Genomic DNA, 112,904 nt, shown 5'->3' on the forward strand with positions numbered 1-112,904 from the left:
GTTGACGTTGCCTCGCAGGAGGGCCTGCTCGGCGGCGAGTCGGACGGCTTCGCGGTGCACGTCGTCGAACGCCGCGGCCACCTGGCCGATCTCGTCGCGGGTGTGCACACCGACCGACTCCACGGACGTGTCCACGTCCTGCGGGTCGGACTCGGACAGCTGCTTGACGAGCTCGGGCAGCCGGTCCTGGGCGACGCGCGTCGCGGTGTCCTGCAGACGGCGCAGCGAGCGGATCATCGAGCGGGCCATGACGAAGGCGCCGACGAGGGAGACACCGAGGACGAGGAGGATCAGGGCACCGTTGATGATGGCGTCCTGCTGGGCCTCGTTCTTCAGCTCACGGGCCTTCTGCTCCATCTCCTCGAGCAGGGTCAGCTCGATGACCTTCATGGCCTGGAGCTTGGTGCCGTCGGCGTCGTACCAGTCGAGCCAGGAGCGGTTCTTCTCCCGGAGGAACGCGTCCTGGCTGGCCAGCACGCGGCGGGAGTAGCCGTCGGCCGTGGAGATCTCGGAGTTGCTGTCGCCCAGACCCGCGAGGAGCTCCTCGGTGCGGCCCTGGTAGACGAGTCCGAAGGTCGTCTTCGCCTGCTGCTCGCCCTTCTGGGCGGAGAGGGCGTACAGCCGGTCGTTCTCCCTCAGCTCACCCTGGCGCTCATTGGTGTCGGGGAGCGAGGCGGCGATGATCGCGCGCTGGATGGAGGCGTACTCCTTGGCGGCGGAGAACGCGGCCAGGGCACGGGTACGCTTGATCATCTCCGGGTTGGAGGTGGCCTGCGCCATGTCCTGGGAGAGCGAGAGCAGCGAGACGATGACCGCGTTGTACTCACTGACGGTCTGCTGGGCGCCGTTGACGTACGCCCTGGTGCGGATCGTCTCGATGTTGGTGAGCTGGCGGCCGATCTGCAGGACGTTGTTACGGATCGACCTGAGCGTGTCGTCCTTCTCGCCCGTGCTGTCGACCTTGTCGGTCGCCGCGGCGAAGGCCTTGGCGGCGGTGTCGGTCTGCTGCCGGACCACGTCGACACTGCTGGTGGTCTTGCCCTTGGAGAGGGAGAGCGGACCCGCGGAGAGGTCGCGCTCCTCCTGGAGCATGGCGGCCAGGTTGGTGGCCTGTCGCGTCATCGTCGTCAGCAGCTGCATGTGCTCCAGCTGCGCGATGTCGTTGAGCGAGTCGTTGATACGGAAACCACCGAGCGTGGTGGCGGCGACGACCGGCAGGGTCAGCAGCGACACGAGTCGCGTGCTGATGCGCCAGTTCTGCATGGCGAGACGAGAACCGGGCCCGTTGGGGGCCTTCGGTATCGCCTCGTCCTGCTCAGCCGGTCCGGCAGGCGCGGCGGGTACGGCTTTCGCCTTGACCCTGGCCTTCACGGACTTCCCACGGCCCTTCGCCTTCACCGCGGCGGCGGTGTCGGGGCCTGCGCCTTCGACAGCCGGCCCGCGGTTCTGGGCGTGCTGGGGCGAGGAGCCACGGTCGGTCCCGCCGCGCGGCTCCTGCTCCGCCGCAGCGCTGCCATCCCTCTTGAATCGTCCCTGCACTAGCGTCGCAACCTCTGGACCAGGCGTCCCGCCGGGCGACCGGTGGGACGGTGTCGAGTCGTGGGGCACTTGCCGCCCCATGGTGGTCGTCGGTGACCGGCGCGTCTTCCTCTCCTTGCCACCGCGTTCGGCGCGGTGTCGCGCCACCTGCGCGCCGGCTCATTCCCGCGGCGGTCCCGCGAATTCCAGCACAGTGGCGGATCTCCAACAAGGTGCGAGCGCCGCCCCGGAGAGTTGGTTACGGCTTGTGACAGATGGGCTACGCGATGTGCGACTGCATTCGGTAGAAACCGGACTTACGTCATCCAAACAACGCGGCTGTCAAGGTGTCCCAGTCGAGATGATCAGGAGCGGAATGCAGCATTCAGTGGCGCAATGTCCGTTTCGGGGGGTGGAGTTGGCTGTCCAATTTGCCAGTAATGTCAGGTCAAGGGTGAGCAAACTCACATAGCCGTGGCCATTACTTCCCGGTTCGCCGGGGGATTCAGATGTTTAGCCTTGCCCCTTAAAGGGTTGGCGCCAGGGTTGGTGCATGCGACAGCCGACACTCACAGATCGAACCGAGGACCCCGAACTCCGATGAAGACGACGACGATGTTCCGCAACATAGCCAACCCCCGCCGCACGACCCTCGCGCACCTCAAGGACGCCGAGGACCTGCAGGCGGCACCGGCCACCCCGGAGCACGCCGTCGAGCTGCCGACGCAGACCGCGAACCCGCGCCGCACCGTCCTGATGAACGTGCCGGTCGCCGCCGCCGCGGAGTAGCCACCCCGCAAAGGAACGTGAAGCGCCGCTGCCCGCCGCGTTAGCCTGGGGTCCGCAGACTCCAGCCAGCGGAAATACAGAGGGGCAGACGCAACAGGTGCGCATCGCCAGGTTCTCGATCGACGGCAACGTCGCGTTCGGCGCGGTCGAGGGCGACGGCGCCCCCGGCGACGACTCCACGCTCGTGCTCGACATCATCAAGGGCATCCCCTTCGCGGACTTCGAGCTCTCGGGTACGAAGGTCCCGATGAGCAAGGTCCGGCTGCTGCCGCCCGTGCTCCCGAACAAGGTCGTGGCCATCGGCCGCAACTACGCGGAGCACGCGGCGGAGCTCGGCAACGCCATCTTTGACGATCAAGGCCGTCCGGACGCCCCGATCACCTTCTTCAAGCCGTCCACCTCGGTGGTCGGCCCGGGCGACCCGATCACGTACCCCTCCTTCTCCCAGGACCTCCACCACGAGGCCGAGCTCGCCGTGGTGATCGGCCGTATGTGCCGTGAGGTCCCCAAGGAGCGCGTCAAGGACGTCATCCTCGGCTACACCTGCGCCAACGACGTCACCGCGCGCGACGTCCAGCAGCGGGAGAAGCAGTGGGCCCGGGCCAAGGGCTTCGACAGCGCCTGCCCCCTCGGCCCCTGGATCGAGACCGACCTGGACCCGAGCGACCTGACCATCCAGTGCACGGTCAACGGCGAACAGCGCCAGCTCGGCCGCACCAGCGACATGGTCCGCTCCATCGAGGACCTGGTCGTCCACATCTCCGAGGCGATGACCCTGCTGCCCGGCGACGTCATCCTCACGGGGACCCCGGCCGGAGTCGGCCCCCTCAACGTCGGCGACGAGGTCGCCGTCACCATCGAAGGCATCGGCACTCTCACCAACAAGGTGATCAAGCGTGGTTAACGGACCTGTCCGCGTACGTTTCTGTCCCTCCCCGACCGGCAACCCCCACGTGGGCCTGGTCCGGACCGCACTCTTCAACTGGGCGTTCGCCCGCCACCACGGCGGTACGTTCGTCTTCCGCATCGAGGACACCGACGCGGCCCGTGACTCCGAGGAGTCCTACGACCAGCTGCTCGCCTCGCTGCGCTGGCTCGGCTTCACCTGGGACGAGGGCCCCGAGGTCGGCGGCCCGCACGCCCCGTACCGCCAGTCCGAGCGCATGGACATCTACGCGGACGTCGCGAAGAAGCTGCTCGACGGCGGCTACGCGTACCACTGCTACTGCTCCACCGAGGAGCTCGACGCCCGCCGCGCCGCCGCCCGCGCCGCCGGCAAGCCCTCCGGGTACGACGGCCACTGCCGCGAGCTCACCCCCGTGCAGGTCGAGGCGTACCAGGGCGAGCACCGCCCGGCGATCGTCCGCTTCCGGATGCCCGACGAGCCGATCACCTTCACCGACCTCGTCCGCGGCGAGCTGACCTTCACCCCGGAGAACGTGCCGGACTTCGGCATCGTCCGGGCCAACGGCGCCCCCCTGTACACGCTGGTCAACCCGGTCGACGACGCGCTGATGGAGATCACGCACGTCCTGCGCGGCGAGGACCTGCTGTCCTCGACCCCCCGCCAGATCGCCCTCTACGCCGCGCTGATCGAACTGGGCGTCGCCAAGAGCACCCCCGCCTTCGGCCACCTGCCGTACGTGATGGGCGAGGGCAACAAGAAGCTCTCCAAGCGCGACCCCGAGGCCTCGCTCAACCTGTACCGCGAGCGCGGATTCCTCCCCGAGGGCCTGCTGAACTACCTCTCGCTCCTCGGCTGGTCCTTCTCCAAGGACCAGGACGTCTTCTCCATCGAGGAGATGGTGTCCAAGTTCGACATCGACGGCGTCAACGCCAACCCGGCCCGCTTCGACCTGAAGAAGGCCGAGTCGATCAACGGCGACCACATCCGCCTGCTGGACCCGAAGGCCTTCGCGGACGCCTGCGCCCCGTGGCTGCAGGCCCCGCACGCCAACTGGGCCCCCGAGGACTTCGACGCCGAGGCCTGGGCCCGGATCGCCCCGCACGCCCAGACCCGGGTGACCGTCCTGTCGGACATCACGGCCAACGTCGACTTCCTGTTCCTGAAGGAGCCGGTGGAGGACCAGGCCTCGTGGGACAAGGCGATGAAGGGCGAGCCGGCCGCGCTGCTCACCACCGCGCGCGCCAACCTGGAGTCGGCGGACTGGGCCGACCCCGAGTCCCTCAAGCAGGCCGTCCTGACCGCAGGTGAGGCCCACGGCCTCAAGCTCGGCAAGGCCCAGGCCCCCGTCCGCGTGGCCGTGACCGGCCGCACGGTGGGCCTGCCGCTCTTCGAGTCCCTGGAGATCCTGGGCAAGGAGCGCTCGCTGGCCCGTATCGACGCGGCGCTGGCCAGGCTCGCCGCCTAGCCGCTCCCGTACGAGGACCAGGCCCGCACCCCGGGGCAGTTGCCGGGGGTGCGGGCCTGAGGTCTGTCCGGGCGGTGCGCAGGATCAGCCCTCCGTGAGGATGGTCCGGGCCGCGGCGACCTTCTTCGTGTGAAGCTCGCGCAGCTCCTGGAGGACCTTGGCATCCTCCGTGATCCTCGACCGCTGGATTTCCGATTCCGCGAAGAACCACTGGTTCAGCAGATCGGTTCGCGCCTTGCAGGTCACGTCTGCCTGCGCCGTCGCCTTTTCCTCGGCCGTCACCGGACCGTCCTGGAATTTCTCCACGGCCGGCGGTTCCATCGGCGACGCGTACGAGTAGCCCTTCTCCTTCATGCAGTCGGACCATTTCTGGAACACCGCCTGCACCTCGGGGCGGGCGAGGGATTCCTCATAACTCTGGCTCGATATCTGGCGAGCCGTCTGGACCGCCTGCGGGTGCTCGTAATCCTTGCGGAAATCCAGAATCGACTGGCCCAGGCAGCCCTCTTCCGGGATCGCCTTTCCCTCGTATTCGAGCGGCCCCGTCCTCCCCTCGGACCCCCGCCTGCCGTACAGCACGGATATCTGTTCCTTGCTGAGTTCTCCGGCCTGCGCCGGGGGCTGCGAGGGCGGGAGGCGGTAACCGGGGGCGAGGGCGGAGTCCTGCTCCGACAGGCCGTACCGGCGGTCGACCCCGGGGGCCGCGGCGCCGCGCTCGGGCGGCCGGTACCCGAGCGAGTAGCCCGCCATGCAGCGCTTCGCCAGCACGTGCTCGGCGGCCTCGATCGTGGCGTACTCGTCGGCGGTGTAGCTGTACGCGGCCATGGGCAGCCGGAAGGTGTAGCCCGGGGGCGCGGTGGAGGGCCGTGCGGCCCCGGGCCGCTCGGTGCCGGTGCCCGCAGGCCCCGCCGCGTCCTCCCGCGGCGCTCCCTGTGCCGAGCATCCGGCCAGAACGAACGCGGCGAGCACGGCAGTTGCCACTCGTCTCATCGTCATGCTTTCCGTGCGGGCCCCGCGCGCGGCCGCGGACGGCCGGCGCGCGGGGCTGTGGTGCGCTGCGGGAATGACGACGCGCGTCAGTTGAACATGTAGCAGTTCGAGCCCGTACGGGAACCGAAGCCGAGGGAGGCGTTCTGGTTGTACGTCTTGTTCAGCTTGTAGACGTTGGTGAGGGACGCGACCGCGTCACAGGCACCGGCGAAGCCGCTGTTGTAGAAGACGGTGGCCTTCTGCATGCTGCCGTTGTAGAAGGAGGCGGCGTTGTTCTTGACGGGCTGGCCGTATCCGGCCTTGCCCGACTCCAGGTACGTGTAGCCGTTCAGGTTGGATATCTCGCCCTCCCAGCCGCTCGTGCCGGTGAAGCTGATCCGCGAGCCGGTGAGGTTGGAGTTGTAGTAGAAGGTGCCACAGTTGGCGTGGTAGCTGTTGCACCAGATGTCATATCCACTGGCGGCCTGGGCGGGGGCCACGTTGACCGCGAGAGCGGCAACGGCGGGAAGTGCAACTGCCATGGCGCGGTGAATGGTGCGCATGAAAATGCTCCCTAAAGCGAAGACCGGTGGGGGGCGGCACCGGAGTGTATGCGGACGGCTCCCCCGAAGGTCAAGAGGAATAAAAATGGAGCATTTAATTCCATTTCCTGTGTCCGCGAGACACGGTCCACAGGGGTTTCGCATACTGGGGACATGGCCATCCGAGCGGTTCTCTGGGACATCGACGACACCCTCTTCGACTACACGGGGGCCGACGCCGCCGGCCTGGCGCGACAGGTGGAAGTCACGGGCCTGGCGGGCCGGTACGGGACCCCCGCGCAGGCGCTCGCGCTGTGGCGGGAGATCACCGACCGGCACTGGGCGCGCTTCGCGGCCGGCGAGGGGACCTTCCAGGGGCAGCGGCAGGAGCGGGTGCGCGAGTTCCTGGAGGAGCCCGGGATGACCGCGGACGAGGCCGACGCCTGGTTCGACCAGTACGTGGAGCACTACAAGGCCGCCTGGACCGTCTTCCCCGACGTGGTGCCCGCCCTCGACGCCCTCGCGGCCGACTACCGGCACGGGGTGCTCTCGAACTCCTCCACCGCCAACCAGGACCCGAAGCTCCGCGACCTCGGGCTGCGCGACCGCTTCGAGGTGCTGGTCTGCGCCGTCGAGCTCGGGGTCAGCAAGCCCGAGGCGGGGGCCTTCCTCGCCGCGTGCGAGGCGCTCGGGCTGCCGCCCGGCGACGTGGCGTACGTGGGGGACCAGCCGGAGATCGACGCACGGGGAGCGCGTGACGCCGGGCTGACGGCCGTCTGGATCGACCGCGACGGTGGCCGGGGCCCCGGGCCCGACGGCGCCCACCGCATCGAGGGCCTTGACCAGCTCCCGCAGCTGCTGGCACGGGATACCCGTTTTGGAGCACGGTCAGGCATCCGGTAATGTTCTTTCTGCGCCGCCGGAGCGGGCCGAAAGGCCGGACGGAGGCGCCACTCGAAAGAAAATCCCCCCAAGGGCTTGACTTTCGGTGGGGTATAGTGTAATTGGCAACACGAGGGTTTCTGGTTCCCTTATTCTAGGTTCGAGTCCTGGTACCCCAGCGCAGTGCAGCAGTAACGCAGTGCTTTGCCCCCGTTGTGTAGCGGCCTAGCACGCCGCCCTCTCAAGGCGGTAGCGCCGGTTCGAATCCGGTCGGGGGTACAGATCCTTCCCGCAAGATCTCTATTTGGGTAGCTCCCGGACGTCTTGATGCAGGATCGCTAGGGCCCCCGTTGTGTAGCGGCCTAGCACGCCGCCCTCTCAAGGCGGTAGCGCCGGTTCGAATCCGGTCGGGGGTACAGGTCTGTCTGGTATAGACCACATTGGGCTATGGTGTAATTGGCAACACGAAGGTTTCTGGTTCCTTTGTTCTAGGTTCGAGTCCTGGTAGCCCAGCGCAGTACAAGCAAGCCCCCGTTGTGTAGCGGCCTAGCACGCCGCCCTCTCAAGGCGGTAGCGCCGGTTCGAATCCGGTCGGGGGTACGCATCGAAGAGGCCCTCCGCGTTCGTCGCGGAGGGCCTCTTCGCTTTGCTCCGGCCGGGCCGGCGCAGGCATAAGTACGGGCCCGGAGGCGCGTGTTCGGACGTGTGCGGCGTCGAACGCGCCCCCGGGCCCGGGGGTGAACGGATGGGGTCGGGGCGTCAGCCGGAGCGGCGCAGTGCCTCCGTGAGCCGTGCGGCCGCGTCGATGACGGCCTGTGCGTGCATCCGGCCCGGGTGGCGGGTCAGCCGCTCGATCGGTCCGGAGACCGAGACCGAGGCCACCACGCGGTTCGACGGCCCGCGCACCGGCGCCGAGACGGAGGCCACACCGGGCTCCCGCTCGCCGATCGACTGCGCCCAGCCGCGACGCCGTACGCCCGAGAGCGCCGTCGCCGTGAAGCGCGCGCCCTGAAGACCGCGGTGGAGCCGCTCGGGCTCCTCCCAGGCCATCAGGATCTGCGCGGCCGAACCGGCCTTCATCGGGAGCGTCGAGCCCACCGGGACGGTGTCCCGAAGACCCGAGAGCCGCTCCGCGGCCGCCACGCAGATGCGCATGTCTCCCTGACGGCGGTAGAGCTGCGCGCTCTCTCCCGTCACGTCACGGAGGTGGGTGAGTACCGGTCCCGCCGTGGCCAGCAGGCGGTCCTCGCCGGCCGCGGCGGCGAGCTCCGCCAGCCGCGGTCCGAGGATGAACCGGCCCTGCATGTCCCTCGCCACCATCCGGTGGTGTTCCAGTGCCACGGCAAGGCGATGTGCCGTGGGTCGTGCGAGCCCTGTCGCCGCGACCAGCCCGGCGAGGGTGGCCGGACCGGACTCCAGTGCGCTCAATACCAGAGCTGCCTTGTCGAGAACGCCGACGCCGCTAGAGTTGTCCATGAAACGATATTCGCGTCTCACACTGTGAAACGCAAGTTCAATTTTTCCAAGAACCAGCGAGTCTGTATGTGCGGGTCCACGAACCACTGGGTCCGAGCCGTCGTCCGGGACGTGGGGTACGGACGGCACGGCGCACGAGATCTCTATGAAGCGCCGGCACAACCGGCCGGCCGGAGGGAAAGCGATGGGTAGGACACTCGCGGAGAAGGTCTGGGACGACCATGTCGTCCGGCGCGCCGAAGGCGAGCCCGACCTCCTCTTCATCGATCTGCACCTGCTGCACGAGGTGACCAGCCCGCAGGCCTTCGAAGGACTGCGCCAGGCCGGCCGCAAGGTCCGACGCCTCGACCTCACCATCGCGACCGAGGACCACAACACCCCCACCCTCGACATCGACAAGCCGATCGCCGACCCGGTCTCCCGCGCCCAGCTGGAGACGCTGCGGGCGAACTGCGCCGAGTTCGGCGTGCGCCTGCACTCGCTGGGTGACGTCGAGCAGGGCGTCGTCCACGTCGTGGGACCGCAGCTGGGACTGACCCAGCCCGGCACCACCGTGGTCTGCGGCGACTCGCACACCTCCACGCACGGCGCCTTCGGCGCGCTGGCCTTCGGCATCGGCACGAGCCAGGTCGAGCACGTGCTGGCCACCCAGACGCTGCCGCTGGCCCGCCCGAAGACGATGGCGATCACGGTCACCGGCGCGCTCGCCGAGGGCGTCACCGCGAAGGACCTGATCCTGGCGATCATCGCCAGGATCGGCACCGGCGGAGGCCAGGGCTACATCCTGGAGTACCGGGGCGAGGCCATCGAGAAGCTGTCGATGGAAGCCCGCATGACCATCTGCAACATGTCGATCGAGGCCGGCGCCCGCGCGGGCATGATCGCCCCCGACCGGACCACCTTCGACTACCTCCAGGGCCGCGACCACGCCCCCACGGGCAAGGACTGGGACGCGGCGGTCGAGTACTGGAAGACCCTGCGCACGGACGACGACGCGGTCTTCGACGCGGAGGTCGTCATCGACGGCACCGCGCTGTCCCCCTTCGTCACCTGGGGCACCAACCCGGGCCAGGGCGCGCCGCTGTCGGCGAACGTCCCCGACCCGGCTTCGTACGAGGACGCTTCGGAGCGCCTGGCCGCCGAAAAGGCCCTGGAGTACATGGGGTTGACCGCCGGACAGCCGCTGCGGGACATCAAGGTCGACACCGTCTTCGTAGGTTCCTGCACCAACGGCCGCATCGAGGACCTGCGCGCCGTCGCCAGCATCGTCGAGGGCCGCAAAGTCGCCGACGGCGTACGGATGCTGGTCGTCCCGGGCTCGGTCCGGGTCGCCCTGCAGGCCGTGGAAGAGGGTCTGGACAAGGTCTTCAAGGAGGCCGGCGCCGAGTGGCGGCACGCGGGCTGTTCGATGTGCCTGGGCATGAACCCCGACCAACTGGCGCCCGGTGAGCGCTCCGCGTCCACCTCCAACCGCAACTTCGAGGGCCGGCAGGGCAAGGGCGGGCGTACCCACCTGGTCTCCCCGCAGGTGGCCGCCGCCACCGCGGTGCTGGGCCACCTGGCCTCGCCCGCCGACCTGTCCGCCGCCGACGCGACCGCCGGAGTCTGAACCATGGAAGCCTTCACCACCCACACCGGCCGGGCCGTCCCGCTGCGCCGCAGCAACGTCGACACCGACCAGATCATCCCGGCCCACTGGCTGAAGAAGATCACCCGCGACGGGTTCGAGGACGGGCTCTTCGAGGCCTGGCGCAAGGACCCGGAGTTCGTCACGAACCGCCCGGAGCGCGCCGGCGCGACCGTACTGGTCGCCGGCCCCGACTTCGGTACGGGTTCCTCCCGCGAGCACGCCGTCTGGGCCCTGCAGAACTTCGGCTTCAAGACGGTCATCTCCTCCCGCTTCGCCGACATCTTCCGCGGGAACTCCCTGAAGAACGGTCTGCTGACCGTCGTCCTGCCGCAGGAGACCGTCGAGCGGCTGTGGAAGCTGACGGAGGCCGACCCGACCGCCGAGATCACGGTCGACCTGGTCGACCGCCAGGTGCGAGCGGAGGGCGTCGTCGCGGAGTTCGAACTCGACGACAACGCCCGCTGGCGTCTGCTGGAGGGCCTGGACGACATCTCGCTCACCCTTCAGAACGAAGCGGACATCGCCGCCTACGAAAGCGCCCGGCCCACCTTCAAGCCGCGCACGATTCAGGTCTGATTCCTGCCTGATCAGCGCTTATTCGCCTTCGGGTGATCACATCGACAACACCGTGCCCCCCGCCCTCCGGCGGGGGGCACAGCCGTTTGTTGAGGCCCCGTGAGGCGACAACTCGCCCCAGATGGCACAATCTGTGCATGGAACGCGACAGTCAACTCGAGCTCTACGAACTCGTCGCGGACCGGTTGAAAGAAGCACACACACGGGTGCGCTCACTGCAAGTCCCGGAGGGCGTAAGGATGGCGCTGTCCCGGAAGCTGTTGGTCGTCACGGCCGCGGCGAAGCATGATCTCGCCGATGCGGCAAGGCGCCTGGACAGGTTGATGAAGGACCTCGACGAGGGTCGATTCCCTGAAGGCGACTGATGCGAAGGAACTCCGTAACGGCCTACAGCGTTGCGGCACTAGGGTGATTAGCCCGTTTCGTGTTTGATTTGCGGTATATATCCGCCTAACGTGCGAAATAAGCTTGAACACATTCGTTCTGGCGAAGTCTCCGAAGGGGAAGACGTGAACAAGGCGCAGCTCGTAGAAGCGATTGCCGACAAGCTGGGCGGCCGCCAGCAGGCCGCGGACGCTGTCGACGCGGTACTGGACGCGATCGTCCGCGCTACCGTCGCGGGCGACCGGGTCTCGGTCACGGGCTTCGGCTCGTTCGAGAAGGTCGACCGTCCGGCCCGTTACGCCCGCAACCCGCAGACGGGTGAGCGCGTCCGGGTCAAGAAGACCTCTGTGCCCCGCTTCCGTGCCGGTCAGGGCTTCAAAGACCTGGTCAGCGGCACCAAGAAGCTCCCCAAGGGCGGCGAGGTGTCCGTGAAGAAGGCGCCCAAGGGCAGCCTCACGGGTGGTGCCTCCGCGACGGTCAAGAAGGCCGCGGCGAAGAAGGCCACCACCGCCAAGAAGGCCGCGGCGAAGACCACGGTCGCGAAGAAGGTCGTGGCGAAGAAGGCCACCGCGACCGCCAAGAAGGCGGCGGTGAAGAGCACCGCCACGGCGAAGAAGGCCACCGCGGCCGCGAAGAAGACCACCGCCGCGGCGAAGAAGACCACGGCCGCCGCGAAGAAGACCACCGCCGCGGCGAAGAAGACCGCGCCGGCGGCCAAGAAGGTCACCGCAGCGACGAAGGCGCCCGCCAAGAAGACGGCGACGCGCAAGGCCACCGCGAAGAAGACCACCGCCCGCAAGAAGTAGGGGCACGCGTCACACAGGCCGGGCCGGCTTTCCCCGTGCGGGGGAGCCGGCCCGCGGTGCGTCCGGCACCCCGGCGCCCGCCTCGGGGCACGGGCGGCCGTCGCTTCAGAACGTCTGCAGCGTCACGAGGGTGATGCGCAGGCTCGCGCCCGCGCCGTCCGTCTCGATCCGGACCCGCTGCCCGGGCCGCAGCAGCCGCAGGCCGCCCGCGTCGAAGGCCGGGGCCTCGAAGGGCACCGGAGTGCCGTCGTCCAGCAGCACGCTGCCGCTGCGGGTCTGGGAGTCGTACGTGTACGCGGTCGCCTGCATACGGGCACTGTATCGGGCGGTGTGGCGCCCCACGCCGAGGGTGAGCGCGGTGCGCAGATCGGCCGCCGTGTCCACGTCCCGGCGCACGCTGTCGACGTCCGCCAAGGCGATTTCCACCGCCCCCGAAGCCGAATGCCTGGCCCGTGACGGACCCCCGAAGGAGGGGGCCAATTCCACGTCCGGCGCAGCGGAAAGCAGGGTCGTCCCGATTCCGGCCGCATCCGCCAGAAATGCCCGTGGAAATACCGAGGCATTTTCGAGCACGCGTTGCAATTCCGGGGGCCGGAGCGCCGGCAGATCGGCGTTCAGCGCCGCCAGCGGGGCGCCCGGGCGCCCCGACCGCACCGCCCGCGCCCCGTGGTCCAGGGCCGCGTTGAGCCCGGCCGCCGGGGCGTCCGCGACGATCCGTGCCCCGAGCCGCGCCAGTTCCGCACCGGCGGTCGCGTCGTCCGTGACGACCACCACATCGGCGACCGCCGTGCAGGCCAGGGCCCCGGCGACGGTGTCCTGGGCGAAGGCCAGGGCGAGGCCCGGACGAGAGGCGCCCACCGCCCGTGCGAGACGGCTCTTCGCCACCGCCAGTGGCTTCAGCGGGACCACCAGACTCCAGACGGCGTTCGTGACGGGTCCCTTCCCTCCGGTGCGCTCCGGCAACGTCCTTCGGCCACGGTCAGGTCATGGCCGGGTCATGTGTCGGCCCATTGTCGCCTCCGCCCGGGCAACCCGGGAGTCCGCCGGGGTGAGCGGGGCGTACGGTGTTCTCGACAGAGACCGGGCGTGGGGTGACACTTGTCCGGCCGACGAGGTGCCCAAGCCGCGCACCGGTCCTAGAGGAAGGTGTCCAAGTGTCCCGCCGCAGAATCGGCTTCTGGTACCGCCTGGCGGCGGTCATCGCAAAACCGCCGCTGGTAGTGCTCTTCAAGCGGGACTGGCGGGGAATGGAGCACATTCCGGCCGAGGGCGGTTTTATCACCGCCGTCAATCACAACTCGTATCTGGACCCGCTCTCGTACGCGCACTTCCAGTACAACACCGGCCGGGTGCCGCGACTGCTCGCCAAGGCCGCCCTCTTCAAGGTCCCCGTGGTCGGGGCCATCCTGCGCGGCAGCGGACAGATCCCCGTCTACCGGGAGTCCACCAACGCCCTGGACGCGTTCCGGGCCGCCGTGGACGCCATCGAGCGGGGCGAATGCGTGGCCTTCTACCCGGAGGGCACCCTCACCCGCGACCCCGACATGTGGCCGATGGCCGGCAAGACCGGCGCCGCCCGCGTGGCGCTGATCACCAGGGCGCCCGTCATCCCCGTGGCCCAGTGGGGCGCGAACCTCGCGATGCCGCCCTACGCCAAGGAGAACAAGGTCCGGCTCTTCCCGCGCAAGACCCTCCAGGTGCTCGCCGGACCGCCGGTGGACCTCTCCGCCTTCTACGACCGGGAACCCACCCCGGACGTCCTCCGGGAGGTCACCGAGGTCATCATGGCCGCCATCACCGCGCTGCTGGAGGAGGTGCGCGGCGAGACCGCGCCCGAGCAGCCGTACGACCATCGCAACGCCAGGGCGGAACAGCGGCGCAAGGCCGCAGGGGAGGGCAACAAGTGACACGTCCCGTGAAGGCGACCGTCTTCGGAACAGGCTCCTGGGGCACGGCCTTCGCCATCGTCCTCGCCGACGCCGGCTGCGAGGTGACGCTGTGGGGCCGCCGCCAGGAGGTGGTCGACGCCATCAACACCGGCAGGACCAACCCGGACTACTTCCCCGGCGTCGAACTCCCCGCGAACCTCCGGGCCACCACCGACCCGGCCGAGGCCGCGGCCGGTGCGGACTTCACCGTCCTCGCCGTCCCCTCCCAGACGCTCCGCGAGAACCTCGCCGCGTGGGCCCCCCTGCTGGCCCCCGACACCGTGCTCGTCTCCCTGATGAAGGGCATCGAACTCGGCACCGCGAAGCGGATGAGCGAGGTCATCGAGGAGGTGGCCAAGGTCCCCGCCGAGCGCATCGCCGTGGTCACCGGCCCCAACCTGGCCGCCGAGATCGCCGCCCGCCAGCCCGCCGCCTCCGTCGTCGCCTGCGTGGACGAGAGCGTGGCCCGGCGCCTCCAGGCCGCCTGCCACACCGCGTACTTCCGCCCGTACACGAGCACCGACGTCACCGGCTGCGAGCTCGGCGGCGCCGTCAAGAACGTCATCGGCCTCGCCGTCGGCATCGCGGACGGCATGGGCCTGGGCGACAACACCAAGGGCTCGCTCATCACCCGCGGACTCGCCGAAGCGACCCGCCTGGGCGTGGCGATGGGCGCCGACCCGCTCACCTTCTCCGGCCTCGCGGGCCTCGGCGACCTGGTCGCCACCTGCTCCTCGCCGCTCTCCCGGAACCACACCTTCGGCACCAACCTCGGCCGCGGGATGACCCTGGAGGAGACCATCGCGGTCACCAGGCAGACCGCCGAGGGCGTCAAGTCCTGCCAGTCGGTGGCCGATCTGGCGGCCCGCCACGGGGTGGACATGCCGATCACCGAGACGGTCGTGGACATCGTCCACCACGGCAAGCCGACCCTCGTGGCCCTGAAGGAGCTGATGGGCCGCAGTGCCAAACCGGAACGTCGCTAACTCCTTTCCGGACGCTTGAGCGGGTACTCTCATGCCGATATGAGCAGCGAGAACCTCCCCCAGACCCCTGAGCAGCAGGGCCGCAAGCCCCGCGTGGCCGTCGTGTTCGGCGGCCGCAGCTCGGAACACGCCATCTCGGTCGTCACGGCCGGCGCCGTGCTGCGCTCCATCGACCGCTCCAAGTACGAGGTGCTGCCCATCGGCATCACCACGGACGGCCGATGGGCGCTGACCGCCGACGAGCCCGAGCGGATGGCCATCGCCGACCGCACGCTCCCGAGCGTCGAGGACCTTGCGGAGTCCGAGGACGGCACGGTCGTGCTCTCGGTCGACCCCGCCAGCCGCCAGGTCGTCTACACCGAACCGGGCGCCGTCCCCAAGGCCCTGGGCGAGGTCGACGTCGTCTTCCCCGTGCTGCACGGCCCGTACGGCGAGGACGGCACCCTCCAGGGCCTCCTGGAGCTCTCCGGCATCCCGTACGTCGGCTCCGGCGTCCTCGCCTCGGCCGTCGGCCAGGACAAGGACTACATGAAGCGGGTGTTCACCTCCTTCGGGCTGAGCGTCGGCCCGTACGTGACCATCCGCCCCCGCGAGTGGGAGACCGACCGGGACGCCGCCACGGGCAAGATCCTTGACTTCGCCGCCGAGCACGGCTGGCCGCTGTTCGTCAAGCCCGCCCGGGCCGGCTCCTCCATCGGCATCACCAAGGTGGACGACGCAGCCGGCCTGGACGCCGCGGTCAAGGAGGCCCGGCGCCACGACCCGAAGATCATCGTGGAGGCGCTCCTGCGCGGCCGCGAGATCGAGTGCGGGGTCCTGGAGTTCGAGGACGGGCCGCGCGCGAGCGTCCCCGCCGAGATCCCGCCGGTGTCCAGCCACGACTTCTACGACTTCGAGGCGAAGTACATCGACTCCGCCTCCGGGATCGTGCCCGCCCCGCTCACCCCGGAGCAGACCGCCGAGGTGCAGCGGCTCGCGATCGAGGCCTTCGAGGCCGCGTCCTGCGAGGGCCTGGTGCGCGCCGACTTCTTCCTCACCGAGGACGGCACCTTCGTCATCAACGAGATCAACACGATGCCGGGCTTCACGCCGATCTCCATGTACCCGCTGATGTGGCAGAAGACGGGCATCGAGTACCCGGAGCTGGTGGACAGCCTGATCCAGGCGGCCCTGCGCCGCTCCACCGGCCTGCGCTGACAGTCGTCCGAAAAGCCGACCGCCCGCCGACCGCCTTCGCAGGCGGACGGCGGGCGGCGGTGTGCTCGGTACCCGGTGCGCGGTACGCCGAGCGCGGTGGTCAGTAGGAGGCGATGCCCTCGGGCACGGTCGCGGTGATCGCCGTGGACAGGCCGACGAGCATGCCCGCATCCGTGGCATGCTCCTTGTCGACCCGGACCTCGGTGTAGGCCAGCCGCAGCCCGGTGGTGAACCGGAACCCCCCGCCCGATCCGCCGTCGATCTTCTCCAGCAGCCAGGCCACGCCGTTCACGTGGACGCCCTCCTGCTTCGGATCGAGCATCTTGGGGGGTTTGGGGATACCGCACCGCAGTACGATCGCCGAACCGCCCCACGCGGCGGTCAGGTCGGACTCCGGTTCGGTCCTGGTCCGCGCCAGGCCGGCCACCGTCTCCGGGAGCTCCTTGTGCAGTGCCGCACAGAGTCCCGCGACGGCGGCGGGCGGCGTGGGCGGTGGGTCCACCCGGGCTTCGTCGGATCCGCCCGGGGTGCACGCCGCGGCGGCCAGGACGGCCATCGAGGCGGGCAGGGCGGACAGGGCGCGGACACGCAGGGGCCGGTGGTGGAGGGACATCACCGGCCAAGAGTAGACGGGGGCTACAGATGGACCACCGGGCAGGTCAAGGTGCGGGTGATCCCCTCCACCTGCTGGACCTTGGCGACCACCATGCGGCCGAGATCGTCCACGGTGTCGGCCTGGGCGCGCACGATCACGTCGTACGGGCCCGTCACGTCTTCGGCCTGGATCACCCCCGGGATCTGGCCGATGGACTCGGCGACGAACGACGCCTTGCCCACTTCGGTCTGGATAAGGATGTACGCCTGTACCACGGAACCTCCAGGGCGGCCACGAGGATCATTTCCCCTAACCTTCGGGTGGGCCCCACACGATTGAACGGGCCGGGGGAAGAAGGGACGCCACGGTACCGCGTCGCCGTGCGCCACGGGGAGACCCGCGGGCCCGGCGCCACGCACAGCGGGGCGTACGGAGAGCAGAAGTTGACGTATCTGTTGACGGTACCCAGAGCTGAGACGGCTCGCGACCGCAAGCGGACTGGGCAAGAAGGGGCACAGCGATGAAGGGCACTGTCGGCGAGCTGGGGGAGTTCGGGCTGATCAGGGAGCTCACCTCACGGCTCACCACCACCCCGGCGGTCCGGCTCGGACCGGGCGACGACGCCGCGGTGGTGTCCGCCCCCGACCGGCGGGTCGTGGCGAGCACCGACATCCTGCTGGAGGGCCGGCACTTCCGGCGCGACTGGTCCACGGCCTACGACGTCGGCCGCAAGGCCGCCGCGCAGAACCTCGCCGACATCGCCGCCATGGGCGCGGTGCCGACCGCGCTGCTGCTCGGCCTCGTCGTCCCCGCCGAACTGCCGGTCACCTGGCCCACCGAGCTGATGGACGGGATCCGCGACGAGTGCCAGGTCGCCGGCGCGGCCGTGGTCGGCGGGGACGTCGTCCGCGGGGACGTCATCACCGTCGCCATCACCGCCCTCGGCGACCTGCGCAACCACGAGCCCGTCCTGCGCTCCGGCGCCCAGCCCGGCGACGTCGTCGCCGTCACCGGCTGGCTCGGCTGGTCCGCGGCCGGCTTCGCCGTGCTCTCGCGCGGCTTCCGCTCCCCGCGGGCCTTCGTCGAGGCGCACCGGCGCCCCGAGCCGCCGTACCACGCGGGCCCCGCGGCCGCCGGACTCGGCGCCACCGCCATGACGGACGTCAGCGACGGCCTGATCGCCGACCTCGGGCACATCGCCGAGGCCAGCAAGGTGCGGATCGACCTGCGCTCGGCGGCCGTCGACATCCCGACCCAGATGCACGACATCGGGCAGGCCGTCGGCGTGGACCCGCTGCAGTGGGTGCTCACCGGGGGAGAGGACCACGCGATCGTGGCGACCTTCCCGCCCGACGTGAAGCTCCCCGCCCGCTGGAAGGTCATCGGCGAGGTGCTCAACCGCTCCGCCCTGCCCCAGGTGACCGTCGACGGCGCGCCCTGGACCAGCACCGGCGGCTGGGACCACTTCGGGGCCGACCCGGCCGCCCAGGACGGCGCGCTGTGAGCACCGCCCCGCCGCTGTGCCTGACCGTCGCCGGATCCGACTCCGGCGGCGGCGCGGGCATCCAGGCCGACCTCAAGACCATGCTGGCCCTCGGGGTGCACGGCATGAGCGTGGTGACCGCCGTGACGGCGCAGAACTCGCTCGGGGTACGCGGGGTCTGGGAACTGCCCGCCGAGGCCGTCACGGCCCAGTACCGGGCCGTCGTGGACGACATCGGGGTCCGGGCCGTGAAGACCGGCATGCTCTCCTCCGCCGTCCTGGTGGAGACGGTGGCCGCGCTGCTGGCGGACACCCGGGCCCCGGCCGTCGTGGACCCCGTCGGGGTCTCCAAGCACGGGGACGCGCTGCTCGCCGCCTCGGCACTGGACGCCGTACGCAAGGAGCTGCTGCCGCGGGCCGCGGTGGCCACCCCCAACCTGGACGAGGTGGCCCAGCTGACGGGTGTGGTGGTGGAGACCGAGGACGACATGCGGCGCGCCGCCGACGCGGTCCTCGGGTACGGGCCGCGGTGGGCGCTGATCAAGGGCGGACACCTCGCGGCGCACGGCGACCGCGCCGTGGACCTGCTGAGCGACGGCAGCGAGGAGCTGTGGCTGCGGGCCCCGCGCCACGACAACCGGCACACCCACGGCACCGGCTGCACCCTCGCGAGCGCGATCGCCGCGGGCCTGGCCCGGGGACTGACCGTCCCGGAGGCCGTCACGGCCGCCAAGGAGTACGTCACGGGCGCCATCGCCGCCGGCTTCGCGCTCGGCGGGGGCATCGGCCCGGTGGATCACGCCTGGCAGTGGCGCTGACCCCACTGGGGCGGCCCGGCCGGCTCTCCGGCCGGGCACCCGGTCCCGCCCCCGGCCCGGCCCCCGGACAAGGCAAAAGGCCGGTTCACCAGAGGTGAACCGGCCTTTTTGGCAACCGGAAAGGGCTGCGCTACGACGGGAGGCGTCAGCGCGAGACCTTGCCGGCCTTGATGCACGAGGTGCAGGCGTTGAGGCGCTTCGGCGTCCCATTGACCACGGCACGAACGCGCTGGATGTTCGGGTTCCAGCGACGCGAGGTGCGGCGGTGCGAGTGGGAGATGTTGTTGCCGAAGCTCGGCCCCTTGGCGCAAACGTCGCAGTTGGCAGCCACAGGTCACTCCAAGACTTCAGATGCAATTACAGTGAAACCGGCGCACCGGATTCAGAGGTCTGAAGTGGTTTGCCGGGGGAATGGCCCGACTCTCGCCGGGCAACCGGAGCAGCATACAACGACTGCGTCCGTCCAAGAAAACTACCATGACCGCCGCTGCCCCCGCCCCGCGGTCCCGATGCCCGGGCGGCCCTTCGTTACCCTGCGGTGAACCCTGGCCCGCACAAGGAGGAACGCCCGGTGGCGCACGAGCCTCAGCCGCAGCCCCTCGACGAGCTCGACGCCGCAGCGGTGCGTACCTGGAGCTCGCTGGCCCTGGCCGCACTGGGCCGCGCCCGCGAGGACATCGACGCGATCAACGTCTACCCGGTCGCCGACGCCGACACGGGCACCAACCTCTACCTCACCGCCGAATCGGCCGACCGAGGCCTGACCGAGGCCTTCCCCGAGGTGACCGACGGCACAGCCCGGACCTCCCTGGCCGAGGCCGTGCGAGCCTGGGCGCACGGAGCCCTGGTCGGAGCCCGCGGGAACTCCGGGACGATCCTGGCGCAGCTGCTGCGGGGAGTGGCCGACGTACTCGGCGACGAGCCCGCCGCCCGGGCGGAACAGGCCGGACAGGGCCCCGGCGGGCTGCTCGCCCGCGCCCTGACCCGGGCCGCGGAGGAGGCGTACGCCGCTGTCGCGCACCCGGTGGAGGGCACCATGCTCACCGTCGCCGGCGCCGCCGCCCGGGCCGGCGAGGCCGCCGGAGCCGCCGCCGGGACCGCGGCCGAGGTGGCCCGCGCCGCCTACGACGGGGCCCGCGCCGCCCTCGCCGACACCCCCGGGCAGCTCGCCGCGCTGGGCCGGGCCGGAGTGGTCGACGCCGGGGGCTGCGGGCTGGTCGTCGTCTTCGGCGCCCTGTGGCAGGCACTGTCCGGCCAGGAACCGGCCGCCGAACCGGTACGCGGCCGCGCGGTGCCCGTACCCCAGTCGCCGGACCCCTGCGCGCAGGAGGAGGACGGGCCCGCGTACGAGGTGATCTACCTGCTGGAGGCCTCCGAGGCGGCCGTCGGCGAACTGCGCGGACGCCTCGACGGGCTCGGCGACTCACTGGTCGTGGTCGGCGGCGACGGCCTGTGGAACGTCCACGTCCACGTCGACGACCCCGGCGCGGCCGTGGAGGCCGGAATCGTGGCCGGACGCCCCTACCGGATACGGATCACCCACTTCGGGGACGAGCGCCGCCGGGCCCGGGGCGAGCGCGCCCAGCGGGCCGTGGTCGCCGTCGTCCCCGGCGAAGGACTGGCCGGGCTGTGCGGGGAGGCGGGAGCGACCACCGTGCTCGTCCGCCCCGGGGAGCCGCCGGCCGTCGCCGAGCTGCTCGACGCCGTCCGCCGCGCACACGCCCGCGAGGTGGTGCTGCTGCCGGGCGGCGCCGAACTGCGCGCCGCCGCGGCCGCGGCGGCCGAACAGGCCCGCGCCGAGGGCGTACGCGTGGCCGTGATCCCCACCCGCTCCCCGGTCCAGGGCCTGGCCGCCCTCGCCGTGCACGACCCCGAGGGCAGCTTCGACGAGGACGTGGTCGCCATGACGGCGGCGGCCGGTGCCACCCGGTACGGGGAACTGGCCGTCGCCGAACGGCAGTCCTTCACCTCGGCCGGCATCTGCCAGGCCGGCGACGTGCTCGGCCTCATCGACGGGGACGTCGCGGTGATCGGTTCCGGCCTGGCCGAGACCGCCGAGGCCGTCCTGGACCGGATGCTGGGCTCCGGCGGCGAACTCGTCACCCTGGTCCTGGGACCCGACGTACCGGACGGCGTCGCCGAGCGCCTGGAGGCCCACGTCCAGCAGGGCCACCTCGCCGTGGACACCGTCACCTACCGGGGCGGCCGGTACTCGGCGCCGCTCCTCGTCGGGGTGGAATAGCGGGCTTGTCAGCGCCATGGTGTGCAATGGAACACGTGCCCGCGCTCGACGAAGACCTCAAGAAGACGCTCGGTCCCGCCACCGCCAAGGTGCTGGCCGAGCAGCTCGGCCTGCACACGGCCCTGGACCTGCTCCACCACTACCCCCGGCGGTACGCCGAGCGCGGTGAGCTGACCTCGCTGGCCGAGCTCGCCGACCAGATCGACGAGCACGTGACCGTCGTCGCGCAGGTCGCCGACGCCCGGATCCTGACCTTCAACGGGGGGCGCGGCAAGCGTCTGGAGGTGACCATCACCGACGGCAGCGGCCGTCTCCAGCTGGTCTTCTTCGGCGCCGGCGTCCACAAGCCGCACAAGGACCTGCTGCCCGGCAGCCGCGCGATGTTCGCCGGCAAGGTCTCCAGGTTCAACCACAAGCTCCAGCTCGCGCACCCGGCCTACGAGCCGCTCGGCGCGGAGGCCTCCGACCGGGACGCCGCGGCCGCCTTCGCCAACCAGCTCATCCCGATCTACCCGGCCTGCGCCAAGCTGGAGTCCTGGAAGATCGCCAAGTGCGTGGACGCGGTGCTGCCCGGCGCCCAGGAGGCCGTGGATCCGCTGCCGCCCGCCCTGCGCGAGGGCCGCGGGCTGGTCCCGCTCACCGAGGCCCTGCTGAAGATCCACCGCCCGGGCACCAAGGCCGACATCGAGGACGCCCGCCAGCGCCTGAAGTGGGACGAGGCCTTCGTCCTGCAGGTCGCCCTGGCCCGCCGCCGGCACGCCGACTCCCAGCTCCCGGCCGCCCCGCGCCGCGCCGTCCCCGGCGGCCTGCTCGACTCCTTCGACGCGAAACTGCCCTTCACCCTCACCCAGGGCCAGCAGACCGTCTCGAAGGAGATCTTCGACGACCTGGCCACCGAACACCCCATGCACCGCCTCCTCCAGGGAGAGGTCGGCTCGGGCAAGACCATGGTCGCGCTGCGGGCGATGCTCGCCGTCGTGGACAGCGGCGGGCAGGCGGCCATGCTCGCGCCCACCGAGGTGCTCGCCCAGCAGCACCACCGCTCCATCACCGAGATGATGGGCGAACTGGCCGAAGGGGGCATGCTCGGCGGGTCCGACCGGGGCACCAAGGTCGTGCTGCTCACCGGCTCCATGGGGATGCCCGCGCGCCGCCAGGCCCTGCTCGACCTGGTCACCGGCGAGGCCGGGATCGTGATCGGCACGCACGCGCTGATCGAGGACAAGGTGCAGTTCCACGACCTCGGCCTGGTCGTCGTGGACGAGCAGCACCGCTTCGGGGTGGAGCAGCGCGACGCGCTGCGGTCCAAGGGGAAGCAGCCCCCGCACCTGCTGGTGATGACGGCGACCCCGATCCCGCGCACGGTCGCCATGACCGTCTTCGGCGACCTGGAGACCTCCGTCCTCGACCAGCTGCCGGCCGGGCGCTCCCCGATCGCGACGCACGTGGTGCCCTCGAAGGACAAGCCGCACTTCCTCGCGCGGGCCTGGGAACGGGTCCGCGAGGAGGTGGAGAAGGGCCACCAGGCGTATGTGGTCTGCCCCCGCATCGGGGACGGGGAGGACGAACCCAAGAAGAAGGCGGCCGAGGACGACGGCGACAAGAGGCCGCCGCTCGCCGTCGTGGAGATCGCCGAACAGCTCGCGCGCGGACCGCTGGCGGGACTGGCCGTCGAGGTGCTGCACGGCCGGATGGACCCCGCCGACAAGGACGACGTCATGCGCCGCTTCGCCGCCGGCGAGGTCAAGGTGCTGGTCGCCACCACCGTCATCGAGGTCGGCGTGAACGTCCCCAACTCCACGGTCATGGTGATCATGGACGCGGACCGGTTCGGCGTCTCCCAGCTCCACCAGCTGCGCGGCCGGGTCGGCCGGGGCTCCGCGCCCGGACTGTGCCTGCTGGTCAGCGAGATGCACGAGGCCAGCCCCGCCCGGGCCCGGCTGGCCGCCGTCGCCGCCACCCTCGACGGCTTCGAACTCTCCCGGATCGACCTGGAACAGCGCCGCGAGGGCGATGTGCTCGGCCAGGCCCAGTCCGGAGTCCGCTCCTCGCTGCGCATGCTCGCCGTCATCGAGGACGAGGAGGTCATCGCCCAGGCGCGGGAGGAGGCCACCCGCGTCGTCGCCGAGGACCCGGCGCTGGAGCGGCTGCCGGGCCTGCGGACGGCGCTGGACGCCCTGCTCGACACCGAGCGCGAGCAGTACCTGGAGAAGGGCTGAGCGGCACGACCTATGGTGGGAGTGCCGTGGCAGCGCCCCGGCACCCACCGACCGCCGTACCGAAGGACCCCAGATGACCCGCGTGATCGCCGGCAGCGCCGGCGGGCGACGGCTGGCCGTGCCCCCCGGCACCGGCACCCGGCCGACCTCGGACCGGATGCGCGAAGGCCTCTTCTCGACCTGGGAGTCGCTGCACGGCGTCGAAGGGGCCCGGGTGCTCGACCTGTACGGCGGCTCCGGCGCCGTCGGCCTGGAATCCCTTTCCCGGGGCGCGTCCCACACCCTGCTCGTCGAGGCCGACGCCAAGGCCGCCAAGGCGATCCGGGACAACATCCGCACCCTGGGCCTGCCCGGCGCGGAGTTCCGCGCGGGCAAGGCCGAGCAGATCGTGGCGGCCCGGGCCGCGGGGGACCCGTACGACATCGTCTTCCTGGACCCGCCGTACGCCGTGGACAGCGCGGAACTGCGCGAGATCCTCCTCACACTCCGGTCCAACGGCTGGATCACCGGCGATGCGCTCGTCACCGTGGAACGCAGCACCAGGAGCGGTGCCTTCCCGTGGCCCGAGGGCTTCGAGCCGCTCCGGTCGCGCAAGTACGGCGAGGGCACCCTTTGGTACGGCCGCGCCGACTTCACCAGCGAAGACTCATGAACGAGGGAGTTCAGTTGCGCCGCGCCGTCTGTCCGGGGTCCTTCGACCCCATCCACAACGGACACCTCGACGTCATCGGACGCGCCTCCAGGCTGTACGACGTCGTGTACGTCGCCGTGGGGATCAACGACTCGAAGCAGGGCCTGTTCACGGTCGAGGAGCGGATCGAGCTGATCCGCGAGGCGACGGCCGAGTACGGCAACATCCAGGTCGAGGCCTTCCGCGGACTGCTCGTCGACTTCTGCAAGCAGCGGGACATCCCGGCCATCGTCAAGGGCCTGCGCGCGGTCAGCGACTTCGACTACGAGCTCCAGATGGCCCAGATGAACATGGGCCTGGCGGGAGTCGACACGCTGTTCGTCCCGACCATCCCCACCTACAGCTTCCTGTCCTCCTCGCTGGTCAAGGAGGTCGCGGCCTGGGGCGGCGACGTGGCCCACCTGCTGCCGGCGCACGTCCACGCGGCGCTCCTGGAGCGGCTGCGCACGCGCTGACCGTCTGAGAGGGCGTCAGGCGGTGTCGGGGGCCCGCCCGGTGGCCGTACAGTCGTCCCGTCCGTCTCAGGAACCGCCTGAGGCCGAGAGAGTGCGAGCCCCCATGGACGTGCAGAAGAAGCTCGACGAGATCGTCGCGGCCGTCGGCGGCGCCCGGTCCATGCCCATGTCGGCCTCCTGCGTGATCAACCGCGCCGAGCTGCTGGAGCAGCTCGAAGAGGTGCGCCAGGCGCTGCCCGGCTCCCTCGCGCAGGCTCAGGAGCTCATCGGAGGCCGGGAGCAGGTGGTCGAGGAAGCCCGCCGGGAGGCGGAGCGGATCATCGACGCGGCCCACAACCAGCGCGGTTCGCTGATCTCCGACACCGAGATCGCGCGGCGCTCCCAGGCCGAGGCGGACCGGATCCTCGAGGAGGCCCGCCGGGAGGCCGAGGAGATCCGGGCCGAGGCCGACGACTACGTCGACAGCAAGCTCGCGAACTTCGAGGTCGTGCTGACCAAGACCATCGGCTCGGTGGACCGGGGCCGGGAGAAGCTCCTGGGCCGCGGCCCGGGACTGGACGAGCACGGCTATGCGGACATGGACGCACCCGAGCGCAGCCACGACCCCGAGACCCAGCGGCAGCAGGCGGACGCCTACGTCGACACCAAGCTGGCGACCTTCGAGGCGGTGCTCTCCAAGACCCTGGAGGCCGTGGGCCGCGGCCGCCAGAAGCTCCTGGGCCGGGTCCCGACGGACGACCTGGGCGTGCACATGGCCGCCCAGGACGCGGCGGGCGGACAGCAGTCCCGCTCGGCGAGCGACTCGGACTTCCTGGCGGGCCTTGCGGACCCGGAGCCGCCGCACGTGCAGGCACCGATCCCGGCGCAGGCGGAGCCCGTGTACGACACGTACGGCTACCAGCAGCCCGCCCAGCCCGCCGCCCAGCAGCAGGACGCCTACTCCTACCAGGACCCGTACGGCGGCTACCAGCAGCAGGACCCGTACTCCACCGCGGGCGGCGGCTCCACCGGGGCAGCCTACGCCGCGCACTACGACGCGCAGCAGCCCGACCCCTATGCCGCGTACCAGCCGCAGGCCCAGGCCCAGCAGCCCTCGCTCGACGAGACCAGCCTCTTCGACACGAGCATGATCAACCTGGACCAGCTGCGCCAGTACGAACAGGGGCGCTAGGCCGTCACTTCCGGATCTTGCCGGGCCCGCGGCGTCCAAGATCCGAAAGAGACGACCTGGCACCGGATTGGGCGCTGGGCGCCGCTGCGGGTATCCTGGCTGTTCGGTCGCGCGTATGCACCGCGATCCATGCTGCCCTAGTGCGGCGGAATCTTTGATCTTCAGCGATCTGTGAAAGCAGGAACGGCCCTGAATACCCGCCTCGACCACCGCAACCCCCTCGTGTTCGACACGCACGAGCTGGGCCGGCGTCCTGGTGCCATGCAGCGGCTGTCCCGTGAGATCGCGGCACCGGCGGACTTCGGTCTCGCCGGCGTGATCGGAGTGCCGGAAGGCGCCCCGGTGAAGCTCAGCCTCCGCCTGGAGTCGGTCATGGAAGGGGTGCTTGTCACAGGCACCGCCCGTGCATCGGCCGTAGGGGAGTGCGTAAGGTGTCTGGAGTCCGTCGAGCGCGAGCTCAAGGCGGACTTCCAGGAGATGTTCTCGTACCCTGACGCCGACGACCGGAGCCGCTCCCACGCGGAACCGGCCGACGACGCCGAGGACGACGAGGACACGCTCTTCCTCGAGGACGGTTTGTTCGACCTCGAACCCGTGCTGCGGGATGTGGTGGTGCTCGCACTGCCCATGCAGCCGGTGTGCCGGGAGGACTGTCTCGGACTGTGCCCCGATTGCGGGCTCAGCCTGAACGACGACCCGGACCACCACCATGACGCCGTCGACATCCGTTGGGCGGCATTGCAAGGACTCGTCGTGACCGATCAGGACGGCGAGAAGGACAACATGAGCGGCACTGCCTCTGACGGAGTTCAGGGCGCCGCCGAGAAGCAGGAGAAGTAGCCGTGGCTGTTCCGAAGCGGAAGATGTCGCGCAGCAACACGCGCCACCGCCGGTCGCAGTGGAAGGCTGCGGTCCCCACCCTGGTTTCGTGCGAGCGTTGCCAGGAGCCGAAGCTCCAGCACATTGCGTGCCCGAGCTGCGGCACCTACAACAAGCGCCAGGTCCTCGAGGTCTGAGCGGCTGGTGAGAGGCGCAATGTCTGAGCTGTCCAACGCTGAGAAGCAGGCAGACAGTAACAACGCGGCCTCGTCCCACACGCTTCTGGAAGGGCGGCTCGGGTATCAACTCGAGTCCGCCCTTCTGGTGCGTGCGCTGACCCACCGCTCGTACGCGTACGAGAACGGCGGTCTGCCCACCAACGAACGCCTGGAGTTCCTCGGGGACTCCGTGCTGGGCCTGGTGGTCACGGACACGCTGTACACGACCCACCCGGACCTCCCCGAAGGCCAGCTGGCCAAGCTTCGGGCCGCGGTGGTCAACTCGCGCGCGCTGGCGGAGGTCGGACGCGGCCTCGAACTCGGCTCCTTCATCCGGCTCGGCCGGGGTGAAGAGGGCACGGGAGGCCGGGACAAGGCCTCCATCCTCGCCGACACCCTGGAAGCGGTGATCGGCGCGGTCTACCTCGATCAGGGCCTCGACGCGGCCTCGGAGCTGGTCCACCGGCTCTTCGACCCGCTCATCGAGAAGTCCTCGAACCTCGGGGCCGGCCTGGACTGGAAGACCAGTCTCCAGGAACTCACGGCGGCCGAAGGCCTTGGCGTGCCCGAGTACCTGGTCTCCGAGACCGGTCCGGACCACGAGAAGACCTTCACTGCTGCCGCTCGCGTCGGTGGTGTCTCGTACGGCACCGGCACCGGCCGCAGCAAGAAGGAAGCGGAACAGCAGGCCGCGGAGTCCGCATGGCGCGGAATCCGTGCCGCCGCGGACGAGCGGACCGCGGCCGCGGCAGCCGCCGCGACCGCCGGTCCGGCCGGGGTTCCGGCTTCGGCCGGGACCGAGAACGGCGGGGTGCCGACGCCCGCCGACTCGGCGCCGGACGCCTGACCCTTCCTTCGGGACGTACCCGCCCGCCCCTGCCTCGCAGGGGCGGGCGGTTGTCGTTTCCGGCGGCCGGTACGCTCGCCACGAGCGTCAGATCCACTCCCACCGGAGGTGCCCCGTGCCCGAGTTGCCCGAAGTCGAAGTCGTGCGGCGGGGGCTGGAGCGCTGGGTGGCGGGGCGGACCGTCGAGGCCGTCGAGGTCCTGCATCCGCGGGCCGTCCGGCGCCATCCGGGCGGCGGGGCCGACTTCGCGGCGCGGCTGCGCGGGGAGACCATCGGGGTGGCGCAGCGGCGCGGGAAGTACCTGTGGCTGCCGCTGGCGGGCCGTGACCTGTCCGTGCTCGGGCATCTCGGGATGAGCGGGCAGCTGCTGGTGCAGCCGCAGGACGCCCCCGACGAGAAGCACCTGCGGATCCGGGTGCGCTTCACGGATTCCGACAGCGGCTCCGCCGCGGGCGCCGCCGGGACGGAGCTGCGCTTCGTGGACCAGCGGACCTTCGGCGGCCTCTCGCTGCACGAGGTCGCCGCCGACAGCACCGACGGGCTGCCGGACGTGATCGCGCACATCGCGCGGGACCCCCTGGACCCGCTGTTCGACGAGGGTGCCTACCACCTCGCGCTGCGCGCCAGGCGGACCACCATCAAGCGGGCGCTGCTGGACCAGTCCCTGATCAGTGGGGTCGGCAACATCTACGCGGACGAGGCGCTGTGGCGCGCCAAGCTGCACTACGAGCGCCCGACCGCCCAGCTCACGCGCCCGCGGAGCGCGGAACTCCTCGGCCATGTCCGGGACGTCATGAACGCCGCCCTCGCGGTCGGCGGCACCAGCTTCGACAGCCTGTACGTGAACGTGAACGGGGAGTCGGGCTACTTCGACCGGTCGCTCGACGCCTACGGGCGCGAGGACGAACCCTGCCGGCGCTGCGGCACGCCGATCCGGCGCCGGCCGTGGATGAACCGGTCGAGCTACTTCTGCCCTCGCTGTCAGCGGCTGCCGCGCGTGGCGTCGTAGGACTCCCGGGCGCCCAGTACCGCCGGCATGTTCCCCTCCAGGCAGTGGATGAGCGCGAGCAGCCGGTCCGCGACCTCGACGCCGAGCGGGGTCAGTTCGTAGTCGACGCGCGGCGGGTTCGTGGGCTGCGCCTCGCGGTGGACGATGCCGTCGCGCTCCAGCGCGTGCAGCGTCTGGGAGAGCATTTTCTCGCTCACGCCCTCGACCCGGCGGCGCAGCTCGTTGAAGCGGCACGAGCCTTCGCGCAGGGCGCCCACGGTGAGGCTGCCCCAGCGGCCGGTGACGTGTTCGAGGGTTTCCCGGGACGGGCAGGCACGCGCGAAGACGTCGAACGGTTGTGCAGTCTCCAGGGCTTCGGTACAGGCGGGGGTCTCCATACAGGACAGCGTACTCCCCGGCAGCGCTAACCCGAGGGTTGCGCTTTCTAAAAGTTAGTGATTCTCTTTCTCTCGTCGCACCACGCCCTGTGCCGCGACGAGAGTTTTCCCGAGGGAGAGATCAGCCTTGTCCGCAATCACGCACACCCCCGTCGTCTCGATCGCCTACCACTCCGGCTACGGCCACACCGCCGTCGTCGCCGAGGCGGTCCGCAGCGGCGCCGTGGGTGCCGGGGCGACCGTCCACCTCATCAAGGTCGACGAGATCGACGACGCCCAGTGGGAGCTGCTCGACGCCTCCGACGCGATCGTCTTCGGGTCCCCGACGTACATGGGCACCGCCTCCGGCGCCTTCCACGTCTTCGCCGAGGCCTCCTCGAAGCGCTGGTTCGGCGACACCTGGCAGGACAAGGTCGCGGCCGGCTTCACGAACTCCGCGTCCAAGAGCGGCGACAAGCTGCACACCCTGCAGTTCTTCCAGATCCTGGCCGCGCAGCACGGCATGAGCTGGGTCAACCTGGGCCTGAAGCCGGGCTGGAACTCCAGCACGGCCTCCGAGAACGACCTGAACCGACTCGGCTTCTTCGCCGGCGCCGCCGCCCAGACCAACTCCGACGAGGGCGCGGACGCGGTCCACAAGGCCGACATCGCGACCGCCGAGCACCTGGGCCGCCGCGTCACCGAGCAGACCCGCATCGTCATCGCGGGCCGCGCGGCCCTGGCCGCCGCCGAGGTCTGAGCCCTCGCGGGCTCGGCTCAGAAGCCGAAGTCCTGGGTCCACCAGGGGCCGCCGGCCGCGAGGTGGACGCCGACGCCCAGGGTGCGGAACTCACAGTTGAGGATGTTCGCCTTGTGGTCCGGGCTGTTCATCCAGGCCTTCATCACGGCCTCGGCGTCACCCTGGCCGCGGGCTATGTTCTCGCCGCCGAGGCCCGAGATGCCGGCCTTGGTGGCGCGGTCCCAGGGGGTGTTGCCCTCGGGGTCCTCGTGGCCGAAGAAGCCGCGGGTGGCCATGTCCAGGCTGAAGGCCCCGGCCAGCGCCGCGAGCGGCGGATTGGCCCGGACCGGGCCGCACCCGGCCAGCGCGCGCTCCTGGTTCACCAGCTCGACGACGGCGGCCTCCTCCGCGGAGTGGCTGTCCAGGGCCGGGCGGGGCGCGGGGGTGGCCGACTCGGAGGGTGCCGGCGCCGGGGTCCGGCTCTTGGCGGGTGCCGGGGCCTGGCTCTTGGCGGGCGCCGGGGCGGCGGGCGCGGCGGGCGTGGCCGGGCTCGTGCGCGGGGCCTTGGCGGGCGGGGCCTGCGTAGCCGACCGGGAGGGGGCGGCGCTCGGCGCGGCGCTCGGCTCGGCGGACTGCGGGGCGGACGGCGAGGGCGAGGCGCTCGGGGAGCCGCTCGGCGTGGGGCTCGCGGATGCGGACGCCGACGGGGAGGCCGGGACCGAGGGCTTCGGGGACGCGCTGCCCGCGCCGGTGCCGGCGGAGGCGCGGCCCGACAGGTTCGCGAGGCCGTTCTGCTGCTGCAGAGCCGTGTCGGGGCCGGTCGAGGCCTCGGCCCTGGCCTGCGGGGTGGGAGTGCCCGTACCGCTGACACCCACATAGGGGAAGGAGCCGCCGACCGGCACCATGCCGGTGGTGACGGCCGCGGTGCCGAGGGCGACGGCCACCGAGACGCCCAGCAGGCCGGTGCGCAGGGCGGTGCCGCGCTTGCCGCCGCTGTGCGGCTGGGCGGGGAGTCGGTGACGGCCCATCGGAGCGCCTTCCTTGCCGGGTCAAGATCATCCCTTACCCACCCAAATGGGTGAGTTCATTGCTGCGCGACTGTACGCCATGGGGCCAGGGGGCGATGTGTCCCGAAAGTGCCCGCCCGGTTAGCGTTCACGCATGAATGAAGATGTCCGTCTGACCGCCTGGGTGCGCGGCCGTGTGCAGGGAGTGGGCTTCCGCTGGTTCACCAGGGAGAACGCCCTGGAGATCGGCGGGGTCGTCGGCTTCGCGCTCAACCTCGACGACGGGCGAGTGCAGGTGGTCGCCGAAGGTCAACGTGAGAATTGCCACCGGCTGCTCGACTGGCTGCGCTCCTCCGACACGCCCGGCCGGGTGGACGGGGTGACAGAGATCTGGGGCACACCGCGCGGTGGCTACGACGGATTCGGGATGCGGTGACCGATCGGCTGATCATGCACTCATCACATCTCTGATCGCCCGCACACGGCCGGAACTGCGCTTTCGTCGTCGACGCGTTGCCGACGGGAGCGATCCGTGGAAGGCTCGAAGATGAGGATGATCTCCACACCCCTTGCGGGGACCGGGGTGCCCGCCGATACGGGGCGTGATCGTGTTGACCGTCAAACTTTTTGGTGAGACGCTGGAAGCCCCGCGCACCTGAGCTGTTTGGCAGTGTTGGCAGTAGCAAGCGCAGTGACTGTCAGTCGCTGTCGGACATCCGCGGGTGCGATTCCCTCACGACCCACACCGCTTCGGTCGGTCACTCAGTGTGGAGGACCATCCATCATGGCAAAGGCGCTTCTCGGTTACGTCGGCGGTTCCGACCCGCGACTCCTCGCCGAGATGCGACGGCTTCAGCAGCGCGTCCAGGACCTCGAGTCCGAGCTCGTACGGATTCAGTCCGAAAATGACGCGCTGAACGCGGCCGCCGCTCAGCACGACGGAGACTCGCTGCTCGGCAGCATCGACATCGACGTACCCCAGGCGGAGCCTGCGCTCACCTGACCCGCGCTTCACTCGTCGCTCGACTCCAGCCCCGCATGATCTGCAAGGGACGCTCCGGCGTCCCTTCATTCTTTCCGTCTCCCTCTCCTCCCGTACTTTCCCGACCGCCGCGCCCAGGACCACAGGGCCAGGTGGGGGGCCTGATGCTATTGGCGTCAGTTGTGCCCAGCACCTTGATGGGTGAAACCGGACGCGAAAGGTAGAGTCCGGCGGCGTGCACCTCAAGTCCCTGACCCTGCGTGGCTTCAAGTCCTTCGCGTCCGCCACCACCCTGCGCTTCGAGCCCGGAATCACCTGTGTCGTGGGCCCGAACGGCTCCGGCAAGTCCAATGTGGTGGACGCGCTGTCCTGGGTCATGGGTGAACAAGGGGCCAAGTCCCTGCGCGGCGGGAAGATGGAAGACGTCATTTTCGCCGGGACCACCGGACGTCCGCCGCTCGGCCGGGCGGAGGTGTCCCTGACGATCGACAACTCCGACGGCGCGCTGCCCATCGACTACGCCGAAGTCACCATCACCCGCATCATGTTCCGCGGCGGCAGCAGCGAGTACCAGATCAACGGTGACACCTGCCGCCTGCTCGACATCCAGGAACTGCTCTCCGACTCCGGCATCGGCCGCGAGATGCACGTCATCGTCGGACAGGGCCAGCTGGACTCCGTACTGCACGCCGATCCCATGGGCCGCCGCGCCTTCATCGAGGAGGCGGCCGGCGTGCTCAAGCACCGCAAGCGCAAGGAGAAGGCGCTGCGGAAGCTGGACGCGATGCAGGCCAACCTCGCGCGCGTCCAGGACCTCGGTGACGAGCTGCGGCGCCAGCTCAAACCCCTGGGCCGGCAGGCGGCGGTCGCCCGGCGAGCGGCCGTGATCCAGGCCGACCTGCGTGACGCGCGGCTGCGGCTGCTCGCCGACGACCTGGTCGTACTGCGGCGCGCCCTCGACGCGGAGATCGCGGACGAGGCGGCGCTCAAGGAGCGCAAGGAGGCCGCCGAGGCCCAGCTCGCGGGCGCGGTGCGGCGCGAGGCGGAGCTGGAGGAGGCGGTACGGGAGCTCGCCCCGCGGCTGCAGCGGGCGCACCGGACCTGGTACGAGCTGTCGCAGCTCGCCGAACGGATCCGGGGCACCGCCTCCTTGGCGGACGCGCGGGTCAAGAGCGCCTCCGCCCCGGCCGAGGAGGAGCGGCGCGGCCGCGATCCCGAGGAGCTGGAACGGGAGGCCGCGCGGATCCGCGAGCAGGAGGCGGAACTGACGGCGGCTCTGGAGGCGGCCTCGCGGGCGCTGGAGGACACGGCCGAGCACCGGGCGGAGCTGGAGCGGGCGCTGGCGGAGGAGGAACGCCGGCTGCGGGACGCCGCGAGGGCCATCGCCGACCGGCGCGAGGGACTGGCCCGGCTGACCGGGCGGCTCGGCGCGGCCCGCTCCCGCGCCGGAGCGGCCCAGGCCGAGATCGACCGGCTCGTCGCGGCGCGGGACGCGGCGCAGTCCCGGGCCGCCGCCGCGCAGGAGGAGTACGAGACGCTGGCCGAGGAGGTCGGCGGGCTCGACGAACCGTCGGCCGAGACGGACCACGAGAGCGCGCGGGAAGGGCTCGCGCGGGCGGAGTCGGAACTGTCCGCCGCCCGTGAGGACCTGTCCGGGGCGGAGCGCTCGCGGGCGGCCGTCTCGGCACGCCGGGACGCGCTGGCGCTGGGGCTGCGGCGCAAGGACGGTACGGGTGCGCTGCTCGCGGCGCGGGAGCGGCTGGCGGGGCTGCTGGGACCGGCGGCGCAGCGGCTGTCGGTGACCCCCGGCTACGAGGTCGCCGTGGCCGCCGCACTGGGCTCGGCCGCGGACGCGCTGGCGGTGGCTTCCCCGGGCGCGGCGGCCGAGGCGATCCGCCACCTCCGTGAGGCGGACGCGGGCCGCGCCACCCTGCTGATCGCCCCGGAGGCACCCGCCCTCCCGGTCCAGTCCTCGGCCGGACCCTCGGACGCGGCCCGAGCCGGATCCGGGCGTACCGGTTCCGGGGGAGCCGGATCCGGGGGAGCCGTCCCCCACCCGGCCCCGTCCCGGGACGGGGATCTGCCCACCCCGGTACCCGCACCGCACCTGTTGGCGGGCGCGGGCGCGGGCGCGGGCACGTCGGCCGCGGCCCCGGCTCCGGAGCCGCTCGCGGGCGGCGGGCGTGCGGGCGGGCCCGTACCGGCCGCCGGGCTGGTCGGCGGCGACGCGGAGGTACGGCGGGCCGTGGAGTGGGTGCTGCGGGACCACCTCGTGGTGGGGAGCCTCGACGAGGCCGAGGCGCTGGTCGCCGGGCGGCCCGACGCGGTGGCCGTGACCCTCGACGGCGATGTGCTCGGGGCGCACCTCGCCCACGGCGGCTCCGCCGGGGCGCCCAGCCTCATCGAGGTGCAGGCGGCCGTCGACGAGGCCACGGGCGAGCTGGCCCGGCTGGACGCGCGGTGCGAGGAGCTCGCCGGGGCCCGGGCGGCCGCCGAGACGCGCCGGAAGGACGCGGCCGCCCTGGTCGAGGAGCTCGCCGAGCGGCGGCGCGCCGCGGAAGCGGCCCGGGCCGGGGTCGCCCAGCAGCTCGGCCGGCTCGCCGGGCAGGCGAAGGGCGCCGCGGGCGAGGCCGAACGCAGCGCCACGGCCGCGGCCCGGGCCCAGGACTCCCTGGAGCAGGCGCTGGCCGAGGTCGAGGAGTGCGCGGAGCGGCTCGCGACCGCCGAGGAGATGCCGGTGGACGAGGAGCCGGACGGCTCCCGGCGGGACCGGCTCGCGGCCGACGGGGCCAACGCCCGGCAGACCGAGATGGAGGCCCGGCTGCAGCTGCGGACGCTCGAGGAGCGGGTCAAGGGGCTGGCCGGCCGGGCGGATTCGCTCGACCGGGCGGCCCGGGCGGAACGCGAGGCCCGGATCCGAGCCGAGCGGCGCCGGGCCCGGCTGCGCCACGAGGCGGAGGTGGCCCGGGCGGTCGCCGACGGGTCCCGGCAGCTCCTCGCGCACGTGGAGGTGTCGCTCGGCAGGGCCGATGAGGAGCGGGTGGCGGCCGAACGGGCGAAGGGCCTCGCCGAGCGGGAGCTCGGCGAGGCGCGCAACCGCGGCCGGGAGCTGAAGGGAGAGCTGGACAAGCTCACCGACTCGGTCCACCGCGGCGAGGTGCTCGGGGCCGAGCAGCGGCTGCGCGTCGAGGCACTGGAGACCAAGTCGCTGGAGGAGTTCGGCATGGCGGCCGCCGCCCTGGTCGCGGAGTACGGCCCCGACCAGCCGGTGCCCCCGTCCCCGGCCGCCGAGGGAGAGGTCCTGCCGGAGGACCCGCAGGACCCGCGCAACCGGCCAGGCCCCTTCGTCCGGGCCCAGCAGGAGAAGCGGCTCAAGGCCGCCGAGCGCGCCTACCAGCAGCTCGGCAAGGTCAATCCGCTCGCGCTGGAGGAGTTCGCGGCGCTGGAGGAGCGTCACCAGTTCCTCAGTGAGCAGCTGGAGGATCTGCGTAAGACGAGGGCCGACCTCCTTCAAGTCGTGAAGGAAGTGGACCAGCGCGTCGAGCAGGTCTTCACCGAGGCCTACCGGGATACGGCCCGGGAGTTCGAGGGGGTGTTCTCGCGCCTGTTCCCGGGCGGCGAGGGCCGGCTGATCCTCACCGACCCCGACAACATGCTCACCACCGGCGTCGATGTGGAGGCACGTCCGCCGGGCAAGAAGGTCAAGCGGCTGTCGCTGCTCTCCGGCGGTGAGCGCTCGCTGACCGCCGTGGCCATGCTGGTGTCCATCTTCAAGGCGCGTCCCAGCCCGTTCTACGTGATGGACGAGGTCGAGGCCGCGCTCGACGACACCAACCTGCAGCGGCTGATCCGGATCATGGAGGAGCTCCAGGAGAGCTCGCAGCTGATCGTCATCACGCACCAGAAGCGGACGATGGAGGTCGCGGACGCGCTCTACGGCGTCTCGATGCAGGGGGACGGGGTCTCCAAGGTCATCAGCCAGCGGCTGCGTTGAGACCCACACTTTCAAGAAGTGAATTCAGTGGCGGCAATCTCCCGGACATGTGAACTTCACGCCAAGTATTGACTTCAGAAGCTGAACGCATAGGCTCACTCCGCTGTCTCCCGGCTTCGAGTGGTGCCCGATCTTGAACTGTGCGCCACTGTGAGGACGGACAAAAACCCCACGGAGCACACCTTGACCAGCAGCACATCGCGGGCCTCGGCGCCGGGCGGCGGATCCTCGCCCCAGCCCGAGCATCTCGGCCACGTCATCTTCATCGCCGCGGCCGCGGCCATGGGCGGCTTCCTCTTCGGGTACGACAGTTCCGTCATCAACGGCGCCGTCGTCGCCATCCGCGACCGCTTCGACGTCGGCTCCGCAGCGCTCGCCCAGGTGATCGCCGCGGCGCTCATCGGCTGCGCCATCGGCGCCGCCACCGCGGGCCGCCTCGCCGACCGGATCGGCCGTATCCGCTGCATGCAGATCGCGTCCGTCCTGTTCACCGCGAGCGCCATCGGTTCGGCCCTCCCGTTCGCCCTCTGGGACCTCGCCATGTGGCGGGTGATCGGCGGCTTCGGCATCGGCATGGCCTCCGTCATCGGCCCCGCCTACATCGCCGAGGTCTCCCCGCCCGCCTACCGCGGCCGGCTCGCCTCCTTCCAGCAGGCGGCCATCGTCATCGGCATCGCCGTCTCGCAGCTGGTCAACTGGGCGATCCTCAACCTCGCGGGCGGTGACCAGCGCGGTGAGATCGGCGGACTCGAGGCCTGGCAGTGGATGCTCGGCGTGATGGTCGTGCCGGCCGTGCTCTACGGCCTGCTGTCCTTCGTCATCCCGGAGTCCCCGCGCTTCCTCGTATCGGTCGGCCGCACGGAGAAGGCCAAGGAGGTCCTGCGCGAGGTCGAGGGCTCCGGCATCGACGCCGACGCCCGCATCCGCGAGATCGACCACTCCATGCGCTCCGAGGTGAAGTCCACCTTCAAGGACCTGCTCGGCGGCCGCTTCGGATTCCTGCCCATCGTCTGGGTCGGCATCGGCCTCTCCGTCTTCCAGCAGCTGGTCGGCATCAACGTGATCTTCTACTACAGCTCCTCGCTGTGGCAGTCGGTCGGCATCGACGCGAGCTCCTCGTTCCTGTACTCGTTCGAGACCTCGGTCGTGAACATCATCGGTACGGTCATCGCGATGATCTTCGTGGACCGGCTCGGCCGTAAGCCCCTCGCCCTCATCGGCTCCGTGGGCATGGCACTGTCGCTGGGGACGGCGGCCTGGGCGTTCTCCTACAAGTCCGGGGTCGGCGACGACATCACGCTGCCGCACGCGCAGGGCATCACCGCCCTGGTCGCGGCCAACCTCTTCGTCCTCTTCTTCGCCCTCTCCTGGGGCGTGGTGGTCTGGGTGCTGCTGGGCGAGATGTTCCCCGGCCGCATCCGCGCCGCCGCCCTCGGTGTGGCCGCCGCCGCCCAGTGGATCGCCAACTGGGTCATCACCGTCACGTTCCCGTCCCTCTCCGACTGGAACCTCTCGGGCGCCTACATGATCTACACGTTCTTCGCCCTGCTCTCGATCCCCTTCATCCTCAAATGGGTGCCGGAGACCAAGGGCAAGGCGCTGGAGGAGATGGGGTAACCACCCCCGCCAACGCCCCCTCTCCTCGATACTGCCCCGGCTCAGTCCTTGAGCCGGGGCAGTACCTGTTCGCAGAGCAGGTGCAGGCTCCGCCAGCCCTCGTCCAGCGGCATCCCGCCGCACAGCGGGTGCAGGACCAGGTTCCCCGCCTCGCCCGCGGCCCGGCCGTACGCGACCGCCTCGTCCGGGGTGAGGACCCGGTACACGCCCTCCGCGCGCAGCTCCGCCACCGAGCGCGCGGCCGACCGCACGGCGCTGCGGATGTCCTTCGACTGCCAGGACGCGTACGTGCCCGCCTCGTGCAGGAAGCGCTCGCCGTGCTCCGCCCAGACCCTGTCCGGGTCCTCCGCGATGTGCAGCAGCGGTGTCTCGGCCGCCGGCATCATGCAGAAGCCCTCGGTGCCGTACTCCGCCAGCCGTGCGGTGTAGTACGCCTCCAGCTCCGGCAGGTGCGCGCTGGGGAAGAAGGGCAGCCCCAGCCGGGCGGCCCGCCGGGCCGCGGCCTCGGAGCTGCCGCCGACCAGCAGCAGCGGGTGCGGCCGGGTGAACGGCGTCGGGGTGACCCGTACCGTGCGCCCGCGGAACTCGAAGGGCTCGCCGGTCCAGGCCTTCAGAAGGGTCTCCAGCAGCTCGTCCTGGAGCCGGCCGCGCCGGCCCCACTCCACGCCGTGCTGCTCGTACTCCTCGGGCCGGTAGCCGATGCCCGCGACCGTCACCAGGCGGCCGCCGCTCAGCAGGTCGAGGACGGCGATGTCCTCGGCGACCTTCAGGGGGTCGTACAGCGGGCCGATGATCGCCGAGACGGTGACCGCGATCCGGCGGGTCGCGCCGAAGACCGCGCCCGCGAAGGCGAAGGGGGAGGGCAGCCAGTTGTTGTCGGTGCCGTGGTGCTCCTCGGTCTGGACGGTGTCGATCCCGCGGTCGTCCGCGTACCGGGCCATCTCCAGCGCCGCCCGGTAGCGGGCGGAGAGGGTCTCGGGGGTGCCGTCGGGATCGACGAGATTGAACCGGGCCACGGTGATGGGCATGGAGGAGTCCCCCTTCGCCGGATGTGGGTGGGCGGGCGAAGGGGGACGTTAGCTGACGTGGCGTCAGTTGGACAGGGATCCGGCGGGCTCGCGCTCCCCGGCCGCAGCCGGTTCCGCCGGCGCCGTGCGCGGCAGTACGGCGTACAGCGCGGCGGAGGTGAGGATGCCCGCCGCCCAGCCCAGGCCGTTCTCGCCGATCCAGGTGGAGGCGAGCGGTCCGGCGAACCAGTCCACCCTGGTGAACAGCAGGCCCACGACCAGGGCCAGGCCCCACGCGGTCATCGCCTGCCAGGCGAAGCCGCCCCTGTACCAGTAGGCGCTGGTCCGCGTGGTGTCCAGCAGCGCGGGGCCGTCGTAGGCCGTGCGGCGCAGCATGTCCACGCCGAAGACACCGATCCACGCGGAGAACGCCACGGCCAGCAGGGTCAGGAACGAGATGAACGACCCGAAGAAGCTGGTGGCGACCACCATCAGCAGGAACCCGAAGACCAGGCTGATGACCGCGTTGACGCTGACGGCCGCGGCGCGCGGGACCTTGATGCCCAGGGTCTGCGCGGTGAACCCGGCCGAGTACATGGACATCGAGTTGATCAGCAGCATGCCGACGAGCGCGATGAGCAGGTACGGGACCGCGATCCAGGTCGGGAGCAGCTCGCCGATGAAGGACACCGGGTCCTGGGCCGTGGCCAGGTCCGGGGTGCCGACGGCCATGACCGCGCCCATCAGGACCATCGGGAGCACGACCACCCCGGCGCCGCCGATCGTCGCGCCGACCATGCCCTTGGAGGAGGCGGTGCGCGGCAGGTAGCGGGTGAAGTCGGGGCCCGAGGGCACCCAGCTGATTCCGCCGGCCGCGATCGTGCCGATGCCGGCGATCATCATCGCGCTGGAGCCGGCCGGCTTGCCGAAGACGGCGGACCAGTCGGTGGTGAAGAGCAGGTATCCGAGGACGAGCACGCTGAACGCGCCGAAGAGGTACGTCGACCAGGTGGAGCAGACGCGCAGTGCGTTGATGCCGAGACCCGAGACCACGAAGGTGCAGCCCACGAAGAACAGCAGGGTGACGACGATGAGCGGGGTGCTGCTGCGGACCCCGAACAGCAGGTCGAGCACGGTCAGTACGGCGTAGGCGCCGCTGACCGCGTTGATGGTCTCCCAGCCCCAGCGGGCCACCCAGATCAGGGCGCCCGGGAAGAGGTTGCCGCGCTGCCCGAACACCGCCCGCGAGAGGGCCATGCCGGGGGCGCCGCCGCGCTTGCCCGCGATGGATATCAGGCCGACGATCCCGTACGAGAGGACCGGCGCGGCGACCGCGACGACGAGCACCTGCCAGATGTTGAGCTTGTTGAAGATCACCAGCCCCGCACCCATGGTCAGCAGCAGCACGCTGATGTTGGCGGCGACCCAGGTGGGGACGAGGTCGCGGACCCGGCCGCCGCGCTCGCTGTCCGGGACGGGTTCCAGACCGCGGGTCTCGATCGCGGTTTCGGCTGCGCCGTCGGCGGGCTCGGCAGGCATGCGAATGCTCCGTTGGGGAGGTTATGAGGGGAAGTCGTTCATCATCGTGGATTTACAGCTAAAACCACAATCGGCGGCTTACGTCCCGGTCCGCACGCCCGGGTTCCCGGCTCCGGGGCGGCCGTGTCCGATACTGGTGGGGTTATGGACATCCTCATCCTTGCTGTAGTCATCGCCCTGGTCGCGGTCGGTGTGATCAGCGGGCTCGTGGTCAGCAGCCGCAAGAAGAAGCAGCTGCCGCCGCCGGCACCGCCGAGCACGCCGACCATCACTGCTCCGCCTGCCGAACCGCAGGTGGGGGAGGACGCCGTAGAGACGGCGGAAGAGCCGCGCCGCACGATCGAGGAGGTCGGGCTCCCGGAGGCCGCGGCTCCCGCCCCGGCGCCGGTGGCCGAACCCGTGCCCGCGGCCCCGGCCGCGCCCGAGATCGAGGTTCCCGAGCCCACCGCCGGACGCCTGGTCCGGCTGCGCGCCCGCCTGGCGCGGTCGCAGAACTCCCTCGGCAAGGGGCTGCTCACGCTGCTCTCCCGGGAGCACCTCGACGAGGACACCTGGGAGGAGATCGAGGAGACCCTCCTCGTCGCCGACGTCGGTGTCGTACCGACCCAGGAGCTCGTGGACCGGCTCCGCGAGCGGGTCAAGGTGCTCGGCACCCGGACCCCGGCGGACCTGCGCGCCCTGCTCAAGGAGGAGCTGCTGACCCTGGTCGGCACCGACTTCGACCGCGTCGTCAAGACGGAGAGCGGCGAGGACACGCCCGGCGTGATCATGGTCGTCGGTGTCAACGGCACCGGCAAGACCACCACCACCGGCAAGCTGGCCCGCGTGCTCGTCGCCGACGGCCGCAGCGTGGTGCTCGGCGCGGCCGACACCTTCCGCGCCGCCGCCGCCGACCAGCTCCAGACCTGGGGCGAGCGCGTCGGCGCCCGCACCGTGCGCGGCCCGGAGGGCGGCGACCCGGCCTCGATCGCCTACGACGCGGTCAAGGAGGGCATCGCCGAGGGCGCCGACGTGGTGCTCATCGACACCGCGGGCCGCCTGCACACCAAGACCGGCCTCATGGACGAGCTGGGCAAGGTCAAGCGCGTCGTGGAGAAGCACGGTCCGCTGGACGAGATCCTGCTGGTCCTGGACGCCACCACCGGGCAGAACGGCCTGACCCAGGCACGTGTCTTCGCCGAGGTCGTGGACATCACCGGCATCGTGCTCACCAAGCTCGACGGCACCGCCAAGGGCGGCATCGTCGTCGCCGTCCAGCGCGAACTGGGCGTACCGGTCAAGCTCATCGGCCTCGGTGAGGGGCCGGACGACCTGGCGCCCTTCGAGCCGGAGGCGTTCGTCGACGCCCTGATCGGCGACTGACCGCGTCCCGTACGGACACCTGTGCCCCCGCGTTCCGCCGGAACGCGGGGGCACCGTCATGTGCGCGGCCGGAACGCGGCTACCGCCGGAAGCGGTGACAGATGTACGCGAGGGTCCCCAGCAGCAGCCTGGCCTGCGGCGGTCCGTCGGCGGAGTCGAGCGCGGGCGGCCGCAGCCAGCCGGCCTGGCCGAGCCCGCCGCGGTCGGAGGGCGGGGCCGTCACGAAGGCGCCGTGTCCCAGGGCCCGCAGGTCGAGGTCGGCGTCGTCCCAGCCCATCCGGTACAGCAGCTGCGGCAGTTCGGCCGCCGCCCCCGGGGCCACGAAGAACTGCGCCCGGCCGCCGGCGGTGGCGATGACCGGGCCGAGCGGCAGGCCCATCCGCTCCAGCCGTACCAGCGCACGCCGCCCGGCCTCCTCGGAGACCTCGATGACGTCGAACGCGCGGCCCACGGGGAGCAGTACGGCGGCGCCCGGGTACTCGCTCCAGGTCTCGGTGACCTCGTCCAGGGTGGCCCCGGCCGGGACCGTGGGGGCGAAGGCCAGGGGGTGCGCCCCGGGTGCGGGGCACGCGGCGTCCCCGCAGGAGCAGTCGCGGGCGGGCGCCGCGGCGCGGGCGCCGGGCACCACGTCCCAGCCCCACAGCCCGGTGTACTCCGCCACCGCCGTGCACTCCGAGGTCCGCCCGCGGCGCCGGGTGCCGGAGCGGAACTCCTTGGTGCCGCGGCTGCCGCCGATCGTGAAGCCCATGCCCATGCCCCCTCCAACGGGTCGGACGTGCCGGTGGTTACGAAGCCGGTGCGACGACCTCGGCGGGACCTCTGCCGGCGGCCCCGCCGCGGGGTGTCCTCCGGTGTCGCCCGGCGCACTCCTCGCCGCGCGCGCCCCGAGCGCACTCCAGTCCAACCGATCCGCTTTCACCTCGGTGTCAAGTGAATCGCGCCTGGCCGTTGGCTAGTTCATTCGAAGGGGTGGCGAATGGTGGCGTTTCTGGAATCGACCTCGCCGCAGGGGTGATCGTAGGATTACTTTCGGTACACGAAACCGAAGGCGGCCCATCCGTGGGTATGCCGGTGGCAATATGTGAAGGACTCGTGAAGGTCCATGGCGGCGCCCGGCGCCCCGGCCAAGGTTTCGTGTGGAAGATGCTGAGCGGATGGGGGCGTTCCAGTGAGCGGCAACGGCGCAAGCGGAACGATCGATGATGCTGCTGCGCGCAACGAACAGCTGACCTCGTGGTTCGTCCGCAGCGGCTGGTCCAAGGGTGAACTCGCCCGGCAGGTCAACCGCCGGGCGCGCCAGATGGGCGCGCACCACATCAGCACGGACACCTCCCGGGTGCGCCGCTGGCTCGACGGCGAGCAGCCCCGCGAACCCGTCCCGCGCATCCTGTCCGAGCTGTTCTCCGAGCGCTTCGGGTCCGTCGTCGCCATCGAGCAGCTCGGCCTGCGCACCGCCCACCAGACCCCCTCCGTCTCCGGGGTCGACCTGCCCTGGGCCGGCCCGCAGACCGTCGAACTGCTCGGCGAGTTCTCCCGCAGCGACCTGATGCTGGCGCGCCGCGGCTTCCTCGGGACCTCGCTCGCCCTCTCCGCGGGCCCCGCCCTCATCGAGCCCATGCAGCGCTGGCTCGTCCCGGTACCGGCCGCCGACCCGGGACCGCGCGGGGCGGGGCCGACGGGGGCCCTCGGCGGCCACCGCCCGCCCCGCCTCTCCGAACCGGAACTCGACCTCCTCGACGCCACCACCGTCATGTTCCGCCAGTGGGACGCCCAGTGCGGCGGCGGACTGCGCCGCAAGGCCGTGGTGGGCCAGCTCCACGAGGTCACCGACCTGCTCCAGGAGAACCATCCGGCGCCGGTCATGAAGCGGCTCTTCAAGGTCGCCGCCGAACTGGCCGAACTGGCCGGCTGGATGAGCTACGACATCGGCCTGCACCCCACCGCGCAGAAGTACTTCGTGCTCGCGCTGCACGCCGCCAAGGAGGGCGGGGACAAGCCGCTCGGCTCGTACATCCTCTCCAGCATGAGCCGTCAGATGATCCACCTGGGCCGCCCCGAGGACGCCCTGGAACTCATCCACCTCGCGCAGTACGGCAGCCGCGACTGCGCCGGCCCGCGCACCCAGGCCATGCTGTATGCGATGGAGGCCCGCGCGTACGCAAACATGGGCCAGCCCAGCCGCTGCAAGCGGGCCGTGCGGATGGCCGAGGACACCTTCTCCGACGTGGGCTTCGCGGGCGAGCCCGAACCCGACTGGATCCGCTTCTTCTCCGAGGCCGAGCTGAACGGCGAGAACTCCCACTCGTACCGGGACCTGGCCTACGTCGCCGGGCGCAGCCCCATGTACGCCTCCCTCGCCGAGCCCGTCATGGAACGGGCCGTCGAGCTCTTCGAGAAGGACGAGGAGCACCAACGCTCCTACGCCCTCAACCTCATCGGCATGGCCACCGTCCACCTGCTCCAGCGCGAGCCCGAGCAGGCCGCGGCCCTCGTCGACCGAGCCCTCGACGTGGCGGGAAAGGTGCGGTCCGAACGGGTGAACACCCGCCTGCGCAAGACCGTCGACACCGCCGCCCGTGAGTACGGCGACGTCGCCGAGGTGCTCCGGCTCACCGACCACCTCGCCTCCCGGCTCCCCGAGGCCGCGGAGGCCGTCTGACGGCCCACGCGGCCGCCCCCAAGGCCCCGGCCGCGGCAGTCACCCCGTGAAGCCCGATCAGGCTCCCCCAGCCAGGACATCCGGGTACTGCCGCGGCCGGCTTTTGTGATCCACCTGTTCATTGACGCGTAACACGCCCGCCCTCTTCGTCACGGGCGCGAAACACCGAGCGGCGCCGCCGGAAACCGGCCTGCGCGAATCTCGGGGTCATTAACCGGCCAGCCTCCCCAGCCCGGCCGGACACCCCCTTTTACGCCGCTCAGGTTTTCACGATCGCCCGCACGCGAACGTACCGACGACGAGGAGACGCCGATGGCATCAGCCATCACGACCCTCGCGGCAGACGCCCCGACGCTGTCTGCCGCGAACACCGGGTTCATGCTCATCTGCTCCGCCCTGGTCATGCTGATGACCCCGGGGCTCGCCTTCTTCTACGGAGGCATGGTCCGCGTCAAGAGCAGCCTCAACATGCTGATGATGAGCTTCATCAGCCTCGGGATCGTCACGATCCTGTGGGTCCTCTACGGCTTCAGCCTCGCCTTCGGCACCGACTCCGGCTCCCTCATCGGCTGGAACTCCGACTACGTCGGCCTCAGCGGCATCGGGATCACCGAGCTGTGGGACGGCTACACCATCCCGGTCTACGTCTTCGCCGTCTTCCAGCTGATGTTCGCCGTCATCACCCCCGCCCTGATCAGCGGTGCGCTGGCCGACCGCGTGAAATTCGGCGCCTGGGTCCTGTTCACCGCCCTGTGGGTCACCGTCGTCTACTTCCCCGTCGCCCACTGGGTCTGGGGCGCCGGCGGCTGGCTCTTCGAGCTCGGCGTCATCGACTTCGCGGGCGGCACCGCCGTCCACATCAACGCCGGCGCCGCCGCCCTCGGCGTGATCCTGGTCATCGGCAAGCGCGTGGGCTTCAAGAAGGACCCGATGCGCCCGCACAGCCTCCCCCTCGTGATGCTCGGCGCCGGCCTCCTGTGGTTCGGCTGGTTCGGCTTCAACGCGGGCTCCTGGCTCGGCAACGACGACGGCGTCGGCGCGGTCATGTTCGTCAACACCCAGGTCGCCACCGCCGCCGCCATGCTCGCCTGGCTCGCCTACGAGAAGCTGCGCCACGGCTCCTTCACCACCCTGGGCGCCGCCTCCGGCGCGGTCGCCGGCCTCGTCGCCATCACCCCCTCGGGCGGTGCGGTCAGCCCGCTGGGCGCGATCGCCATCGGTGTCATCGCCGGTCTGCTCTGCGCCATGGCCGTCGGACTGAAGTACAAGTTCGGATACGACGACTCCCTCGACGTCATCGGCGTCCACCTCGTCGGCGGTGTGGTCGGCTCCCTGCTCGTCGGCCTCTTCGCCACCGGCGGGGTCCAGTCCGACGTGGCCGGCCTCTTCTACGGCGGCGGTCTGGAACAGCTCGGCAAGCAGGCCATCGGAGTCTTCGCCGTCCTCGCCTACTCTCTGGTGGCATCGGCGCTCCTCGCCTTCCTCCTCGACAAGACGATCGGGATGCGGGTGTCCGAGGACGACGAGGTCGCCGGCATCGACCAGGTCGAGCACGCCGAGACGGCCTACGACTTCAGCGGAGCCGGCGGCGGAGCCGCCTCGCGGACCACCGCCGCACCCGCCCCCTCCGCCGCGAGCAAGAAGGTTGACGCATGAAGCTGATCACCGCGATCGTCAAGCCGCACAAGCTGGACGAGATCAAGGAAGCCCTCCAGGCCTTCGGAGTGCAGGGACTGACCGTCACCGAGGCCAGCGGCTACGGCCGCCAGCGCGGCCACACCGAGGTCTACCGCGGTGCGGAGTACCAGGTCGACCTCGTCCCCAAGATCCGCATCGAGGTGCTGGTCGACGACTCCGATGCCGAGGAACTGATCCGGGTGATCGTGAGCGCGGCGGCCACCGGAAAGATCGGTGACGGCAAGGTGTGGAGCGTCCCCGTGGACTCGGTCGTACGGGTCCGCACCGGCGAGCGCGGCGCTGACGCGCTCTAGGTGACGGGAGCTCCCGGGTGACGAGCGTCGAAGAGAACACGGACCACACGGCCGACTCGGGACCCAGCGGATACGCCGCGGCCCGGCTGCGACTCCTCCAGGAGGAGTCGCAGTCCGGGCCTTCGCGCCGTTCCGCCCTGGCCGGGCTGACCGACGAATGGCTGAACGCCCTGTTCACGACCGCCGTACGGGAGACGGGCGTCCGCGGTGCCACGCTGGTGGCCGTCGGCGGCTACGGGCGCGCCGAACTCTCCCCGCGCAGCGACCTCGACCTGCTGCTGCTGCACGACGGCAAGGCCGAGCCACGGGCGCTGGGCGCCTTGGCCGACCGCGTCTGGTACCCGGTCTGGGACCTCGGCCTCGCCCTCGACCACTCGGTACGGACCCCCGGCGAGGCCCGCCGGACCGCCGCCGAGGACCTCAAGGTGCACCTCGGCCTGCTGGACGCCCGCACCGTCGCCGGTGACGCAGGACTCCTGGCCGGCCTGCGGACCTCCGTACTGGCCGACTGGCGCAACCAGGCGGCCAGAAGGCTCCCGGAACTGCACTCCCTGTGCCGCGAGCGGGCCGAGCGGGCCGGGGAACTGCGCTTCCTGCTCGAACCCGACCTCAAGGAGGCGCGCGGGGGCCTGCGCGACGCCACCGCGCTGCGGGCGGTCGCCGCGTCCTGGCTGGCCGACGCCCCGCGCGAGGGCCTCGCCGAGGCCCGGCGGCGGCTCCTGGACGCCCGGGACGCCCTGCACCTGGTCACCGGCCGGGCCACCGACCGGCTCTCCCTCCAGGAACAGGACCAGGTCGCGGCCCAGCTCGGCCTCCTCGACGCGGACGCACTGCTGCGCGAGGTGTACGAGGCCGCCCGCGTCGTCTCCTACGCCGGCGACGTGACCTGGCGGGAGGTCGGGCGCGTCCTGCGGGCGCGCGCCGCCCGGCCCAGGCTGCGCGGACTGCTCGGCGCCCGCGGGGACCGGGCGGCCGCGCGGGCGCCCCTGGCCGAAGGCGTGGTGGAGTCCGACGGCGAGGCCGTCCTGGCCCTGGCCGCCCGCCCCGACCGCGATCCCGTACTCGCCCTGCGGTTCGCCGCGGCCGCCGCGCAGGCGGGCCTGCCCGTCTCCCTGCACGCCGTACGCAGGCTCGCGGCGCAGGGGAAACCGCTCCCGGTGCCCTGGCCGGCCGAGGCCCGCGAGCAACTGCTGACCCTGCTGGGGGCGGGGGAGCCGACGGTCGCCGTGTGGGAGGCCCTGGAGGCGGAGGGCCTGATCACCCGGCTGCTCCCGGACTGGGAGCGGGTGCGCTGCCGCCCCCAGCGCAACCCCGTCCACACCTGGACGGTGGACCGGCACCTGATCGAGACGGCGGTGCGGGCCTCCGCCCTCACCCGCCGGGTCGGCCGCCCCGACCTGCTGCTGATGGCCGCGCTCCTGCACGACATCGGCAAGGGCTGGCCGGGAGACCACTCGGTGGCCGGCGAGACCATCGCCCGTGACGTCGCGGCCCGCGTCGGCTTCGACCCCCACGACGTCGCCGTGCTCGGGTCGCTCGTCCGGCACCACCTGCTGCTGATCGACACCGCCACCCGGCGCGACCTGGACGATCCGGCCACGGTCCGCGCCGTCGCCGAAGCCGTGGGCTCGGTGGGCACGCTGGAGATACTGCACGCCCTGACCGAGGCGGACGCCCTGGCCACCGGGCCGGCGGCGTGGAGCGCGTGGCGGGGATCGCTCGTGGCGGACCTCGTCGCACGGGTCGCCGCCCTGTTGCGCGGCACGGCCCCGGCGGCCGGGGAACCGGAGATCCCGAGCACCGAACAGGAACGCCTGGCGGTCGAGGCCCTGCGCACCGGGGAACCGGTCCTGGCGCTCCAGGCCCGCCAGGAGGACGACGCGGTCGGCGTGGACCTCGTCGTCGCCGTCCCCGACCAGCCGGGGGTCCTCCCGGCGGCGGCCGGGGTCCTGGCCCTGCACCGGCTCACCGTACGGGCGGCCGACCTGCGCTCCATGGAACTCCCCGACCGCCTCGGCGAGGTCCTGGTGCTGCGCTGGCGGGTGGCGGCGGAGTACGGCGCGCTGCCGCAGGCCGCCCGGCTGCGCACCGACCTGGTCCGCGCCCTGGACGGCTCGCTGGACGTCCCGGCGAAGCTGGCCGACCGCGAGGCGGCCTATCCGCGCCGGCGCGGGGTGGTCCCGCCGCCGCCCAGGGTCACGGTGGTCCCGGACGTGTCGTCCCTGGCCACGGTCCTGGAGGTGCGCGCGCCGGACGCGGTGGGCCTGCTGCACCGGATCGGCCGGGCGCTGGAGTCCCGGGGCGTCCGGGTCCGCAGCGCGCACGTCTCCACACTGGGCGCGAACGCGGTGGACACGCTGTACGTGACCACCCCCGAGGGCAAACCCCTCGACCCGGCGGAGGCGGCATCCCTGGCCGGCCTGGTGGCTGCCGCCCTGTCGTAGTGCGGGGGACCGCTGCGCGGAGCGGTCCCCTACCCGCCCTTCCGCCGTTCCCCGGGGTTCCGCCCCGGGGAACGGCCCTCAAACGCCGGGCGGGCCGGATTTGCGCAGCGAATTCCAGCCCCGCCGGCGTTTGAGGCGCGGGGGCGGGGGCGGAGCACCCGTCTTGAAGCCGCACGCGGGTAGGGCCGGGTGAAATCCAGCCTCCCCGGCGATTGAGGGGCGGGGTCCGGGGCGGAACCCCGGTGAAAGACGACCGCCGGGCCGGACGGGCGGCCGGGCCGGATACCCTGGGGGACGACCACAACGCCCCCGACCCGAGGAATCGCGACCACCGTGTTCGATACGCTCTCCGACCGCTTGGCGAATACCTTCAAGGGCCTGCGCGGCAAAGGCCGGCTGTCCGAGGCTGACATCGACGTGGCGGCCCGGGAAATCCGTATCGCGCTCCTCGAGGCCGACGTCGCCCTGCCCGTCGTCCGTTCCTTCATCGCGAACGTCAAGGAACGCGCGCGCGGTGAAGAGGTCAGCAAGGCCCTGAACCCGGGCCAGCAGGTCCTGAAGATCGTCAACGACGAGCTCGTCACCATCCTCGGCGGCGAGACCCGGCGGCTGCGCTTCGCCAAGACCGCCCCCACCGTGATCATGCTGGCCGGTCTCCAGGGTGCCGGTAAGACCACCCTCGCCGGAAAGCTCGGCCTCTGGCTGAAGGGCCAGGGCCACGCCCCGCTGCTGGTCGCCTGCGACCTCCAGCGCCCCAACGCCGTCAACCAGCTCAGCGTCGTCGCCGAGCGTGCCGGCGTGGCCGTGTACGCGCCCCAGCCCGGCAACGGCGTCGGCGACCCGGTCCAGGTGGCGAAGGACTCGGTCGAGTACGCGCGGACCAAGCAGTACGACATCGTCATCGTCGACACCGCCGGCCGCCTCGGCATCGACGCCGAGCTGATGCAGCAGGCCGCGGACATCCGCGACGCCGTCAGCCCCGACGAGATCCTCTTCGTCGTCGACGCCATGATCGGCCAGGACGCGGTCAACACCGCCGAGGCCTTCCGCGACGGCGTCGGCTTCGACGGCGTCGTGCTCTCCAAGCTCGACGGCGACGCCCGCGGCGGTGCCGCGCTCTCCATCGCGCACGTCACCGGCAAGCAGATCATGTTCGCCTCGAACGGCGAGAAGCTCGACGAGTTCGACGCGTTCCACCCCGACCGCATGGCGGGCCGGATCCTCGACATGGGTGACATGCTCACCCTCATCGAGCAGGCCGAGAAGACCTTCTCGCAGGCCGAGGCCGAGAAGATGGCGGCCAAGCTCGCCAAGGGCCCCAAGGAGTTCACGCTCGACGACTTCCTGGCCCAGATGGAGCAGGTCCGCAAGATGGGCTCCATCTCCAAGCTGCTCGGCATGCTGCCCGGCATGGGTCAGATCAAGGACCAGATCAACAACATCGACGAGCGTGACGTCGACCGCACTGCCGCGATCATCAAGTCGATGACCCCGGCCGAGCGCCAGGACCCGACGATCATCAACGGCTCGCGCCGTGCCCGTATCGCCAAGGGTTCCGGCACCGAGGTCAGCGCCGTCAAGTCGCTGGTCGAGCGGTTCTTCGACGCCCGCAAGATGATGTCCCGCATGGCCCAGGGCGGCGGCATGCCGGGCATGCCCGGCATGCCCGGGATGGGTGGCGGCCCCGGCCGGCAGAAGAAGCAGGTCAAGCAGGCCAAGGGCAAGCGCAAGAGCGGCAACCCGATGAAGCGCAGGGAAGAGGAGGCCGCAGCCGCGGCCCGCCGGGAGCAGGGCCCGCAGGCGGTCGACCCCGCGGCCGCCGGCAACCCCTTCGGCCTTCCGGCGGGCGGCCAGGGCGGCGGGGACTTCGACCTTCCGGACGAGTTCAAGAAGTTCATGAAGTAACACCCGCGCAGGTGGGTGAGGAGGGCCCCGGCCGTGTTCGCACGGTCGGGGCCCTGCTGTTCTCCGCTCGGGCGATGGCCTGGTTTATCCCTTATGGTCGGCCGGGAGGATGGCAGAAGGAGACGCCCCGTGCCCAGCCCCACCCCCGTACCTCCCCGTGCCAGGGCCGACACGCCCTGGCGCTCGGAAGGCGCCCCGCCCAGTCCTCCACCGAAGAAGAAGGGGCTGCCCGGCGGCTGGCGGGGGCTGATCCTCGCGGCCCTCATCGTCTATCTCGTGGCCAACCTCGTGCTGTCCTTCTTCAACGAGGGGGACGAGCCGACGATCTCGTACACCGAGTTCAGCAAGCAGGTCGCCGCGGGCAATGTCTCGAAGATCTACTCCAAGGGCGACGCCATCCAGGGCGAGCTCAAAGCGAAGCAGCCGCTGCCCGACGGGGACAAGGGCGACTACACCACGTTCGTCACCCAGCGCCCGGCCTTCGCCGACGACGCCCTGTGGGCCGAGCTCACCAAGCAGAACGTGATCGTCACGGCCTCCCCGGTCGTCGTACAGCGCAGCTTCCTCGCCAACCTGCTGATCTCCCTCGCGCCGATGCTGCTGCTGGTCCTCCTGTGGGTGGTCATCGCCCGCCGGATGGGATCCGGAGTGGGCGGCATGGGCGCGCTGGGCCGCAAGACCCCGCCCAGACCGGTCGAGCTGGAGACGGGCGGCCGCCGCACCACCTTCGAGGACGTGGCGGGCATCGACGAGGTCGAGGGGGAGCTCAACGACGTCGTCGACTTCCTCAAGAATCCGCAGGCGTACCGGGAGATGGGCGCCCGGATGCCCGGCGGGGTCCTGCTCTCCGGACCGCCCGGCACCGGAAAGACCCTGCTGGCGCGCGCGGTCGCGGGCGAGGCCGGGGTGCCCTTCTTCTCCGCCTCCGCCTCCGAGTTCATCGAGATGATCGTCGGGGTCGGCGCCTCCCGGGTGCGCGAACTGTTCACCGAGGCGCGCAAGGTGGCCCCCGCCATCATCTTCATCGACGAGATCGACACCATCGGGCGGGCCCGCGGCGGCGGCAGCGCCATGGGCGGCCACGACGAACGCGAACAGACCCTCAACCAGATCCTCACCGAGATGGACGGCTTCTCCGGATCGGAGGGCGTGATCGTCCTCGCGGCCACCAACCGCGCGGACGTGCTGGACCCGGCCCTCACCCGCCCCGGCCGCTTCGACCGCATGGTGGTCGTCTCCCCGCCCGACCGGGCCGGCCGCGAGGCCATCCTGCGCATCCACACCAGGGACATCCCGCTCGCCGAGGGCGTCGACCTGGCGCACGTGGCCCGCACCACCCCCGGGATGACCGGAGCGGACCTGGCCAATCTGGCCAACGAGGCCGCACTGCTGGCCGTCAAGCGCCGGCAGACGCAGGTGACCCGGGCGGACCTGTCGGACGCCCTGGAGAAGGTCCAGCTCGGCGCGGAGAGGCCACTGGTCATGCCGGAGGAGGAGCGCCGCCGCACCGCCTACCACGAGAGCGGCCACGCCCTGCTGGGCATGCTCCAGCCGGGCGCCGACCCGGTCCGCAAGATCACGATCGTGCCCCGCGGCCGCGCGCTGGGCGTCACCCTCTCGACTCCGGACGCGGACCGGTACGCCTACACCGAGCCGTACCTGCGCGGCCGCATCATCGGCGCGCTCGGCGGCATGGCGGCCGAGCACGTCGTCTACGACGTGGTCACCACCGGCGCCGAGAACGACCTGGAGCAGGTGACCGGCATCGTCCGCGGCATGGTCGGCCGCTGGGGAATGAGCGAGCGGATCGGCCGGCTCACCGCGATCCCCTCCGACGGGCAGAGCCCCTACGGACTCTCCGCCGCCCCCGCCACCCTCGACGCGGTCGACCACGAGATGCGGCGGATCGTGGACGAGTGCTACGCGGAGGCCTGTCGTCTGCTGCGCGATCACCGGTCGCAGCTGGACGCCCTGGCGGAGGCCCTCCTCGCCGTCGAGACCCTGGACGAACCGGCCGCCTACGCCGCCGCCGGCATCGCGCGGCTGACGAAGGGGCACGGCACCGACTGAGGAGCGGCCGTCAGTCCACCCGGGCGATCACGTACCGGAAGATGTTCGGCAGCCACACGGCGCCGTCGGATCGCTCGAACGGGTGAAGCGCCTCGGCCAGCTCCTTCTCCGCCAGCACGTGATCGGCCGCGCCGTCGGTGGAGTCGGTGCCGTCGTAGAGTCCGGTCGACAGCAGTCCGCGCACAGCGCTGTCCACGTCCGCGTACCCGAACGGGCAGAACACCCGCCCGGAGCCGTCCGGCCGCAGCCCGGCCCGCTCCACCAGCGCGTCCAGGTCCCGCGGCGCGGGCCCGCCGCCGAGGACCGAGGGCACCGTGCAGCGCTCCGCGGGCCCCCAGTCGGCCAGCACGACCGCCCCGCCGCGGCGCACCGCCGGCAGGGCCGCGGCCAGGACCGCGGGGTCCGGGGAGAAGGCGAGCAGGGCGTCGTACGGGCGGGGCGGGGCCGGCGGGGCCGCCAGGACTTCCAGCAGCCGCTCGCGGGCCAGTGCCCGCCGGGCCGGATCCGCCTCCACGCCCGTGGCCGCGGCTCCCCGCCCGGCCGCCAGCAGCAGCGGCAGCCCGGCTCCGCAGCCCAGGTCGAGCAGCCGGTCGCCCGGCCCGACCTCCAGCCGGTCGTAGACCGCCTCGTACAGCGGTACGAGCATCCGTTCCTGGATCTCCGCCCAGTCCCGGGCGACGAGCGTCGCCGTCGGCGTCGGTGTCATCGAAAGAGCGCTCCTGATTCCGTGTCGCCCCCTTGCCCCCGTTGCCAGAGAACTCCCCATTGGCCCCGGCGTCCAGAGGAGTGCGGCACCCGATTCACGCATCGTGTGCCGGGCGCCGTACGATTCGCGGCATGGCAAAGGCACCCGTTCTCACCCCGCAGGCGGAGGATTTCCCCCGCTGGTACCAGGATCTGATCAACAAGGCCGAGCTGGCCGACAACGGTCCGGTCCGAGGCACCATGGTCATCCGACCGTACGGCTACGGCCTGTGGGAGCGGATGCAGCAGGAGATGGACGCGCGCATCAAGGACGCGGGCGCCCAGAACGCGTACTTCCCGCTGTTCATCCCGCAGTCGTACCTGACGAAGGAAGCCGAGCACGTCGAGGGCTTCGCCCCCGAGCTCGCGGTCGTCACGCACGGCGGCGGCAAGGAGCTGGAGGAGCCGGTCGTCGTCCGGCCCACGTCCGAGACGATCATCAACGACTACTTCTCCAAGTGGGTCCAGAGCTACCGCGACCTGCCCCTGCTGATCAACCAGTGGGCGAACGTGGTCCGCTGGGAGATGCGCCCGCGCGTGTTCCTCCGTACGAGCGAGTTCCTCTGGCAGGAGGGCCACACCGCCCACGCCACCTACGAGGACGCCCGCGACTACGCGGCCCGCATCCACACGGACGTCTACGGCGACTTCATGACGAACGTGCTCGGCATCGACGTCGTGCTCGGCCGCAAGACCGCCAAGGAGCGCTTCGCCGGCGCCATCAACACCCTCACCCTCGAGGGCATGATGGGCGACGGCAAGGCTCTGCAGCTGGGAACGAGCCACGAGCTCGGCACCAACTTCGCCAAGGCCTTCAACACGCAGTACCTGTCGAAGGAAGGCAAGCAGGAGCTCGTCTGGCAGACCTCGTGGGGCGTCTCGACCCGCATGGTCGGCGGCCTGATCATGTCGCACGGCGACGACAACGGCCTGCGCGTTCCGCCGCGCCTCGCGCACGTCCAGGTCGTCGTCATGGCGATCAAGGGCGACGAGGCCGTCACCAAGGTCCGTGAGCTCGGTGCGCAGCTGAAGGCCTCCGGCATCCGCGTCCACGTCGACGACCGCGTCGACACCCCCTTCGGCCGCCGCGCCGTGGACTGGGAGCTCAAGGGCGTACCGGTCCGCATCGAGATCGGCCCCCGCGACCTGGAGGCCGGCACCGCGATGCTCGCCCGCCGGATCCCGGGCGGGAAGACCCCCGTGCAGATCGACGCCCTCGCCGACCTGCTGCCCAAGGTGCTGGACGAGGACCAGGCGCAGCTGCTGCGCGAGTCCCGCGAGCGCCGCCTGGCCCGCACGTCCGACGTCGCGACCATCGGGGAGGCCGCCGAGGCCGCCGTCGCCGGTGGCTGGGCGCGGATCCCGTGGGCGGACCTCGGTCCGGAGGGCGAGGCGAAGCTGGCCGAGCAGGCCGTCTCCGTGCGCTGCCTGATCGCCGAGGACGGGTCGGTCCCGGAGGCGGACGACGCCCCCGGTACCCTCGCGATCGTCGCGCGCTCGTACTGACCGGGCCGACCGGCTCCTCGGCCCCGGCGTGCGGCTCGTGCCGTGCGCCGGGGCCGGTTCATTTCGGTCGACCGGCAGGATCTGGTCGACGTTACGTACCGACTCCTCCTGAGATCGGCGCACCCGTCCTCGTCGGGACGCATCAGACTGAACTGACTGGTACGTGCAAAAAATTTGGAATGGCCCGGAATCGGAACACCCGGGCACTCCGGCTCGTTGTCACGACGTGAGCACGACACCACCTGTTCTCGCCGCAGAGCTGGCGCAGGCGTGGGCCGATATTCAGCGGTACCACCCCGAGCTGCCTGACCTTGCCGCGCCCGAGTCCCTGATCGGAGAGTCCTCGTCCGCCTGCGGCGCCGAGCTCTCCTTCGAGCGACTGCTGCACGAGGCAGTCCACGGCATCGCCGCCGCCCGCGGTGTCCGTGACACCTCGCGCGCCGGCCGCTACCACAACCGCAGATTCCTCGCGATCGCCGAGGAGATGGGGCTCGACCACTCCGAGGAGCCGCACGCGAGCAGCGGCTTCTCGCTGGTCACGCTCAATCCGGAGGCGAAGCGGCGCTACCGCCCCACCATGGAGCGGCTGCAGCGCGCGCTGAAGGCGCACACGGCCGCCACGGCGGCCGACACCAAGCGCAGCTTCCGCGGGCCGGCCGCCCGGCACGGCTCCTCCGGCGGCGGCGTGCGCGTCAAGGCCGTCTGCGACTGCGGGCGCAACGTCCGGGTGGTCCCCTCCGTGCTGGCCCAGGCGCCGATCGTGTGCGGAGGCTGCATGAAGCCCTTCCGCATCCCCGACGTGGCCATCGCGGCGGCCTCCTGACCGCGCTTCCCGCCGCCGGGGCCACCGCCCCACGGCGAACCGGGCGTCCCGGCGGGCAGCGTTCCTGCCCGCCCGGCTGAGCGCGCCGCAGGCGTATGGCACAATGGCTAGCTGTACTCGACAGTCGCATAGGACCCCTCTCTCCTCCGGCTGACGCGTCCATCGGGCACCCGAGTACCGCAACCCCACGTGGCATCTCATGTGCCCAACCACGTCAAGTTCAGGAGACACCACTCCAGTGGCAGTCAAGATCAAGCTCAAGCGCCTCGGCAAGATTCGCCAGCCGCACTACCGCATCGTCGTCGCCGACGCCCGCACCCGCCGGGACGGTCGCGCGATCGAAGAGATCGGTATCTACCACCCGACCTACAACCCGTCGCGCATCGAGGTCAACGCCGAGCGTGCGCAGTACTGGCTGTCCGTCGGCGCCCAGCCCACCGAGGCTGTGCTCGCCATCCTGAAGCTGACCGGTGACTGGCAGGCCCACAAGGGTCTCCCCGCCCCCGCGCCGCTCCTGCAGCCGGCGACGAAGGAGAGCAAGCGTCGCTCCTTCGACGAGTTCGCCAAGGCCCTCGAGGGCATCGGCGAGGGCAAGGGCGAGGCCATCACGCAGAAGGCGAAGAAGGCCGACAAGAAGGCGGACGAGGCTGAGGCCGCCGCCGAGTCGACCGAGGCCTGAGCATGCTCGAGGAGGCTCTTGAGCACCTCGTAAAGGGCATTGTGGACAACCCCGACGAAGTGCAGGTCGCCTCGCGCAACCTGCGCCGCGGGCAGGTGCTCGAGGTCCGGGTTCACCCCGACGACCTCGGCAAGGTGATCGGCCGCAACGGCCGCACCGCACGTGCTCTGCGTACCGTCGTGGGCGCCATCGGCGGCCGGGGGATCCGCGTCGACCTCGTCGACGTGGACCAGGTCCGCTGAGCAGTTGATTCACCGGCACGGGCCGGGGAGGGCGTTCGTCGCCCGCCCCGGCCCGTGTCGTTTCTGCCCCCGGGGCAGGAGCGACCATTGATGTGAGCAACCACGCCGCAGTAAGGGAAGAGCACAGTGGAGTTGGTAGTCGCGCGGATCGGCCGCGCCCACGGCATCAAGGGTGAGGTCACCGTCGAGGTGCGCACCGACGAACCGGAACTGCGGCTGAGTCCCGGCGCCGTGCTCAAGACGGAGCCCGCGACGGCGGGACCGCTGACGATCGAGACCGGCCGCGTGCACAGCGGGCGGCTGATGCTCCGCTTCGCGGGCGTCAAGGACCGCACCGGAGCCGAGTCGCTGCGCAACATCCTCCTGATCGCCGAGGTGGACCCCGACGAGCTGCCGGAGGAGGAGGACGAGTACTACGACCACCAGCTGATGGACCTGGACGTGGTGCTGGCGGACGGCACCGAGATCGGCCGGATCACCGAGATCTCCCACCTGCCCTCGCAGGACCTCTTCATCGTCGAGCGGCCGGACGGCTCCGAGGTGATGATCCCCTTCGTGGAGGAGATCGTCACCGAGATCGACCTGGAGGAGCAGCGCTGCGTCATCGACCCGCCGCCCGGGCTGATCGACGAGCGTGACGCCGTCGTCGTCTCGACCCGGGACGCGGACGCCGCGGACGCCACGGATTCCGGGGACGACGCCTGATGCGGCTCGACGTCGTCACGATCTTCCCCGAGTACCTGGAACCGCTGAACGTCTCCCTCGTCGGCAAGGCGCGCGCCCGCGGGCAGCTCGACGTACACGTCCACGACCTGCGGGAGTGGACGTACGACCGGCACAACACGGTGGACGACACCCCGTACGGCGGCGGTCCCGGCATGGTCATGAAGACCGAGCCGTGGGGCGAGGCCCTGGACTCCGCGCTGGCCGACGGTTACGAGGCCGGCGCGCGCGGCCCGGTCCTGGTCGTCCCCACTCCCAGTGGCCGCCCGTTCACCCAGGAACTGGCCGTCGAACTCTCCGAACGGCCCTGGCTGATCTTCACACCGGCCCGCTACGAGGGCATCGACCGCCGCGTCATGGACGAGTACGCCACGCGCATGCCGGTGTACGAGGTCTCCATCGGCGACTACGTCCTGGCGGGCGGCGAGGCCGCCGTACTGGTGGTCACCGAGGCCGTGGCCCGGCTGCTGCCCGGGGTGCTCGGCAACGCCGAATCGCACCGCGACGACTCCTTCGCGCCGGGCGAGATGGCCAACCTGCTGGAGGGGCCCGTCTTCACCAAGCCCCCGGTGTGGCGCGGCCGGGACATCCCCGAGGTGCTGCTCAGCGGGCACCACGGGAAGATCGCCCGGTGGCGCCGGGACGAGGCCTTCCGCCGGACCGCGCAGAACCGCCCCGACCTGATCGAGCGCTGCGAGGCCGCCGGCTTCGACAAGAAGGACCGGGAGATCCTCTCGATCCTGGGCTGGCAGCCGTCCGCCGACGGCCGATTTTGGCGCAGGGCCCGGGCCGTGGAAGAATAGGCGGCTGCTGTGTGCTCGCGGGCGCCCCTGCCACAGGGGGACCGTCGTCCGCCGGGTTCCGCAGCTCCCGAATTCTCTACGGAAACCCGCACTGGCGACCTGTGGCGTCATGCGAAGAAAGCAGACGAAGAACATGTCTCACCTGCTCGACGGCGTCAACGCCGCCACGCTCCGCTCGGACGTCCCGGCCTTCCGCCCGGGTGACACGATCAACGTGCACGTCCGCGTGATCGAGGGCAACCGCTCCCGTATCCAGCAGTTCAAGGGCGTAGTCATCCGCCGCCAGGGTGCCGGTGTCTCCGAGACCTTCACCGTGCGCAAGGTCTCCTTCAGCGTCGGCGTGGAGCGTACCTTCCCGGTCCACTCCCCGATCTTCGAGAAGATCGAGCTCGTCACCCGCGGTGACGTTCGCCGCGCCAAGCTGTACTACCTCCGTGAGCTCCGCGGCAAGGCCGCGAAGATCAAGGAGAAGCGCGACCGCTGAGGTCACTCCCGGAGTCCGGAGGCGGCCGGATAGGCTCGGCCCCGATGGACACCGAAGCACCTCACACGCAGCGCGGCCACTCTTCCCCCGTCGAGGGGGACGAGAGGCCGCGTTTTGCGTTCTCCCGAACCGGTCGGACGGCCGGCGGGCGGCCCCTGACCTGGCGCCGCGCCGGAGTGCTCGGTGTGATCTGCACCGTCTTCCTGCTGCTCTTCAGCAATTTCGTGGTCCAGCCCTTCCTGATCCCGAGCCGCTCCATGGAGCCGACGCTCCGGGTCGGGGACCGGTTGCTGGTCAACAAGCTGGCGTACCGCTTCGGCGAACAGCCGCGCCGCGGGGACGTGGTGGTCTTCGACGGGACGGGCTCCTTCGTACGGGAGCGCCCCGACGGCAATCCGGTCGCCGCCGTGCTGCACGGCGCGGCCTCGGCACTGGGGCTGGCCGAGCCGTCCGACACCGACTTCGTGAAACGGGTCGTGGGGGTCGGCGGCGACGACGTGGTGTGCTGCGACGCCGCAGGGCGGGTGGCGGTCAACGGCGTGCCGCTGGAGGAGCCGTACCTCCATCCCGGAGACGCGCCCTCGGCGGTGCCCTTCCGGATCGTCGTACCGATTGGGACCCTCTGGGTCATGGGTGATCATCGCTCCCAGTCCCGGGACTCCCGGGATCACCTGGGGGAACCGGGCGGGGGGATGGTGCCGGTGGAGAACGTGATCGGGCGGGCCGACTGGATCGGCTGGCCGCTCTCGCGCTGGGACGACGTCGGGGGTGGCCATGGGTAGCCGAGGGCGGAAGAAGGGCGGACGGGACTGGGACTTCGAGCCCGAACCCGAGCCGGAGCCCACCCCGGCTCCGCTGGTGGTGGGCGGCCGGGTGGAGGGCGGCCGGGCCGAACGGCGCCGGACGGCCCGCAAGGTGCGCCGGCGCCGCCGCACGCGCCGGGCCGGCGAGGTGCCGCTGCTGGTGGTCGTGGCGCTGTGCATCGCCCTGCTCCTGAAGACCTTCCTGGTGCAGGCCTTCTTCATTCCGTCGGGCTCGATGGAGCAGACGATCCGGATCGGCGACCGGGTCCTCGTGGACAAGCTGACGCCGTGGTTCGGCTCCGAGATCAAGCGCGGCGACGTCGTCGTGTTCAAGGACCCCGGTGGCTGGCTCAAGGGCGAGGCGGCCCGTCCGCCCAAGGACCCGATCGTGGTCAAGCAGATCAAGCAGGCACTGACCTTCATCGGCCTGCTGCCCTCGGCCGACGAGAAGGACCTGATCAAGCGGGTCATCGGCGTCGGCGGGGACACCGTCAAGTGCTGTGACAGCCAGGGCCGGGTCACCGTCAACGGATCGCCCCTCGATGAGCCGTACGTGAACCCGGGCAACACCCCTTCGGACATCCCGTTCGAGATCCAGGTGCCGGAGGGCCGGCTCTTCGTGATGGGTGATCACCGCGCGAACTCCTCCGACTCCCGATTCCACCTGGACGAGGGCTTTCAGGGCACCATCCCCGAAAGCGGGGTGGTCGGGGAGGCCGTCATGATCGCCTGGCCCTACGGGCACTGGGCCAAGCTGGAGCAGCCTGCGACCTTCCGGATGGTGCCCGATCAGGCGCGGCGCGAGGGACGCGGCCGGCGACGGCGCCGTCGGGGCACGCCGTTCGCATAGTGTGTCCTCGGTCTCCCGCGCCTTAGGGAACTCCCGCTCGTTAAGGGAGGGGAGGGCCCGTGCCGCATTCGGCGCGGGCGGCAATCGCGAGTGAGGAGTGGATGTGGGGGACGTGGCGGTAGGCGCACGGTCCGGACGCGACGAAGGCGAGGAGCGGCCGGACGACGCCGTCGGGCGCGAGACCGAGGAGGACGGCGATGCCAAGGAGCACGCGCACCGTTCCTTCTGGAAGGAGCTCCCGCTCCTCATCGGCATCGCCCTGCTGCTGGCCCTGCTGATCAAGACGTTCCTGCTCCAGGCGTTCTCGATCCCGTCGGCCTCGATGCAGAACACCCTGCAGATGGGCGACCGGGTGCTGGTGGACAAGCTGACCCCGTGGTTCGGCTCCGAGCCGGAGCGCGGCGAGGTCGTCGTCTTCCACGACCCCGCGGACTGGCTGTCGGGGCAGCCCACTCCCGAGCCGAACATCTTCCAGCAGGTGCTCAGCAAGATCGGCCTGATGCCGGACGCCTCCGAGAAGGACCTGATCAAGCGGGTCATCGCGATCGGCGGGGACACGGTCGAGTGCAAGAAGGGGGGACCGGTCGTCGTCAACGGCAAGGAGCTGGACGAGCCGTACATCTACCCCGGCAACACCCCGTGCGACGACGCCCCGTTCGGCCCGATCACGGTGCCCAAGGGCAAGATCTGGGTCATGGGCGACCACCGGCAGAACTCCGAGGACTCCCGCTACCACCAGCAGGACTCCACCAAGGGCTTCGTCCCGGTGGACAAGGTCGTCGGGCGGGCCGTGGTGGTCGCGTGGCCGGTCACCCGCTGGGCCACCCTGCCGGTCCCGGACACCTTCGACCAGCCGGGCATCGGCAACCAGGCCGCGGCGACCGCGCTCGGTCTCGGGGCCGCCGGACTGGCTCCGGTCGGGCTCGGCCCGGCCGCGCTGGGGCTCGTGGGAGCCGTCCCGCTGGTCATGTGGCGCAGGCAGAAGCTGACCAGCGGCCGTACCGACGGGTAGGGTGCCGCCCAGGTCGACGATCCCGAAGCGTAGGGGCGCTGCAATGGGCGGAACACAAGCAATACGCAGTGGCAAGGATGGCCGCGGCGGTCTCGGCAACGTGCTGTCGGGAATCGCCGTGGCCATCGGCTTCGCGCTCTTCCTGGGCGGCTTCGTGTGGGGGGCGGTCGTCTACCGGCCCTACACGGTCCCCACCGACTCGATGATGCCCACGGTGCGGCCCGGGGACCGGGTGCTGGCGCAGCGCATCGACGGCGCCGAGGTGCGCCGCGGGGACGTGGTCGTCTTCACCGACGCCCAGTGGAGCGATTCCCCCATGGTCAAGCGGGTCGTCGGCATCGGCGGCGACGTGGTGAAGTGCTGCGGCGCGGCCGGCGAGCTGACGGTCAACGGCACCCCGCTGGACGAGCCGTACGCCGACACCACCGGGCCGGAGACGGGCCTGGCCATGCCGCCCGGACAGGCCGCACCGACCGGGACCCCCTTCGAGGTGGCGGTCCCCGAGGGCAACCTCTTCCTCCTGGGCGACCGGCGGGCCGCCTCCCTGGACTCCCGGGCCCACCTGCAGGAGGCCGGTCAGGGGTCCGTGCCCCGATCGGCCGTCAACGCCCGCGTCGACGCCCTGGCCTGGCCCTCCGTGAAGATGCTGGAGCGGCCGGCCGCGTACGCGGCCCTGCCCGGGGGGATCTCGCAGGCCGGGCCGCTGCGCCTGCAAGTGGTGACGGTGCTGGCCGGGGCCGCCCTGGTGGTGCTGGGAGCCGCGTACGGGCCGGTCGCACGGGTCCTCGCGCGCGGCCGGCGACAGGAGCGGGCCGGTGCCCGCTGACCCGGCCACCGGTCCCGACTGCCGGAAGGTGTCGCGGGTGATCCTGCTGGACCCGGCGGACCGGATCCTGCTGCTGCACGGCTTCGAACCGGCCGACCCCTCCGACGACTGGTGGTTCACCCCCGGCGGCGGACTGGAGGGGAACGAGAGCCGGGAGCAGGCCGCACTGCGCGAGCTGGCGGAGGAGACCGGGATCACGGAGGTGGAGCTGGGGCCGGTGCTGTGGCACCGCTACTGCTCCTTCCCCTTCGACGGGCGGCGCTGGGAACAGGACGAGTGGTACTTCCTCGCCCGGACCACCCGGACCGAGACCGAGATGGGCGGCTTCACCGAGCTGGAGCGGCGCAGCGTCACCGGAGCCAGGTGGTGGACCTCCGAGGAACTTCTCGCGGCCCATGAGACGGTGTACCCGACCAGACTCGCCGAGTTGCTCCGTACGCTGCTCGACGACGGTCCTCCGGGTGAGCCGGTGGTCCTGGCCCCGGAAATCGTTTAGGGGCGCAGGGGCCTGGCGCACAATAGGGGGACGCACGGCTGAAGGGGAACATGCCATGAGTGCCGAGGACCTCGAAAAGTACGAGACCGAGATGGAGCTGAAGCTCTATCGGGAGTACCGCGACGTCGTCGGGCTGTTCAAGTATGTGATCGAGACGGAACGCCGTTTCTACCTCACGAACGACTACGAGATGCAGGTGCATTCCGTCCAGGGGGAGGTGTTCTTCGAGGTCTCGATGGCCGACGCCTGGGTCTGGGACATGTACCGGCCGGCCCGCTTCGTGAAGCAGGTGCGGGTGCTGACCTTCAAGGACGTGAACATCGAGGAGCTCAACAAGAGCGATCTCGAACTGCCCGGCAGCTGAGGGCCGGCACCGGCCGGGCCGCCTCACCCGCAGGGGTGAGGCGGTTTTCCACAACGACCGGACCGTCCACCAAGATCCACACAGTGGGCGCGGGTGCGGGAGCGTCGGTGCCGGAGGTGGTGCCGGATGAACGCGAAGGGCGTGGCACAGCAGGCATTGGGGCGGTACGGCGAGGAGCTCGCGGCGCGGCGGCTGACCGAGGCCGGGATGACCGTGATCGCACGGAACTGGCGGTGCCGCGGCGGCGAGATCGACATCGTCGCCCGGGACGGGGACGCCCTCGTCGTGTGCGAGGTCAAGACCCGCCGGGCGGGCGAGTTCGAGCATCCGATGGCCGCCGTGCGGCCCGCCAAGGCCGAGCGCCTGCGCACGCTCGCCGGGCGCTGGCTCGCCGACCACGGCGGACCACCCCCGGGCGGGGTGCGCATCGACCTCGTCGGGGTCCTGCTGCCGCGGCGCGGCGCCCCCCTCGTGGAACACGTCAGGGGGGTGGCCTGATGGGCTTCGCGCGAGCCTGCTCGGTGGCCCTGATCGGCGTCGACGGCGTGGTGGTCGAGGTACAGGCCGACCTGGAACCCGGCGTGGCCGCCTTCACCCTGGTGGGGTTGCCGGACAAGACCCTGGTCGAGAGCCGGGACCGGGTACGGGCGGCCGTGGTCAATTCGGGAGCGGCCTGGCCGCAGAAGAAGCTCACGGTCGGGCTGAGCCCGGCCTCCGTCCCGAAATCCGGCGCCGGCTTCGACCTGGCCGTCGCGGCGGCGGTGCTCGGGGCCGCCGAGGTGGTCGATCCCGGCGCCATCGCCGACCTCGTCCTGATCGGGGAGCTGGGGCTGGACGGCCGGGTGCGCCCGGTCCGCGGGATCCTGCCGGCGGTCCTCGCCGCGGCCGAGGCCGGCTACCGGCAGGTGGTGGTGCCGCAGCAGTGCGCCGCCGAGGCCGCGCTCGTGCCGGAGGTCTCGGTCCTCGGCGTACGCAGCCTGCGCCAGCTCATCGCGGTCCTGACCGGCGGGGAGGTCCCCGAGGAGGAGCCCGGCGACCCGCCCGGCAGGCCGGACCCGATACTGGCCGGACTCCTCGTCCCGGGGGCGGGACTGGGCACGGGCCTCGCCCGGGGCCGCCCCGGCCGGGAGGACGGCACGGACTTCCCCGACCTCGCGGACGTGGCCGGGCAGCACACGGCGCGCCGCGCCCTCGAGGTGGCGGCCGCCGGAGGACACCACCTCTTCCTCAGCGGACCGCCAGGAGCCGGCAAGACCATGCTCGCCGAGCGCCTGCCCTGGCTCCTGCCACCTCTCACCCGTCAGGATTCCGTGGAAGTCACGGCCGTCCACTCGGTCGCGGGAATCCTCCCGCCCGGCGAACCCCTCGTCGCCAGGCCGCCCTACTGCGCGCCGCACCATTCGGCGACCATGCAGTCACTGGTGGGCGGCGGGACCGGGATCCCCAGGCCCGGGGCGGTCTCCCTGGCCCACCGCGGCGTGCTCTTCCTGGACGAGGCCGCGGAGTTCCACAGCCGGGCGCTGGACGCGCTGCGCCAGCCCCTCGAATCGGGGCACGTGGTCATCGCCCGCGCTGCCGGAGTGGTAAGGCTGCCCGCCCGGTTCCTGATGGTCCTCGCCGCCAACCCGTGCCCGTGCGGGCGCCACACCCTGCACGGAGCCGGCTGCGAATGCCCGCCCTCGGTGATCCGCCGTTACCAGGCGCGGCTGTCGGGGCCGTTGCTCGACCGGGTGGACCTGAGGGTGGAGGTCGAACCGGTGACCCGCGGCGACCTCCTGGGGCAGGGCGGCCGCGGGGAACCCACCGCGGTGGTCGCCGAGCGGGTGCGCCTGGCCCGCGAGCGCGCCGCGGCCCGGCTCGCCGACACGCCGTGGCGGCTCAACTCCGAGGTGCCGGGCCAGGAACTGCGCACCCGGTGGCAGGCCGGGCCCGGCGCGCTGGCCCCCGCCGAGCGCGATCTGGAACGGGGACTGCTCACCGCGCGCGGACTGGACCGGGTGCTGCGGGTCGCCTGGACGGTGGCCGACCTGCGCGGGCGGGACCGGCCCGAGGCCCTGGACGTGGCCGTGGCGCTGGAGCTGCGGACCGGGATCGCCCGCGGGGCGATGTCGCTGCCGGGGGCCGGGACATGACCGGCTCCGGGGACGCGGAACTGCTGGCGCGGGCGGCGCTCACCCGGGTGCTGGAGCCCGGAGACGCCCACGGCGGGCGGTGGCTGCGGGAGTTCGGCGCGGTGCGGCTGATGCGGCTGCTGACCGACCCCGGGGCGGAGCCCGGCACTCCGTCCGGGGTGGGGCCCGAGCGGCTCGCCGGGTACCGCGGACGGGCCGCGCTGGCCGATCCCGGCCGGGACCTCGCGGACGCCGCCGAGGCGGGCGGCCGGTTCGTCCACCCGGGATCGGCCGAGTGGCCGACCCAGCTCGACGACCTGGGCGACGAGCGGCCCGTCGGACTGTGGCTGCGGGGCCGGCCGAACCTCCGCACCTGGGCGCTGCGTTCGGTCTCCGTGGTCGGGGCCCGCGCCTGCACCCCGTACGGCGCGCACATGGCCCAGACCCTGGCCGCCGGACTCGCCGAGCGGGGCTGGGTCGTGGTGTCCGGCGCCGCGTTCGGGATCGACGGCGCCGCCCACCGCGGAGCCCTCGCCGCGGGCGGCGCGACCGCGGCGGTGCTGGCCTGCGGGGTGGACGTCGCCTACCCGCGCGGACACGCCGGGCTGCTCGGCCGCATCGCCGGGCAGGGGCTGATCCTCGGGGAGCTGCCACCGGGCAGCCATCCGACCCCCAGCCGGTTCGTCCTGCGCAACCGGGTCATCGCCGCCCTCACCCGGGGCACGGTCGTCGTGGAGGCCGCGCACCGCAGCGGCTCCCTGGTCACGGCCCGGCGGGCGCAGCACCTGGGGCGGTTCACGATGGGCGTCCCCGGGCCCGCCACCAGCGGGATGTCCGCCGGGGTGCACGAACTGCTGCGGGGCGGGGCCGTGCTCGTCACCGACGCCGCCGAGGTGGTCGAGCTGGTCGGTGCCATGGGCGAGCTGGCGCCCGAACGGCGCGGCCCGGTGCTCCCCCGGGACCTGCTGGACCCGGACACCGCCCGTGTGCTCGAAGCGCTGCCCGCCGGCCGCCCGGCCGACGCGGCCGAGCTGGCACTTGCCTCCGGCACCGGCGCCGATGAAGTCATCGGCAGACTGTACGAACTTCACTCTCTGGGGTTCGTCGAACGGCAGGGCGACGGCTGGCAGTTGAGCAGACAAACGGCTGGAGGAGGCACACAAACCGGAGTTGCCCGGCGAGGCGGTCGTTGACCTGGGGCGTTCCGGTGAAAGAGTGAAAGCGATGAGAGACGCGGTCTTCCCGGTGGCGGTCGCCGGGACCGAGCGCCAGGCGCCGGTCCCGGGGCGCACGCGCGAGTCCGGGCGCCTCCCGGCCCCCGCGCCATCCCGTACTCTTCGCGCACCGCGACAATCTCGTCACGCTACGCTCCCAAGGAATCCGGCTCCGGCAAAGGCGAAGCATGCCCCAGCACACCTCAGGGTCCGACCGCGCTGCGGTGCCCCCCGCTGCCCGAGGCAGCGTGCGGTCCACCGCGCCCTCGTCCCTGGAGGTGCTGTGGCGCTCGTACAAGGAATCGGGTGACGAGCGGTTGCGGGAGCAGCTGATCCTGCACTACTCGCCCCTGGTGAAGTACGTGGCCGGCCGCGTCAGCGTGGGCCTGCCCCCCAACGTGGAGCAGGCCGACTTCGTCTCCTCCGGGGTCTTCGGGCTGATCGACGCCATCGAGAAGTTCGACATCGACCGGTCGATCAAGTTCGAGACGTACGCGATCACCCGGATCCGCGGCGCGATGATCGACGAGCTGCGCGCGCTGGACTGGATCCCGCGCTCGGTCCGGCAGAAGGCGCGCGCCGTGGAACGGGCCTACGCCACGCTGGAGGCCCAGCTGCGGCGCACCCCGACGGAGAGCGAGGTCGCCGGGGAGATGGGCATCGGCGTGGAGGACCTCCACACCGTCTTCAGCCAGTTGTCGCTGGCCAACGTGGTCGCCCTGGAGGAGTTGTTGCACGTCGGCGGGGAGGGCGGCGACCGCCTCTCGCTGATGGACACCCTGGAGGACACCGCCGCCGACAACCCGGTGGCGGTGGCCGAGGACCGCGAGCTGCGGCGCCTGCTGGCGCGAGCCATCAACACGCTGCCCGAGCGGGAGAAGACCGTGGTGACCCTCTACTACTACGAGGGCCTCACGCTGGCCGAGATCGGCAACGTCCTCGGCGTCACCGAGAGCCGGGTCAGCCAGATCCACACCAAGTCGGTTCTGCAGTTGCGCGCAAAGTTGGCAGACGTGGGGCGATGAGCTTGCGCCACCTCCGTAGAGTGGATGCGTGCCCAGGATTCGAGCGGCCTCCGTGGCCGAGCACCGGTCGATGCAGCGCGGCGCCCTCTTGGACGCCGCGCGTTCCCTGCTGTCCGAGGGCGGGACGGAGGCGCTGACCTTCCCCGCCCTGGCGGAGCGGACCGGCCTCGCCCGGTCCTCCGTGTACGAGTACTTCCGCTCCCGCGCCGCCGTGGTCGAAGAGCTGTGCGCCGTGGACTTCCCCGTGTGGGCCGCCGAGATCGAGGCGGCGATGGAGCAGGCGCAGTCGCCGGAGGCGAAGATCGAGGCCTACGTGCGCAGCCAGTTGGGGCTGGTGGGGGACCGGCGGCACCGGGCGGTCGTGGCCATCTCGGCCAGCGAGCTGGACGCCGGCGCCAGGGAGAAGATCCGTGCCGCCCACGGCGGGCTGGTGGCGATGATCGTCGAGGCGCTGAGCGGCCTGGGGCACGCGGAGCCGCGGCTGGCCGCGATGCTGTTGCAGGGGGTCGTGGACGCCGCCGTGCGGCGGATCGAGCTCGGTGCGGCGGAGGATCCCGCCGTCGTGACGGAGGCCGCCGTCGCGATGGCCCTGCGCGGCGTGCAGGGCTGAGACCCCCGCGGCCCCGCCACCGGACCCGCGCCCGCCCCCGGACCCCGCTCCTCAGCCGCCGGCCGGGTGCTCGGCCGGCAGGAGGCGGGGGGTCGGGCGCGCGAGGAGTGTCAGCGGGTTGAGGTAGGTCTCGCCCGCCAGGAGGCCCCAGTGCAGGCACGACGCCGGACAGTGCGAGCCCTCCGTCAGAACCGCCACCACCTGGCCGGCCGCGACCTGCTCGCCCTCCGTGACCAGCGGCCGGACCGGCTCGTAGGTGGTGCGCAGCCCGTTCGGCAGGGCCAGCGAGAGGACGCCGCGCCCGGCGACGGGCCCGGCGTGGTGGACCCGGCCGGCCGCGACCGCCCGGAGCTCCGCGCCCACCGGCGCGGACAGGTCCACACCGCGGTGACCGGCCGCGTAGGGGGTCGGCGGCGGGTCCCACCAGCGGGCCACCGAGAGCGGAGCGGGCAGCGGGCGGACTCCGGGAAGGGCCGGCTGGACGAGGGCCAGGAGCAGGCTGAGCAGCAAGGTCGTCATGGACCCCAGCGTCCCGCGCACGCCCGGACGGCCGCCCCGGCCTGTGGACGGCCGGGGCGCTGTGGACAACGGCGTCACCCGGCATACCGCCGGGTCCCGTACACTTCTTGTGGCGATCCGGGTCACCGGGTCGACTTCGCACGCCCCGGCACCAGGCTGAAACAGCCAGGTGACAGCGTCTCTCGGTCCCTCATGGGGGCAGGGCGCGGTGGGGCGTCAGGAACCAAACCGAGAAACCAAGGAGATGGCCATGGCCGTCGTCACGATGCGGGAGCTGCTGGAAAGCGGCGTCCACTTCGGTCACCAGACCCGCCGTTGGAACCCGAAGATGAAGCGCTTCATCTTCACGGAGCGCAACGGCATCTACATCATCGACCTGCTGCAGTCGCTGTCGTACATCGACCGCGCCTACGAGTTCGTGAAGGAGACCGTCGCGCACGGTGGCTCCATCATGTTCGTCGGTACCAAGAAGCAGGCCCAGGAGGCCATCGCCGAGCAGGCGACGCGCGTTGGTATGCCGTACGTCAACCAGCGCTGGCTGGGTGGCATGCTCACCAACTTCTCCACCGTCTACAAGCGCCTTCAGCGTCTGAAGGAGCTCGAGGCGATCGACTTCGAGGACGTCGCTGCCTCGGGTCTCACCAAGAAGGAGCTCCTGGTCCTCTCCCGCGAGAAGACCAAGCTGGAGAAGACCCTCGGTGGTATCCGCGAGATGTCGAAGGTTCCCAGCGCCGTCTGGATCGTCGACACCAAGAAGGAGCACATCGCCGTCGGTGAGGCGCGCAAGCTGCACATCCCGGTCGTCGCGATCCTCGACACCAACTGCGACCCCGACGAGGTCGACTACAAGATCCCGGGCAACGACGACGCGATCCGTTCCGTCACCCTGCTCACCCGCGTGATCGCCGACGCCGTCGCCGAGGGCCTCATCGCCCGCTCCGGCGCTGCGACCGGCGACTCGAAGCCGGGCGAGAAGGCCGCCGCCGAGCCGCTCGCCGAGTGGGAGCGCGACCTGCTCGAGGGTGACAAGAAGGCTGACGAGGCCCCGGCCGCCGTCGAGGCCGTCGAGGCCCCGGCCGCCGACGCCGAGCAGGCCTGACCCTCTGAGGGCGCCCGGCGTTCACCCGCCGGGCACTCGCAGTACGGACGATGACGGCGGGGGAGCCGCGCCACGAGCGCGGCGCCTCCGCCGTTCACCCGTAGATCTACGACTTCGAGAGAGAATCACAGACTCATGGCGAACTACACCGCCGCTGACGTCAAGAAGCTCCGCGAGCTCACCGGCGCCGGCATGCTGGACTGCAAGAACGCGCTCGTGGACGCCGACGGTGACGTCGAGAAGGCCCAGGAAGCCCTCCGCATCAAGGGTCAGAAGGGCGTCGCCAAGCGCGAGGGCCGTTCTGCCGAGAACGGCGCGGTCGTCTCCCTCATCGCCGACGACAACACCTCCGGTGTCATCGTCGAGCTGAAGTGCGAGACCGACTTCGTCGCCAAGGGCGAGAAGTTCCTGGCCGTCGCCAACCAGCTGGCCGCCCACGTGGCCGCCACCTCCCCGGCCGACATCGAGGCGCTGCTCGCGTCCGAGATCGAGCCCGGCAAGACCGTCACCGCTTTCGTCGACGAGGCCAACGCCAACCTCGGCGAGAAGATCGTCCTGGACCGCTTCGCGCAGTTCACCGGCGGCTACGTGACCGCGTACATGCACCGCACGATGCCCGACCTGCCGTTCCAGATCGGCGTCCTGGTCGAGCTCGACAAGGAGAACGCCGAGGTCGCCCGCGGCGTCGCGCAGCACATCGCCGCGTTCGCCCCGCAGTGGCTGTCCGCCGAGGACGTCCCGGCCGAGAAGGTCGAGTCCGAGCGTCGCATCGCCGAAGAGGTCACCCGCGCGGAGGGCAAGCCCGAGGCTGCCATCGCGAAGATCGTCGAGGGTCGCGTCAACGGCTTCTTCAAGGACGCCACGCTGCTCGGCCAGGCCTACGCCCTGGACAACAAGAAGTCCGTCCAGAAGGTTCTGGACGAGGCCGGTGTCACCCTGAAGCGCTTCACCCGCATCAAGGTCGGCATCTGAGTCCGTCCGTACGCGACGGACACCGGACCCCGGTAGGGTCTGAAGCAGTCGTCCGCGCTTGCGCGAGGCGACCGCAGATCTGACGAGGAGGCCATTGCCGTAGAGGGAACCGCAAGGACCCACCGGCAATGGCCTTCTTCGTATGTGCACGAGGAGATCTCCATGAATCAGGGCGTGGACCCCCACACCGCATCCGACGACAAGAGCGACCAGGACAAGAAGGGCCGCCGCTTCATGCTGAAGCTGTCGGGCGAGGCCTTCTCCGGTGGCGGAGGACTGGGCGTCGACCCCGACGTCGTCCACGCCATCGCGCGTGAGATCGCCGCGGTGGTCCGCGACGGCGCGGAGATCGCCGTCGTGATCGGCGGCGGCAACTTCTTCCGCGGCGCCGAGCTCCAGCAGCGCGGCATGGACCGGGCGCGGTCCGACTACATGGGCATGCTCGGTACGGTCATGAACTGCCTCGCGCTCCAGGACTTCCTGGAGAAGGAGGGCATCGACTCCCGCGTGCAGACGGCCATCACCATGGGCCAGGTCGCGGAGCCGTACATCCCGCTGCGTGCCGTTCGGCACCTGGAGAAGGGCCGCGTCGTCATCTTCGGCGCCGGCATGGGCATGCCGTACTTCTCCACCGACACCACGGCCGCCCAGCGTGCCCTGGAGATCGACGCCGAGGCCCTGCTCATGGGCAAGAACGGTGTCGACGGGGTCTACGACTCCGACCCGAAGAAGAACCCGGACGCGGTGAAGTTCGACGCGCTGGAGTACAGCGAGGTCCTCTCCCGCGACCTCAAGGTCGCCGACGCCACCGCGATCACGCTCTGCCGCGACAACAAGCTGCCGATCCTCGTTTTCGAGCTCCTCGCCGAGGGCAATATCGCCCGCGCCGTCAAGGGTGAGAAGATCGGCACGCTCGTGAGCGACCAGGAAACCCGGGCCTGAGCAGTCCGCAGCCGGACCGAGCGAGCCCCGACCGGGCCCGCCGGGTCCGCCCGCCCGCCTGAACCATCCATATCTGACATGCAGGAGCACGTGGTGACCGAAGAGATCCTCCTCGAGGCCGAGGAGAAGATGGAAAAGGCCGTCGTCGTCGCCAAGGAAGACTTCGCCGCGATTCGCACCGGCCGTGCGCACCCGGCGATGTTCAACAAGATCGTGGCGGAGTACTACGGCGCCATCACGCCCATCAACCAGCTCGCCTCCTTCTCGGTGCCCGAGCCGCGCATGGCGATCGTGACCCCGTTCGACAAGAGCGCCCTGCGCAACATCGAGCAGGCCATCCGCGACTCCGACCTCGGTGTCAACCCGAGCAACGACGGCAGCATCATCCGGGTGACCTTCCCCGAGCTGACGCAGGACCGCCGCAAGGAGTACATCAAGGTCGCGCGCACCAAGGCCGAGGACTCGAAGATCTCGCTCCGCGCCGTCCGCCGCAAGGCCAAGGACGCCCTCGACAAGCTGGTCAAGGACAAGGAGGCCGGCGAGGACGAGGTGCGCCGCGCGGAGAAGGAGCTCGACGACACCACCGCGAAGTACGTCGCGCAGGTGGACGAGCTCCTCAAGCACAAGGAAGCCGAGCTCCTCGAAGTCTGATGAACGACACTTCCTGGCAGCCGGAGCCGGTTCCGGCGGGTCCCGCATACGATGCGCAGGTGGGCCCGCACACTCGGCCCATGCCCATCGTGCCCGATGCCGCCGGCCGTGACTTCGACGACCGGGAAGCACGCGATCGGGGGGTCGCCGCCGACAGCGGCCCCCTCTTCCGCGCCGATACGCCGCCGCAGGAGCCCATGCCCAGCCCCCCGCCTCCGCATGCCCAGCAGCCGCAGGACGCCTCGCCGCCGCCGAAGAAGCGCGCGGGCCGGGACCTGAGGGCCGCCATAGGGGTGGGCGTGGGACTCGGCGCGGTGATCTTCGCCTCGCTGCTGATCGTCAAGGCCGTCTTCGTCGGCGTCATCGTCGTCGCGGTCGTCGTCGGCCTGTGGGAGCTCACCTCCCGGCTGCAGGAGCAGAAGGGCATCAAGGCCCCGCTGGTCCCGCTCGCGGTCGGTGGCGCCGCCATGGTCATCGCCGGCTACGTCAGGGGGGCCGAGGGCGCCTGGGTCGCCATGGCCCTGACCGTGCTGGCCGTCCTGGTGTGGCGGATGACCGAACCGCCCGAGGACTACCTCAAGGACGTCACGGCGGGCGCCTTCGCGGCCTTCTACGTGCCCTTCCTGGCCACCTTCGTCGCGATGCTGCTCACCGCCGACGACGGGCCCGAGCGCGTGATCACCTTCCTGCTCCTGACCGTGGTCAGCGACACCGGGGCCTACGCGGTCGGCTGGCGCTTCGGCAAGACCAAGCTCGCCCCGCGCATCAGCCCCGGCAAGACCCGCGAGGGACTGTTCGGCGCGGTGGCCTTCGCGATGGCGGCCGGCGCCCTGTGCATGGAGTTCCTGATCGACGGCGGTTCCTGGTGGCAGGGCCTGCTGCTGGGGCTCGCGGTCGCGGTCAGCGCCACCCTGGGCGACCTGGGCGAGTCGATGATCAAGCGGGACCTGGGCATCAAGGACATGGGCACCCTGCTGCCGGGACACGGCGGGATCATGGACCGGCTGGACTCCCTGCTTCCGACGGCCCCCGTGGTCTGGCTGCTGCTGGCGGCCTTCGTGGGCACCGGCTGACCTGCGAAAAGGCGTCGCAGGACGCCGGGCGGTTACTCTTGGAAGGCGCGCTGCTTCTGCGGCGCGCCTTTCGTCTTACAAGGAGTACCTGCCATGGCCCGCCCCGTTCCGGGAGAGCTCACCTTCGTCGCCCCTCGCGGGGCCAAGAAGCCGCCCCGGCACCTCGCCGACATGACCCCGGCCGAGCGCCGCGAGGCGGTCGCCGCGATCGGCGAGAAGCCGTTCCGGGCCAAGCAGCTCTCCCAGCACTACTTCGCCCGGTACGCGCACGACCCGGCCGAGTGGACCGACATCCCGGCCGGCTCGCGCGAGAAGCTCCAGCAGGAGCTGCTGCCGGACCTGATGAGCGTCATCCGGCACATCTCGTGCGACGACGACACCACCCGCAAGACCCTGTGGAAGCTGCACGACGGCACGCTCGTCGAGTCCGTGCTGATGCGCTACCCGGACCGGGTCACCATGTGCATCTCCTCGCAGGCCGGCTGCGGCATGAACTGTCCGTTCTGTGCCACCGGCCAGGCGGGCCTCGACCGCAACCTGTCCACCGCCGAGATCGTGCACCAGATCGTCGACGGCATGCGCGCGCTGCGCGACGGCGAGGTCCCCGGCGGCCCGGCACGCCTCTCGAACATCGTCTTCATGGGCATGGGCGAGCCGCTGGCCAACTACAACCGCGTCGTCGGCGCCATCCGCCGGCTCACGGATCCGGAGCCCGACGGCCTGGGTCTGTCGCAGCGCGGCATCACCGTCTCCACCGTCGGCCTGGTCCCCGCCATGCTGCGCTTCGCCGACGAGGGCTTCAAGTGCCGGCTCGCCGTCTCGCTGCACGCGCCCGACGACGAGCTGCGCGACACCCTCGTCCCGGTGAACACCCGCTGGAACGTCCGCGAGGTGCTCGACGCCGCCTGGGAGTACGCCGAGAAGTCCAGCCGCCGGATCTCGATCGAGTACGCCCTGATCCGCGACATCAACGACCAGGCCTGGCGCGGTGACCTCCTGGGCAAGCTGCTCAAGGGCAAGCGTGTGCACGTCAACCTGATCCCGCTCAACCCGACGCCGGGCTCCAAGTGGACCGCCTCGCGGCCCGAGGACGAGAAGGCCTTCGTGGAGGCCATCGCCCGCCACGGCGTGCCGGTGACGGTACGCGACACCCGGGGCCAGGAGATCGACGGCGCGTGCGGCCAGCTGGCCGCCTCGGAGCGCTAGATTCCGCTTCTGTTCGAGGCGATTCGGCCACGGGGTACCCTGTGGCCGAACCAATTTCATATTCCGACAGGGGAGCGCCACAGCGCTGAGAGTGCGGTATCCGTCATCCGCAGACCCTCTGAACCTCGCCCCGGTCATTCGGGGTAGGAAGTTCGGTCACCACTCTTGCTGTTGCGCCCTGCCCGGCGTCCGCTCCCACAGAGCGCCGGGCAGGGCCGCGTCTTCTCCTGGACATCCCAGGAGGAATTCACCAATGAGCACCACCAGGAAGATGGCGGGTGTCGCACTCGCGGCCGCGCTGGGCGTCACGACGCTCAGCGCCTGCGGCGGCGGCGATGCCAAGGACAAGACCGCGGGCTCGAGCGACGCCCCGAAGTCCAAGACCGTCACGCTCGTCTCCCACGACTCCTTCAATGTGACCGACACGGTCCTCAAGGAGTTCGAGCAGCAGAGCGGCTACACCGTCAAGGTGCTGAAGTCCGGGGACGCCGGCGCCGCCCTGAACCAGGAGATCCTCACCAAGGGCTCCCCGCGCGGCGACGTCTTCTTCGGCGTGGACAACACCCTCCTCTCGCGCGCCCTCGACAACGGCATCTTCACGCCGTACGAGGCCAAGGGCCTGGACGGGGTGAAGCCCGAGTACGTGCTGGACAAGGAGCACCGGGTCACCCCGATCGACTCCGGTGACATCTGCGTCAACTACGACAAGGCGTACTTCGCCGAGAAGAAGATCGCCCCGCCGCAGACGCTGGACGACCTGATCAAACCGGAGTACAAGAACCTGCTGGTCACCGAGAACGCCGCGACCTCCTCGCCCGGTCTCGGCTTCCTGCTGGCCTCCGTCGGCAAGTACGGCGAGGACGGCTGGAAGGACTACTGGAGCAAGCTGAAGGCCAACGGCGTCGAGGTCGTCGACGGCTGGGAGCAGGCCTACAACGAGCGCTTCTCCGGCTCCGCGGGCGGCAAGAAGGCCAAGGGCGACCGCCCGCTGGTCGTCTCCTACGCCTCCAGCCCGCCGGTCGAGGTCCTGTACGGCGAGCCCCAGCCGGCCGAGGCCCCCACGGGCGTCTCCACCGGCACCTGCTTCCGCCAGATCGAGTTCGCGGGCCTGCTCAAGGGCGCCAAGAACGAGGAGGGCGGCAAGGCCCTCGTGGACTTCCTGGTCAGCAAGAAGTTCCAGGAGGACATGCCGCTCCAGATGTTCGTGAACCCCGTGACGAAGGACGCCGTCCTGCCGGAGCTGTTCACCAAGCACGGTGTGGTGGTCGAGAAGCCGGAGAACGTGGCTCCCGAGATCATCGCCAAGAACCGTGAGCAGTGGGTCAAGGCATGGACCGCGCTCGTCGTGAAGTAAGCGGCACCAAGGAGCCGGGCGCGGCGTCGCAGGACGCCGCGCCGGGCCCCGGCCCCCGCGAGGGGGCACGGGCGACCGCGGTGCGGCTCGCCCTGATGGCCGTCCCCCTCGTCTTCTTCGGGCTGTTCTTCGCCTACCCCGTGGCGGCGATCGTCGGGCGGGGCCTGAAGACCGGCGAAGGCTGGCAGTTCGGCCGGTTCGCGGAGGTGCTGGCCCGGCCCGACATCGCCGACGTGCTGTGGTTCACCACCTGGCAGGCGTTCGCCTCCACCCTGCTCACACTACTGATCGCGCTCCCCGCCGCGTACGTCTTCGCGCGCTTGGAGTTCCCGGGGAAGCAACTGCTGCGCGCCGTCGTGACCGTTCCCTTCGTGCTGCCGACCGTGGTGGTCGGCACGGCCTTCCTCGCCCTGCTGGGGCGGGGCGGGCTGCTGGACGAACTGGTGGGCGTCCGGCTCGACACCACCGTCTGGGCGATCCTGCTCGCGCACGTCTTCTTCAACTACGCCGTCGTCGTCCGTACGGTCGGCGGACTGTGGGCCCAGCTGGATCCGCGCCAGGAGGAGGCCGCCCGGGTGCTGGGCGCCGGCCGGTTCACCGCCTGGCGGCGGGTGACGCTGCCCGCGCTCGTCCCGGCGGTGGCCGCCGCCGCGCTGATGGTGTTCCTGTTCACCTTCAGCTCCTTCGGCGTCGTACTGATCCTCGGCGGACCCGCGTACTCCACCCTGGAGGTGGAGGTCTACCGGCAGACCGCGCAGCTCCTGGACCTGCCGACGGCGGCCGTCCTGACGATGGTGCAGTTCGCCGCGATCGGCGCGATCCTCGCCGTGCACGCCTGGACCGTGCGCAAGCGCGAGACCGCGCTGCGGTTGGTCGATCCGGGCCGCACCACGCACCGGCCGCGCGGCTGGGCGCAGCGCACGCTCCTGGGCGGGGTGCTGCTGACCGTCGCGCTGCTGATCCTGCTGCCGCTGGGCGTGCTCGTCGAACGGTCCTTCGACACCCCCGGCGGCTACGGCCTCGGCTACTACCGGGCCCTGCAGGACGCGGGCGCCGGTGGCGGGACCTTCCTGGTGGCGCCGCTGGAGGCGATCTGGAACTCCCTGCAGTACGCGCTCGCCGCCACGGCGATCGCCCTGGTCGTCGGGGGACTCGCGGCCGCGGCGCTGACCCGGCGCGGAGGCCGCTTCGTACGCGGCTTCGACGCCCTGCTGATGCTCCCGCTCGGGGTGTCCGCGGTGACCGTGGGCTTCGGCTTCCTGATCACCCTGGACCGGCCGCCGCTGGATCTGCGGACCTCGTGGATCCTGGTGCCGCTCGCGCAGGCCCTGGTGGGTGTGCCCTTCGTCGTACGGACCATGCTGCCGGTACTGCGCGCGGTGGACGGGCGGCTGCGGGAGGCCGCCGGGGTGCTCGGCGCGTCGCCGCTGCGGGCCTGGCGGGAGGTGGACCTGCCGCTGGTGCGCCGGGCGCTGCTGATCGCGGCCGGGTTCGCCTTCGCCGTGTCCCTGGGAGAGTTCGGCGCGACCGTGTTCATCGCGCGGGCGGACCGGCCGACGCTGCCGGTGGCCGTGGCGCGGCTGCTGGGACGGGCCGGAGAGCTGAACTACGGCCAGGCGATGGCCCTGAGCACGATTTTGATGCTGGTGTGCGCGGTGTCCCTGCTGCTGCTGGAGCGACTGCGGCCCGACAAGACCTCCGGAGAGTTCTGATGACACTGCTTCAGCTGGAGGGGGTGTCGGTCCGCTTCGGTGAGCGCGCGGCCCAGTACGCCCTGGACGGCGTGGACCTCGCCGTCGCCGAGCACGAGATCGTGTGCGTGCTGGGGCCGAGCGGAAGCGGCAAGTCCACGCTGCTGCGGGTCGTCGCCGGACTCCAGCGGGTGTCCGCCGGACGGGTGCTGCTGGGCGGGGCCGACCAGGCGGACGTCCCCGTGCACCGGCGGGGCGTCGGCCTGATGTTCCAGGACCACCAGCTCTTCCCGCACCGCGACGTGGGCGCGAACGTCTCCTTCGGGCTGCGGGTGCGGGGAGCCGGACGGGCCTCGTCCGCGGACCGGGTCGCGCAACTGCTGGAACTGGTCGGGCTCCCCGGCGCCCAGGGCCGGGCGGTGGCCTCCCTGTCGGGCGGTGAGCAGCAGCGGGTGGCGCTGGCCCGGGCGCTGGCACCGTCGCCGCGGCTGCTGATGCTCGACGAACCGCTCGGGCAGCTCGACCGGGGGCTGCGGGAGCGGCTCGTGGTGGAGCTGCGCGGGCTGTTCTCCCGGCTGGGCACGACCGTACTGGCCGTCACGCACGACCAGGGCGAGGCCTTCGCCCTGGCGGACCGGGTGGTGGTGATGCGGGACGGCCGGATCGCTCAGGCCGGGACCCCGCTGGAGGTGTGGCAGCGGCCCGCCTCGGAGTTCGTGGCACGGTTCCTCGGCTTCGAGAACGTGGTCCCGGCCGTGGTCTCGGGCCCGTGGGCCGCCACCGCCTGGGGCAGGGTCCCGGTGCCGGCCGGAACCCCCGAGGGGGAGCGGCGGCTGCTGATCCGCCCCGCCGGCGTCGTGCTCTGCGCGGCGGGCCTGAGGTGCGAGGTGGTCTCCCGTACCTTCCGCGGCACCCACGTCGCACTGGTGCTGCGGCCGGAGACGGGACCGGCGCTGGAGGCGGAGTGCGGCCTGGCGGGGGCGCCGGCCGTGGGGGACCGGGTCGAGGTGAGCTTCACCCCCGCCGAGGTGGTTGTACTGCCCCAGGAGACGGCCTAGGGCCGGATGCCGTCGCAGGCGATCGGCAGGTGGCGCGGGCCGCGCAGGACCGAATTCTGGCGGTACGGCGGCGGGTCCTCCAGCAGCCGCGGATTCTCCAGCCGACGGGCCAGCTCGCTCAGCGCCAGCTGGGCCTCCTGCCGGGCCAGCGGTGCCCCGAAGCAGCTGTGGATGCCGCTGCCGAGGCCGAGGTGCTGGATGTCCTTGCGGTCGGGGTCGAAGCGGTCCGGGTCCTCGAACCGCTTCGGGTCGCGGTTCCCGGAGGCCAGCATCAGCCACACGGACGCGCCCTTGGGGATGGTGACCCCGGCGACCTCGATGTCGGAGAGGGTGGTGCGCTGGGGCAGCAGCTGCACGGGGGGCTCGTAGCGCAGCAGCTCCTCGACGATCGGGATCGCCAGGTCGGGGTCGTTGCGCAGCCGCTCGAGGACCTCCGGGTGGCGCAGCAGCGTCAGCATCCCGTTGGTGATGAGGTTGACCGTCGTCTCGTGGCCCGCGATCAGCAGCAGTGCGGAGGTGCTTAGCGCCTCCATCGTGGTCATCGCGCCGTCCGGGCCGTCCGCCGTCGCCAGCTGGGACAGCATGTCGTCGCCCGGCTTCTTGCGGCGCTCCTCGATCAGCCCGGCCAGGTACATGCCCAGCTCCATGCGGGCGTCCATCGCGCCCTGGCCGCGCTTCGTGGGGTCCGCGTCCGGGTCGGGGTCCAGGCTGGCGGCCAGGGCCTCCGCCCACACGTGGAAGCGGGGTTCGTCCTCGCGGGGGATGCCGAGCAGCCGGCAGATGACGGAGACCGGGAAGGGGTACGCGAACTGGTCGACGAGATCGATCCGGTCCAGCTGTCCGGTCTCCACGATGCCGTCGATCAGCCCGGTGACGAGGGTGCCGAGTTCGTCGCGCATGTCGTGCACCCGGTGGGGTGCGTGCGGCGGGCCGAACGGCCGGTTCGTCATCCGCCGCAGCCGGTCGTGGTCGGGCGGGTCGAGCTTGAGGAACGACGGCGGCAGGGTCGTGCCCTCCTCGTCGGACTGTTCGCCCAGCAGGTCGTCCCCGGTCGCCTTCAGGTTCTTGGCGTCGGAGCTGATCCGCGGGTCGTGCAGGAGGCTGTGGATCTCGTAGTACGTGCTGACGACGTACGGGCCGTCCCCGTCGTGGGAAACCGGTGTCTTGCGGAGTTCCTCGTACAGGGGGTACGGATTCGCGCGGCTGGCGTAGTCGATGATCTCCCGCAGCAGGGCTTGCGTCATGACAGGTCCTCGTGATCCTCGGGGAGGGCGCGGTGCGGCGAGGCCGACGGTGCGCGGGTGCAGGTCACCTTCCGGGGGTGAAGGTCATCTTCCGGTCCGCCGGCGAATAGCCGCTCAGCGTGATGGTCGGCCCGTGGGTCGGGACGGAGGGGTCGGGGAAGTCGGCGGGCAGCGGCTTGGTCCCCTCGGGCCTGCGGTCCACCGTGGAGAACGGCGGCGGGAACGGCGCGGTGGCCTCGATCTGCTGCTCGTAGAACGGCAGCCACCGGCAGTTGTCGAAGGTTACGGCCGCGATCAGCCGCCCCTGGTACCCGTACGCGGCCGCGAACCGGCGTTCGGCGAGCGAGCCCTGGGTGATGAGGATCTCGGTCCCCATCGGCGGTACCCCGACCGACTTGATGTTCACACCGAACTGGGAGGACCAGAACGCCGGAACCCACAGGTGGGGACGGCGGTCGGCGCTCGCGCTGAGCATGTTGTGCGCGGCGGTGTCGGCCTGCGCGACGGCGTTGCCCCAGTGCTCCAGCGACAGGAACTGGTAGCCGAACAGGGCGTGCGGGGAACGTGCCACGTCACCCGCCACGTAGATGTCGTCGGTGACGATGCCCCGGACGTCGAAGGCCCGGCACCCGGCGTCGCAGGCGATGCCCCGCGGACCCGCGCCCAGCCCGGAGCCGGAGAGCCACTCGGTGTTGCGCTGCGCGCCCAGCGAGACGACCACCACGTCCGCCTCCACGGTGGACCCGTCGGAGAAGTGCGCGGCGCGGACCCGCCCGGAGGGGTCACCCTCCAGGGAGGTCACCATGACTCCGGTACGCAGGTCGACGCCGTTCTCGCGGTGCATCTCGGCCGCCACCGCACCGATCACCCCGCCCAGCGCACCGACCAGCGGGGCCTCGCCCCGTTCGGCGACGGTGACGTCCAGGCCGCGCTCGCGGCACGCGGAGGCGATCTCGGACCCGGTGAACCCGGCTCCGATGACCAGCACCCGGCGGGGACCGGCGGCCAGGGCCCGTTGCAGTCCTTCGCCGTCGTCGCGGGTGCGCAGCACGAAGACACCCTTGAGGGCGCCCTCCTCCGCGTTGGGCCAGGGCCGGGCGCGCACACCGGTGGCGATCAGCAGCCGGTCGTACTCGACCGCGTCGCCGTTGCCGAGCTCGACCCGGCGGGCGGCCATGTCCAGACCCGTTGCCGGGACCCCGAGGCGCCAGTCCGCGTCGATCGCCCGGCGGCGGGGGAGGGCCGTGTGGTCGGCGACCGCGTTGCCCAGCAGGACCTGCTTGGACAGCGGGGGCCGGTCGTACGGCTCGTACGGTTCGTCGCCGATCATCGTGAGCGAACCGGCGAAACCCTTCTCGCGCATGGTCTCGGCGGCCCGCAGACCGGCCAGGGATGCGCCGACGACGACGATCCGGCCCTCGCGCTTGAGTCGCTCAAGGGATCCGTCGTGCGTTCCTGTACTCGTCACTGCGCGCCTCCGGAAGGAGATCCGGCGCCGGCCACGGCGTCCGGGGCCACCATGTTCGCCATGTCCTCGTCCGTGATCTCCAGAAGGATCGCCTGGACCGGACAGGCGGCCACGGCACGCATGACGTCCTCGCGCTGCGCCGGATCCGCCTCCGGGTTGTAGAGCAGCGACTCGTCGCCGTGCATGGCGAAGACATCGGGAGCGAGGAATGCGCACTGGGCGTATCCCTGGCAGCGGTTGAGGTCGACGACAAGCCTCATGACGGTTCTGCCTTTCCCTCGGCCGTCCCTCCCCGTCACCCCCCGGAGCCCCCGGGCCCTCCCTTTCCCACCAGCATGCACGCGGCACCCACAGGCCGCCTGCCGGAGTGAGGATCCCCAGGTCAGGGCGGTTCGGTGGGGGTCGGAGGCCGACGGGCGGTGCCGCGTCGGACGCGCAGGACGTACAGGCTGAGGATCAGGGCCCAGGCCGGGAACACCATCTCGGACCAGGGCACTCCGGAACCGACCACGAGCAGGACCAGGCCGACGACCGTGCCCAGCAGGGCCAGTGGCCGCGGGAAGACGCCGAGCATCCGACCGATGGTCGAGGTCGCCAGGACGAAGACGGCGGCCATCCGCATGGCGTACGTCGCGAGGAGGGTGTAGGCGAAGTGGCGGCCGAAATCGGAGGGTGAGCCCTCGGCCAGCACGGTGCCCGCCGCCGCCGCGGAGGCGAACAGGGTGGCCACGAAGATGAATCCGCTGCCGAGGAACACGGTGGCGACGAACCGGTCCTCGGCCGCGCCCGTGTGCGCGCGCAGGGCGCCCATGAACCAGAGGAAGAAGATGCCCGCGAAGGGCACGATCTCCAGTGCCACTTGGACCGCCCAGCGCTTGTCCGGATCGACGGGCAGGTCGGCGGCGTTGCCCGACGGGACGGCGATCCGCATCAGGACGATCGCCGCCCCGAGCAGAAGGGCGAAGGCGATTCCGGCCATCCCGGCCGCGCGTGGCGTGTCGAGCCGATCGGTCGTGGGACTCACGAACCCCTCACTCTCTCCCCCGGTCCAGCAAGCGGCAGTCATCGCCGCGCCACCACCGGGGGACGGCCGACCGGGTGAGGAGCCCGGCCGGCCGGTGGGTCAGCCGACCGGCTCCGGGACCGGGTCCGCGGCGCCTTCGTCGGCTCCCTCGTGCTTGCCGTACCAGGCGACGGCCACCGCTCCGGCGACGGCCATGACGAAGCCGAGGACCGCGAGCCAGGCGAGGCCGGGGCGGGAGGCGTCGCCGAGCCACAGGACGCCGATCGCGCCCGGCAGCACCGTCTCGCCGACGACCAGGGCCGCCGTGGCACCGTTCACCGAGCCGATCTGGAGGGCGACCGTGTGCAGGTACATGCCTCCGACGCCCGCCACCAGAATGGCGTAGAGGGCCGGGTCGGTCAGCAGGGTGCCGAGGTCGAACGGGTCCACGCCGTCCAGGATCCGCACGCCCACGCCGAGCGCGCCGAAACCGAGCCCCGACAGCAGGCCCGCCAGGATCGCCGCGCCGCCGCCGAGCAGGCGTACGGCCACGGTTCCGCCCACCATCAGCAGCAGGGTGATCCCCAGCAGCCACCAGTGCGTGGACATCGGCGCGTGGTGGCCGCCCTCGTGGCCCGCGGCCGTCGCCAGCAGCACCAGCGCGGTGCAGACGACACCGATCGAGGTCCATTCCTTCCGGCTCAGCCGGATGCCGAGCATCTTGACGCTCAGCACGGCGGTGATCACCAGGTTGGCGCTGATCACCGTCTGGGAGAGGAAGAGGGGCAGGAGGCGGGCAGCCAGGGCGCCGAGGCCGAAGCCCACGAAGTCCAGGATGGTGCCGACGATGAATTCCCAGGTCATCGCCGCTTTCGCGGTGGACGACAGGTTGGGGCCGCCGTGGGCGGTCACCCCGGCGGCGGCCGGGGACATGCGTGCGGCGCGGCGTGAGCCGACGGCTTGCAACACGGACCCCGTGCCGTAGCAGATGGACGCCGCGATCGCGGTCAGCAGGCCTATGAGCACCAAGGGCTCCGTTCACGTCTGGCAGGTTTTGCGGTACCTCTGCCAGACGTCGGAACGGGCCGGGAAGTTGCTTCCGGAACTCAGCCCATCGAAGCGAGGACGTCCGGGACCTCGTCCACCGAATCGACGAGCGCGATGCGCGACTCCATCGCACGGCCCCGCGCCAGCGCCTGGAGCAGCGGCCAGGCCGGCAGGTGCTCGGTCCAGTGGGTGCGGCCGACCAGGACCATCGGGGCCGGCTCGCCCCGGGACTCGTAGTAATTCGGCGTCCCGTTGTCGAAGATCTCCTGGACGGTGCCCGCCGCGCCGGGCAGGAACACCACGCCCGCGTTGGAACGGGCCAGCAGCCCGTCCTCGCGGGTGGCGTTCGCGAAGTACTTCGCCACGTGGCCCGCGAACGCGTTCGGCGGCTCGTGCCCGTAGAACCAGGTCGGGATGCCCACGGAGTCCCCGCCGGCGGGGAAGCGCTCGCGCACGGCGAACGCCGCGTGCGCCCAGTCGGACACCGACGGCGCGAAGGAGGGGGCCTTGGCCAGCATCTCCAGGGCCTCGGCGAGGGCCTCGTCCGGAGCCGGTGCGAGGTAGGCGCCGAGGTTGGCGGCCTCCATCGCGCCGGGGCCGCCGCCGGTGGCCACCGTCAGCCCGGACCGGGTCAGCGCCCGGCCCAGCTCCGCCGCGCCGCGGTAGTCCGTACCGCCGCGGGCCATGGCGTGGCCGCCCATCACCCCGACGACCCGGACACCGCGGAGGTGCTCGTCGAGGGCGTCGGAGACGGCGTCGTCATGGACGGAACGGAGCATCGAGGAGAAGACGTCGCCGTCGGACTTCGTCTCCTGGAACCAGGCGTACGCCTCGGCGTCCGGGGTCGCCTCGTACCCGTCGGCCAGCCCGGTGAAGAGCTCCTCGGGCGTGTAGAGCAGGCCCCGGTACGGGTTGAACGGCAGGTCGGGGACGGGCGGGAAGACCAGCGCGCCGTCGGCGCGGACCTTCGCCGCCGCGTCGGGCTCCATCGCACAGCCCAGGAACACCGCCGCCGAGGTGTCGGCGGCCAGCAGCGCGAAGGTGCGCTCCAGCAGGTTGACCGACTGGATCCGGTAGCCGCTGAGCGAGCCGCGTGCCACGACCTGGTCGAATTCGGCGAGCGTCTCTATCTCGATGTCTGGGTTGACCATTCGGCCCACCCTAAGGGCTGCTCGTGTCAGCGGGTCAACGCCAGTGACGTCAGCTGCGCCACACCCCAGCTGAGCGGTACGCACACGGCCAGGAGGGCGGTGGCCCGCAGACTCGCGGCGCTGCGCAGGACGTTGGCCGGGGCACCCAGGTCGAGCAGGGCCGTCCGTCCGGGCTGTCGGCTCCGGCGGGCCTCCACCACGGACGTGAGAAGGGTCGCGGCGGCGCACAGGGTCACCAGGGCGACGGCCGGCCAGGTCAGCGGGCCCAGCGGGACGGGCAGCCCGCCCCGGTCGCGCAGGGCGAACGCGGTCAGGGCGCCCGCGGCCACCGAGCAGAGCACTCCCAGCGGGGGGCCGATCCGGGGGGCCTCCTGCTGGAGGGTCCGCCCGGCCAGCAGCCGCAGCGCTCCCGGGCGCACGGCCTGGACCAGGCTCCCGCAGGCGTAGGCGAGCCCGGGTCCGGCGAGGGCGAGCCCGAGCGCGGTCAGCGACCAGCCGATGAGCGCCCCGGCGCCGTCACGGCCCGCGTAGGCCGAGGCCGCGAGCCCGCAGGCGGTCAGCGCGATGCCCCAGGGCAGTCCGGTCTGGGGGGCCAGGGGCGGGTGCGGGCGCAGCGCGAGGGCGGTGGCGGCCGAGGCGGTCAGCGGGATCAGGGCCAGCAGGGTGAGGGCGCCCGCCACCGGCAGTGGCTGGTCGGCGTGGAGCAGCTCGGCCCCGGCCCCGTCGAACGGCAGCCCCGCCAGTTCCCCGCGCAGGTGGAGGAAGGCGGCCAGGGCCAGGGCGCTGCCCAGGGCGCAGGCGACGGCGGTGGAGATCGCGGCGGCCAGCATGAGCCGGACGGGTCCCAGTCCGACGGCGTCCAGTCCCTCGCGGGGCTGGGTCGCGGGGTCGGCCCGCGCCACGACGACGGCGAAGTGCACGGTGACGGCCAGCGGGATCAGGGCCCACAGCAGGCGGGGGAACGATCCGGCCGGCCGGTCCACGGCACCGGCGAGTACATAGAGGAACAGGAAACCGGTTCCGGCCGAGGCCGCGGCGACGAGGAGCCGCCGCAGCTGGACGAGAGGCCGGGAACCGCGGGCTAGGCGGAGAGCGAGCACGCGGCCTGGTCCTCCGTGGTGTCGGCGACGGGGGTGGCGGCGGCCGCGGCCCCCGCGAGGCGGCCGTCGAGCAGGGCGATCCGACGGTCCGCGACGGCCGCGGTGGCCTCGTCATGGGTGGCCAGCAGCACGGTGATGTCGTGGGAGCGGGCCGCGGTGGTCAGCGTACGGAGCAGCAGGTCCCGCTCGGTGCGGTGCAGAGGGGCCGTCGGCTCGTCGGCGAAGATCACCGCGGGCTCGTTCGCCAGGGCCCGGGCGAGTGCGACCCGTTGGCACTCGGCGCGGGTCAGGGCGCCGGGGCGCTTGCGGGCGAGGCCGGCGATGTCGAGGCGGTCCAGCCATTCGCAGGCGGCCTTGCGGGCGCTGCGGTGGGAGGCTCCGGCGAGCAGCAGGGGCAGGGCCGCGTTCTCCCAGACCTTCAGCTCGGGCAGCAGCTGGGGCTCGTGGCCGATCCAGCCGAACCGGTCGCGGCGCAGCCGTTCGCGGACGAGGGCGCCCATGGTGTGCACGGGGACGCTGTTGAACCAGACCTCGCCCTGCTGGGTGCGCAGCTGCCCGGAAAGACAGCGGAGCAGGGTGGTCTTGCCACTGCCGCGGGGACCGGTCAGGGCGAGGATCTCGCCCTGGCGGACACCGACGGAGATCTCCACGAGGGCGGGGGAGCCGTCGTGGGAGTAGTGAAGGGACCGAGCCCACAGGACGTCATTGTCAGGCGGGGCATTATCCGGTGGAGCCACCATGGCGTACACCTCCGTCCGAGGGAACGAAGCGGAGCCGGTCGAAGTCACTGGCGCCACAGTGAGATGTAAAGAGATGAACGTCTTGGATGGTGACAGCACACGGCCCGGACCCCCTCGTTCTCACTCGAACGGAGGATCCGGGCCGTGTGGTGGGACTACTGCGGCTCGGGCGGTTCAGGCCCCGGTTACAGCTTGGTCCATGCCTCGGTGAGCACCGAGCGCAGGATCGCTTCGATCTCGTCGAAGGTGCCCTGGTCGGCGATCAGCGGCGGCGCGAGCTGGATGACCGGGTCACCGCGGTCGTCGGCCCGGCAGTACAGGCCGTTCTCGAAGAGCGCCTTGGAGAGGAAGCCGTAGAGCACGCGCTCCGTCTCCTCGTCCGTGAAGGACTCCTTGGTGACCTTGTCCTTGACGAGCTCGATGCCGTAGAAGTAGCCGTTGCCGCGGACGTCGCCGACGATCGGCAGGTCGTGCAGCTTCTCCAGCGTGGTGCGGAAGGCGTCCTCGTTGTTCAGCACGTGCTGATTGAGGCCTTCCTTGTCGAAGATGTCGAGGTTGGCGATCGCCACCGCCGAGGACACCGGGTGTCCGCCGAAGGTGTAGCCGTGGAGGAAGGTGTTCTCGCCCTTGTAGAACGGCTCCGCGATGCGGTCCGAGACGATGCAGGCACCGATCGGGGAGTAGCCCGAGGTCATGCCCTTGGCGCAGGTGATCATGTCCGGCACGTAGCCGAACTTGTCACAGGCGAACATCGTGCCGAGGCGGCCGAAGGCGCAGATCGTCTCGTCGGAGACGAGCAGCACGTCGTACTCGTCGCAGATCTCGCGGACGCGCTGGAAGTACCCGGGCGGCGGCGGGAAGCAGCCACCGGCGTTCTGCACCGGCTCCAGGAAGACGGCGGCGACGGTGTCGGCGCCCTCGAAGAGGATCTCCTGCTCGATCTGGTCGGCGCACCAGCGGCCGAAGGCCTCCGGGTCGTCGCCGTAGATCGGGGCGCGGTAGATGTTGGTGTTCGGCACCTTGTGCGCGCCGGGCACCAGCGGCTCGAAGGGGGCCTTCAGGGCCGGCAGGCCCGTGATGGACAGGGCGCCCTGCGGGGTGCCGTGATAGGCGACCGCACGCGAGATGACCTTGTACTTCGTGTGCTTGCCCTGCAGCTTGTAGAACTGCTTGGCGAGCTTCCAGGCGGTCTCGACGGCCTCGCCGCCACCGGTGGTGAAGAAGACCTTGTTCAGGTCGCCCGGGGCGTAGTTCGCGAGGCGCTCGGCGAGTTCCACGGCCTTGGGGTGGGCGTACGACCACACCGGGAAGAAGGCGAGCTGCTGAGCCTGGTTGTAGGCGACCTCGGCCAGTTCCTTGCGGCCGTGACCCGCGTTGACCACGAACAGTCCGGCGAGACCGTCGAGGTAGCGCTTGCCCTTGTCGTCGAAGATGTAGGTGCCCTCACCACGCACGATGGTGGGGACGGGGGCGTTCTCGTACGACGACATGCGGGTGAAGTGCATCCACAGGTGGTCGTATGCGGTCTTGGAGAGGTCCTGGCTCACGGGCTATCGAGTTCCCCACATGTAGGTCTGCTTCTTCAGCTTCAGATAAACGAAGCTTTCGGTTGATCGCACGCCGGGGAGCGTGCGGATCTTCTTGTTGATCGTTTCGAGCAGGTGGTCGTCGTCCTCGCAGACGATCTCCACCATCAGGTCGAACGAACCTGCGGTCATGACCACGTACTCGCACTCGGCCATGGCGGTCAGCGCGTCGGCCACCGGGTCGAGGTCGCCCTCGACGTTGATGCCGACCATGGCCTGGCGTCGCAGGCCCACGGTGAGCGGGTCGGTGACGGCGACGATCTGCATGACGCCCTGGTCGAGCAGCTTCTGCACGCGCTGGCGCACAGCGGCTTCGGAAAGGCCCACGGCCTTGCCGATCGAGGCGTAGGGACGGCGACCGTCCTCCTGCAGTTGCTCGATGATCGCCAGGGACACAGCATCGACCGAAGGGGACGGTTGTCTGTTCCTGGAATCTGCGCTTCGACTGACCACGACCTCACTGTGCACGAGGGTCGTCTGTTCCGCAAGACGGAATCGATGAAATCCGTTGTTTGGGAACTCCGATGTCACTGATTTCGTAGTTGGTGGCGTCTGGGTCTGTCGAAAGCCTCTGCCGAGAGGCTAGGCTTGGTATTCGTCTCAATCGTTGGACATGTGATCAGGAGTGTGGCTGTAGTGACCACCGAACTGCGTCGTCTGCGCAACTACATCGGCGGGGAGTTCAAGGACGCCGCCGACGGGCGGACCACCGAGGTGGTCAACCCGGCCACCGGCGAGGCGTACGCCACCGCCCCGCTCTCGGCCCAGGCCGATGTGGACGCCGCCATGGCCGCCGCCGCGGCCGCCTTCCCGGGCTGGCGCGACACCACCCCCGCGGAGCGCCAGAAGGCCCTGCTGAAGATCGCGGACGCCTTCGAGGCGCGCGCGGACGAGCTCGTCGCCGCCGAGTCGGAGAACACCGGCAAGCCGCTGGGCCTCACCGCCAGCGAGGAGCTGCCCCCGATGGTGGACCAGATCCGCTTCTTCGCGGGTGCCGCACGGCTCCTGGAGGGCCGCTCGGCCGGCGAGTACATGGAGGGGATGACCTCGATCATCCGCCGTGAGCCGGTCGGCGTATGTGCCCAGGTCGCGCCGTGGAACTACCCGATGATGATGGCCGTGTGGAAGTTCGCCCCGGCCATCGCGGCGGGCAACACCGTCGTGCTCAAGCCCTCCGACACCACCCCGGCCTCCACCGTCCTGATGGCGGAGATCATCGACTCGGTGCTGCCCAAGGGCGTCTTCAACGTCATCTGCGGCGACCGCGAGACCGGCAAGGCCATGGTCGAGCACTCCACCCCGGCGATGGCTTCCATCACCGGCTCGGTGCGCGCGGGCATGCAGGTCGCCGAGAGCGCCTCCAAGGACGTCAAGCGCGTCCACCTGGAGCTCGGCGGCAAGGCCCCGGTCGTGGTCTTCGAGGACGCCGACATCGCCAAGGCCGTCGAGGACATCGCGGTCGCCGGGTACTTCAACGCCGGCCAGGACTGCACCGCCGCCACCCGCGTGCTCGTGCACGAGTCGATCCACGACGAGTTCGTGGCCGCGCTCGCCAAGGCCGCGTCCGACACGAAGACCGGCCAGCCGGACGACGAGGACGTGCTGTACGGGCCGCTCAACAACCCGAACCAGCTCAAGCAGGTCGCGGGCTTCATCGAGCGCCTCCCCGCCCACGCCAAGGTCGAGGCGGGTGGCCACCAGGTCGGCGAGAAGGGCTACTTCTACGCCCCCACCGTGGTCTCCGGCCTCAAGCAGGACGACGAGATCATCCAGAACGAGGTCTTCGGCCCCGTCATCACCGTCCAGTCCTTCGCGAGCGAGGGCCAGGCCCTGGAGTACGCGAACGGCGTCGAGTTCGCCCTCGCCTCCTCCGTGTGGACCAAGGACCACGGCCGCGCGATGCGGATGTCCAAGAACCTCGACTTCGGCTGCGTGTGGATCAACACCCACATTCCGCTCGTCGCCGAGATGCCGCACGGCGGTTTCAAGAAGTCCGGCTACGGCAAGGACCTCTCCGCCTACGGCTTCGAGGACTACACGCGCATCAAGCACGTGATGACCTCGCTCGACGGCTGACGGGCCGCATCGATCACAGCACAGCTTTGACGGGGCGGGCAGTAGACAACATGTCTATTGCCCGCCCCCTCGCGTTCGCCGAGGCTGTGCCCATGCCTGAACTCGCCTTCTCCCGCCGTTCTGCGCTGTACGGCCTCGGTGCCGCGGGCCTCGCGGCCGCCCTCGCCGGCTGCGGCGTGCCCGCCGCCTACGTCCCCGAGGAGGGGCGCCAGGGCCCGGACCGCTCGGAGCGGGACCGCAGTGTCACGTTCTCCAACTGGCCGCTCTACATCGACACCGACGAGGAGGACGAGGAGCGCCGCCCGACGCTGGAGGCCTTCTCGGAGCGGACCGGCATCGAGGTCCGGTACACCGAGGAGATCAACGACAACGACGAGTTCTTCGGCAAGGTCAGCCCGGCCCTGATGAACCGCCAGGAGACCGGCCACGACCTGATCGTGGTCAGCGACTGGATGGCCGCCCGCTTCGTCCACCTGGGCTGGGCCCAGAAGCTGGACCGCTCGCTCCAGCCCAACGTGGCCCGCCACCTCGACCCGCAACTGCGTTCCCCCGCCTTCGACGAGGGCCGGCTGCACACCGTCCCCTGGCAGTCGGGGATCACCGGCATCGCCTACAACCGCAAGGCCCTGGGCCGCGAGATCAAGTCGGTCAAGGACCTGTGGCAGCCGGACCTGGCGGGCAAGGTCACCCTTTTCTCCGGCCTCGACGAGTCCTTCGCCCTGCTCATGCAGGGCGAGGGCGTGGACGTCACCCGCTGGACCGAGTCCGACTTCCACCGGATGTGCGACCAGGTCGAGAGCATGGTGAAGAAGAAGCACATCCGCCGCTTCACCGGCAACGACTACACCTCCGATCTGAGCAAGGGCGATGTCCTCGCCTGCCAGGCCTACTCCGGTGACGCCATCCAGCTCCAGGCCGACAACCCGGACATCGAGTTCGTCGTCCCGGAGGAGGGGGCCGAACTCTGGGCCGAGAGCCTGCTCGTCCCCAACCTGGCCCGGCACAAGGCCAATGCCGAGGCCCTCATCGACCACTACTACGCGCCCGAGGTGGCCGCCTCGCTCGCCGCCTCCGTCAACTACGTCTGCCCGGTCCCGGCCGCCCGGGAGGTACTGGCCGCCTCCGCGGACCAGGAGACCGCCGAACTGGCCGAGAACCCGCTGATCTTCCCCGACGACGACATGCGCAAGCGGCTGGTCGTGGCCCGGGACATCTCCTCGGCCGAGCGCCGGTCCCTCGCCAGGCGCTGGAACGCGATCGTCGGCCTCTGACCGCACACCCGGAGGCGAATATTGAACACGTTCAGCAATTTGGCTGAACGTGTTCAGAAATGGGCGTAGGCTTCCTTCCATGAGCGAGAGAAGCGCCCTCCAGCGGCGTATCCGTGCCTGGTTGACCCTGTTCCTGATCTGCCTCGTGCTCAGCGGCCTCACGGCCTTCCCCCTGGTCAGCGAGCTCCGCTGGGCCAACGCCCTCATCGACAACGAGTGGCTGCGACGCGTGGGCGACGGGCTGGACCGGGCCGACGCCGACTACCCCTTCCTCCTCTACGGAACCGACTGGCTCGCCTTCGCCCACCTCGTCATCGCCGTCTTCTTCTACGGGGTCCACCGCGACCCGGTCCGCAACATATGGATCGTCGAAGCCGGCATGATCGCCTGCGCCGGAGTGATCCCGCTGGCCCTGATATGCGGACCGATCCGGGGCATTCCCATCTGGTGGAGCGTCATCGACATGTCGTTCGGCGTCTTCGGGGTGATCCCCTTGCTGGTGCTCCGCAGCATGATCAAGCGACTTGAAGCGATGCCCGCCTGATGCCTACTCGGCGAAGGCCGCCATCACGACGCCCAGGACCACCGGGTTCATGTCCTCGCCCTTGGCGTTGGTGGAGTTGACCGAGTAGACCAGCGTGCGGGACAGGTCCCGGGTCGCGCCCATGCCGGTGGTGTACCCGTGCCGGCCACCGGACTTGCCCCACAGCACCGTGCCGTCCGGCAGGGTGACCCTGGACATACCCGCGGTCATCGTGGCGGCCTCCCCGCTGCCGAAGGTCTTCACCGTCGGCACCGTGAACATCTCTTCCAGCTGGGCCGCCGGTACGACCCGCCCGCTGAACAGGGCCTTGGTGAACCGCTCCAGATCGGCCGTGGTCGAGATGATGTCCCCCGCCGCCCAGCGGTCCGAGGAATTCCACTCGGTCACGTCGCGCAGCTCCCGGGAGCCGTCCGCTCCGGCTATGGCCTGGTACCCCCGGTTGTGCGGACCGTGGATCCTCGTCTGCGTCCGGGACGGGAACGAGGTCTGGTGCAGACCGAGCGGCCACAGGATCCGCCGGCCGACCGCCTCCTCGTACGAGGTGCCCGTCACCTTCTCGACGAGCACACCCAGCAAGGTGTAGTTGATGTTCAGATAGTGCTGGGCCGAGCCCGGGGCGAACTCCCGCTCCTTCGCGAGGGCATTGACCAGCTGGTCGTGCGGGTCGGTCACATCGAAGCGGTGCTCCCACTGCGCCTCGAACGAGTCGCCGGGGCCGTCCGCCGCCGGTATGCCGCTCGTGTGGTTGAGCAACTGCCGCACGGTGACCGCGCCGTAGGCATCGGGGACGGTCCCGGGCAGGTACCGCCGGACCGGCCGGTCGAGGTCCACCCGGCCCTCGGCCGCCAGCTGGAGGACCGCCGCCGCGGTGAAGGTCTTGGTCACCGACCCCGCCCGGAACCTCCCCCGGTCGAGGGCCGCCCGCCCGCTGACGGTGTCCGCGACCCCGGAACTGCCCTGCCAGCTGCCGCTCGTACCCCCGACGCGGACCAGCGCGGCGGTCGCGTCCTTGTGGTCCGCCCCGAGGCCGGCAATCGCCCGCTCCAAGGCCGCCGCATTCGGCGGGGCCGGAGCGAGGGGCGCCGAGACGCCCGCCGTGCCCCCCGCCGGCGCGGAAACCGAAGCGGCGTGCGCGACGGCCGGACCGGACATGATCCCCAGGACCAGGGCTGCTGCGATCAGCGTGCGCGTACGTGTGTTCATGGTGGTGTGCTCCCCCGGTGAGGTCATCGGCGCCGTCTGCCCCGATGACCTCAATGCTCCAGGTCGGAGGGGTAGTTGCGGATCACCATCCAGAGGGGTCTTCACCGGTACGACAACTAACCGGCGCGGGGGAGGCGACACGCCGTCGCCTCACTCCCCGGAGGGAGTACCCGCCGCGATCAGGCCCGTCTCGTACGCGCAGATCACCGCCTGGATCCGGTCCCGCAGCCCCAGCTTCGCCAGCACGTTCCCCACGTGCGACTTCACCGTGTGCTCACTCACCACCAGCGCCGCCGCGATCTCCGCGTTCGACAGGCCCCGCCCCAGATGCAGCAGCGTCTCCCGCTCCCGCGCGGTCAGCACCTCCAGCCGGTCCGCCGTCAGCCCGGCCCGCACCGCGGCTCCCGTCACCGCCGTGTACTCCTCGATCAGCCGCCGCGCCACCGAAGGCGCCAGCAGCGACTCGCCCGCCGCCACCACCCGCACCGCGTGCACCAGGTCGTCCCGCCGCACGTCCTTCAGCAGGAACCCGCTCGCCCCCGCGTGCAGCGCCTCGTACACGTACTCGTCCGAGTCGAAGGTCGTGAGCATCACCGTGCGGCACGCGCTCCCGGCCGAAATCGCCCGGCAGGCCTCGATCCCGTCCAGCACCGGCATCCGGATGTCCAGCAGCGCCACGTCCGGAGCGAGCCGGGCCACCGCCTCCACCGCCGCCGCGCCGTCCCCGACCTCCGCCACGACCTCGATGTCCTCCTGGACGTCCAGGATCATCGCGAAGCCGCTGCGCACCAGCTCCTGGTCGTCGGCCACCACCACACGGATCGTCAATTCCCCACCTCCAGCGGCGAGGTTACAAGGGACACCCGCACCGAGTACCCGACCCCGTCCGGCCCCGGGCCGCATTCGGCGGTCCCGCCGTGGGCCGCCGCCCGCTCGCGGACGCCGATCAGCCCGTGCCCGCCCGAGCCACCCCCGGGCCCCCGGCCGTCGTCCGTGACCGTCACCGTGAGCGTCCCCGGTCCGTACGCGAGCGTCACGTCCACCGCGGCGGCCCCGGCGTGCTTGACCACATTGGTCAGGGCTTCCTGCACCACCCGGTACACGGTCGCCTCCAAGGCGGCCGGCAGCTCGCGCACCGCGCCGGTCCGTTCGCAGGACACCCGCAGCCCGCTGGCCCGCACCCGGTCCACCAGCTCCGTCAGTCCGGAGACCCCCGGCTGCGGGCTCCGGGGCGCGGCTTCGTCGGTGCGCAGCACCCCCAGCATCGCGCGCAGCTGCGCCATCGCGTCCCGCCCCGTCTCCGCGATCGCCTCGAAGGCCGCTTCGGCCCGCTCCGGGGCCCTGCGCACGGCCACCGGTCCGGCCTCCGCCTGCACGATCATGATGCTGACCGCGTGCGAGAGGATGTCGTGCATCTCCCGCGCGATCCTGGCCCGTTCACGTGCGGCAGCCTGCTCCGCCTCGATCCGGTTGGCCCGTTCCAGCTCGGCGGCGCGAGCCAGGGCGGCCTCGGTGTAGGCCTGCCGCGCGTGCTGGAGCCGGCCGAGGGCGTAGGCCGCCGCCGAGACGAAGAGCGTGAACAGCAGTTCCCGCGCCGTCCCCGTCTCCCGGCCCACCGACAGGGCCACCACCAGCACGGTGGCCAGCCCCACGGCCGCCCGCACCCGCGGGGCGCACTGCAGGGCGACCGTGTAGAAGGCGATGAGGCCCGCGTACGGCAGCGGCTGCCCCGGCCCGTCGACGGTGACCTTGTAGATCCCCCCGACGGCCAGGATCGCCGCCAGTACCGCCACCGGTGCCCGGCGCCGCCAGATCAGGGGCAGCACGCCGGCCGTGGTCATCGCGTACGAGAGCCAGGTCACGGGCGGGAGATCGGGCGACCGGGGCACGACGAACGGCATCGTGACGGCCAGCTGCACCAGCAGGGTCAGGCCCAGGTCCTGCCACCGCGGATCGGCACCGCGGATGCCCTCCCCGAAGGCCCGTATCACCGCCCGAGCCCGGCCCGTACCGCCGTCAGCGCGTCCAGCCGGTTCGTGGTGATCGAGTCGACCCCCGCCGCGACCAGGCACTTCATCGTCCGCTTGGTGTCCGCGGTCCAGGCCGACACCAGCAGGCCGTCCCGGTGGAGCGCGTCCACCAGCTCCCGGCTCACCAGCCCGAAGCGGTAGTTGAGCCAGCGCGGCGCCAGGGCGTCGATCAGCGACCGGCGCGGCGGCGACAGCGAGGTCCAGGTCAGCGCGATCTCCGCGCCCGGATCGGCGGCCCGGACCGCCAGCATCGTGTTCGGCCCCGCGCAGTAGTACGTCCGCTCGCGCGCCCCGCACTCGCGGACCTCGCCCACGACGATGCGCACCGCTTCGGGCGTGGCGCCGGGCAGGTCGAGCATCAGCCGGCCCGGCCCGGCGGCCGCCAGGGCGTCGCGCAGCGTGGGAACGCCGCCCAGCGTCAGCCCCTTCAGCTGCGGGGCCGTGACCTCGTCGAGGCGTACGTCGTGGCCCCACAGCCGCTGGAGCGTCTCGTCGTGGAGGAGGACCGGCACCCCGTCCCGGGTCAGCCGTACGTCGATCTCGACGGCGTCCGCCCCGCGCGCGAAGGCGGAGCTGATCGAGGCCAGGGTGTTCTCACGGACACGGTAGGGATCGCCGCGGTGGCCGACGGCAGTCAGAGTGCTCATGTCCCCATTCTCGGGGGAGCAGTTGCCCGGGCCGCGTCAGCGCGCGAGCCATTCGGCGGTGTACGTGTCGATCTCCGCGTTCAGCTTCGCCTTGCCGGCCGGATCCAGGAAGGAGGCCTCGACGGCGTTCTTGGCGAGCTGCGCGAGCCCGCGCTCGTCGAGGTCGAGGAGGCGGGCGGCCACCGCGTACTCATTGTTCAGGTCGGAGCCGAACATCGGCGGGTCGTCGCTGTTGATGGTCACGAGCACGCCCGCCGCCACCATCTCCTTGACGGGGTGCCGGTCGAGGTCGGTCACCGCGCGGGTCGCGATGTTGGAGGTCGGGCAGACCTCCAGCGCGATGCGGTGCTCGGCGAGGTAGGCGAGCAGCTCCGGGTCCTGCGTGGCGCTGGTGCCGTGGCCGATGCGCTCGGCGCCGAGCTCGCGGATGGCGTCCCAGATCGTCTCCGGGCCGGTGGTCTCGCCGGCGTGCGGGACGCTGCGCAGGCCGGCGGCGCGGGCGGCGTCGAAGTACGGCTTGAACTGCGGGCGCGGGACGCCGATCTCGGGTCCGCCGAGGCCGAAGGAGACCAGGCCCTCGGGGCGGTGGTCGACGGCGAGCCGGGCGGTCTCGGCGGCGGCCTCCAGGCCGGCCTCGCCGGGGATGTCGAAGCACCAGCGCAGGATGACGCCGAGTTCGGTCTCGGCGGCCCGGCGGGCGTCCTCGATGGCCTCCATGAAGGCCTTCTCGTCGATGCCGCGACGGGTGGAGGAGTACGGGGTGATGGTCAGCTCGGCGTAGCGGATGTTCTGCCGGGCCATGTCGCGGGCGACTTCGAAGGTGAGGGTGCGCACGTCGTCCGGGGTGCGGACCAGGTCGACCACCGACAGGTAGACCTCGATGAAGTGCGCGAAGTCGGTGAAGGTGAAGTAATCGGCGAGGGCCTCCGGATCGGTGGGGACCTTCGAGTCGGGGTGCCGGGAGGCGAGCTCGGCCACGATGCGCGGGGATGCCGAGCCGACGTGGTGGACGTGGAGTTCGGCCTTGGGCAGCCCCGCGATGAAGGGGTGCAGGTCGGTCATGGGGTGTCTCCAGGAGGACGCGGGTGCGGGCAGGTCGGGATTCATCGTAGGCACGCCCGTGACTGTCGGTGGCAGCGCTTAGCATGGCTGTACGAGAGGGGGGCGCCGTATGACCGACAGCAGTCCCGAGCCGCGAGACCCGTGGGCACCGCTGGAGCGGCCGCCGGTGGAGCCGGGCAAGCCGCAGGGCGGACAGGGGACGCCGGGCGTGTCGGGCCCGCAGTCCGTGCACGACCAGCCGACGCTCGCCGGGATGCCGGACGACCGGTTCACCCCGGCCGCGCCGACCCCGACCCCGATACCGGCTGCGATACCGACGCCGACCCCGCCCCCGATGACCGGGCCGCCCGCGTCCGCGGCGTACGGGTACCCGGCCCAGCCCGGCTACGGATACCCCGGCGACGCCGGGTACCCCGGGCAGCCCGGCCACCCGGGACATCCCGGATACCAGGCATATCCGGGCCAGAGCGCGTACCCGCCCTACGGCGTGCAGCGCAGCAACGGCTTCGGCATCACCGCGCTCGTCCTCGGGATCCTCGCGGTCGTCGGCTGCATCACGAGCTTCTTCGCGCTGGCGCTCGGGATAGCGGCCGTCGTCTTCGGCGTCCTGGGCCGCGGCAAGGCGAACCGGGGCGAGGCGGACAACGGCGGGATGGCGCTCGCCGGGATCATCCTGGGCGCGATCGGCATCGTGCTGGGCGCCGTGGTGATCGCGATCGTGTTCGCGGGTTTCATGGAGCGGGGGTCCTTCGACGACTCGCCCTACGACAGCCCCTACGACAACTCCCAGGTGCGCGAGAAGGTCTGACCGGGGCGCCTCAGGAGCCCCACGGCCAGTCGGCGTCACGACCGGACTCGATCAGGGACACCATGCGGAAGGCCGCGTCGGTGAGCCCGCCGAAGGCGTGCCGGTTCGCGGTACCGGAAGGCGCGTGTCCGACCCGGTAGCCGGCCAGGTTCCAGGTGTAGACCGGGACCGTGGGCGGTACCTCGGCCGTCGGATCGCCGTCGTGGCCGTACGAGGCCGCCTGCTCGTCGGTGACGATCAACACCCGGTCGTGACCGTCGTAGTGCTCCTTCACCGCCTTGGCCGTGTAGGTCCCGCCGAGGTCCCCGAACCGCTCCAGCACCTTCAGCACCGACTCGCCGCGGCCGTACCGGACCGCCTCGCTGGTCGTACCGAACTGCACCAGATCGGCCTGTTCGGCCCGCAGCGCCAGCGCCGTTCCGAAGACGGCCGCGGCGTCCGCCCGGTTGAGCTCGGAGCGGTCCGACAGCCGGGACCACATCGACCCGGACCGGTCGACGAGGACCAGGGTCCGGCCCGGCAGCGCCGGTACGTTGGCCAGCGAGTGGCCGAGTGCCTGCTCCAGCGGGTACGACCAGCGCAGCGAGGGCGCGTGCCGATGGGCGGCGAGGTAGCGGAAGGGGAACTGCCGGGACCGGGCGACGACCTCCGGGTCGGAGATCCTCGCCGCGACCTGAGCGGCCACCTCGTCCGAGACTCCGGCCCGGTCGAAGTTGCGCAGGTTGCGCAGGAGCGCCATGGCACCCATGGAGGGGATGACCGCCTCCCAGGCGGCCGCGTCCATCGGCCCCTGCAGCCAACCGGCGAGCGACTCCCAGGTCATGCCCGCCGCCGCGAGCCGCTCGGCCCCGTCCGGGGCGAGGACCAGGGCATGCCGTTCGGCTACCGGCAGCTCCATCAGCGCCCGGTGGGCGACCAGGGTGCGGTTGCCCGCCGGGACCCGCGCGTCCTGCGGATTGTGCCTGCGGTCGAGGGCGTGGCGGAACAGCTCGCCCTGCCAGGGCTTGGCCGGGTCGGGGGAGGCGTGGACGAGGTTGAGGACGTCGCCGAAGCGGTAGGCCTTGGAGTCGGTGTCGTACTTCAGGAGCGAGCCGGCGGAGTAGAGCCGGCGCACGGCGTCGGCGATCCCGCGCTTGACGGGTTTGGGCACGTTGCGCCCGTATGCCGCCGTCCAGTAGGCCAGCAGTTCACCGGGTTCGTCCGCGCGCTGAAGCACGGAGTCGACCACCTGACGGTTCGAAGGCTCGTCGGTGGCGCCCGCGTCGAGCCGCGCCTTCACGTACTCGGCGGCGCCGACCAGTGCGGCGGTCCGCATGTTCGCGTCGCCGCGGAGCCAGCCCAGCAGGCTGGCCGTCCAGGCGGGATCCTCCACCGCGAGGGTGCGCACGAGCGCCGCGAACCGGTCGTCGCGCTCCTGGCCGCCCTCGTAGGCGGTCCGCTGCGTCACGAAGTTGGCGACGGCGAGCAGGAACAGCTCGGAGCGCGGGTCGCGCAGGTGGCCCGGGCCGCCCTGGGCGGTGCGGGCGGGGCCGGTGGAGCGTACCGGCGAAGTGGCCGCGGTGAGCGCCGGCTTGGGCGCGCTGGTTGAAGCGAGCCATGAGAATCCCCCCGAATTCGATGGAAGAGGGGGAGGCGTTGCGTGAGGGGTGCCCGAGATCGGGAGTCGGCGGCGGACTTTATGCCCGACGAGCTGCCCGGCTGCTCCACCGGCCCGTTCCCTTGCGGGTGACGAGCCGGGTGGGATTCGAACCCACGACCTCCGGGTCCCCAGAAGTAACCGTCGCCTGCGCACCGGGCACCCCCACGCCGGCCTCCCGAGATCAAGGTGGCGGCGGCCTGGGTTTCTTTGCAAAAGAAGGAGCCGCAGCCTGCGCACCGGGAGGTGCGTGACGTAGGTGTCCAGAGATCGAGGTCGGCGAAACCACAAGGTGCTCTGCCAGCTGAGCTACACCGGCCCGAAGCCGGTGACGGGACTCGAACCCGCGGCCGCCCGATTATGAGTCGAAGTAGGTCTCGCCTTCGCACCTGGACGCTGATCACGTTAGGTGGTCCGTCCGCGTCGCCGCCACGCATTTACCGCGGACCCGCGCCGCCGCCGTGCCGCCGCGTCACCCGCCGCCTCACCCGCTCGTCTCGCGCAGGCGCTCCCGGGCCTCCATCAGCGCGAAGCCCAGCAGGTTCAGCCCGCGCCAGCGCGCCGGGTCCAGGGCGCGCTCGTCGTCGGCCGCCAGCCCGATGCCCCAGATCCGGTCCATCGGGCTCGCCTCCACCAGCACCCGGTTCCCGGTGCCCAGCAGGTACCCGCGCAGCGCCGGGTCGGAGCCGAACTTGTGCACGCTGCCGTCCACGACCAGGGCGAAGCGCTCGCGCTCCCATATCGCGTTGTCGAAGCGGCGCACGAGCCGCCCGACCTTCTTCGCCTCGGCCGGGCTCTTCGCGGCCACTGCGGCGCGCTCCGCCTCGGCGTCCCCGAACAGCCGGGCCTTGCCGGCCATCATCCAGTGTTCCGCGGTCGCGTAACGGACGTCACCGACGGTGAAGGCAGAGGGCCACCACTGGCTCAGGCAGCTCGGACCGAGCCTGCCGTCGGGCTGCGGGCGGTGCCCCCAGAACGGCAGGTACTTCACCCGTTCACCGCTGCTGACCTGCTTGATCAGTTCGTCGATCATCTCCATGCACGCGAGTCTGGCAGTCGCCACTGACACTTCGTACGGGATTTTCGGTGTGCCTCGACACATGGTCGACCGATTCCGTCGCGTAATCAAAGAGCAACAACGGAATCACTTGGCCGAGGGCATCACCTCTGCCAGGATCGGCACTCAATTCGAGCTGTAGCTCGAACTGTAGCTACGGAGAGCGTGAGAGCGTTATGGGCAACCGCTTCCAGGTCAAAGACCGCTTCGCGGACGGCGCGCAGTACATCGACGGGCGACTGAGGTCCGGCACCTCCGGACAGTCACACACCGTGATCGACCCGGCGACCGGCGACGAGGTCCTGACCTACGAGCTCGCGAGCACCGCGGACGTCGACGAGGCCGTCGCCGCCGCCAAGAGGGCCTTCCCGGGCTGGTCCGGCGCCACCCCCGGCGAGCGTTCGGACGCCCTGCACCGGCTGGCGGCCGTTCTGGCCGAGCAGGCGGAGGACTTCGCGTATGCCGAGTCCCTCCAGTGCGGGAAGCCGATCAAGCTGTCCACGGAGTTCGACGTACCGGGGACCATTGACAACACAGCCTTCTTCGCGGGCGCGGCCCGCCACCTCCAGGGGCAGGCGGCCGCCGAGTACTCGGGCGACCACACCTCGTACGTACGCCGTGAGGCCATCGGGGTCGTCGGCTCGATCGCGCCCTGGAACTATCCCCTCCAGATGGCCGCCTGGAAGATCCTCCCGGCGATCGCCGCGGGCAACACCGTCGTCCTCAAGCCCGCCGAGCTCACCCCGCTGACGTCCCTGATGTTCGCGCAGGCGGCCAAGGACGCGGGCCTGCCCGACGGCGTGATCAACATCGTCACCGGCGCCGGCCGCGAAGCCGGAGAGCACCTGGTGGGCCACCCCGACGTCGTGATGACCTCCTTCACCGGCTCCACCGCCGTCGGCAAGCGGGTCGCCGAGATCGCCACCGCCACCGTCAAGCGGCTCCACCTGGAGCTCGGCGGCAAGGCCCCCTTCCTCGTCTTCGACGACGCCGACCTGGAGGCCGCCGCGCACGGCGCCGTCGCCGCCTCCCTCATCAACACCGGCCAGGACTGCACGGCCGCCACCCGTGCCTACGTCCAGCGCCCCCTGCACGACGCCTTCGTCGCCCGGGTGGCCGAGCTGATGGAGAGCGTCCGCCTCGGCGACCCCTTCGCGCCCACCACCGACCTGGGCCCGCTGGTCTCGCACGCCCAGCGCGACCGGGTCGCCGCCTTCGTCGAGCGAGCCCGCGCCTACGCCGACGTCGTCACCGGCGGTGAGACCCCGGGCGGGGACCTGGCCGGGGGCGCGTACTACCGGCCCACCCTCATCGCCGGCGCCGCCCAGGACAGCGAGGTGGTCCAGTCCGAGATCTTCGGCCCGGTCCTCGTCGTCCTGCCCTTCGACACCGACGACGAGGGCATCGCGCTGGCGAACGACACCCCGTACGGACTCGCGGCCTCCGCCTGGAGCCGTGACCTCTACCGGGCGAACCGGGCCACCCGCGAGATCAAGGCGGGCTGCGTCTGGGTCAACGACCACATTCCGATCATCAGCGAGATGCCCCACGGGGGCTACAAGGCCAGCGGCTTCGGAAAGGACATGTCGGCCTACTCCTTCGAGGAGTACACGCAGGTCAAGCACGTGATGTACGACAACACCGCGGTGGCCGAGAAGGACTGGCACCGCACGATCTTCGGGGACCGTCCGTAACCATCCGCGGCCGACGCCGCGTGGGCCCACCGCCTGACCAGCGGTACACCTCCCGAAAGGGCACAGCGCATGGAGCAGTTCGAGCCCGACCGCCTCTCGGCGGCGCAACTCGCCGCGATGCGGCGCAGCCTCACCAATGGGCGCGGGGCCCTCACCCGCCGCTCACTGCTGCGCGCCTCCGGAGTCGGGGCGCTCACCCTCGGAGGGCTGTCCGCCCTCACCGCGTGCGGGATCCCGCCCGCCAAACGCGAGGGCGACGCGGCAGTGGCCTCCGACGACCACTCGGACCGGGAGAAGGAGATCAACTTCTCCAACTGGACCGAGTACATGGACACCAGCGAGGACGAGAAGAGCCGTCCCACGCTGGAGGAGTTCACCAAGCGGACCGGCATCGAGGTCAAGTACACCGAGGACATCAACGACAACGTCGAGTTCTTCGGGAAGATCCGCCCCCAGCTCGCGGCCGGCCAGGACACCGGCCGCGACCTGATCGTGGTCACCGACTGGCTGGCCGCGCGCATCATCCGCCTCGGCTGGGCGCAGAAGCTGGACCCCGCGCACCTCCCGCACGCCTACGCCAACCTGATCCCGCAGTTCCGCACCCCCGACTGGGACCCGGGGCGGTCCTACAGCTACCCCTGGACCGGCATCGACACCGTCATCGCCTACAACGAGAAGGCGACCGGCGGCAAGAAGGTCGACTCCGTCACCCAGCTGCTCGACGACCCCTCCCTCAAGGGCCGCGTCGGCTTCCTCACCGAGATGCGCGACAGCGTCGGCATGACCCTGCTCGACCAGGGCAAGGACCCGGCGACCTTCACCACCGCCGACTTCGACGAGGCCATCGGCCGGCTCCAGAAGGGCGTGGACAAGAACCAGATCCGCCGCTTCACCGGCAACGACTACACCTCCGACCTCGACAAGGGCGACCTCGCCGCCTGCCTCGCCTGGGCCGGCGACATCATCCAGCTCCAGGCCGGCAACCCGGACATCAAGTACGCCATCCCGGCCCCCGGATACATCACCTCCAGCGACAACCTGCTGGTCCCCGCCAAGGCCCGGCACAAGGCCAACGCGGAGAAGCTGATCGACTTCTACTACGAGCCCGAGATCGCCGCCCAGCTGGCCGCGTACATCAGCTACGTCTGCCCGGTCGAGGGCGTCAAGGACGAGCTGGCCAAGATCGACCCCGCGCTCGCGGACAACCCCCTGATCGTCCCGGACAAGGCGATGGCCGCCAAGGCCCACGCCTTCCGCTCCCTCACCAGCGAGGAAGAAACGGCGTACGAGGAGAAGTTCGCCAAGCTCATCGGCGCCTGACGCACGCCTTGCGGCGGGCCGGTCCCGCCGGACCGCGGCGCCGACCGCCGGATCCTCCGGCGGCGGCGCGGCCCGGACCGCTCCGCCGAGCCTTCGACCCCTTGCCCCACCCAACCCCGGGACCATTCATGACTGACAAGACCGCGGGCGGCGACGTCCGCCTCTCCGGGATCAGCAAGCACTACGGCACCTTCACCGCCGTGCACCCGCTGGATCTCACCATCCCCCAGGGCTCCTTCTTCGCCCTGCTCGGCGCCTCCGGCTGCGGGAAGACCACCACCCTGCGCATGATCGCCGGCCTGGAGGAGCCCTCCACCGGCACGGTGCACCTCGGCGACCGGGAGGTCACCGACCTGCAGCCGTACAAGCGCCCGGTCAACACGGTCTTCCAGAGCTACGCGCTCTTCCCGCACCTGAGCATCTTCGAGAACATCGCCTTCGGACTGCGCCGCCGCGGCATCAAGTCGGTCAAGAAGCAGGTCGACGACATGCTGGAGCTGGTCCAGCTCGGCCAGTTCGCCCAGCGCAAGCCGCACCAGCTCTCCGGCGGCCAGCAGCAGCGCGTCGCCGTCGCCCGCGCCCTGATCAACCACCCGCAGGTACTCCTCCTCGACGAGCCGCTCGGCGCCCTCGACCTCAAGCTGCGCCGCCAGATGCAGCTGGAGCTCAAGCGGATCCAGACCGAGGTCGGCATCACCTTCGTGCACGTCACGCACGACCAGGAGGAGGCCATGACCATGGCCGACACGGTCGCCGTGATGAACGGCGGCCGCGTCGAGCAGCTGGGCGCCCCCGCCGAGCTCTACGAGAACCCGGGCACCACCTTCGTGGCCAACTTCCTCGGCACCTCGAACCTCATCGAGGCCTCGGTGGAGTCCGCCGGCTCCGACGTCGTCGTCTCCGCCTCCGGTACCACCCTCCGGCTGCCCTCCTCCCGATGTTCCACCACCCCCCGCGCCGGCGGAAAGCTGCTGGTCGGCATGCGCCCGGAGAAGGTGTCCCTGGTCCCGGCCGAGGAGGAGGACACCATCGCGACGGGCCGGAACAAGATCACCGGCCGAATAGCCGCCTCCTCCTTCATCGGAGTCTCCACCCAGTTCGTCATCGACAGCCCCGTCTGCCCCGAGCTCGAGGTCTACGTCCAGAACATCGAGCGCGACAGCCGCCTGGTCCCGGGCGCCGAGGTGGTCCTGCACTGGAACCCGGAGCACACCTTCGGCCTCGACGCCGACCAGGACATCGACGCGGGCATCGAGACGGTCGAGGAGAGCGCGTGACCGCCACGGCCGCGCCGCCCCAGGCGCCCGCCCCCGCCGGACCCCCGGTCCACAAGCCGTCCGTGCGCAAGCGGCTGGTCCCGTACTGGCTGCTGCTCCCCGGCATCCTGTGGCTGCTGGTGTTCTTCGTGCTGCCGATGGTCTACCAGGCCTCCACCTCGGTACAGACCGGCTCCCTCGAAGAGGGCTTCCAGGTCACCTGGCACTTCGGGACCTACTGGGACGCCTTCACCGAGTACTACCCGCAGTTCCTGCGCTCCCTGCTCTACGCGGGCACCGCGACCGTGCTGTGCCTGCTGCTCGGGTACCCGCTGGCCTACCTGATCGCCTTCAAGGCCGGCCGCTGGCGCAACCTGCTCCTCGTCCTGGTGATCGCCCCGTTCTTCACCAGCTTCCTGATCCGCACGCTCGCCTGGAAGACGATCCTGGCCGACGGCGGCCCGGTGGTCGCCGTCCTCAACGACGTCGGCTTCCTCGACGTCACCAGCTGGCTCGGCATGACCGAGGGGGACCGGGTGCTGGCCACGCCGCTCGCGGTGGTCTGCGGCCTGACGTACAACTTCCTCCCCTTCATGATCCTGCCGCTGTACTCCTCGCTGGAGCGCATCGACACCCGCCTCCACGAGGCGGCCGGGGACCTCTACGCCCGCCCCGCCACCGTCTTCCGGAAGGTGACCTTCCCGCTCTCGATGCCGGGCGTGGTCTCCGGGACCCTGCTCACCTTCATCCCGGCGAGCGGCGACTACGTGAACGCCGAACTGCTCGGCTCCACGGACACCCGGATGATCGGCAACGTCATCCAGTCGCAGTACCTGCGGATCCTCGACTACCCGACGGCGGCCGCGCTGTCCTTCATTCTCATGGCCATCGTGCTGATCATGGTGACCATCTACATCCGCCGAGCGGGGACGGAGGACCTGGTCTGATGCGCAATCCCCTCACCTGGCTCCGGCGCAACCTGGTCGTCATCGCGGGCCTCGGCACGCTCGCGTACATGATCCTGCCGAACGTCGTCGTCACCGTCTTCTCCTTCAACAACCCCACCGGGCGGTTCAACTACGCCTGGCAGGAGTTCTCCCTCGACGCGTGGAAGGACCCCTGCGGCGTCGCCGACATGTGCGGCTCCCTGTCCCTCTCGCTCCAGATCGCCCTCTGGTCCACCCTCGTCGCGACCGCGCTGGGCACCGCGATCGCCTTCGCGCTCGTGCGCTACCGCTTCCGGGCACGCGGGGCGGTCAACTCGCTGATCTTCCTGCCCATGGCCATGCCCGAGATCGTGATGGCGGCCTCGCTGCTCGCGCTCTTCCTCAACATGGGCATCCAGCTGGGCTTCTGGACGATCCTGATCGCCCACATCATGTTCTGCCTCAGCTTCGTCGTCGCCGCCGTGAAGGCGCGTGTCCTGTCCATGGACCCGCGGCTGGAGGAGGCCGCCCGCGACCTCTACGCCGGCCCGGTGCAGACCTTCGTACGGGTCACCCTGCCGATCGCGGCACCCGGTATCGCGGCGGGCGCGCTGCTCTCCTTCGCGCTCTCGTTCGACGACTTCATCATCACCAACTTCAACTCGGGCAACACCGTCACCTTCCCCATGTTCGTGTGGGGATCGGCCCAGCGCGGTACGCCCGTGCAGATCAACGTCATCGGTACGGCGATGTTCGTCATCGCGGTGCTGGTGGTCCTCGCCGGCCAGATGGTCGGCAACCGCCGCAAGAAGGCACAACCGAAGTAATTCGGGAAAGCACGTCATCAGTTCCGTAGGGAGTTGGAAGCCATGGCCCCAGTCGCCATGCGTAGTGTTGCTGCATCACTTTCCGAAGCGAAGCCGGTCTCGTACTGGCTGGACGACCCCGGCAAGCCCGCCGCCGAACCGGCGCTCACCTCCGACGAGCGCTGCGACCTGCTGGTCATCGGTGGCGGCTACAGCGGGCTGTGGACCGCCCTGATCGCCAAGGAGCGCGACCCCGGACGGGACGTCGTGCTGATCGAGAGCAAGGAGGCGGGCTGGGCCGCCTCCGGCCGCAACGGCGGATTCTGCGCCGCCTCCCTCACCCACGGCCTCAGCAACGGGCTCGCCCGCTGGCCCGGCGAGCTGGCCAAGCTGGAGGAACTGGGCGCCCGCAACCTCGACGCCATCGAGGAGGCCGTCGCCCGCTACGGCATCGACTGCGACTTCGAGCGGACCGGCGAGATCGACGTCGCCACCGAACCGCACCAGGTCGAGGAGCTGCGCGAACTGCACGAGGAGGCGCTGCGCCTGGGCCTGGCCGACGGCTCCGAATGGCTGGACGGCGAGGCGGTGCGCGCCGAGGTCGGCTCGCCGACCTTCCTCGCGGGCCTCTGGGACCGCGACGGCGTCGCCATGCTCAACCCGGCGAAGCTGGCCTGGGGCCTCAAGCGGGCCTGCCTGGAGCTCGGGGTGCGGATCTACGAGAACACCCGCGGCCTCAAGCTGGCCGCGGCCGGTGCCGGGATGACCGTGACGACCCCCTACGGCACGATCCTCGCGCGCAGGGTCGCCCTCGGCACCAACATCTTCCCCTCGCTGGTCCGCCGGGTCCGCCCGTTCACCGTCCCGGTCTACGACTACGCGCTGATGAGCGAGCCGCTCGACGAGGCCCAGCTGGCCGCGATCGGCTGGAAGCGGCGGCAGGGGCTCGGCGACAGCGCCAACCAGTTCCACTACTTCCGGATCACCCGCGACAACCGGATCCTGTGGGGCGGCTACGACGCGATCTACCCCTACCGGGGCAAGCTCGACTCCGAGTACGACCACCGCCCCGAGACCTACCTCAAGCTCGCGGAGCACTTCTTCACTGCCTTCCCGCAGCTGGAGGGGCTGAAGTTCAGCCACGCCTGGGGCGGCGCGATCGACACCTGCTCGCGCTTCTCCGCCTTCTTCGGCACCGCGCACTCGGGGAAGGTGGCCTACGCGGCCGGCTACACCGGCCTCGGTGTGGGAGCCACGCGATTCGGGGCGGACGTGATGCTGGACCTGCTGGACGGCCTCTCCACCGAGCGCACACAGCTGGAGATGGTGAAGTCCAAGCCGATGCCGTTCCCGCCCGAGCCCTTCGCCTGGACCGGGATCGCGCTCACCAAGTGGTCGCTGGCCCGCGCGGACGCCCGCGGCGGCCACCGGAACCTGTGGCTCAGGACGCTGGACCGCTTCGGTCTCGGCTTCGACAGCTAGGGCCGGCAGTCCGGTAGCGCCCGCCCGGTGCGCGCCCGCCCCCGGCGCGCACCGGCGGTCATCGTGTGACCCGATTCACTACCACGGAGTAACGCAACCCGCGTCATACCCGCGCCCGGCCCCGCTCTCTCCAGGTGAGAACCCCTCACCTACAGGGAACGGAGGCCGGGCGATGACGATTCCGGGGGCCAGGACGGCGGTGGAATGGCTGGTATCGGTGGCGCCGGATCCCGACGCCTGCCGATGGGAATGGGAGCGCAATCCCCTCGGGGTCGCCCTGCTCCCCGCCGGCCGCCGCTGGGACGTGCTGATCCTGCCGGGGGAGCTGGGGCAGCCCACCCTCGACGTACTCCGCCTGCTGCTCGACCGGCCCGGCCCGGTGCTCGCCGACTCCGGTGCCACGTGGCGGGGTTGCGCGTCGATGCCCAGACTGGGCTTCTTCGTGCCCGCGGGCACGGCGTCGCGGTGGCTGGGCACGGGGGTACGGGGTGCCGGGCACGGGAGCTGGATCGTGGTCCCGCACCCCGGCCGGGCGGCCGGCGGGGTGCGCTGGGTGGTGCTCCCGGACGGCGAGGGGACGCTCACCGATCCGGCCGTACTGGAGCTCGCGATGCACGAGGCGGCCGCGCGCGTGCGGACGAAGGAGGCCGGAAGCCTTGACAAGGGTATTGGTCTGGACCATCTTGGGCGCCGCTGACCCCCTCCATCCCCCCATGCACCGGAGGCAGTTGTGCGCAGAGCCATACCCCTCCTCACGGCCGCCGCCCTCGCGGTGGCCGGCTTCCTCGCCGCGGGCCCGCCCGCCGCGGCGGCCGACGCCGACCTCGTGCGCAACGGCGGCTTCGAGGCCGGCCTCGACGGCTGGAGCTGCTCGGGCGGCAGCGGAGCCGTCGTCACCGCCCCCGTCCACGGCGGAAGTTCCGCCCTGAGGGCCACCCCGGCCGGCCAGGACAACGCCCGCTGTTCCCAGACCGTCGCCGTCGAGCCCGACTCGGCGTACACGCTCGCCGCCTGGGTGCAGGGCGCGTACGTCTACCTCGGCGCGACGGGTACGGGCACCACCGACGTGTCGACCTGGACGCAGACGCCGGGAGCCTGGAAGCAGCTGACCACCACCTTCCGCACCGGCCCGGCCACGACGTCGGTGACCGTCCACACCCACGGCTGGTACGGCCAGCCCGCCCACCTCACCGACGACGTCACCCTGATCGGCCCGGACCCCGGCGGTCCCGGGCAGCCCCGGCCCCCGGCCGCCCCCACCGGCCTGACCGCCTCCGCCACCTCCTCCACCTCGGTCGCCCTGTCCTGGTCGGCGGTCCCGGGCGCCACCTCGTACACCGTCCACCGGGACGGCGCCGCACCCCTGGGCGTGGCCTCCGCCTCGGCGGCCGTGACCGGGCTCGCCGCGGCCACCACGTACACCTTCCGGGTCAGCGCGGTGAACGCGGCGGGCGAGTCCCCGCAGAGCGCGCCCGCCTCGGTGACCACGCCCGGCGGTGGCGGGGGCGGTGGGGGCGGTGGGGGCGGCCTCCCGGCGCACGCGCTCGTCGGCTACCTGCACGCGAGCTTCGCCAACGGCTCCGGATACGTCCGGATGGCCGACGTGCCCGACTCCTGGGACGTCATCAACCTCGCCTTCGGCGAACCCACTTCGGTGACCTCGGGCGACATCCGCTTCCGGCTCTGCCCGGTCGCGGAGTGCCCGAACGTCGAGTCCCCGGCGGAGTTCAAGGCGGCGATCAGGGCCAAGCAGGCGGCCGGCAAGAAGGTGCTGATCTCGATCGGCGGCCAGAACGGCCAGGTCCAGCTCGCGAGCACGGCAGCCCGGGACGCCTTCGTCTCCTCCGTCAGCAAGATCATCGACGAGTACGGTCTCAACGGCCTGGACATCGACTTCGAGGGCCACTCCCTCTCCCTGGCCGCCGGGGACACCGACTTCCGGGCACCCACCACCGCGGTGGTCGTCAACCTGATCTCGGCCGTGAAGACCCTGAAGGCCAGGTACGGCCCGGACTTCGTCCTGACCATGGCCCCGGAGACCTTCTTCGTCCAGCTGGGCCACCAGTACTACGGCTCCGGCCCCTGGGGCGGCCAGGACCCGCGCGCCGGCGCGTACCTCCCGGTCATCCACGCCCTGCGCGACGACCTCACCCTGCTCCACGTCCAGGACTACAACTCGGGGCCGATCATGGGCCTCGACGGCCAGTACCACTCCATGGGCGGCGCCGACTTCCACATCGCCATGACCGACATGCTGCTCACCGGCTTCCCGGTCGCAGGGAACACCGCCCGGGTCTTCCCGGCCCTGCGCCCGGACCAGGTCGCGATCGGCCTGCCGGCCACGGCGAACGCGGGCAACGGGCACACCTCGCCCGTGGAGGTGACCAAGGCCCTGAACTGCCTGACGAAGAAGACCGACTGCGGGAGCTACCGGACCCACGGCACCTGGCCGGGGCTGCGCGGCCTGATGACGTGGTCGATCAACTGGGACCGCTTCGGAGGCTGGGAGTTCAGCCGGAACTTCGACGCGTACTTCGGCGGCTGAGCCGACGGGCCCGGCCGGTCCGGACCGCCAGGCCCGCCCGGCCCGCCCGGTCGGCCCACGCCACGCCGAGCAGCAGGGGAGTGCAGAGCAGCAGGCTGGCCAGTACGTCCAGGGGCCAGTGCCATCCCCGCAGGATCAGCCCGGCGGCCGTCGCCCCCGTGAGGACCAGGGCGGCGGCCGTCGGCCATGCCCGGCGGGCGTACGGGCGCACGAGCAGGGCCGCACCGAGGTAGGCGACGGCAGCGGTGGCCGTGTGGCCCGAGGGGAAGTAGCCGGCGGCCCAGGGTTCCAGGGGCCCCGGCCGGGCGGTCCACTCCTTGAACGGGATGACCAGGGCCGGTACCAGGGCCATGGCGAGGCCCGCGGCCCCGGCGGCGAGGGCCCGCCCGCGCCGGGCGGCGTACGCCATGGCCAGGACGAGGACGGGCACGGCGACCGGGATGTTGCCGAGGTCGGAGAGGCGCTCGGTGACGGAATCCGGGACCGTGCGCACCAGGGCGCGGCTGAGCGCGTGATCCGGGGCCAGCAGCGGGCCGGAGACCAGCACCTGCCAGGTGACCAGGGAGAAGAGGAGGCCGCAGACCGCGGCGATCAGGAGAGGAGTGGCCGGCCGTCCCGGAACAGGGGGGATGGTTCCGGGACGGCCGCCCGGATCGGGTTGCCGGGCGCCCCGGGGGGTTTGGGGCGAACGGCTGTCCGATCGGTGAGGAGTGTGCGCGAACGCATGCCCAGTACGGTGCTGGGGAAGCCCAGTACTGGTGTCGCCCCCGGTTTCCCTGGAGCGGGGTGTCTCACTCATCTGCAGAAACCGTACGGCAGTGAAAGGGGGACCGACAGCAGGATCGCGCTCCCGCCATCGGCCCCCCACAGCTTCTTCACAGCGTCCGCCCGTTACCGCCGGTAGGGACCGGTCGCTGCGTGCGAACGTTCTAGACGTTCGATCAGATGGCCGTGCCGATGGCCGCGAACGCGGCCTCGATGAGGTCCAGGCCCTCGTTCAGCAGGTCCTCGCCGATGACGATCGGCGGGAGGAAGCGGAGCACGTTGCCGTAGGTGCCGCAGGTGAGGACGAGCAGGCCCTCGGCGTGGCAGGCCTTGGCGAGCGCGCCGGCCGCCTCCGGGAACGGGGTCTTGGACACCGGGTCCTTGACCAGCTCGATCGCGATCATGGCGCCGCGGCCGCGGATGTCGCCGATGATGTCGTACTTCTCCTGCATGGCCGTCAGGCGGGCCTTCATGACGGACTCGATCTTCTTCGCCGCGGCGTTGAGGTCGAGCTCCTTCATGGTCTCGATGGAGCCCAGCGCACCGGCGCAGGCCACCGGGTTACCGCCGTAGGTGCCACCCAGGCCACCCGCGTGCGCGGCGTCCATGATCTCGGCGCGGCCGGTCACGGCGGCGAGCGGCAGACCGCCCGCGATGCCCTTGGCGGTGGTGATCAGGTCCGGGACGATGCCCTCGTCCTCGCACGCGAACCACTGGCCGGTGCGGCAGAAGCCGGACTGGATCTCGTCGGCGACGAAGACGATGCCGTTGTCGTTGGCGAACTTCACGATCGCGGGCAGGAAGCCCTTGGCCGGCTCGATGAAGCCGCCCTCGCCGAGGACCGGCTCGATGATGATCGCGGCGACGTTCTCGGCGCCGATCTGCTTGGTGATCTGGTCGATCGCCTGGGCGGCGGCCTCGGGGCCGCAGTTCTCGGCACCGGTGGGCCAGCGGTAGCCGTAGGCGACCGGGACGCGGTAGACCTCGGGGGCGAACGGACCGAAGCCCTGCTTGTACGGCATGTTCTTCGCGGTCAGCGCCATGGTGAGGTTCGTACGGCCGTGGTAGCCGTGGTCGAAGACGACGACGGCCTGGCGCTTGGTGTACGAACGGGCGATCTTGACGGCGTTCTCGACGGCCTCGGCGCCGGAGTTGAACAGGGCCGACTTCTTGGCGTGGGTGCCCGGGGTCAGCTCGGCGAGGGCCTCGCAGACCTCGACGTAGCCCTCGTACGGGGTGACCATGAAACAGGTGTGGGTGAAGTCGGCGAGCTGCGCGGAGGCGCGGCGCACGACGGCCTCGGCGGAGGCGCCGACCGAGGTCACGGCGATGCCGGAACCGAAGTCGATCAGGCGGTTGCCGTCGACGTCCTCGATGATGCCGCCGCCCGCGCGGGCCGTGAAGACGGGCAGCACGGAGCCCACGCCACCGGCCACGGTCTGGAGGCGGCGGGCCTGCAGCTCCTGCGACTTGGGGCCGGGGATCGCGGTGACGATCTTGCGCTCCTGCGGAACAGCGGTCATAGGGGGCTCCTGGGGGGTGTTTTCGGACGCACTTGTCTCTTTGTCCGCAGGCTAGGCCCGGGAGAGGGGGTCCTGCATGCTCCGTTCGGTAGTGATCACGGCGTGTCCTTGTCCGTGACGGCCATAGGAAGGACCTGGGCGCGGGTCCTGCGGACGGCACGACGAACGGGAGCGCCAGTACGGGCCCGCGGCCGACGCCGGGCAACTACATTGAGCGACGCAGCGCAGGCACGGGCAGGGGGCAGGGGTTTCATGGACACCGACGGCACGCACGAGACTCGCCCACCCCGGGTGGGGCACGTCCCGAAACCGGCTTCCCCGCCGCCCTCGAGCCTCCCCCCTAAGCCCTCGCACGCGCCGACGGCCGGCCCGACGCTGGGTGACTGGTTGCGCACCCCCCGCCCGGACGCCGAGCCGGGCGTATGGCGCTACGGCCACACCCCGCGCGCGGAGGTGGAGCCGCCAGCGACCGCCGACCGGGCGCTCGCCACCGGAGCCGTCATCTCCTTCCTGGCGTGCGTCCTCGTCTGGTCGCTCATGCGCAATACGTACATCCCCTTCTGGGACGCACCACTCAACCTCTTCACCCCCGACAGTTGGTACGCCGCGAACGGGGAGCCCGTCATGGGGACGGGCGGAATGCGGGCGAAGCCGATCTACGAGCTGCTCTTCGTCTCGGCGCTCCTCTACGGATTCGGCCGGCTCGGCAGCTGGCGGACCGCCTGGAACCGCCTGATCGT

The 112,904-nt window shown here is 71.2% G+C and carries 107 protein-coding genes, 5 tRNA genes and 1 pseudogene (2 of these 113 running past the window's edge); 79 read left to right on the forward strand and 34 right to left on the reverse strand.

The window, feature by feature from the left end:
- Positions 1-1,539 carry the 5' end (the start) of a sensor histidine kinase gene (locus ACXNSR_RS27420; protein ID WP_458638067.1) on the reverse strand. 2,079 nt of this gene lie to the left of the window's left edge, so the window shows 1,539 of its 3,618 coding nt (coding positions 1-1,539); the start codon lies at positions 1,537-1,539; the stop codon falls past the left edge of the window.
- Between the two features lie 579 nt (positions 1,540-2,118).
- Here ACXNSR_RS27420 and ACXNSR_RS27425 point away from each other — a divergent pair.
- The 3 genes from ACXNSR_RS27425 (at position 2,119) to gltX (ending at position 4,679) form a co-directional block, all read left to right on the forward strand.
- Complete coding sequence (locus tag ACXNSR_RS27425; RefSeq protein ID WP_030009260.1) at positions 2,119-2,307, forward strand: hypothetical protein; 189 nt, start codon at positions 2,119-2,121, stop codon at positions 2,305-2,307.
- Between the two features lie 97 nt (positions 2,308-2,404).
- A complete protein-coding gene (locus ACXNSR_RS27430) occupies positions 2,405-3,211 on the forward strand; it encodes a fumarylacetoacetate hydrolase family protein (protein WP_458638068.1) in 807 nt (268 codons plus the stop codon).
- The gene (gene gltX, locus ACXNSR_RS27435; protein ID WP_458638069.1) at positions 3,204-4,679 is read left to right on the forward strand and encodes a glutamate--tRNA ligase; all 1,476 of its coding nucleotides are present in this window, start codon (positions 3,204-3,206) and stop codon (positions 4,677-4,679) included. Before ACXNSR_RS27430 ends, gltX begins: the two co-directional genes overlap by 8 nt.
- An 84-nt stretch (positions 4,680-4,763) precedes the next feature.
- On the opposite strand, the gene ACXNSR_RS27440 is transcribed toward gltX, so the two are convergent.
- Both ACXNSR_RS27440 and ACXNSR_RS27445 read right to left on the reverse strand, forming a co-directional pair.
- Positions 4,764-5,660: a hypothetical protein gene (locus tag ACXNSR_RS27440; protein WP_458638070.1), complete on the reverse strand. Its 897-nt coding sequence runs from the start codon at positions 5,658-5,660 to the stop codon at positions 4,764-4,766.
- 95 nt (positions 5,661-5,755) lie between these two features.
- The gene (locus ACXNSR_RS27445; protein WP_458638071.1) at positions 5,756-6,211 is read right to left on the reverse strand and encodes a peptidase inhibitor family I36 protein; all 456 of its coding nucleotides are present in this window, start codon (positions 6,209-6,211) and stop codon (positions 5,756-5,758) included.
- Positions 6,212-6,364: 153 nt separating this feature from the next.
- Here ACXNSR_RS27445 and ACXNSR_RS27450 point away from each other — a divergent pair, with 153 nt between their 5' ends.
- The 6 genes from ACXNSR_RS27450 (at position 6,365) to ACXNSR_RS27475 (ending at position 7,672) form a co-directional block, all read left to right on the forward strand.
- Positions 6,365-7,093, forward strand: coding sequence for an HAD family hydrolase (locus ACXNSR_RS27450; RefSeq protein WP_458638072.1), 729 nt, complete (start codon positions 6,365-6,367; stop codon positions 7,091-7,093).
- 86 nt (positions 7,094-7,179) lie between these two features.
- Positions 7,180-7,251, forward strand: a tRNA-Gln gene (locus tag ACXNSR_RS27455).
- 27 nt (positions 7,252-7,278) lie between these two features.
- Positions 7,279-7,351 (forward strand) — tRNA-Glu (locus tag ACXNSR_RS27460).
- A gap of 64 nt (positions 7,352-7,415) precedes the next feature.
- Positions 7,416-7,488, forward strand: a tRNA-Glu gene (locus ACXNSR_RS27465).
- A gap of 25 nt (positions 7,489-7,513) precedes the next feature.
- Positions 7,514-7,585: transfer RNA gene (locus ACXNSR_RS27470), tRNA-Gln, on the forward strand.
- A gap of 14 nt (positions 7,586-7,599) precedes the next feature.
- A tRNA-Glu gene (locus tag ACXNSR_RS27475) sits at positions 7,600-7,672 on the forward strand.
- A gap of 159 nt (positions 7,673-7,831) precedes the next feature.
- Here ACXNSR_RS27475 and ndgR read toward each other — a convergent pair.
- Positions 7,832-8,548 (reverse strand): IclR family transcriptional regulator NdgR, encoded by a 717-nt coding sequence (gene ndgR / locus ACXNSR_RS27480; protein ID WP_007266782.1) that lies wholly within the window; start codon positions 8,546-8,548, stop codon positions 7,832-7,834.
- A 184-nt stretch (positions 8,549-8,732) separates the two neighbouring features.
- On the opposite strand from ndgR, the gene leuC reads away from it, so the two are divergent.
- From leuC to ACXNSR_RS27500, 4 genes are all read left to right on the forward strand, one after another.
- Positions 8,733-10,157 carry a 3-isopropylmalate dehydratase large subunit gene (leuC, locus tag ACXNSR_RS27485; RefSeq protein WP_458638073.1) on the forward strand — a complete coding sequence of 475 codons (1,425 nt, stop codon included), beginning with the start codon at positions 8,733-8,735 and terminating at the stop codon, positions 10,155-10,157.
- Positions 10,158-10,160: 3 nt separating this feature from the next.
- Positions 10,161-10,754, forward strand: a complete 594-nt coding sequence (leuD, locus tag ACXNSR_RS27490) for a 3-isopropylmalate dehydratase small subunit (protein WP_458638074.1) — start codon at positions 10,161-10,163, stop codon at positions 10,752-10,754.
- 137 nt (positions 10,755-10,891) lie between these two features.
- Positions 10,892-11,119, forward strand: coding sequence for an SCO5555 family protein (locus ACXNSR_RS27495; protein WP_030009267.1), 228 nt, complete (start codon positions 10,892-10,894; stop codon positions 11,117-11,119).
- Positions 11,120-11,263: 144 nt separating this feature from the next.
- A complete protein-coding gene (locus ACXNSR_RS27500; protein ID WP_030009268.1) occupies positions 11,264-11,944 on the forward strand; it encodes an HU family DNA-binding protein in 681 nt (226 codons plus the stop codon).
- A 312-nt stretch (positions 11,945-12,256) separates the two neighbouring features.
- Here ACXNSR_RS27500 and cofC read toward each other — a convergent pair.
- A pseudogene (gene cofC / locus ACXNSR_RS27505) lies at positions 12,257-12,907 on the reverse strand (2-phospho-L-lactate guanylyltransferase); the annotation flags it as partial.
- A gap of 191 nt (positions 12,908-13,098) precedes the next feature.
- On the opposite strand from cofC, the gene ACXNSR_RS27510 reads away from it, so the two are divergent.
- From ACXNSR_RS27510 to ACXNSR_RS27520, 3 genes are read left to right on the forward strand one after another with little or no spacing between them, the layout of a single operon-like run.
- Positions 13,099-13,851: a lysophospholipid acyltransferase family protein gene (locus ACXNSR_RS27510; protein WP_458638075.1), complete on the forward strand. Its 753-nt coding sequence runs from the start codon at positions 13,099-13,101 to the stop codon at positions 13,849-13,851.
- Positions 13,848-14,858 (forward strand): NAD(P)H-dependent glycerol-3-phosphate dehydrogenase, encoded by a 1,011-nt coding sequence (locus ACXNSR_RS27515; RefSeq protein WP_458638076.1) that lies wholly within the window; start codon positions 13,848-13,850, stop codon positions 14,856-14,858. Before ACXNSR_RS27510 ends, ACXNSR_RS27515 begins: the two co-directional genes overlap by 4 nt.
- A 39-nt stretch (positions 14,859-14,897) precedes the next feature.
- Complete coding sequence (locus tag ACXNSR_RS27520) at positions 14,898-16,055, forward strand: D-alanine--D-alanine ligase family protein (protein ID WP_458638077.1); 1,158 nt, start codon at positions 14,898-14,900, stop codon at positions 16,053-16,055.
- A gap of 100 nt (positions 16,056-16,155) precedes the next feature.
- Here ACXNSR_RS27520 and ACXNSR_RS27525 read toward each other — a convergent pair whose 3' ends face one another.
- Both ACXNSR_RS27525 and ACXNSR_RS27530 read right to left on the reverse strand, forming a co-directional pair.
- Positions 16,156-16,668: a DUF3515 domain-containing protein gene (locus ACXNSR_RS27525; RefSeq protein WP_458638078.1), complete on the reverse strand. Its 513-nt coding sequence runs from the start codon at positions 16,666-16,668 to the stop codon at positions 16,156-16,158.
- A 23-nt stretch (positions 16,669-16,691) separates the two neighbouring features.
- Positions 16,692-16,925 (reverse strand): Lrp/AsnC family transcriptional regulator, encoded by a 234-nt coding sequence (locus ACXNSR_RS27530; protein WP_030011290.1) that lies wholly within the window; start codon positions 16,923-16,925, stop codon positions 16,692-16,694.
- A gap of 245 nt (positions 16,926-17,170) precedes the next feature.
- Here ACXNSR_RS27530 and ACXNSR_RS27535 point away from each other — a divergent pair, with 245 nt between their 5' ends.
- Positions 17,171-18,154: a thiamine-phosphate kinase gene (locus ACXNSR_RS27535; RefSeq protein WP_266605349.1), complete on the forward strand. Its 984-nt coding sequence runs from the start codon at positions 17,171-17,173 to the stop codon at positions 18,152-18,154.
- The gene (thiD, locus tag ACXNSR_RS27540) at positions 18,151-18,951 is read left to right on the forward strand and encodes a bifunctional hydroxymethylpyrimidine kinase/phosphomethylpyrimidine kinase (RefSeq protein ID WP_458638079.1); all 801 of its coding nucleotides are present in this window, start codon (positions 18,151-18,153) and stop codon (positions 18,949-18,951) included. Before ACXNSR_RS27535 ends, thiD begins: the two co-directional genes overlap by 4 nt.
- Positions 18,952-19,096: 145 nt before the next feature.
- On the opposite strand, the gene rpmB is transcribed toward thiD, so the two are convergent.
- On the reverse strand, positions 19,097-19,282 hold the full coding sequence (rpmB, locus tag ACXNSR_RS27545; protein ID WP_007266795.1) for a 50S ribosomal protein L28: 186 nt from the start codon (positions 19,280-19,282) through the stop codon (positions 19,097-19,099).
- 240 nt (positions 19,283-19,522) lie between these two features.
- Between rpmB and ACXNSR_RS27550 the strand changes: the two genes are divergently transcribed.
- From ACXNSR_RS27550 to mutM, 9 genes are all read left to right on the forward strand, one after another.
- The gene (locus ACXNSR_RS27550; RefSeq protein WP_458638080.1) at positions 19,523-21,193 is read left to right on the forward strand and encodes a DAK2 domain-containing protein; all 1,671 of its coding nucleotides are present in this window, start codon (positions 19,523-19,525) and stop codon (positions 21,191-21,193) included.
- Positions 21,194-21,219: 26 nt separating this feature from the next.
- Complete coding sequence (gene recG, locus ACXNSR_RS27555; protein WP_458638081.1) at positions 21,220-23,412, forward strand: ATP-dependent DNA helicase RecG; 2,193 nt, start codon at positions 21,220-21,222, stop codon at positions 23,410-23,412.
- A gap of 73 nt (positions 23,413-23,485) precedes the next feature.
- Positions 23,486-24,064 carry a 16S rRNA (guanine(966)-N(2))-methyltransferase RsmD gene (gene rsmD, locus ACXNSR_RS27560; RefSeq protein ID WP_458638082.1) on the forward strand — a complete coding sequence of 193 codons (579 nt, stop codon included), beginning with the start codon at positions 23,486-23,488 and terminating at the stop codon, positions 24,062-24,064.
- A gap of 14 nt (positions 24,065-24,078) precedes the next feature.
- Entirely contained in the window at positions 24,079-24,558 is a 480-nt protein-coding gene (gene coaD / locus ACXNSR_RS27565) for a pantetheine-phosphate adenylyltransferase (protein ID WP_458643407.1), read from the forward strand.
- A gap of 103 nt (positions 24,559-24,661) precedes the next feature.
- A complete protein-coding gene (locus tag ACXNSR_RS27570) occupies positions 24,662-25,729 on the forward strand; it encodes an ATP synthase subunit B family protein (RefSeq protein WP_458638083.1) in 1,068 nt (355 codons plus the stop codon).
- A 189-nt stretch (positions 25,730-25,918) separates the two neighbouring features.
- Entirely contained in the window at positions 25,919-26,569 is a 651-nt protein-coding gene (locus ACXNSR_RS27575) for a YceD family protein (RefSeq protein ID WP_458643408.1), read from the forward strand.
- A gap of 2 nt (positions 26,570-26,571) precedes the next feature.
- Positions 26,572-26,745 (forward strand): 50S ribosomal protein L32, encoded by a 174-nt coding sequence (gene rpmF, locus ACXNSR_RS27580; RefSeq protein WP_003965982.1) that lies wholly within the window; start codon positions 26,572-26,574, stop codon positions 26,743-26,745.
- A 19-nt stretch (positions 26,746-26,764) separates the two neighbouring features.
- Positions 26,765-27,613 (forward strand): ribonuclease III, encoded by an 849-nt coding sequence (gene rnc / locus ACXNSR_RS27585; protein WP_189745506.1) that lies wholly within the window; start codon positions 26,765-26,767, stop codon positions 27,611-27,613.
- A gap of 115 nt (positions 27,614-27,728) precedes the next feature.
- A complete protein-coding gene (gene mutM, locus ACXNSR_RS27590; protein ID WP_458638084.1) occupies positions 27,729-28,622 on the forward strand; it encodes a bifunctional DNA-formamidopyrimidine glycosylase/DNA-(apurinic or apyrimidinic site) lyase in 894 nt (297 codons plus the stop codon).
- Here mutM and ACXNSR_RS27595 read toward each other — a convergent pair.
- Positions 28,595-28,999, reverse strand: coding sequence for a winged helix-turn-helix transcriptional regulator (locus tag ACXNSR_RS27595; protein WP_458638085.1), 405 nt, complete (start codon positions 28,997-28,999; stop codon positions 28,595-28,597). The two genes, mutM and ACXNSR_RS27595, sit on opposite strands and share 28 nt — an antisense overlap.
- Before the next feature lie 136 nt (positions 29,000-29,135).
- Here ACXNSR_RS27595 and ACXNSR_RS27600 point away from each other — a divergent pair, with 136 nt between their 5' ends.
- A complete protein-coding gene (locus tag ACXNSR_RS27600; protein WP_458643409.1) occupies positions 29,136-29,738 on the forward strand; it encodes a flavodoxin family protein in 603 nt (200 codons plus the stop codon).
- Positions 29,739-29,755: 17 nt separating this feature from the next.
- On the opposite strand, the gene ACXNSR_RS27605 is transcribed toward ACXNSR_RS27600, so the two are convergent.
- Positions 29,756-30,745, reverse strand: coding sequence for a CAP domain-containing protein (locus tag ACXNSR_RS27605; protein ID WP_458638086.1), 990 nt, complete (start codon positions 30,743-30,745; stop codon positions 29,756-29,758).
- Between the two features lie 133 nt (positions 30,746-30,878).
- On the opposite strand from ACXNSR_RS27605, the gene ACXNSR_RS27610 reads away from it, so the two are divergent.
- The 4 genes from ACXNSR_RS27610 to ACXNSR_RS27625 all read left to right on the forward strand — a co-directional run bounded on the left by ACXNSR_RS27610 (position 30,879) and on the right by ACXNSR_RS27625 (position 37,317).
- The gene (locus ACXNSR_RS27610) at positions 30,879-31,160 is read left to right on the forward strand and encodes an acylphosphatase (protein WP_030012523.1); all 282 of its coding nucleotides are present in this window, start codon (positions 30,879-30,881) and stop codon (positions 31,158-31,160) included.
- 348 nt (positions 31,161-31,508) lie between these two features.
- Positions 31,509-31,727: a hypothetical protein gene (locus ACXNSR_RS27615; protein ID WP_030012524.1), complete on the forward strand. Its 219-nt coding sequence runs from the start codon at positions 31,509-31,511 to the stop codon at positions 31,725-31,727.
- Between the two features lie 214 nt (positions 31,728-31,941).
- Entirely contained in the window at positions 31,942-35,700 is a 3,759-nt protein-coding gene (locus ACXNSR_RS27620; RefSeq protein WP_458638087.1) for an AAA family ATPase, read from the forward strand.
- A 183-nt stretch (positions 35,701-35,883) separates the two neighbouring features.
- Positions 35,884-37,317, forward strand: coding sequence for a sugar porter family MFS transporter (locus tag ACXNSR_RS27625; protein WP_458638088.1), 1,434 nt, complete (start codon positions 35,884-35,886; stop codon positions 37,315-37,317).
- A gap of 41 nt (positions 37,318-37,358) precedes the next feature.
- Here ACXNSR_RS27625 and ACXNSR_RS27630 read toward each other — a convergent pair whose 3' ends face one another.
- Positions 37,359-38,345, reverse strand: coding sequence for an LLM class flavin-dependent oxidoreductase (locus tag ACXNSR_RS27630; protein WP_458638089.1), 987 nt, complete (start codon positions 38,343-38,345; stop codon positions 37,359-37,361).
- A 63-nt stretch (positions 38,346-38,408) separates the two neighbouring features.
- A complete protein-coding gene (locus tag ACXNSR_RS27635; RefSeq protein ID WP_458638090.1) occupies positions 38,409-39,863 on the reverse strand; it encodes a cytosine permease in 1,455 nt (484 codons plus the stop codon).
- 144 nt (positions 39,864-40,007) lie between these two features.
- Between ACXNSR_RS27635 and ftsY the strand changes: the two genes are divergently transcribed.
- Positions 40,008-41,225 carry a signal recognition particle-docking protein FtsY gene (gene ftsY, locus ACXNSR_RS27640; protein WP_266605383.1) on the forward strand — a complete coding sequence of 406 codons (1,218 nt, stop codon included), beginning with the start codon at positions 40,008-40,010 and terminating at the stop codon, positions 41,223-41,225.
- 79 nt (positions 41,226-41,304) lie between these two features.
- On the opposite strand, the gene ACXNSR_RS27645 is transcribed toward ftsY, so the two are convergent.
- Positions 41,305-41,973 carry a bifunctional DNA primase/polymerase gene (locus tag ACXNSR_RS27645; protein ID WP_458638091.1) on the reverse strand — a complete coding sequence of 223 codons (669 nt, stop codon included), beginning with the start codon at positions 41,971-41,973 and terminating at the stop codon, positions 41,305-41,307.
- Positions 41,974-42,393: 420 nt separating this feature from the next.
- Here ACXNSR_RS27645 and nsdA point away from each other — a divergent pair, with 420 nt between their 5' ends.
- The 6 genes from nsdA (at position 42,394) to ftsH (ending at position 52,294) form a co-directional block, all read left to right on the forward strand.
- Positions 42,394-43,884 carry a transcriptional repressor NsdA gene (gene nsdA / locus ACXNSR_RS27650; RefSeq protein WP_458638092.1) on the forward strand — a complete coding sequence of 497 codons (1,491 nt, stop codon included), beginning with the start codon at positions 42,394-42,396 and terminating at the stop codon, positions 43,882-43,884.
- A gap of 312 nt (positions 43,885-44,196) precedes the next feature.
- A complete protein-coding gene (locus tag ACXNSR_RS27655) occupies positions 44,197-45,540 on the forward strand; it encodes an ammonium transporter (RefSeq protein WP_458638093.1) in 1,344 nt (447 codons plus the stop codon).
- On the forward strand, positions 45,537-45,875 hold the full coding sequence (locus tag ACXNSR_RS27660; protein ID WP_030009357.1) for a P-II family nitrogen regulator: 339 nt from the start codon (positions 45,537-45,539) through the stop codon (positions 45,873-45,875). Before ACXNSR_RS27655 ends, ACXNSR_RS27660 begins: the two co-directional genes overlap by 4 nt.
- A gap of 17 nt (positions 45,876-45,892) precedes the next feature.
- On the forward strand, positions 45,893-48,319 hold the full coding sequence (locus ACXNSR_RS27665; protein ID WP_458638094.1) for a [protein-PII] uridylyltransferase: 2,427 nt from the start codon (positions 45,893-45,895) through the stop codon (positions 48,317-48,319).
- Between the two features lie 333 nt (positions 48,320-48,652).
- Positions 48,653-50,224, forward strand: a complete 1,572-nt coding sequence (gene ffh / locus ACXNSR_RS27670; protein ID WP_458638095.1) for a signal recognition particle protein — start codon at positions 48,653-48,655, stop codon at positions 50,222-50,224.
- A gap of 129 nt (positions 50,225-50,353) precedes the next feature.
- Positions 50,354-52,294 (forward strand): ATP-dependent zinc metalloprotease FtsH, encoded by a 1,941-nt coding sequence (gene ftsH, locus ACXNSR_RS27675; protein ID WP_458638096.1) that lies wholly within the window; start codon positions 50,354-50,356, stop codon positions 52,292-52,294.
- A 10-nt stretch (positions 52,295-52,304) separates the two neighbouring features.
- On the opposite strand, the gene ACXNSR_RS27680 is transcribed toward ftsH, so the two are convergent.
- Positions 52,305-53,000: a class I SAM-dependent methyltransferase gene (locus ACXNSR_RS27680; protein ID WP_458638097.1), complete on the reverse strand. Its 696-nt coding sequence runs from the start codon at positions 52,998-53,000 to the stop codon at positions 52,305-52,307.
- A 131-nt stretch (positions 53,001-53,131) separates the two neighbouring features.
- Here ACXNSR_RS27680 and proS point away from each other — a divergent pair, with 131 nt between their 5' ends.
- The 18 genes from proS (at position 53,132) to ACXNSR_RS27770 (ending at position 67,609) form a co-directional block, all read left to right on the forward strand.
- Positions 53,132-54,544: a proline--tRNA ligase gene (gene proS / locus ACXNSR_RS27685; RefSeq protein ID WP_458638098.1), complete on the forward strand. Its 1,413-nt coding sequence runs from the start codon at positions 53,132-53,134 to the stop codon at positions 54,542-54,544.
- A gap of 226 nt (positions 54,545-54,770) precedes the next feature.
- Positions 54,771-55,367: a hypothetical protein gene (locus ACXNSR_RS27690; protein WP_030718489.1), complete on the forward strand. Its 597-nt coding sequence runs from the start codon at positions 54,771-54,773 to the stop codon at positions 55,365-55,367.
- A gap of 238 nt (positions 55,368-55,605) precedes the next feature.
- Positions 55,606-56,046: a 30S ribosomal protein S16 gene (gene rpsP, locus ACXNSR_RS27695; protein WP_030011890.1), complete on the forward strand. Its 441-nt coding sequence runs from the start codon at positions 55,606-55,608 to the stop codon at positions 56,044-56,046.
- A 2-nt stretch (positions 56,047-56,048) separates the two neighbouring features.
- Positions 56,049-56,288, forward strand: a complete 240-nt coding sequence (locus ACXNSR_RS27700; RefSeq protein WP_030011889.1) for an RNA-binding protein — start codon at positions 56,049-56,051, stop codon at positions 56,286-56,288.
- Between the two features lie 126 nt (positions 56,289-56,414).
- Complete coding sequence (gene rimM / locus ACXNSR_RS27705) at positions 56,415-56,993, forward strand: ribosome maturation factor RimM (RefSeq protein WP_458638099.1); 579 nt, start codon at positions 56,415-56,417, stop codon at positions 56,991-56,993.
- A complete protein-coding gene (gene trmD / locus ACXNSR_RS27710) occupies positions 56,993-57,814 on the forward strand; it encodes a tRNA (guanosine(37)-N1)-methyltransferase TrmD (protein ID WP_458638100.1) in 822 nt (273 codons plus the stop codon). Before rimM ends, trmD begins: the two co-directional genes overlap by 1 nt.
- A gap of 133 nt (positions 57,815-57,947) precedes the next feature.
- Positions 57,948-58,298, forward strand: coding sequence for a 50S ribosomal protein L19 (gene rplS / locus ACXNSR_RS27715; RefSeq protein WP_030011886.1), 351 nt, complete (start codon positions 57,948-57,950; stop codon positions 58,296-58,298).
- Between the two features lie 44 nt (positions 58,299-58,342).
- Positions 58,343-59,080: a signal peptidase I gene (gene lepB / locus ACXNSR_RS27720; RefSeq protein ID WP_458638101.1), complete on the forward strand. Its 738-nt coding sequence runs from the start codon at positions 58,343-58,345 to the stop codon at positions 59,078-59,080.
- Positions 59,073-59,951 carry a signal peptidase I gene (gene lepB / locus ACXNSR_RS27725; RefSeq protein WP_458638102.1) on the forward strand — a complete coding sequence of 293 codons (879 nt, stop codon included), beginning with the start codon at positions 59,073-59,075 and terminating at the stop codon, positions 59,949-59,951. The genes lepB (ACXNSR_RS27720) and lepB (ACXNSR_RS27725) overlap by 8 nt, the downstream gene beginning before the upstream one ends.
- Before the next feature lie 112 nt (positions 59,952-60,063).
- Positions 60,064-60,963 (forward strand): signal peptidase I, encoded by a 900-nt coding sequence (gene lepB, locus ACXNSR_RS27730; protein ID WP_458638103.1) that lies wholly within the window; start codon positions 60,064-60,066, stop codon positions 60,961-60,963.
- A gap of 43 nt (positions 60,964-61,006) precedes the next feature.
- Positions 61,007-61,789 (forward strand): signal peptidase I, encoded by a 783-nt coding sequence (gene lepB / locus ACXNSR_RS27735; RefSeq protein ID WP_458638104.1) that lies wholly within the window; start codon positions 61,007-61,009, stop codon positions 61,787-61,789.
- Positions 61,779-62,285 (forward strand): NUDIX hydrolase, encoded by a 507-nt coding sequence (locus ACXNSR_RS27740; RefSeq protein WP_458638105.1) that lies wholly within the window; start codon positions 61,779-61,781, stop codon positions 62,283-62,285. The genes lepB (ACXNSR_RS27735) and ACXNSR_RS27740 overlap by 11 nt, the downstream gene beginning before the upstream one ends.
- A gap of 55 nt (positions 62,286-62,340) precedes the next feature.
- Entirely contained in the window at positions 62,341-62,649 is a 309-nt protein-coding gene (locus ACXNSR_RS27745; RefSeq protein ID WP_005311352.1) for a DUF2469 domain-containing protein, read from the forward strand.
- Between the two features lie 126 nt (positions 62,650-62,775).
- Positions 62,776-63,147: a YraN family protein gene (locus tag ACXNSR_RS27750; RefSeq protein WP_189745554.1), complete on the forward strand. Its 372-nt coding sequence runs from the start codon at positions 62,776-62,778 to the stop codon at positions 63,145-63,147.
- Positions 63,147-64,781, forward strand: coding sequence for a YifB family Mg chelatase-like AAA ATPase (locus ACXNSR_RS27755; RefSeq protein WP_458638106.1), 1,635 nt, complete (start codon positions 63,147-63,149; stop codon positions 64,779-64,781). Before ACXNSR_RS27750 ends, ACXNSR_RS27755 begins: the two co-directional genes overlap by 1 nt.
- Positions 64,778-65,953 carry a DNA-processing protein DprA gene (gene dprA, locus ACXNSR_RS27760; RefSeq protein WP_458638107.1) on the forward strand — a complete coding sequence of 392 codons (1,176 nt, stop codon included), beginning with the start codon at positions 64,778-64,780 and terminating at the stop codon, positions 65,951-65,953. The genes ACXNSR_RS27755 and dprA overlap by 4 nt, the downstream gene beginning before the upstream one ends.
- 209 nt (positions 65,954-66,162) lie before the next feature.
- The gene (whiG, locus tag ACXNSR_RS27765; RefSeq protein ID WP_030012408.1) at positions 66,163-66,999 is read left to right on the forward strand and encodes an RNA polymerase sigma factor WhiG; all 837 of its coding nucleotides are present in this window, start codon (positions 66,163-66,165) and stop codon (positions 66,997-66,999) included.
- 52 nt (positions 67,000-67,051) lie between these two features.
- A complete protein-coding gene (locus ACXNSR_RS27770; protein ID WP_458643410.1) occupies positions 67,052-67,609 on the forward strand; it encodes a TetR/AcrR family transcriptional regulator in 558 nt (185 codons plus the stop codon).
- A 51-nt stretch (positions 67,610-67,660) separates the two neighbouring features.
- Here ACXNSR_RS27770 and ACXNSR_RS27775 read toward each other — a convergent pair whose 3' ends face one another.
- Entirely contained in the window at positions 67,661-68,128 is a 468-nt protein-coding gene (locus tag ACXNSR_RS27775; protein WP_458638108.1) for a murein hydrolase activator EnvC family protein, read from the reverse strand.
- Between the two features lie 250 nt (positions 68,129-68,378).
- Here ACXNSR_RS27775 and rpsB point away from each other — a divergent pair, with 250 nt between their 5' ends.
- From rpsB to ACXNSR_RS27820, 9 genes are all read left to right on the forward strand, one after another.
- Positions 68,379-69,227: a 30S ribosomal protein S2 gene (gene rpsB / locus ACXNSR_RS27780; RefSeq protein ID WP_458638109.1), complete on the forward strand. Its 849-nt coding sequence runs from the start codon at positions 68,379-68,381 to the stop codon at positions 69,225-69,227.
- Positions 69,228-69,362: 135 nt separating this feature from the next.
- A complete protein-coding gene (gene tsf, locus ACXNSR_RS27785; RefSeq protein WP_030844487.1) occupies positions 69,363-70,199 on the forward strand; it encodes a translation elongation factor Ts in 837 nt (278 codons plus the stop codon).
- Between the two features lie 162 nt (positions 70,200-70,361).
- Positions 70,362-71,141: a UMP kinase gene (pyrH, locus tag ACXNSR_RS27790; RefSeq protein WP_030016384.1), complete on the forward strand. Its 780-nt coding sequence runs from the start codon at positions 70,362-70,364 to the stop codon at positions 71,139-71,141.
- Between the two features lie 93 nt (positions 71,142-71,234).
- Positions 71,235-71,792, forward strand: coding sequence for a ribosome recycling factor (gene frr / locus ACXNSR_RS27795; protein ID WP_030016386.1), 558 nt, complete (start codon positions 71,235-71,237; stop codon positions 71,790-71,792).
- A complete protein-coding gene (locus tag ACXNSR_RS27800) occupies positions 71,792-72,865 on the forward strand; it encodes a phosphatidate cytidylyltransferase (RefSeq protein WP_458638110.1) in 1,074 nt (357 codons plus the stop codon). Before frr ends, ACXNSR_RS27800 begins: the two co-directional genes overlap by 1 nt.
- 93 nt (positions 72,866-72,958) lie before the next feature.
- Positions 72,959-74,071, forward strand: coding sequence for a 23S rRNA (adenine(2503)-C(2))-methyltransferase RlmN (gene rlmN, locus ACXNSR_RS27805; protein WP_458638111.1), 1,113 nt, complete (start codon positions 72,959-72,961; stop codon positions 74,069-74,071).
- 253 nt (positions 74,072-74,324) lie between these two features.
- Positions 74,325-75,425: a thiamine ABC transporter substrate-binding protein gene (locus tag ACXNSR_RS27810; RefSeq protein WP_458638112.1), complete on the forward strand. Its 1,101-nt coding sequence runs from the start codon at positions 74,325-74,327 to the stop codon at positions 75,423-75,425.
- 95 nt (positions 75,426-75,520) lie between these two features.
- Positions 75,521-77,137, forward strand: coding sequence for an ABC transporter permease (locus tag ACXNSR_RS27815; protein WP_458643411.1), 1,617 nt, complete (start codon positions 75,521-75,523; stop codon positions 77,135-77,137).
- Positions 77,137-78,174, forward strand: coding sequence for an ABC transporter ATP-binding protein (locus tag ACXNSR_RS27820; RefSeq protein WP_458638113.1), 1,038 nt, complete (start codon positions 77,137-77,139; stop codon positions 78,172-78,174). The genes ACXNSR_RS27815 and ACXNSR_RS27820 overlap by 1 nt, the downstream gene beginning before the upstream one ends.
- On the opposite strand, the gene ACXNSR_RS27825 is transcribed toward ACXNSR_RS27820, so the two are convergent.
- The 10 genes from ACXNSR_RS27825 to ACXNSR_RS27870 form a co-directional block, all read right to left on the reverse strand.
- Entirely contained in the window at positions 78,171-79,418 is a 1,248-nt protein-coding gene (locus ACXNSR_RS27825; protein WP_458638114.1) for a cytochrome P450, read from the reverse strand. The two genes, ACXNSR_RS27820 and ACXNSR_RS27825, sit on opposite strands and share 4 nt — an antisense overlap.
- Positions 79,419-79,482: 64 nt before the next feature.
- Positions 79,483-80,886 (reverse strand): NAD(P)/FAD-dependent oxidoreductase, encoded by a 1,404-nt coding sequence (locus ACXNSR_RS27830; RefSeq protein WP_458638115.1) that lies wholly within the window; start codon positions 80,884-80,886, stop codon positions 79,483-79,485.
- Positions 80,883-81,146, reverse strand: coding sequence for a ferredoxin (locus tag ACXNSR_RS27835; protein WP_458638116.1), 264 nt, complete (start codon positions 81,144-81,146; stop codon positions 80,883-80,885). The genes ACXNSR_RS27830 and ACXNSR_RS27835 overlap by 4 nt, the downstream gene beginning before the upstream one ends.
- Positions 81,147-81,268: 122 nt before the next feature.
- Positions 81,269-81,910, reverse strand: a complete 642-nt coding sequence (locus ACXNSR_RS27840) for a hypothetical protein (protein WP_458638117.1) — start codon at positions 81,908-81,910, stop codon at positions 81,269-81,271.
- 99 nt (positions 81,911-82,009) lie between these two features.
- Entirely contained in the window at positions 82,010-82,915 is a 906-nt protein-coding gene (locus ACXNSR_RS27845) for a DMT family protein (RefSeq protein ID WP_458638118.1), read from the reverse strand.
- Between the two features lie 80 nt (positions 82,916-82,995).
- Positions 82,996-84,087 carry an LOG family protein gene (locus ACXNSR_RS27850; protein ID WP_458638119.1) on the reverse strand — a complete coding sequence of 364 codons (1,092 nt, stop codon included), beginning with the start codon at positions 84,085-84,087 and terminating at the stop codon, positions 82,996-82,998.
- A 26-nt stretch (positions 84,088-84,113) separates the two neighbouring features.
- Entirely contained in the window at positions 84,114-85,187 is a 1,074-nt protein-coding gene (locus ACXNSR_RS27855; RefSeq protein ID WP_458638120.1) for a hypothetical protein, read from the reverse strand.
- Positions 85,169-85,927, reverse strand: coding sequence for an ABC transporter ATP-binding protein (locus tag ACXNSR_RS27860; protein WP_458638121.1), 759 nt, complete (start codon positions 85,925-85,927; stop codon positions 85,169-85,171). Before ACXNSR_RS27860 ends, ACXNSR_RS27855 begins: the two co-directional genes overlap by 19 nt.
- Positions 85,928-86,112: 185 nt before the next feature.
- Complete coding sequence (locus tag ACXNSR_RS27865) at positions 86,113-87,474, reverse strand: aspartate aminotransferase family protein (protein ID WP_458638122.1); 1,362 nt, start codon at positions 87,472-87,474, stop codon at positions 86,113-86,115.
- 3 nt (positions 87,475-87,477) lie between these two features.
- Positions 87,478-87,981, reverse strand: a complete 504-nt coding sequence (locus ACXNSR_RS27870) for an Lrp/AsnC family transcriptional regulator (RefSeq protein ID WP_007266859.1) — start codon at positions 87,979-87,981, stop codon at positions 87,478-87,480.
- A 168-nt stretch (positions 87,982-88,149) separates the two neighbouring features.
- On the opposite strand from ACXNSR_RS27870, the gene ACXNSR_RS27875 reads away from it, so the two are divergent.
- The 3 genes from ACXNSR_RS27875 to ACXNSR_RS27885 all read left to right on the forward strand — a co-directional run bounded on the left by ACXNSR_RS27875 (position 88,150) and on the right by ACXNSR_RS27885 (position 91,404).
- A complete protein-coding gene (locus tag ACXNSR_RS27875) occupies positions 88,150-89,589 on the forward strand; it encodes a gamma-aminobutyraldehyde dehydrogenase (protein ID WP_458638123.1) in 1,440 nt (479 codons plus the stop codon).
- 92 nt (positions 89,590-89,681) lie between these two features.
- Positions 89,682-90,860: a polyamine ABC transporter substrate-binding protein gene (locus ACXNSR_RS27880; protein ID WP_458638124.1), complete on the forward strand. Its 1,179-nt coding sequence runs from the start codon at positions 89,682-89,684 to the stop codon at positions 90,858-90,860.
- A 79-nt stretch (positions 90,861-90,939) separates the two neighbouring features.
- Positions 90,940-91,404 carry a hypothetical protein gene (locus ACXNSR_RS27885; protein ID WP_458638125.1) on the forward strand — a complete coding sequence of 155 codons (465 nt, stop codon included), beginning with the start codon at positions 90,940-90,942 and terminating at the stop codon, positions 91,402-91,404.
- Between the two features lie 3 nt (positions 91,405-91,407).
- Here ACXNSR_RS27885 and ACXNSR_RS27890 read toward each other — a convergent pair whose 3' ends face one another.
- The 5 genes from ACXNSR_RS27890 to ACXNSR_RS27910 form a co-directional block, all read right to left on the reverse strand.
- The gene (locus tag ACXNSR_RS27890; protein WP_458638126.1) at positions 91,408-92,607 is read right to left on the reverse strand and encodes a serine hydrolase domain-containing protein; all 1,200 of its coding nucleotides are present in this window, start codon (positions 92,605-92,607) and stop codon (positions 91,408-91,410) included.
- 150 nt (positions 92,608-92,757) lie between these two features.
- Complete coding sequence (locus ACXNSR_RS27895; protein WP_458638127.1) at positions 92,758-93,435, reverse strand: response regulator; 678 nt, start codon at positions 93,433-93,435, stop codon at positions 92,758-92,760.
- Positions 93,432-94,598 carry a sensor histidine kinase gene (locus tag ACXNSR_RS27900; protein WP_458638128.1) on the reverse strand — a complete coding sequence of 389 codons (1,167 nt, stop codon included), beginning with the start codon at positions 94,596-94,598 and terminating at the stop codon, positions 93,432-93,434. The genes ACXNSR_RS27895 and ACXNSR_RS27900 overlap by 4 nt, the downstream gene beginning before the upstream one ends.
- Positions 94,595-95,284: a glycerophosphodiester phosphodiesterase gene (locus tag ACXNSR_RS27905; RefSeq protein WP_458638129.1), complete on the reverse strand. Its 690-nt coding sequence runs from the start codon at positions 95,282-95,284 to the stop codon at positions 94,595-94,597. Before ACXNSR_RS27905 ends, ACXNSR_RS27900 begins: the two co-directional genes overlap by 4 nt.
- Before the next feature lie 36 nt (positions 95,285-95,320).
- Positions 95,321-96,346, reverse strand: coding sequence for an adenosine deaminase (locus tag ACXNSR_RS27910; protein WP_458638130.1), 1,026 nt, complete (start codon positions 96,344-96,346; stop codon positions 95,321-95,323).
- 109 nt (positions 96,347-96,455) lie between these two features.
- Between ACXNSR_RS27910 and ACXNSR_RS27915 the strand changes: the two genes are divergently transcribed.
- Entirely contained in the window at positions 96,456-97,154 is a 699-nt protein-coding gene (locus ACXNSR_RS27915) for a DUF4190 domain-containing protein (protein ID WP_458638131.1), read from the forward strand.
- 10 nt (positions 97,155-97,164) lie between these two features.
- Here ACXNSR_RS27915 and ACXNSR_RS27920 read toward each other — a convergent pair whose 3' ends face one another.
- Positions 97,165-98,649: a vWA domain-containing protein gene (locus ACXNSR_RS27920; protein ID WP_458643412.1), complete on the reverse strand. Its 1,485-nt coding sequence runs from the start codon at positions 98,647-98,649 to the stop codon at positions 97,165-97,167.
- A gap of 625 nt (positions 98,650-99,274) precedes the next feature.
- Positions 99,275-99,829, reverse strand: a complete 555-nt coding sequence (locus ACXNSR_RS27925; RefSeq protein ID WP_458638132.1) for an NADAR family protein — start codon at positions 99,827-99,829, stop codon at positions 99,275-99,277.
- Positions 99,830-100,023: 194 nt separating this feature from the next.
- Here ACXNSR_RS27925 and ACXNSR_RS27930 point away from each other — a divergent pair, with 194 nt between their 5' ends.
- The 8 genes from ACXNSR_RS27930 (at position 100,024) to ACXNSR_RS27965 (ending at position 109,876) form a co-directional block, all read left to right on the forward strand.
- Positions 100,024-101,541, forward strand: coding sequence for a gamma-aminobutyraldehyde dehydrogenase (locus ACXNSR_RS27930; protein ID WP_458638133.1), 1,518 nt, complete (start codon positions 100,024-100,026; stop codon positions 101,539-101,541).
- Between the two features lie 69 nt (positions 101,542-101,610).
- Positions 101,611-102,861: a polyamine ABC transporter substrate-binding protein gene (locus ACXNSR_RS27935; RefSeq protein ID WP_458638134.1), complete on the forward strand. Its 1,251-nt coding sequence runs from the start codon at positions 101,611-101,613 to the stop codon at positions 102,859-102,861.
- 128 nt (positions 102,862-102,989) lie between these two features.
- Positions 102,990-104,138 carry an ABC transporter ATP-binding protein gene (locus ACXNSR_RS27940; protein WP_458638135.1) on the forward strand — a complete coding sequence of 383 codons (1,149 nt, stop codon included), beginning with the start codon at positions 102,990-102,992 and terminating at the stop codon, positions 104,136-104,138.
- On the forward strand, positions 104,135-105,064 hold the full coding sequence (locus ACXNSR_RS27945) for an ABC transporter permease (RefSeq protein ID WP_458638136.1): 930 nt from the start codon (positions 104,135-104,137) through the stop codon (positions 105,062-105,064). The genes ACXNSR_RS27940 and ACXNSR_RS27945 overlap by 4 nt, the downstream gene beginning before the upstream one ends.
- A complete protein-coding gene (locus ACXNSR_RS27950; RefSeq protein ID WP_030718627.1) occupies positions 105,064-105,870 on the forward strand; it encodes an ABC transporter permease in 807 nt (268 codons plus the stop codon). Before ACXNSR_RS27945 ends, ACXNSR_RS27950 begins: the two co-directional genes overlap by 1 nt.
- 42 nt (positions 105,871-105,912) lie before the next feature.
- Positions 105,913-107,331, forward strand: a complete 1,419-nt coding sequence (locus tag ACXNSR_RS27955; protein WP_458638137.1) for an NAD(P)/FAD-dependent oxidoreductase — start codon at positions 105,913-105,915, stop codon at positions 107,329-107,331.
- Between the two features lie 172 nt (positions 107,332-107,503).
- A complete protein-coding gene (locus ACXNSR_RS27960; protein ID WP_458638138.1) occupies positions 107,504-108,028 on the forward strand; it encodes a hypothetical protein in 525 nt (174 codons plus the stop codon).
- A gap of 45 nt (positions 108,029-108,073) precedes the next feature.
- Positions 108,074-109,876 carry a chitinase gene (locus ACXNSR_RS27965; RefSeq protein WP_458643413.1) on the forward strand — a complete coding sequence of 601 codons (1,803 nt, stop codon included), beginning with the start codon at positions 108,074-108,076 and terminating at the stop codon, positions 109,874-109,876.
- Here the strand turns inward: ACXNSR_RS27965 and ACXNSR_RS27970 are convergent.
- A complete protein-coding gene (locus tag ACXNSR_RS27970) occupies positions 109,842-110,423 on the reverse strand; it encodes a phosphatase PAP2 family protein (RefSeq protein ID WP_458638139.1) in 582 nt (193 codons plus the stop codon). The genes ACXNSR_RS27965 and ACXNSR_RS27970 overlap by 35 nt on opposite strands.
- A 394-nt stretch (positions 110,424-110,817) precedes the next feature.
- Positions 110,818-112,164, reverse strand: coding sequence for a 4-aminobutyrate--2-oxoglutarate transaminase (gene gabT / locus ACXNSR_RS27975; RefSeq protein WP_030012869.1), 1,347 nt, complete (start codon positions 112,162-112,164; stop codon positions 110,818-110,820).
- 252 nt (positions 112,165-112,416) lie between these two features.
- Between gabT and ACXNSR_RS27980 the strand changes: the two genes are divergently transcribed.
- Positions 112,417-112,904 carry the 5' end (the start) of an ATP/GTP-binding protein gene (locus tag ACXNSR_RS27980; protein ID WP_458638140.1) on the forward strand. It continues 1,861 nt past the right edge of the window, so the window shows 488 of its 2,349 coding nt (coding positions 1-488); the start codon lies at positions 112,417-112,419; its stop codon lies beyond the right edge, outside the window.

The organism is Streptomyces sp. NC-S4 (assembly GCF_054353315.1).

What these genes read in the sequence shown, in the direction of transcription:
- rpsB (WP_458638109.1), top strand. Translation starts at nt 68,379, where the DNA reads ATGGCCGTCGTCACGATGCGGGAGCTGCTGGAAAGCGGCGTCCACTTC.
- ACXNSR_RS27880 (WP_458638124.1), top strand. Translation starts at nt 89,682, where the DNA reads ATGCCTGAACTCGCCTTCTCCCGCCGTTCTGCGCTGTACGGCCTCGGT.
- ACXNSR_RS27820 (WP_458638113.1), top strand. Translation starts at nt 77,137, where the DNA reads ATGACACTGCTTCAGCTGGAGGGGGTGTCGGTCCGCTTCGGTGAGCGC.
- ACXNSR_RS27915 (WP_458638131.1), top strand. Translation starts at nt 96,456, where the DNA reads ATGACCGACAGCAGTCCCGAGCCGCGAGACCCGTGGGCACCGCTGGAG.
- leuD (WP_458638074.1), top strand. Translation starts at nt 10,161, where the DNA reads ATGGAAGCCTTCACCACCCACACCGGCCGGGCCGTCCCGCTGCGCCGC.
- ACXNSR_RS27595 (WP_458638085.1), bottom strand. Translation starts at nt 28,999, where the DNA reads ATGGAGACCCCCGCCTGTACCGAAGCCCTGGAGACTGCACAACCGTTC.
- rsmD (WP_458638082.1), top strand. Translation starts at nt 23,486, where the DNA reads ATGACCCGCGTGATCGCCGGCAGCGCCGGCGGGCGACGGCTGGCCGTG.
- ACXNSR_RS27610 (WP_030012523.1), top strand. Translation starts at nt 30,879, where the DNA reads ATGAATGAAGATGTCCGTCTGACCGCCTGGGTGCGCGGCCGTGTGCAG.
- ACXNSR_RS27495 (WP_030009267.1), top strand. Translation starts at nt 10,892, where the DNA reads ATGGAACGCGACAGTCAACTCGAGCTCTACGAACTCGTCGCGGACCGG.
- gabT (WP_030012869.1), bottom strand. Translation starts at nt 112,164, where the DNA reads ATGACCGCTGTTCCGCAGGAGCGCAAGATCGTCACCGCGATCCCCGGC.
- ACXNSR_RS27660 (WP_030009357.1), top strand. Translation starts at nt 45,537, where the DNA reads ATGAAGCTGATCACCGCGATCGTCAAGCCGCACAAGCTGGACGAGATC.
- tsf (WP_030844487.1), top strand. Translation starts at nt 69,363, where the DNA reads ATGGCGAACTACACCGCCGCTGACGTCAAGAAGCTCCGCGAGCTCACC.
- ACXNSR_RS27905 (WP_458638129.1), bottom strand. Translation starts at nt 95,284, where the DNA reads ATGAGCACTCTGACTGCCGTCGGCCACCGCGGCGATCCCTACCGTGTC.
- dprA (WP_458638107.1), top strand. Translation starts at nt 64,778, where the DNA reads ATGACCGGCTCCGGGGACGCGGAACTGCTGGCGCGGGCGGCGCTCACC.
- ACXNSR_RS27955 (WP_458638137.1), top strand. Translation starts at nt 105,913, where the DNA reads ATGGCCCCAGTCGCCATGCGTAGTGTTGCTGCATCACTTTCCGAAGCG.
- ACXNSR_RS27885 (WP_458638125.1), top strand. Translation starts at nt 90,940, where the DNA reads ATGAGCGAGAGAAGCGCCCTCCAGCGGCGTATCCGTGCCTGGTTGACC.
- ACXNSR_RS27940 (WP_458638135.1), top strand. Translation starts at nt 102,990, where the DNA reads ATGACTGACAAGACCGCGGGCGGCGACGTCCGCCTCTCCGGGATCAGC.
- proS (WP_458638098.1), top strand. Translation starts at nt 53,132, where the DNA reads ATGGCAAAGGCACCCGTTCTCACCCCGCAGGCGGAGGATTTCCCCCGC.
- ACXNSR_RS27925 (WP_458638132.1), bottom strand. Translation starts at nt 99,829, where the DNA reads ATGGAGATGATCGACGAACTGATCAAGCAGGTCAGCAGCGGTGAACGG.
- ACXNSR_RS27950 (WP_030718627.1), top strand. Translation starts at nt 105,064, where the DNA reads ATGCGCAATCCCCTCACCTGGCTCCGGCGCAACCTGGTCGTCATCGCG.
- rplS (WP_030011886.1), top strand. Translation starts at nt 57,948, where the DNA reads ATGTCTCACCTGCTCGACGGCGTCAACGCCGCCACGCTCCGCTCGGAC.
- recG (WP_458638081.1), top strand. Translation starts at nt 21,220, where the DNA reads ATGGAACACGTGCCCGCGCTCGACGAAGACCTCAAGAAGACGCTCGGT.
- ACXNSR_RS27655 (WP_458638093.1), top strand. Translation starts at nt 44,197, where the DNA reads ATGGCATCAGCCATCACGACCCTCGCGGCAGACGCCCCGACGCTGTCT.
- ACXNSR_RS27890 (WP_458638126.1), bottom strand. Translation starts at nt 92,607, where the DNA reads ATGAACACACGTACGCGCACGCTGATCGCAGCAGCCCTGGTCCTGGGG.
- ACXNSR_RS27835 (WP_458638116.1), bottom strand. Translation starts at nt 81,146, where the DNA reads ATGAGGCTTGTCGTCGACCTCAACCGCTGCCAGGGATACGCCCAGTGC.
- ACXNSR_RS27755 (WP_458638106.1), top strand. Translation starts at nt 63,147, where the DNA reads ATGGGCTTCGCGCGAGCCTGCTCGGTGGCCCTGATCGGCGTCGACGGC.
- ACXNSR_RS27960 (WP_458638138.1), top strand. Translation starts at nt 107,504, where the DNA reads ATGACGATTCCGGGGGCCAGGACGGCGGTGGAATGGCTGGTATCGGTG.
- ACXNSR_RS27450 (WP_458638072.1), top strand. Translation starts at nt 6,365, where the DNA reads ATGGCCATCCGAGCGGTTCTCTGGGACATCGACGACACCCTCTTCGAC.
- ACXNSR_RS27700 (WP_030011889.1), top strand. Translation starts at nt 56,049, where the DNA reads ATGCTCGAGGAGGCTCTTGAGCACCTCGTAAAGGGCATTGTGGACAAC.
- pyrH (WP_030016384.1), top strand. Translation starts at nt 70,362, where the DNA reads ATGAATCAGGGCGTGGACCCCCACACCGCATCCGACGACAAGAGCGAC.
- ndgR (WP_007266782.1), bottom strand. Translation starts at nt 8,548, where the DNA reads ATGGACAACTCTAGCGGCGTCGGCGTTCTCGACAAGGCAGCTCTGGTA.
- ACXNSR_RS27525 (WP_458638078.1), bottom strand. Translation starts at nt 16,668, where the DNA reads ATGTCCCTCCACCACCGGCCCCTGCGTGTCCGCGCCCTGTCCGCCCTG.
- ftsY (WP_266605383.1), top strand. Translation starts at nt 40,008, where the DNA reads ATGGACATCCTCATCCTTGCTGTAGTCATCGCCCTGGTCGCGGTCGGT.
- ACXNSR_RS27850 (WP_458638119.1), bottom strand. Translation starts at nt 84,087, where the DNA reads ATGGTCAACCCAGACATCGAGATAGAGACGCTCGCCGAATTCGACCAG.
- leuC (WP_458638073.1), top strand. Translation starts at nt 8,733, where the DNA reads ATGGGTAGGACACTCGCGGAGAAGGTCTGGGACGACCATGTCGTCCGG.
- ACXNSR_RS27810 (WP_458638112.1), top strand. Translation starts at nt 74,325, where the DNA reads ATGAGCACCACCAGGAAGATGGCGGGTGTCGCACTCGCGGCCGCGCTG.
- ACXNSR_RS27615 (WP_030012524.1), top strand. Translation starts at nt 31,509, where the DNA reads ATGGCAAAGGCGCTTCTCGGTTACGTCGGCGGTTCCGACCCGCGACTC.
- lepB (WP_458638101.1), top strand. Translation starts at nt 58,343, where the DNA reads ATGGACACCGAAGCACCTCACACGCAGCGCGGCCACTCTTCCCCCGTC.
- ACXNSR_RS27800 (WP_458638110.1), top strand. Translation starts at nt 71,792, where the DNA reads ATGAACGACACTTCCTGGCAGCCGGAGCCGGTTCCGGCGGGTCCCGCA.
- ACXNSR_RS27425 (WP_030009260.1), top strand. Translation starts at nt 2,119, where the DNA reads ATGAAGACGACGACGATGTTCCGCAACATAGCCAACCCCCGCCGCACG.
- rnc (WP_189745506.1), top strand. Translation starts at nt 26,765, where the DNA reads ATGTCTGAGCTGTCCAACGCTGAGAAGCAGGCAGACAGTAACAACGCG.
- ACXNSR_RS27825 (WP_458638114.1), bottom strand. Translation starts at nt 79,418, where the DNA reads ATGACGCAAGCCCTGCTGCGGGAGATCATCGACTACGCCAGCCGCGCG.
- ACXNSR_RS27635 (WP_458638090.1), bottom strand. Translation starts at nt 39,863, where the DNA reads ATGCCTGCCGAGCCCGCCGACGGCGCAGCCGAAACCGCGATCGAGACC.
- ACXNSR_RS27570 (WP_458638083.1), top strand. Translation starts at nt 24,662, where the DNA reads ATGGACGTGCAGAAGAAGCTCGACGAGATCGTCGCGGCCGTCGGCGGC.
- ACXNSR_RS27535 (WP_266605349.1), top strand. Translation starts at nt 17,171, where the DNA reads ATGAAGGGCACTGTCGGCGAGCTGGGGGAGTTCGGGCTGATCAGGGAG.
- rlmN (WP_458638111.1), top strand. Translation starts at nt 72,959, where the DNA reads ATGGCCCGCCCCGTTCCGGGAGAGCTCACCTTCGTCGCCCCTCGCGGG.
- lepB (WP_458638104.1), top strand. Translation starts at nt 61,007, where the DNA reads ATGGGCGGAACACAAGCAATACGCAGTGGCAAGGATGGCCGCGGCGGT.
- ACXNSR_RS27775 (WP_458638108.1), bottom strand. Translation starts at nt 68,128, where the DNA reads ATGACGACCTTGCTGCTCAGCCTGCTCCTGGCCCTCGTCCAGCCGGCC.
- ACXNSR_RS27605 (WP_458638086.1), bottom strand. Translation starts at nt 30,745, where the DNA reads ATGGGCCGTCACCGACTCCCCGCCCAGCCGCACAGCGGCGGCAAGCGC.
- ACXNSR_RS27520 (WP_458638077.1), top strand. Translation starts at nt 14,898, where the DNA reads ATGAGCAGCGAGAACCTCCCCCAGACCCCTGAGCAGCAGGGCCGCAAG.
- whiG (WP_030012408.1), top strand. Translation starts at nt 66,163, where the DNA reads ATGCCCCAGCACACCTCAGGGTCCGACCGCGCTGCGGTGCCCCCCGCT.
- ACXNSR_RS27680 (WP_458638097.1), bottom strand. Translation starts at nt 53,000, where the DNA reads ATGACACCGACGCCGACGGCGACGCTCGTCGCCCGGGACTGGGCGGAG.
- ACXNSR_RS27645 (WP_458638091.1), bottom strand. Translation starts at nt 41,973, where the DNA reads ATGGGCTTCACGATCGGCGGCAGCCGCGGCACCAAGGAGTTCCGCTCC.
- ACXNSR_RS27745 (WP_005311352.1), top strand. Translation starts at nt 62,341, where the DNA reads ATGAGTGCCGAGGACCTCGAAAAGTACGAGACCGAGATGGAGCTGAAG.
- ACXNSR_RS27630 (WP_458638089.1), bottom strand. Translation starts at nt 38,345, where the DNA reads ATGCCCATCACCGTGGCCCGGTTCAATCTCGTCGATCCCGACGGCACC.
- ACXNSR_RS27445 (WP_458638071.1), bottom strand. Translation starts at nt 6,211, where the DNA reads ATGCGCACCATTCACCGCGCCATGGCAGTTGCACTTCCCGCCGTTGCC.
- ACXNSR_RS27860 (WP_458638121.1), bottom strand. Translation starts at nt 85,927, where the DNA reads ATGGTGGCTCCACCGGATAATGCCCCGCCTGACAATGACGTCCTGTGG.
- ACXNSR_RS27750 (WP_189745554.1), top strand. Translation starts at nt 62,776, where the DNA reads ATGAACGCGAAGGGCGTGGCACAGCAGGCATTGGGGCGGTACGGCGAG.
- trmD (WP_458638100.1), top strand. Translation starts at nt 56,993, where the DNA reads ATGCGGCTCGACGTCGTCACGATCTTCCCCGAGTACCTGGAACCGCTG.
- lepB (WP_458638102.1), top strand. Translation starts at nt 59,073, where the DNA reads ATGGGTAGCCGAGGGCGGAAGAAGGGCGGACGGGACTGGGACTTCGAG.
- ACXNSR_RS27935 (WP_458638134.1), top strand. Translation starts at nt 101,611, where the DNA reads ATGGAGCAGTTCGAGCCCGACCGCCTCTCGGCGGCGCAACTCGCCGCG.
- ACXNSR_RS27930 (WP_458638133.1), top strand. Translation starts at nt 100,024, where the DNA reads ATGGGCAACCGCTTCCAGGTCAAAGACCGCTTCGCGGACGGCGCGCAG.
- ACXNSR_RS27815 (WP_458643411.1), top strand. Translation starts at nt 75,521, where the DNA reads ATGGCCGTCCCCCTCGTCTTCTTCGGGCTGTTCTTCGCCTACCCCGTG.
- ACXNSR_RS27910 (WP_458638130.1), bottom strand. Translation starts at nt 96,346, where the DNA reads ATGACCGACCTGCACCCCTTCATCGCGGGGCTGCCCAAGGCCGAACTC.